Source organism: Streptomyces sp. NPDC002817 (assembly GCF_053592055.1).
Window position 1 is genome coordinate 55,811 of the sequence record NZ_JBSFUY010000022.1, and the last position, 111,226, is coordinate 167,036.

Annotated in this window: 108 protein-coding genes and 2 pseudogenes (2 of these 110 cut by a window edge); 52 read left to right on the top strand and 58 right to left on the bottom strand. The window is 71.1% G+C overall.

Going from position 1 to position 111,226, the window contains the following annotated elements; all coding sequences use genetic code 11:
• The 5 genes in view from sfnG to ACWD3I_RS32670 are tightly spaced (at most 57 nt apart) and all read left to right on the top strand, a layout consistent with a single transcriptional unit that may run on beyond the window.
• A protein-coding gene (gene sfnG / locus ACWD3I_RS32650) for a dimethylsulfone monooxygenase SfnG (protein WP_365411240.1) crosses the window boundary here: on the top strand, positions 1 to 917 show its 3' portion. 193 nt of this gene lie to the left of the window's left edge; only the last 917 of its 1,110 coding nucleotides appear in the window; its start codon lies beyond the left edge, outside the window; its stop codon occupies positions 915 to 917.
• A gap of 13 nt (positions 918 to 930) precedes the next feature.
• Entirely contained in the window at positions 931 to 2,148 is a 1,218-nt protein-coding gene (locus ACWD3I_RS32655) for an acyl-CoA dehydrogenase family protein (protein WP_365411243.1), read from the top strand.
• A 57-nt stretch (positions 2,149 to 2,205) separates the two neighbouring features.
• Complete coding sequence (gene ssuE / locus ACWD3I_RS32660; RefSeq protein WP_365411246.1) at positions 2,206 to 2,760, top strand: NADPH-dependent FMN reductase; 555 nt, start codon at positions 2,206 to 2,208, stop codon at positions 2,758 to 2,760.
• 5 nt (positions 2,761 to 2,765) lie between these two features.
• Positions 2,766 to 3,950 carry an SfnB family sulfur acquisition oxidoreductase gene (locus tag ACWD3I_RS32665; RefSeq protein ID WP_365411249.1) on the top strand — a complete coding sequence of 395 codons (1,185 nt, stop codon included), beginning with the start codon at positions 2,766 to 2,768 and terminating at the stop codon, positions 3,948 to 3,950.
• Positions 3,951 to 3,988: 38 nt separating this feature from the next.
• Positions 3,989 to 5,170, top strand: coding sequence for an LLM class flavin-dependent oxidoreductase (locus ACWD3I_RS32670; protein WP_451084248.1), 1,182 nt, complete (start codon positions 3,989 to 3,991; stop codon positions 5,168 to 5,170).
• Here ACWD3I_RS32670 and ACWD3I_RS32675 read toward each other — a convergent pair.
• On the bottom strand, positions 5,167 to 5,517 hold the full coding sequence (locus ACWD3I_RS32675) for a nuclear transport factor 2 family protein (protein WP_365413895.1): 351 nt from the start codon (positions 5,515 to 5,517) through the stop codon (positions 5,167 to 5,169). The genes ACWD3I_RS32670 and ACWD3I_RS32675 overlap by 4 nt on opposite strands.
• The gene (locus tag ACWD3I_RS32680) at positions 5,514 to 6,572 is read right to left on the bottom strand and encodes an acyl-CoA dehydrogenase family protein (RefSeq protein ID WP_365413897.1); all 1,059 of its coding nucleotides are present in this window, start codon (positions 6,570 to 6,572) and stop codon (positions 5,514 to 5,516) included. The genes ACWD3I_RS32675 and ACWD3I_RS32680 overlap by 4 nt, the downstream gene beginning before the upstream one ends.
• Positions 6,573 to 6,670: 98 nt before the next feature.
• On the opposite strand from ACWD3I_RS32680, the gene ACWD3I_RS32685 reads away from it, so the two are divergent.
• Together ACWD3I_RS32685 and ACWD3I_RS32690 are read left to right on the top strand one after the other, a co-directional pair.
• Complete coding sequence (locus ACWD3I_RS32685; protein WP_365413899.1) at positions 6,671 to 7,027, top strand: YciI family protein; 357 nt, start codon at positions 6,671 to 6,673, stop codon at positions 7,025 to 7,027.
• On the top strand, positions 7,024 to 8,193 hold the full coding sequence (locus tag ACWD3I_RS32690; protein ID WP_365413901.1) for an RNA polymerase sigma factor: 1,170 nt from the start codon (positions 7,024 to 7,026) through the stop codon (positions 8,191 to 8,193). The genes ACWD3I_RS32685 and ACWD3I_RS32690 overlap by 4 nt, the downstream gene beginning before the upstream one ends.
• Here the strand turns inward: ACWD3I_RS32690 and urtE are convergent.
• The 6 genes from urtE to ACWD3I_RS32720 form a co-directional block, all read right to left on the bottom strand.
• On the bottom strand, positions 8,183 to 8,875 hold the full coding sequence (gene urtE / locus ACWD3I_RS32695; protein WP_365413903.1) for an urea ABC transporter ATP-binding subunit UrtE: 693 nt from the start codon (positions 8,873 to 8,875) through the stop codon (positions 8,183 to 8,185). The genes ACWD3I_RS32690 and urtE overlap by 11 nt on opposite strands.
• Positions 8,875 to 9,636: an urea ABC transporter ATP-binding protein UrtD gene (gene urtD, locus ACWD3I_RS32700; protein WP_365413905.1), complete on the bottom strand. Its 762-nt coding sequence runs from the start codon at positions 9,634 to 9,636 to the stop codon at positions 8,875 to 8,877. The genes urtE and urtD overlap by 1 nt, the downstream gene beginning before the upstream one ends.
• Positions 9,633 to 10,721: an urea ABC transporter permease subunit UrtC gene (urtC, locus tag ACWD3I_RS32705; RefSeq protein WP_451084249.1), complete on the bottom strand. Its 1,089-nt coding sequence runs from the start codon at positions 10,719 to 10,721 to the stop codon at positions 9,633 to 9,635. The genes urtD and urtC overlap by 4 nt, the downstream gene beginning before the upstream one ends.
• A complete protein-coding gene (urtB, locus tag ACWD3I_RS32710; RefSeq protein WP_266896753.1) occupies positions 10,718 to 11,614 on the bottom strand; it encodes an urea ABC transporter permease subunit UrtB in 897 nt (298 codons plus the stop codon). The genes urtC and urtB overlap by 4 nt, the downstream gene beginning before the upstream one ends.
• 63 nt (positions 11,615 to 11,677) lie before the next feature.
• Positions 11,678 to 12,946, bottom strand: coding sequence for an urea ABC transporter substrate-binding protein (urtA, locus tag ACWD3I_RS32715; RefSeq protein WP_365395960.1), 1,269 nt, complete (start codon positions 12,944 to 12,946; stop codon positions 11,678 to 11,680).
• A 206-nt stretch (positions 12,947 to 13,152) separates the two neighbouring features.
• Complete coding sequence (locus tag ACWD3I_RS32720; protein WP_365395957.1) at positions 13,153 to 14,265, bottom strand: substrate-binding domain-containing protein; 1,113 nt, start codon at positions 14,263 to 14,265, stop codon at positions 13,153 to 13,155.
• A 78-nt stretch (positions 14,266 to 14,343) separates the two neighbouring features.
• Here ACWD3I_RS32720 and ACWD3I_RS32725 point away from each other — a divergent pair, with 78 nt between their 5' ends.
• From ACWD3I_RS32725 to ACWD3I_RS32750, 6 genes are all read left to right on the top strand, one after another.
• Complete coding sequence (locus ACWD3I_RS32725) at positions 14,344 to 14,781, top strand: MarR family winged helix-turn-helix transcriptional regulator (protein ID WP_365395954.1); 438 nt, start codon at positions 14,344 to 14,346, stop codon at positions 14,779 to 14,781.
• A 123-nt stretch (positions 14,782 to 14,904) separates the two neighbouring features.
• The gene (locus ACWD3I_RS32730) at positions 14,905 to 16,227 is read left to right on the top strand and encodes an aldehyde dehydrogenase family protein (RefSeq protein WP_365395951.1); all 1,323 of its coding nucleotides are present in this window, start codon (positions 14,905 to 14,907) and stop codon (positions 16,225 to 16,227) included.
• A gap of 24 nt (positions 16,228 to 16,251) precedes the next feature.
• The gene (locus ACWD3I_RS32735) at positions 16,252 to 16,575 is read left to right on the top strand and encodes a hypothetical protein (protein ID WP_365395948.1); all 324 of its coding nucleotides are present in this window, start codon (positions 16,252 to 16,254) and stop codon (positions 16,573 to 16,575) included.
• Between the two features lie 61 nt (positions 16,576 to 16,636).
• A complete protein-coding gene (locus tag ACWD3I_RS32740; RefSeq protein ID WP_365395945.1) occupies positions 16,637 to 17,158 on the top strand; it encodes a hypothetical protein in 522 nt (173 codons plus the stop codon).
• A gap of 147 nt (positions 17,159 to 17,305) precedes the next feature.
• Positions 17,306 to 19,654, top strand: coding sequence for a phosphoketolase family protein (locus ACWD3I_RS32745; RefSeq protein WP_365395942.1), 2,349 nt, complete (start codon positions 17,306 to 17,308; stop codon positions 19,652 to 19,654).
• A gap of 57 nt (positions 19,655 to 19,711) precedes the next feature.
• Entirely contained in the window at positions 19,712 to 20,605 is an 894-nt protein-coding gene (locus ACWD3I_RS32750) for an aldo/keto reductase (protein WP_365395940.1), read from the top strand.
• Here ACWD3I_RS32750 and sph read toward each other — a convergent pair whose 3' ends face one another.
• A complete protein-coding gene (gene sph, locus ACWD3I_RS32755; RefSeq protein WP_365395975.1) occupies positions 20,606 to 21,541 on the bottom strand; it encodes a sphingomyelin phosphodiesterase in 936 nt (311 codons plus the stop codon).
• Positions 21,542 to 21,712: 171 nt separating this feature from the next.
• Positions 21,713 to 22,171: a pyridoxamine 5'-phosphate oxidase family protein gene (locus tag ACWD3I_RS32760; RefSeq protein WP_365395937.1), complete on the bottom strand. Its 459-nt coding sequence runs from the start codon at positions 22,169 to 22,171 to the stop codon at positions 21,713 to 21,715.
• 173 nt (positions 22,172 to 22,344) lie between these two features.
• On the opposite strand from ACWD3I_RS32760, the gene ACWD3I_RS32765 reads away from it, so the two are divergent.
• Both ACWD3I_RS32765 and ACWD3I_RS32770 read left to right on the top strand, forming a co-directional pair.
• A complete protein-coding gene (locus ACWD3I_RS32765) occupies positions 22,345 to 22,740 on the top strand; it encodes a VOC family protein (protein ID WP_365395934.1) in 396 nt (131 codons plus the stop codon).
• A 76-nt stretch (positions 22,741 to 22,816) separates the two neighbouring features.
• Positions 22,817 to 23,890, top strand: coding sequence for an adenosine deaminase (locus ACWD3I_RS32770; protein ID WP_365395931.1), 1,074 nt, complete (start codon positions 22,817 to 22,819; stop codon positions 23,888 to 23,890).
• Here the strand turns inward: ACWD3I_RS32770 and ACWD3I_RS32775 are convergent.
• The 3 genes from ACWD3I_RS32775 to ACWD3I_RS32785 form a co-directional block, all read right to left on the bottom strand.
• The gene (locus ACWD3I_RS32775) at positions 23,878 to 24,387 is read right to left on the bottom strand and encodes a mycothiol transferase (protein WP_365395928.1); all 510 of its coding nucleotides are present in this window, start codon (positions 24,385 to 24,387) and stop codon (positions 23,878 to 23,880) included. The genes ACWD3I_RS32770 and ACWD3I_RS32775 overlap by 13 nt on opposite strands.
• A 27-nt stretch (positions 24,388 to 24,414) precedes the next feature.
• A complete protein-coding gene (locus ACWD3I_RS32780; protein WP_365395925.1) occupies positions 24,415 to 25,914 on the bottom strand; it encodes a carotenoid oxygenase family protein in 1,500 nt (499 codons plus the stop codon).
• A gap of 67 nt (positions 25,915 to 25,981) precedes the next feature.
• Positions 25,982 to 26,899, bottom strand: coding sequence for a LysR family transcriptional regulator (locus ACWD3I_RS32785; protein WP_361544417.1), 918 nt, complete (start codon positions 26,897 to 26,899; stop codon positions 25,982 to 25,984).
• Positions 26,900 to 27,046: 147 nt separating this feature from the next.
• Between ACWD3I_RS32785 and mgrA the strand changes: the two genes are divergently transcribed.
• Entirely contained in the window at positions 27,047 to 28,042 is a 996-nt protein-coding gene (mgrA, locus tag ACWD3I_RS32790) for an L-glyceraldehyde 3-phosphate reductase (RefSeq protein WP_266896783.1), read from the top strand.
• Here the strand turns inward: mgrA and ACWD3I_RS32795 are convergent.
• Positions 28,032 to 28,319, bottom strand: a complete 288-nt coding sequence (locus ACWD3I_RS32795; protein ID WP_365395921.1) for a DUF1905 domain-containing protein — start codon at positions 28,317 to 28,319, stop codon at positions 28,032 to 28,034. The genes mgrA and ACWD3I_RS32795 overlap by 11 nt on opposite strands.
• Before the next feature lie 79 nt (positions 28,320 to 28,398).
• Complete coding sequence (locus ACWD3I_RS32800; RefSeq protein ID WP_365395919.1) at positions 28,399 to 28,782, bottom strand: nuclear transport factor 2 family protein; 384 nt, start codon at positions 28,780 to 28,782, stop codon at positions 28,399 to 28,401.
• Positions 28,783 to 29,129: 347 nt separating this feature from the next.
• Here ACWD3I_RS32800 and ACWD3I_RS32805 point away from each other — a divergent pair, with 347 nt between their 5' ends.
• Genes ACWD3I_RS32805 through ACWD3I_RS32820 form a run of 4 tightly spaced genes read left to right on the top strand, consistent with a single transcriptional unit; the run spans position 29,130 to position 33,460 of the window.
• Positions 29,130 to 29,540: a hypothetical protein gene (locus ACWD3I_RS32805; protein ID WP_365395916.1), complete on the top strand. Its 411-nt coding sequence runs from the start codon at positions 29,130 to 29,132 to the stop codon at positions 29,538 to 29,540.
• A 52-nt stretch (positions 29,541 to 29,592) separates the two neighbouring features.
• Positions 29,593 to 31,932, top strand: coding sequence for an ABC transporter ATP-binding protein/permease (locus ACWD3I_RS32810; protein WP_365395913.1), 2,340 nt, complete (start codon positions 29,593 to 29,595; stop codon positions 31,930 to 31,932).
• A gap of 9 nt (positions 31,933 to 31,941) precedes the next feature.
• Positions 31,942 to 32,481 (top strand): hypothetical protein, encoded by a 540-nt coding sequence (locus ACWD3I_RS32815; protein WP_365395910.1) that lies wholly within the window; start codon positions 31,942 to 31,944, stop codon positions 32,479 to 32,481.
• On the top strand, positions 32,471 to 33,460 hold the full coding sequence (locus tag ACWD3I_RS32820; protein WP_365395907.1) for a serine/threonine-protein kinase: 990 nt from the start codon (positions 32,471 to 32,473) through the stop codon (positions 33,458 to 33,460). The genes ACWD3I_RS32815 and ACWD3I_RS32820 overlap by 11 nt, the downstream gene beginning before the upstream one ends.
• Here ACWD3I_RS32820 and ACWD3I_RS32825 read toward each other — a convergent pair.
• Together ACWD3I_RS32825 and ACWD3I_RS32830 are read right to left on the bottom strand one after the other, a co-directional pair.
• Positions 33,447 to 33,860 (bottom strand): nuclear transport factor 2 family protein, encoded by a 414-nt coding sequence (locus ACWD3I_RS32825; protein WP_365395904.1) that lies wholly within the window; start codon positions 33,858 to 33,860, stop codon positions 33,447 to 33,449. The genes ACWD3I_RS32820 and ACWD3I_RS32825 overlap by 14 nt on opposite strands.
• The gene (locus ACWD3I_RS32830) at positions 33,857 to 35,161 is read right to left on the bottom strand and encodes a streptophobe family protein (RefSeq protein WP_365395901.1); all 1,305 of its coding nucleotides are present in this window, start codon (positions 35,159 to 35,161) and stop codon (positions 33,857 to 33,859) included. The genes ACWD3I_RS32825 and ACWD3I_RS32830 overlap by 4 nt, the downstream gene beginning before the upstream one ends.
• Before the next feature lie 161 nt (positions 35,162 to 35,322).
• Here ACWD3I_RS32830 and ACWD3I_RS32835 point away from each other — a divergent pair, with 161 nt between their 5' ends.
• Entirely contained in the window at positions 35,323 to 36,591 is a 1,269-nt protein-coding gene (locus ACWD3I_RS32835; RefSeq protein ID WP_365395898.1) for a DUF6777 domain-containing protein, read from the top strand.
• Between the two features lie 114 nt (positions 36,592 to 36,705).
• A complete protein-coding gene (locus ACWD3I_RS32840) occupies positions 36,706 to 37,161 on the top strand; it encodes an ATP-binding protein (protein WP_365395895.1) in 456 nt (151 codons plus the stop codon).
• A 39-nt stretch (positions 37,162 to 37,200) separates the two neighbouring features.
• On the opposite strand, the gene ACWD3I_RS32845 is transcribed toward ACWD3I_RS32840, so the two are convergent.
• On the bottom strand, positions 37,201 to 38,088 hold the full coding sequence (locus tag ACWD3I_RS32845) for an RNA polymerase sigma factor SigF (protein WP_365395892.1): 888 nt from the start codon (positions 38,086 to 38,088) through the stop codon (positions 37,201 to 37,203).
• Positions 38,089 to 38,462: 374 nt separating this feature from the next.
• On the opposite strand from ACWD3I_RS32845, the gene ACWD3I_RS32850 reads away from it, so the two are divergent.
• Positions 38,463 to 38,852 (top strand): helix-turn-helix domain-containing protein, encoded by a 390-nt coding sequence (locus tag ACWD3I_RS32850; RefSeq protein ID WP_365395889.1) that lies wholly within the window; start codon positions 38,463 to 38,465, stop codon positions 38,850 to 38,852.
• A 15-nt stretch (positions 38,853 to 38,867) separates the two neighbouring features.
• On the opposite strand, the gene ACWD3I_RS32855 is transcribed toward ACWD3I_RS32850, so the two are convergent.
• The 3 genes from ACWD3I_RS32855 to ACWD3I_RS32865 all read right to left on the bottom strand — a co-directional run bounded on the left by ACWD3I_RS32855 (position 38,868) and on the right by ACWD3I_RS32865 (position 41,439).
• A complete protein-coding gene (locus ACWD3I_RS32855; protein ID WP_365395886.1) occupies positions 38,868 to 39,470 on the bottom strand; it encodes a ClpP family protease in 603 nt (200 codons plus the stop codon).
• 1 nt (position 39,471) lies between these two features.
• The gene (locus ACWD3I_RS32860; protein ID WP_365395883.1) at positions 39,472 to 40,110 is read right to left on the bottom strand and encodes a ClpP family protease; all 639 of its coding nucleotides are present in this window, start codon (positions 40,108 to 40,110) and stop codon (positions 39,472 to 39,474) included.
• 123 nt (positions 40,111 to 40,233) lie between these two features.
• On the bottom strand, positions 40,234 to 41,439 hold the full coding sequence (locus tag ACWD3I_RS32865) for an epoxide hydrolase family protein (RefSeq protein WP_365395880.1): 1,206 nt from the start codon (positions 41,437 to 41,439) through the stop codon (positions 40,234 to 40,236).
• Between the two features lie 124 nt (positions 41,440 to 41,563).
• Here ACWD3I_RS32865 and ACWD3I_RS32870 point away from each other — a divergent pair, with 124 nt between their 5' ends.
• Complete coding sequence (locus tag ACWD3I_RS32870) at positions 41,564 to 42,043, top strand: VOC family protein (protein WP_365395877.1); 480 nt, start codon at positions 41,564 to 41,566, stop codon at positions 42,041 to 42,043.
• A gap of 3 nt (positions 42,044 to 42,046) precedes the next feature.
• Here ACWD3I_RS32870 and ACWD3I_RS32875 read toward each other — a convergent pair whose 3' ends face one another.
• From ACWD3I_RS32875 to ACWD3I_RS32885, 3 genes are all read right to left on the bottom strand, one after another.
• Positions 42,047 to 42,952: an SGNH/GDSL hydrolase family protein gene (locus ACWD3I_RS32875; RefSeq protein ID WP_365395874.1), complete on the bottom strand. Its 906-nt coding sequence runs from the start codon at positions 42,950 to 42,952 to the stop codon at positions 42,047 to 42,049.
• Positions 42,953 to 43,031: 79 nt separating this feature from the next.
• Positions 43,032 to 44,690: an ATP-binding protein gene (locus ACWD3I_RS32880; protein ID WP_365395871.1), complete on the bottom strand. Its 1,659-nt coding sequence runs from the start codon at positions 44,688 to 44,690 to the stop codon at positions 43,032 to 43,034.
• Positions 44,691 to 44,699: 9 nt separating this feature from the next.
• Entirely contained in the window at positions 44,700 to 45,374 is a 675-nt protein-coding gene (locus ACWD3I_RS32885) for a response regulator transcription factor (RefSeq protein ID WP_365395868.1), read from the bottom strand.
• A gap of 221 nt (positions 45,375 to 45,595) precedes the next feature.
• Between ACWD3I_RS32885 and ACWD3I_RS32890 the strand changes: the two genes are divergently transcribed.
• Positions 45,596 to 46,018: an STAS domain-containing protein gene (locus tag ACWD3I_RS32890; protein ID WP_365395865.1), complete on the top strand. Its 423-nt coding sequence runs from the start codon at positions 45,596 to 45,598 to the stop codon at positions 46,016 to 46,018.
• Between the two features lie 61 nt (positions 46,019 to 46,079).
• Here ACWD3I_RS32890 and ACWD3I_RS32895 read toward each other — a convergent pair whose 3' ends face one another.
• On the bottom strand, positions 46,080 to 46,940 hold the full coding sequence (locus ACWD3I_RS32895; RefSeq protein WP_365395862.1) for a zinc-binding alcohol dehydrogenase family protein: 861 nt from the start codon (positions 46,938 to 46,940) through the stop codon (positions 46,080 to 46,082).
• A gap of 144 nt (positions 46,941 to 47,084) precedes the next feature.
• Here ACWD3I_RS32895 and ACWD3I_RS32900 point away from each other — a divergent pair, with 144 nt between their 5' ends.
• Both ACWD3I_RS32900 and ACWD3I_RS32905 read left to right on the top strand, forming a co-directional pair.
• Positions 47,085 to 47,882: a VOC family protein gene (locus tag ACWD3I_RS32900; RefSeq protein ID WP_365395860.1), complete on the top strand. Its 798-nt coding sequence runs from the start codon at positions 47,085 to 47,087 to the stop codon at positions 47,880 to 47,882.
• A gap of 34 nt (positions 47,883 to 47,916) precedes the next feature.
• On the top strand, positions 47,917 to 48,627 hold the full coding sequence (locus ACWD3I_RS32905) for a ribonuclease H family protein (RefSeq protein WP_365395857.1): 711 nt from the start codon (positions 47,917 to 47,919) through the stop codon (positions 48,625 to 48,627).
• Here the strand turns inward: ACWD3I_RS32905 and melC2 are convergent, their stop codons facing one another.
• Together melC2 and melC1 are read right to left on the bottom strand one after the other, a co-directional pair.
• The gene (gene melC2, locus ACWD3I_RS32910; RefSeq protein WP_365395854.1) at positions 48,628 to 49,452 is read right to left on the bottom strand and encodes a tyrosinase MelC2; all 825 of its coding nucleotides are present in this window, start codon (positions 49,450 to 49,452) and stop codon (positions 48,628 to 48,630) included.
• 31 nt (positions 49,453 to 49,483) lie between these two features.
• Complete coding sequence (gene melC1, locus ACWD3I_RS32915; protein WP_266896829.1) at positions 49,484 to 49,831, bottom strand: apotyrosinase chaperone MelC1; 348 nt, start codon at positions 49,829 to 49,831, stop codon at positions 49,484 to 49,486.
• Between the two features lie 314 nt (positions 49,832 to 50,145).
• Between melC1 and ACWD3I_RS32920 the strand changes: the two genes are divergently transcribed.
• The 3 genes from ACWD3I_RS32920 to ACWD3I_RS32930 all read left to right on the top strand — a co-directional run bounded on the left by ACWD3I_RS32920 (position 50,146) and on the right by ACWD3I_RS32930 (position 53,474).
• Complete coding sequence (locus tag ACWD3I_RS32920; RefSeq protein ID WP_365395972.1) at positions 50,146 to 51,357, top strand: FAD-dependent monooxygenase; 1,212 nt, start codon at positions 50,146 to 50,148, stop codon at positions 51,355 to 51,357.
• A gap of 81 nt (positions 51,358 to 51,438) precedes the next feature.
• Positions 51,439 to 52,893 (top strand): MFS transporter, encoded by a 1,455-nt coding sequence (locus ACWD3I_RS32925; RefSeq protein WP_365395851.1) that lies wholly within the window; start codon positions 51,439 to 51,441, stop codon positions 52,891 to 52,893.
• Positions 52,890 to 53,474 carry a TetR/AcrR family transcriptional regulator gene (locus ACWD3I_RS32930; RefSeq protein ID WP_365395848.1) on the top strand — a complete coding sequence of 195 codons (585 nt, stop codon included), beginning with the start codon at positions 52,890 to 52,892 and terminating at the stop codon, positions 53,472 to 53,474. Before ACWD3I_RS32925 ends, ACWD3I_RS32930 begins: the two co-directional genes overlap by 4 nt.
• Here ACWD3I_RS32930 and ACWD3I_RS32935 read toward each other — a convergent pair.
• Positions 53,471 to 55,150, bottom strand: coding sequence for a cholesterol oxidase substrate-binding domain-containing protein (locus tag ACWD3I_RS32935; RefSeq protein ID WP_451084250.1), 1,680 nt, complete (start codon positions 55,148 to 55,150; stop codon positions 53,471 to 53,473). The genes ACWD3I_RS32930 and ACWD3I_RS32935 overlap by 4 nt on opposite strands.
• A 137-nt stretch (positions 55,151 to 55,287) precedes the next feature.
• On the opposite strand from ACWD3I_RS32935, the gene ACWD3I_RS32940 reads away from it, so the two are divergent.
• Positions 55,288 to 56,271, top strand: a complete 984-nt coding sequence (locus ACWD3I_RS32940; protein WP_365395842.1) for an aldo/keto reductase — start codon at positions 55,288 to 55,290, stop codon at positions 56,269 to 56,271.
• A gap of 58 nt (positions 56,272 to 56,329) precedes the next feature.
• Positions 56,330 to 56,818 carry a DUF6328 family protein gene (locus tag ACWD3I_RS32945; RefSeq protein ID WP_365395839.1) on the top strand — a complete coding sequence of 163 codons (489 nt, stop codon included), beginning with the start codon at positions 56,330 to 56,332 and terminating at the stop codon, positions 56,816 to 56,818.
• Here ACWD3I_RS32945 and ACWD3I_RS32950 read toward each other — a convergent pair.
• The 4 genes and pseudogenes from ACWD3I_RS32950 to ACWD3I_RS32965 form a co-directional block, all read right to left on the bottom strand.
• Positions 56,739 to 57,437, bottom strand: a complete 699-nt coding sequence (locus tag ACWD3I_RS32950; RefSeq protein WP_365395836.1) for a DUF2238 domain-containing protein — start codon at positions 57,435 to 57,437, stop codon at positions 56,739 to 56,741. The genes ACWD3I_RS32945 and ACWD3I_RS32950 overlap by 80 nt on opposite strands.
• 72 nt (positions 57,438 to 57,509) lie before the next feature.
• Complete coding sequence (locus ACWD3I_RS32955; protein ID WP_365395833.1) at positions 57,510 to 57,935, bottom strand: SsgA family sporulation/cell division regulator; 426 nt, start codon at positions 57,933 to 57,935, stop codon at positions 57,510 to 57,512.
• Positions 57,936 to 58,000: 65 nt separating this feature from the next.
• Positions 58,001 to 59,032, bottom strand: coding sequence for a hypothetical protein (locus ACWD3I_RS32960; RefSeq protein WP_365395830.1), 1,032 nt, complete (start codon positions 59,030 to 59,032; stop codon positions 58,001 to 58,003).
• A gap of 54 nt (positions 59,033 to 59,086) precedes the next feature.
• Positions 59,087 to 59,971 (bottom strand): annotated as a pseudogene (locus tag ACWD3I_RS32965) (TIGR03557 family F420-dependent LLM class oxidoreductase).
• Positions 59,972 to 60,055: 84 nt separating this feature from the next.
• Here ACWD3I_RS32965 and ACWD3I_RS32970 point away from each other — a divergent pair.
• Entirely contained in the window at positions 60,056 to 61,468 is a 1,413-nt protein-coding gene (locus ACWD3I_RS32970; RefSeq protein WP_365395827.1) for a serine hydrolase domain-containing protein, read from the top strand.
• On the opposite strand, the gene ACWD3I_RS32975 is transcribed toward ACWD3I_RS32970, so the two are convergent.
• The 5 genes from ACWD3I_RS32975 to ACWD3I_RS32995 form a co-directional block, all read right to left on the bottom strand.
• On the bottom strand, positions 61,460 to 63,067 hold the full coding sequence (locus ACWD3I_RS32975; protein WP_365395969.1) for a serine/threonine protein kinase: 1,608 nt from the start codon (positions 63,065 to 63,067) through the stop codon (positions 61,460 to 61,462). The two genes, ACWD3I_RS32970 and ACWD3I_RS32975, sit on opposite strands and share 9 nt — an antisense overlap.
• A gap of 125 nt (positions 63,068 to 63,192) precedes the next feature.
• Complete coding sequence (locus ACWD3I_RS32980) at positions 63,193 to 64,152, bottom strand: threonine/serine dehydratase (protein ID WP_365395824.1); 960 nt, start codon at positions 64,150 to 64,152, stop codon at positions 63,193 to 63,195.
• Between the two features lie 97 nt (positions 64,153 to 64,249).
• On the bottom strand, positions 64,250 to 64,927 hold the full coding sequence (locus tag ACWD3I_RS32985; RefSeq protein WP_266896855.1) for an AIM24 family protein: 678 nt from the start codon (positions 64,925 to 64,927) through the stop codon (positions 64,250 to 64,252).
• 57 nt (positions 64,928 to 64,984) lie between these two features.
• The gene (locus ACWD3I_RS32990; protein ID WP_365395821.1) at positions 64,985 to 66,364 is read right to left on the bottom strand and encodes a CAP domain-containing protein; all 1,380 of its coding nucleotides are present in this window, start codon (positions 66,362 to 66,364) and stop codon (positions 64,985 to 64,987) included.
• Between the two features lie 81 nt (positions 66,365 to 66,445).
• Entirely contained in the window at positions 66,446 to 67,672 is a 1,227-nt protein-coding gene (locus tag ACWD3I_RS32995) for a serine hydrolase domain-containing protein (RefSeq protein WP_365395818.1), read from the bottom strand.
• A 303-nt stretch (positions 67,673 to 67,975) separates the two neighbouring features.
• On the opposite strand from ACWD3I_RS32995, the gene ACWD3I_RS33000 reads away from it, so the two are divergent.
• Positions 67,976 to 69,733 carry a M4 family metallopeptidase gene (locus tag ACWD3I_RS33000; RefSeq protein ID WP_365395815.1) on the top strand — a complete coding sequence of 586 codons (1,758 nt, stop codon included), beginning with the start codon at positions 67,976 to 67,978 and terminating at the stop codon, positions 69,731 to 69,733.
• Between the two features lie 15 nt (positions 69,734 to 69,748).
• Here the strand turns inward: ACWD3I_RS33000 and ACWD3I_RS33005 are convergent, their stop codons facing one another.
• Entirely contained in the window at positions 69,749 to 70,489 is a 741-nt protein-coding gene (locus ACWD3I_RS33005; protein WP_365395812.1) for a hypothetical protein, read from the bottom strand.
• A 95-nt stretch (positions 70,490 to 70,584) separates the two neighbouring features.
• On the opposite strand from ACWD3I_RS33005, the gene ACWD3I_RS33010 reads away from it, so the two are divergent.
• Genes ACWD3I_RS33010 through ACWD3I_RS33025 form a run of 4 tightly spaced genes read left to right on the top strand, consistent with a single transcriptional unit; the run spans position 70,585 to position 77,136 of the window.
• Positions 70,585 to 71,751 carry an ROK family transcriptional regulator gene (locus ACWD3I_RS33010; protein WP_365395809.1) on the top strand — a complete coding sequence of 389 codons (1,167 nt, stop codon included), beginning with the start codon at positions 70,585 to 70,587 and terminating at the stop codon, positions 71,749 to 71,751.
• 26 nt (positions 71,752 to 71,777) lie between these two features.
• On the top strand, positions 71,778 to 73,574 hold the full coding sequence (locus ACWD3I_RS33015) for an alpha-galactosidase D (protein WP_365395806.1): 1,797 nt from the start codon (positions 71,778 to 71,780) through the stop codon (positions 73,572 to 73,574).
• Between the two features lie 20 nt (positions 73,575 to 73,594).
• Positions 73,595 to 75,940 carry a glycosyl hydrolase family 95 catalytic domain-containing protein gene (locus ACWD3I_RS33020; protein WP_365395803.1) on the top strand — a complete coding sequence of 782 codons (2,346 nt, stop codon included), beginning with the start codon at positions 73,595 to 73,597 and terminating at the stop codon, positions 75,938 to 75,940.
• Entirely contained in the window at positions 75,937 to 77,136 is a 1,200-nt protein-coding gene (locus ACWD3I_RS33025) for an SGNH/GDSL hydrolase family protein (RefSeq protein WP_365395800.1), read from the top strand. Before ACWD3I_RS33020 ends, ACWD3I_RS33025 begins: the two co-directional genes overlap by 4 nt.
• Here the strand turns inward: ACWD3I_RS33025 and ACWD3I_RS33030 are convergent, their stop codons facing one another.
• The 5 genes from ACWD3I_RS33030 to ACWD3I_RS33050 form a co-directional block, all read right to left on the bottom strand.
• Positions 77,137 to 80,055: a helix-turn-helix transcriptional regulator gene (locus ACWD3I_RS33030; protein ID WP_365395797.1), complete on the bottom strand. Its 2,919-nt coding sequence runs from the start codon at positions 80,053 to 80,055 to the stop codon at positions 77,137 to 77,139.
• A gap of 41 nt (positions 80,056 to 80,096) precedes the next feature.
• Entirely contained in the window at positions 80,097 to 80,450 is a 354-nt protein-coding gene (locus ACWD3I_RS33035) for a UBP-type zinc finger domain-containing protein (protein WP_365395794.1), read from the bottom strand.
• A complete protein-coding gene (locus ACWD3I_RS33040) occupies positions 80,447 to 81,904 on the bottom strand; it encodes an ATP-binding protein (RefSeq protein WP_365395791.1) in 1,458 nt (485 codons plus the stop codon). The genes ACWD3I_RS33035 and ACWD3I_RS33040 overlap by 4 nt, the downstream gene beginning before the upstream one ends.
• Positions 81,901 to 83,577: an FAD-dependent oxidoreductase gene (locus ACWD3I_RS33045; RefSeq protein ID WP_365395789.1), complete on the bottom strand. Its 1,677-nt coding sequence runs from the start codon at positions 83,575 to 83,577 to the stop codon at positions 81,901 to 81,903. Before ACWD3I_RS33045 ends, ACWD3I_RS33040 begins: the two co-directional genes overlap by 4 nt.
• 66 nt (positions 83,578 to 83,643) lie before the next feature.
• Positions 83,644 to 84,003 carry a VOC family protein gene (locus ACWD3I_RS33050; protein WP_365395786.1) on the bottom strand — a complete coding sequence of 120 codons (360 nt, stop codon included), beginning with the start codon at positions 84,001 to 84,003 and terminating at the stop codon, positions 83,644 to 83,646.
• 64 nt (positions 84,004 to 84,067) lie between these two features.
• Between ACWD3I_RS33050 and ACWD3I_RS33055 the strand changes: the two genes are divergently transcribed.
• Positions 84,068 to 84,940, top strand: a complete 873-nt coding sequence (locus tag ACWD3I_RS33055; protein ID WP_365395783.1) for a universal stress protein — start codon at positions 84,068 to 84,070, stop codon at positions 84,938 to 84,940.
• A gap of 1 nt (position 84,941) precedes the next feature.
• On the opposite strand, the gene ACWD3I_RS33060 is transcribed toward ACWD3I_RS33055, so the two are convergent.
• The 3 genes from ACWD3I_RS33060 to ACWD3I_RS33070 form a co-directional block, all read right to left on the bottom strand.
• Complete coding sequence (locus ACWD3I_RS33060; protein WP_365395780.1) at positions 84,942 to 86,177, bottom strand: DUF4032 domain-containing protein; 1,236 nt, start codon at positions 86,175 to 86,177, stop codon at positions 84,942 to 84,944.
• 41 nt (positions 86,178 to 86,218) lie between these two features.
• Positions 86,219 to 86,965, bottom strand: a complete 747-nt coding sequence (locus tag ACWD3I_RS33065) for an MBL fold metallo-hydrolase (protein ID WP_365395778.1) — start codon at positions 86,963 to 86,965, stop codon at positions 86,219 to 86,221.
• Positions 86,966 to 87,174: 209 nt separating this feature from the next.
• Positions 87,175 to 87,801 carry an alpha-ketoglutarate-dependent dioxygenase AlkB gene (locus tag ACWD3I_RS33070; protein WP_365395775.1) on the bottom strand — a complete coding sequence of 209 codons (627 nt, stop codon included), beginning with the start codon at positions 87,799 to 87,801 and terminating at the stop codon, positions 87,175 to 87,177.
• A 119-nt stretch (positions 87,802 to 87,920) separates the two neighbouring features.
• Here ACWD3I_RS33070 and ACWD3I_RS33075 point away from each other — a divergent pair, with 119 nt between their 5' ends.
• Both ACWD3I_RS33075 and ACWD3I_RS33080 read left to right on the top strand, forming a co-directional pair.
• The gene (locus ACWD3I_RS33075; protein ID WP_365395772.1) at positions 87,921 to 88,559 is read left to right on the top strand and encodes a TetR/AcrR family transcriptional regulator; all 639 of its coding nucleotides are present in this window, start codon (positions 87,921 to 87,923) and stop codon (positions 88,557 to 88,559) included.
• Between the two features lie 16 nt (positions 88,560 to 88,575).
• The gene (locus ACWD3I_RS33080) at positions 88,576 to 90,249 is read left to right on the top strand and encodes an FAD-binding dehydrogenase (RefSeq protein ID WP_365395769.1); all 1,674 of its coding nucleotides are present in this window, start codon (positions 88,576 to 88,578) and stop codon (positions 90,247 to 90,249) included.
• Between the two features lie 21 nt (positions 90,250 to 90,270).
• Here the strand turns inward: ACWD3I_RS33080 and ACWD3I_RS33085 are convergent, their stop codons facing one another.
• Positions 90,271 to 90,618, bottom strand: coding sequence for a DUF488 domain-containing protein (locus tag ACWD3I_RS33085; RefSeq protein WP_365395766.1), 348 nt, complete (start codon positions 90,616 to 90,618; stop codon positions 90,271 to 90,273).
• Between the two features lie 143 nt (positions 90,619 to 90,761).
• On the opposite strand from ACWD3I_RS33085, the gene ACWD3I_RS33090 reads away from it, so the two are divergent.
• Genes ACWD3I_RS33090 through ACWD3I_RS33105 form a run of 4 tightly spaced genes read left to right on the top strand, consistent with a single transcriptional unit; the run spans position 90,762 to position 95,452 of the window.
• Positions 90,762 to 92,147, top strand: coding sequence for a M1 family metallopeptidase (locus ACWD3I_RS33090; RefSeq protein ID WP_365395763.1), 1,386 nt, complete (start codon positions 90,762 to 90,764; stop codon positions 92,145 to 92,147).
• Between the two features lie 41 nt (positions 92,148 to 92,188).
• Positions 92,189 to 92,923, top strand: a complete 735-nt coding sequence (locus ACWD3I_RS33095) for a L,D-transpeptidase family protein (RefSeq protein ID WP_365395760.1) — start codon at positions 92,189 to 92,191, stop codon at positions 92,921 to 92,923.
• 19 nt (positions 92,924 to 92,942) lie between these two features.
• Entirely contained in the window at positions 92,943 to 93,623 is a 681-nt protein-coding gene (locus ACWD3I_RS33100) for a response regulator transcription factor (RefSeq protein WP_365395757.1), read from the top strand.
• Positions 93,620 to 95,452: a sensor histidine kinase gene (locus ACWD3I_RS33105; protein ID WP_365395754.1), complete on the top strand. Its 1,833-nt coding sequence runs from the start codon at positions 93,620 to 93,622 to the stop codon at positions 95,450 to 95,452. Before ACWD3I_RS33100 ends, ACWD3I_RS33105 begins: the two co-directional genes overlap by 4 nt.
• Here ACWD3I_RS33105 and ACWD3I_RS33110 read toward each other — a convergent pair.
• Both ACWD3I_RS33110 and ACWD3I_RS33115 read right to left on the bottom strand, forming a co-directional pair.
• Entirely contained in the window at positions 95,408 to 95,662 is a 255-nt protein-coding gene (locus ACWD3I_RS33110; RefSeq protein ID WP_365395752.1) for a WhiB family transcriptional regulator, read from the bottom strand. The two genes, ACWD3I_RS33105 and ACWD3I_RS33110, sit on opposite strands and share 45 nt — an antisense overlap.
• A gap of 108 nt (positions 95,663 to 95,770) precedes the next feature.
• Complete coding sequence (locus tag ACWD3I_RS33115; protein ID WP_365395749.1) at positions 95,771 to 96,991, bottom strand: saccharopine dehydrogenase family protein; 1,221 nt, start codon at positions 96,989 to 96,991, stop codon at positions 95,771 to 95,773.
• Positions 96,992 to 97,100: 109 nt separating this feature from the next.
• Here ACWD3I_RS33115 and ACWD3I_RS33120 point away from each other — a divergent pair, with 109 nt between their 5' ends.
• On the top strand, positions 97,101 to 97,823 hold the full coding sequence (locus tag ACWD3I_RS33120) for a TetR/AcrR family transcriptional regulator (protein WP_365395746.1): 723 nt from the start codon (positions 97,101 to 97,103) through the stop codon (positions 97,821 to 97,823).
• Here ACWD3I_RS33120 and ACWD3I_RS33125 read toward each other — a convergent pair.
• Both ACWD3I_RS33125 and ACWD3I_RS33130 read right to left on the bottom strand, forming a co-directional pair.
• Positions 97,801 to 98,163 carry a peptidase inhibitor family I36 protein gene (locus ACWD3I_RS33125; RefSeq protein ID WP_046263424.1) on the bottom strand — a complete coding sequence of 121 codons (363 nt, stop codon included), beginning with the start codon at positions 98,161 to 98,163 and terminating at the stop codon, positions 97,801 to 97,803. The two genes, ACWD3I_RS33120 and ACWD3I_RS33125, sit on opposite strands and share 23 nt — an antisense overlap.
• 78 nt (positions 98,164 to 98,241) lie before the next feature.
• Positions 98,242 to 99,138, bottom strand: coding sequence for a LysR family transcriptional regulator ArgP (locus tag ACWD3I_RS33130; RefSeq protein WP_365395742.1), 897 nt, complete (start codon positions 99,136 to 99,138; stop codon positions 98,242 to 98,244).
• 69 nt (positions 99,139 to 99,207) lie between these two features.
• On the opposite strand from ACWD3I_RS33130, the gene ACWD3I_RS33135 reads away from it, so the two are divergent.
• Together ACWD3I_RS33135 and ACWD3I_RS33140 are read left to right on the top strand one after the other, a co-directional pair.
• Positions 99,208 to 99,825: a LysE/ArgO family amino acid transporter gene (locus ACWD3I_RS33135; protein WP_365395739.1), complete on the top strand. Its 618-nt coding sequence runs from the start codon at positions 99,208 to 99,210 to the stop codon at positions 99,823 to 99,825.
• Between the two features lie 104 nt (positions 99,826 to 99,929).
• Positions 99,930 to 101,225: an MFS transporter gene (locus tag ACWD3I_RS33140; protein ID WP_365395736.1), complete on the top strand. Its 1,296-nt coding sequence runs from the start codon at positions 99,930 to 99,932 to the stop codon at positions 101,223 to 101,225.
• A gap of 4 nt (positions 101,226 to 101,229) precedes the next feature.
• On the opposite strand, the gene ACWD3I_RS33145 is transcribed toward ACWD3I_RS33140, so the two are convergent.
• The 3 genes and pseudogenes from ACWD3I_RS33145 to ACWD3I_RS33155 form a co-directional block, all read right to left on the bottom strand.
• Positions 101,230 to 101,682 (bottom strand): cyclic nucleotide-binding domain-containing protein, encoded by a 453-nt coding sequence (locus tag ACWD3I_RS33145; protein WP_365395734.1) that lies wholly within the window; start codon positions 101,680 to 101,682, stop codon positions 101,230 to 101,232.
• Positions 101,683 to 102,048: 366 nt separating this feature from the next.
• Positions 102,049 to 102,223: pseudogene (locus tag ACWD3I_RS33150) on the bottom strand (ornithine decarboxylase); the annotation flags it as partial.
• 29 nt (positions 102,224 to 102,252) lie between these two features.
• Positions 102,253 to 102,486: a hypothetical protein gene (locus tag ACWD3I_RS33155; RefSeq protein ID WP_365395731.1), complete on the bottom strand. Its 234-nt coding sequence runs from the start codon at positions 102,484 to 102,486 to the stop codon at positions 102,253 to 102,255.
• A gap of 195 nt (positions 102,487 to 102,681) precedes the next feature.
• Here ACWD3I_RS33155 and ACWD3I_RS33160 point away from each other — a divergent pair, with 195 nt between their 5' ends.
• The 4 genes from ACWD3I_RS33160 to ACWD3I_RS33175 all read left to right on the top strand — a co-directional run bounded on the left by ACWD3I_RS33160 (position 102,682) and on the right by ACWD3I_RS33175 (position 105,929).
• On the top strand, positions 102,682 to 103,101 hold the full coding sequence (locus tag ACWD3I_RS33160; RefSeq protein ID WP_365395728.1) for an ATP-binding protein: 420 nt from the start codon (positions 102,682 to 102,684) through the stop codon (positions 103,099 to 103,101).
• Positions 103,102 to 103,291: 190 nt separating this feature from the next.
• Positions 103,292 to 104,119, top strand: a complete 828-nt coding sequence (locus tag ACWD3I_RS33165) for a SigB/SigF/SigG family RNA polymerase sigma factor (RefSeq protein ID WP_365395725.1) — start codon at positions 103,292 to 103,294, stop codon at positions 104,117 to 104,119.
• 58 nt (positions 104,120 to 104,177) lie between these two features.
• Positions 104,178 to 105,029, top strand: coding sequence for an ANTAR domain-containing protein (locus tag ACWD3I_RS33170; RefSeq protein WP_365395722.1), 852 nt, complete (start codon positions 104,178 to 104,180; stop codon positions 105,027 to 105,029).
• A gap of 54 nt (positions 105,030 to 105,083) precedes the next feature.
• Positions 105,084 to 105,929, top strand: a complete 846-nt coding sequence (locus ACWD3I_RS33175) for a DUF1206 domain-containing protein (protein ID WP_365395719.1) — start codon at positions 105,084 to 105,086, stop codon at positions 105,927 to 105,929.
• Between the two features lie 12 nt (positions 105,930 to 105,941).
• On the opposite strand, the gene ACWD3I_RS33180 is transcribed toward ACWD3I_RS33175, so the two are convergent.
• The 4 genes from ACWD3I_RS33180 to ACWD3I_RS33195 all read right to left on the bottom strand — a co-directional run.
• Complete coding sequence (locus ACWD3I_RS33180) at positions 105,942 to 108,227, bottom strand: FUSC family protein (protein ID WP_451084251.1); 2,286 nt, start codon at positions 108,225 to 108,227, stop codon at positions 105,942 to 105,944.
• Positions 108,199 to 109,542, bottom strand: coding sequence for an NAD(P)/FAD-dependent oxidoreductase (locus ACWD3I_RS33185; protein ID WP_365395966.1), 1,344 nt, complete (start codon positions 109,540 to 109,542; stop codon positions 108,199 to 108,201). Before ACWD3I_RS33185 ends, ACWD3I_RS33180 begins: the two co-directional genes overlap by 29 nt.
• A 219-nt stretch (positions 109,543 to 109,761) precedes the next feature.
• Positions 109,762 to 110,166 (bottom strand): ATP-binding protein, encoded by a 405-nt coding sequence (locus ACWD3I_RS33190; RefSeq protein ID WP_365395714.1) that lies wholly within the window; start codon positions 110,164 to 110,166, stop codon positions 109,762 to 109,764.
• Between the two features lie 113 nt (positions 110,167 to 110,279).
• Positions 110,280 to 111,226, bottom strand: the final stretch of a protein-coding gene (locus tag ACWD3I_RS33195; protein ID WP_365395711.1) for an AMP-dependent synthetase/ligase. The gene runs 958 nt beyond the window's last position; the window shows 947 of its 1,905 coding nt (coding positions 959-1,905); the start codon falls outside the window, past its right edge; its stop codon occupies positions 110,280 to 110,282.

Below are 111,226 nucleotides of genomic sequence, written 5' to 3' on the forward strand. Positions count from 1 at the left end.
AGCACGAGTCGACCAGCTTCAGCCTCGCCCTCCTCCTGGCCACCCAGCGTCTGAAGGTCATCGCCGCCGTCCACCCCGGCCTGTGGCACCCCGGCGTCCTGGCCAAGCTCGGTGCCACCGCCGACCACCTCTCGAACGGCCGCTTCGCCGTGAACGTCGTGTCCGGCTGGTTCAAGGGCGAGTTCACCGCCCTCGGCGAGCCCTGGCTGGAGCACGACGAGCGCTACCGCCGCTCCGAGGAGTTCATCCGCGCCCTGCGCCAGATCTGGACCGAGGACCACACCGAACTCGCCGGTGACTTCTACCGGCTGCGCGATTTCTCCCTCAAGCCCAAGCCGCTCAACACACCCGAACGCCCGCACCCGGAGATCTTCCAGGGCGGCAACTCCAGCGCCGCGCGGCAGATGGCCGGCCGGGTCTCCGACTGGTACTTCTCCAACGGCAAGGACTTCGACGGGGTCGTCGAGCAGATCGAGGACGTCCGCAAGTCCGCCGCCGAAGTCGGCCGCACCGCACCGAAGTTCGGCCTCAACGGCTTCCTCATCGCCCGTGACACCGAGGCCGAGGCCCGCGACACCCTCCGGGAGATCGTCGCCAAGGCCGACACCGAGGCCGTCGAGGGCTTCGGCAACGCCGTGAAGCAGGCCGGCCAGTCCACGGCCGACAAGAAGGGCATGTGGCAGGACTCCTCCTTCGAGGACCTCGTCCAGTACAACGACGGCTTCCGCACCGGCCTCATCGGCACCCCCGAGCAGATCGCCGAGCGGATCGTCGCCTACAAGAGGCTCGGCGTCGACCTGCTCCTCCTCGGGTTCCTCCACTACCACGAAGAGGTCGAGTACTTCGGCAAGCGCGTCCTGCCGTTGGTGCGCGAACTGGAGGCCCAGCTCCCCGAGTCCGTCCCCGCCCAGGTCTGAGGAGGTCACCCACATGAGCACCGCCACGAACACCGACTGGCACAACCGCCCCGCACCCGAGACCGCGCGGGACTGGATCGCCCGTGCCGCCGACGTCGCCGCCGTCCTCGCCACCGACGCCGCCGCACGCGACCGGGCCGGCGCCACCCCGCACGCCGAGGTCCAGCTCCTCAAGGACTCCGGCCTCGTCACCCTGCTCGGCCCCACGGAGCACGGCGGCGCGGGCCAGGACTGGCCGACCGCGTACCGCGTCGTCCGCGAGGTCGCCAAGGCCGACGGCTCCATCGGCCAGCTTCTCGGCTACCACTACCTCTGGAACTGGGCGGCCCGTCTGGTCGGCACCCGCGAGCAGTGGGAGCACGTGGAGGCCGAGGCCGCACGCAACCGCTGGTTCTTCGGCGGTGCCGTCAACCCGCGCGACAAGGACGTGACCGTCACCGAGGACGGCGACGACCTCGTCTTCACCGGCCGCAAGTCCTTCTCCACCGGCAGCAAGGTCTCCGACGTCACCGTCCTGGAAGGCGTACTGGAAGGCACCGACGACCACGTCTTCGCCATCGTGCCCTCCGACTCCGAGGGCCTGACCTTCCACGACGACTGGGACAACATCGGCCAGCGGCTCACCGAGAGCGGCGGCGTCACCCTCGACGGTGTGCGCACACCCTGGTCGTCGGCGGCCGGATACGTCGACAAGGTGTTCCAGCCGCGCGTCTACAACACCCTGAACGTCCCCACCATCCAGCTGGTCTTCGTCAACTTCTACCTGGGCATCGCGGGCGGCGCCCTGGAGACGGCCGCCGCCTACACCCGGGAGAAGTCCCGCTCCTGGCTGCACGGCGGCCACGAGCGCGCGGTCGACGAGCCGTATGTCATCGACCTCTACGGCGACCTCACCGCGAAGCTCTGGGCGGCCGAGGCGCTCGCCGACACCGTCGCCGCCGAGGGGCAGAAGCTGCACGACGACCCCGACGCGGTCACCGAGCAGACCCGCGGCGACTTCGAGGTGCGGGTCGCGGCCGTGAAGGCGCGCGCCACCGACGTCGCCCTGGAGATCTCGAACCGGATCTTCGAGGTCACCGGAGCCCGCTCCACGGCCACCGACGAGGGTCTCGACCGGTTCTGGCGCAACGTCCGCACCCACACCCTGCACGACCCGGTCGCCTACAAGCGGCGCGAGGTCGGCCGCTGGGTCCTCGAGGGCGAACTGCCCGAACCCACCTGGTACTCCTGACCGCTTCCCCGGGGGCGCCCGCCGTGTGCGGGCGCCCGCTTCCCGAAAGAGGACCGCATGGCCACCGTCCTGTCCGTCTCCGGCAGCCCTTCCGCCTCCTCCCGCACCAACCGCCTGCTGCGCCACCTCGACCAGCGGCTGACCGCCCAGGGCCACCAGGTGATCCCGCTCGACGTCCGCACCATCCCCGCCGAGGCCCTCCTCGGCGCCGACTTCAAGCACCCCGCGATCGTCGAGGCCACCGAGCTCTTCGCCCGCGCCGACGGAATCGTCGTCGCCACCCCCGTCTACAAGGCGTCCTACTCCGGAGTCCTCAAGGCCCTGCTGGACCTGCTCCCGCAGTACGCCCTCACCGGCAAGACCGTGCTCCCGCTCGCCACCGGCGGCACCACCGCCCACGTCCTCGCCATCGACTACGCGCTGCGCCCGGTGCTCAACTCCATGGGCGCCGCCCACATCGTCCAGGGCTGGTTCACCCTCGACAAGGACATCACCGTGCACGAGGACGGCACCCTCAGCGTCGTCGCGACCAGCACCGAGGCCCTGACCCAGGTCGTCGACCAGTTCTCGGCGGCACTGGGCCGCACTCCGGTCCTGGCCGCGGCGAGCTGACCCGGATGACCGCCCATGTGATCGCCGACGACGCGGAGGCCCTCGCCGTCGCGGCCGCCCTGGCCGAGGAGTTCCGCGCGGGAGCCTCCGCGCGGGACACCGAACGCAGGCTGCCGCGCGCCGAGCTCGACCGGCTCTCCGCGTCCGGCCTGCTGGCCGTCACCGTCCCCGCGGAGCACGGGGGAGCGGACGTCGGCCCGCAGACCCTCGCCGAGATCTTCCGGCTGCTGGCCTCGGCCGACGCCAGCCTCGCGCAGATCCCGCAGAGCCACTTCGCCTACGTCAACGTGATCCGTCGTCAGGGCACCGAGGAGCAAAGGAAGTTCTTCTTCGCCGAACTCCTTTCCGGCCGCCGCCTCGGCAACGCCCAGTCGGAGGCCGGCACCCGGCACGTCCAGGACATCCGCACCCGTCTCGCACCGCGACCCGACGGCTCGTACGTCCTCGACGGCGTCAAGCACTACTCCACCGGCGCCTTGTTCGCGGACTGGATCCCCGTGCTCGCCCGCGCCGAGGACGACAAGCTCCATGTCGCGTACGTGCCACGGGACGCGCCCGGCGTCACCGTGATCGACGACTGGGACGGCCTCGGCCAGCGCACCACCGCCAGCGGCACGGTCCGCCTCGAAGGCGTCGAGGTTCCGGCCGATCGGGTCCTGCCCCATCACCTCACCTTCGAGGGACCCCAACTCCACGGCGCCGTAGCCCAGTTGCTGCACGCCGCCATCGATGCCGGGATCGCCGGGGGAGCGCTGGCGGAGGCGGCGGAGTTCGTGCGGACGAAGAGCAGGCCGTGGTTCGAGAGCGGCGTCGAGACGGCCGCCGAAGACCCGCTGCTGATCCAGCGGTTCGGTGAACTCGCGGTTCAAGTACGGGCGTCGGAGGCGCTGTTGCGAGAGGCCGCCCGTGCCGTCCAGGCGGCACAGGCCGACCTCACCGACGACTCGGCGGCCGAGGCGTCCATCGCCGTCGCCGCCGCCAAGGTGCAGGCCGCGAACGCCGCCGTGGACGTGGCGAGCGCCCTCTTCGAGGTGTCCGGCACCCGAGCGGCCCTCAACTCCCTCAATCTGCACCGGCATTGGCGCGACGCCCGCACGCACACCCTGCACGATCCGACCCGCTGGAAGATCCAGCACATCGGCCGGTACGTGCTCAACGGCACCAGGCCGCCCCGCCACGGTCTGCTCTGACCCCGAAGATCCCGAAGCCCTTGATCGGAGACCCCCACGTGTCCCTCACCTTCCACTGGTTCCTCCCCACCAACGGGGACAGCCGCCACGTCGTCGGCGGCGGCCACGGCACCCCGGCGACCGTCTCCGGGCGTGACCGGCCGCCGACGGTGGCCTATCTGAGCCAGATCGCCCGTGCCGCCGAGGACCTCGGTTTCGTCGGCGCGCTCACACCGACCGGCGCCTGGTGCGAGGACGCGTGGCTGACCACCGCCATGGTCAGCCAGAACACCGAGCGGCTGAAGTTCCTGGTCGCCTTCCGCCCCGGTTTCGTCTCGCCGACCCTCGCCGCGCAGATGGCCTCCACCTTCCAGCGGCAGAGCGGCGGACGGCTCCTGCTCAACGTCGTCACCGGCGGCGAGAGCCATGAGCAGCGGGCCTACGGCGACTTCCTCGACAAGGACGACCGCTACCGCCGTACCGGCGAATTCCTCGAAGTCGTACGTGGGTTGTGGGAGGGCAAGACGGTCGACCTGAAGGGCGAGCACCTCCAGGTCGAGGACGCCAAGCTCGCCCGGGTGCCCGACCCGGTCCCCGAGGTGTACTTCGGCGGCTCCTCGCCGATCGCCGGCGAGATCGCCGCGCAGCACGTCGACGTGTACCTGACCTGGGGCGAACCCCCGGCGGCGGTGGCCGAGAAGATCGCCTGGATCCGAGGGCTCGCCGCGAAGCACGGCCGCACCCTGCGCTTCGGCATCCGGCTGCACGTCATCACCCGCGACACCTCCGAGCAGGCGTGGGCCGAGGCGGACCGGCTGCTGGCGGGCTTCGACCCGGACACCGTGAAGTCGGTCCAGGCCGGACTCGCCCGCAGCGAGTCCGAGGGACAGCAGCGGATGCTCGCCCTGCACAGCGGCGGCAACCTCCCCCACTCTCGGCTTCGCTCGAGCGGGGGGACCCACACCGGCCTGGAGATCCACCCCAACCTCTGGGCCGGGATCGGCCTGGTCCGCGGCGGCGCCGGCACCGCCCTGGTCGGCAGCCACGACGAGGTCGCCGAGCGGATCAAGGAGTACCACGCCCTCGGCATCGACGAGTTCGTCCTCTCCGGCTATCCGCACCTGGAGGAGGCGTACTGGTTCGGCGAGGGCGTCCTGCCGCGGCTCGCCGCCCAGGGGCTGTGGCGGCACCCGTTCGAGAAGCCGGCCGCTCCCTCCGCGCAGGTGCCGTTCGCGAGCTAGCGGCTGCCGCTGACCTCGCCACCGAAGAAGACCTGCACCTCCCCGATGAGTCCGTCCCGGACGGTGATCGCCTCGACGTTGCGGTACCGGCCGCCGGTCGTGAGCTCGTACTCGTAGTACACGAGCACGAGCTCCCCGTCGGCGGGGACGACGTGCAGCAGCCGCTGCTCCGCGAACCGGTCCGCGGTCGGGAAACACCGCTCGAAGAACGCCGCCCTGTCGATGTGGTCGTCCCGCGGACTGGTGAAGGTGAAGTCCTCGGCGTAGAGCGCGAGGGCGGCCTCGCGATCCTGCGATCGGTAGTGGCGAAACGCCGCTTCGACGATGTCGGTCGGACTGTCGCTCATGCGGACTCCCGGAGTTCGGTCAGCGCGTCGAGATGCGCCCTTCGCACCACCGACGTCTGCCCCTGCACCAGCAGGAACAGTCCCTCCCGGGCGAGTCGCTGGGCAGGATGGCGTACGTCCATGGTGCGGCCGCCCCCGGCCACGACCGCGGCGGTCGTGGCCGCACGCATCAGGTCGTACGACCGGGTCTTGAGCGCCAGGCGCTCCTCGACGCGCTCGTGCGCGACGGGGTGATCGGCCAGCTCGTACGCCTGCCGCCGCACCTCGTCGACCTGCCCGCGCAGCTCCTGGGCCGTCTCCGTCTCCCCGGCGTCCTCCAGCACACGCAGCGCGGCATACGCCACCCCGAAGACCGCCGGAGACGTGTTGGTGCTGCGGGGCAGGTCGACGAGGGCGAACTTCTCCTGCGGAGTGCGCAGCACCACGCTCTCCTCGGGCAGCCACAGGCCGTCCAGCTCCAGGGAGACCGTACGGGCGGCCGTGAGCGCCGCCAGCCGCATCGGCTCCGAGGCACGCACACCCCGCTGCTCGCGCGCGTCGGCGAAGGCGAACACGATCTCGTCGGAGTCGGTCACGCCCGCGAGCAGCATCACGTCGTTCCGACCCCAGCCCGTGTACCAGGGCACGGCCCCGTCGAACCGCCAGCCGCCCCGCTCGGCAGTCGCCCGCACGGGGACCCGGGGGAACGCGCGGACATGGGCGTACGCGATCCCGGCCAGCAGCTCGCCGGACGCCAAGGAGCGCAACAGCCGCTCCCGGGCCGGGAGTTCGGATTTCGCGAGCATCCGCACCGGAGTGTGGTGCTGGGTCTGCACGAACCAGGTCGAGCAGCACGCCCCGGCCAGGATCTCCTGGATCTCCCGCGCCACCGAGTCGGGGGCGCCCGCCCCGCCGTACTCCTTGGGCGCGCTCACCCCGAGCAGCCCCGACTTCCTGATCTCCGCGATATGACTCACCGGCACCTCCGCCAGGTCGACCCGCGCCGCCTGCGGGGTGAGGAGACGGTCGGCGAGCTCCTGGGTGCGGACGACGAGCGGGTGCGGTGCCATGGTCATGGAAAAAATTCTCCCGATACCGTCGTGCCCGGTGTCGATCCGGGGGTGAGCCGATCGTGTAGGAGCTGAGAGAACGACACGGCACCAAGGAGGACGTCATGCAGTACTACCTGCTCAGCGTGATCACCCCGACCGACGGAACGCCGCCCGGACCCGAGGCCATGGCGGAGATCGTCCGCAACCTCGACACCTTCCACGCGGAACTGCGCGAAGCCGGCGCCTGGGTCTTCGCCGGCGGACTGCACGGCCCCGACACGGCCACCGTGCTGCGCCCCAGGGACGGCGACCTCCTGATCACCGACGGACCGTACGCCGAGGGCAAGGAGTACCTGGGCGGCATCTGTCTCATCAAGGCCCCCGACCTGGACGCGGCCCTGGAATGGGGCAGGAAGGCGACCCGGGCCACCACCCTGCCCATCGAGGTGCGCCCGTTCATGCACCAGGCCGAGGAGTGACGCCACAGCCCGTCGACGTCGAGGCCGTCTTCCGCGCCGAGTACGGCCGCGCCGTCGCCGTCCTCGTCCGCTTCCTCGGCGACATCGACCTCGCCGAGGAAGCGGTCCAGGACGCCTTCACCACGGCAGTGCAGCGCTGGCCGGAGACCGGAGTGCCGCCGAGCCCCGCCGGCTGGATCATCACCACCGCCCGCAACCGCGCGATCGACCGGCTGCGCCGCGAGGCCAAACGGGACGGCCGACACGCCGAGGCGACCCTCCTGCACACCCCCGACGCGCCGCCCGAGGAGGGCCCCGTGCGCGACGAACGCCTCCGTCTGATCTTCACCTGCTGCCATCCCGCCCTCGCGCCGCAGGCCCGGGTCGCCCTGACCCTGCGCCTGCTCGGTGGGCTCACCACGCCCCAGATCGCCCGCGCGTTCCTCGTCCCCGAGCCGACCATGGCGCAGCGCCTGGTCCGCGCCAAGGCGAAGATCCGCGATGCCCGGATCCCGTACCGCGTGCCCCGCGACGCCGACCTGCCGGACCGGCTGCGAGGGGTCCTCGCCGTCGTCTACCTGATCTTCAACGAGGGCTCGGCCGACCTGTGCGCGGAAGCGCTCCGCCTCGGCCGTCTGCTGACCGACCTGATGCCGGACGAGCCCGAGGCCACGGGCCTGCTCGCCCTGATGCTCCTCGTCGAGTCCCGCCGGGCGGCACGGGAGGACAGCGAGGGCGTGCTCGTGCCGCTGCCCGAGCAGGACCGCGGGCGCTGGGACCGCGAGCTCGTCACCGAGGGGCAGGATCTCGTACGCCGGTGTCTGCGCCGCAACCAGCCCGGTCCGTACCAGATCCAGGCCGCCATCCAGGCCGTCCACAGCGACGGGCCACCGACGGACTGGACGCAGGTCCTCCAGCTGTACGACCAGCTGACGGCCCTGGCCCCCGGCCCGGTCGTCGCCCTGAACAGGGCGGTCGCCGTGGCCGAGGTCGAGGGACCGCGCGCTGCCCTCGACCTCGTCGACGCCCTCGACCTCGACGGCTACCACGTCTTCCACGCGGTCCGCGCCGACCTGCTGCGCCGCCTCGGCCGGGACACGGAGGCGGCGCGGACCTACGAGGCCGCTGTCGCCCTGGCCGGGAACCCGGCGGAACGCGCCTGGCTCGAACGCCGCCTCACACGCTGAGCGCCTCCCGCACCGCGAGCTCCGACTCCTTGCCGCCCTCGCCGAAGGACGTGACCCGCCCGGCCTCCAGGACGTAGTACTTCTGCGCCGCCCGCATCGCGAAGCCGACATGCTGCTCGACCAGCAGCACCGAGAGCCCGCCCCGGGCGGCCAGCGCGAGGATCGTCTCCTCGATCTCGGCCACCACCGACGGCTGGATGCCCTCGGTCGGCTCGTCGAGGAGAAGGATCCGGGGCTCCGTCACCAGGGCCCGGGCGATGGCGAGTTGCTGCCGCTGACCGCCGGAGAGCAGTCCCGCACGCCGACCGGAGAGGGTCCGCAGCGCGGGGAAGAGGTCCAGTGCCTCGGCGATCGCCTCCTTGCCCCGTCTGCGGCCGTCCGCGACGAGCTGGAGGTTCTCCGCGGTGGTCAGGTGCGGGAACGACTGCTGCCCCTGCGGGACGTACGCCATCCCGCGCGCGACCCGCTCGTGCGGCCTGCGGCGGGTGATGTCCTCGCCGTCGAGGCGGATCGTCCCGCTGTTCGGGCTGAGCAGGCCGACGGCGGCGCGCAGCAGCGTGCTCTTGCCGGCGCCGTTGTGCCCGAGCACCGCGGCCACGCCGTCCTTCGGTACCTCGATCGACACCCCGTGCAGGACCGTGCTGCGGTGGTAGCCGACGCGGACGTCCTCGATCTGCAACATCACGCCTCCAGAACGACGGCAGGGACGTCCTCGGTCACCGCGTGCCCGAGGTACACCTCCTGCACCTTCGGATCCGCCTGCACCTGGGCCACCGTGCCCTCGCTGAGCACCTTGCCGGCGTGCAGCACGCTGACGCTGCGCGCGAAGGAGCGCATGAAGTCCATGTCGTGCTCGATGACGACGACGGTGCGCTCCTCGCTGATGCGCTGCAACAGCTCGCCGGTGGCCTGCCGTTCGTCGTGGCTCATACCGGCCACCGGCTCGTCGAGGAGCAGCAGCTTCACGTCCTGCACGAGCAGCATGCCGATCTCCAGCCACTGCTTCTGGCCGTGGGCGAGGGTTCCGGCGGGGGAGTCGGCGAGGTCCGTGAGCCCGATGGTCCCCAGCGCCTTCGCGACGGGCTCCGGAACGTCCTTGCGGCGCCGCAGCATGGTCCACATGCTCCGGCCCGCGCCCGCCGCGATGTCCAGGTTCTGAAGGACCGTCAACTCCTCGAAGACGGTGGCCGTCTGGAAGGTCCGCCCGATCCCGGACCGCGCGATCCGGTGCACGGCCCGCCCCAACAGCTCCCGGCCGTCGAACCGCACCGAGCCCTCCGCCTTCACCAGACCGGTGACCGCGTCGACGAGGGTCGTCTTGCCCGCGCCGTTCGGCCCGATGAGGAAGCGCAGATCACCCGGGCTGACGTCGAGATCGACCCCGTCGACGGCGGTGAACCCGTCGAAGGACACCCGCAGTCCGCGTATCTCCAGCTCGCTCATGCTGCCTCTCCCACGGGAACGGCGGTCGGCTTCTTCTCGGTGGTCGCCCTGCGTCGCCGCACGAGGACCGCCAGCGAGGCGAGCCCACCCGGCAGGAAGGCCAGCGCCACGATGAACAGCAGCCCTTGGAAGTAGGTCCAGGCCGCCGGGAACTCCTCCGACAGCGCGGTCTTGGCCCACGCGACCGCCACCGCGCCCAGGACCGCACCCACGAGGCTTGCCCGGCCGCCCACCGCGGCGCCGATCACGAACTCGATGGACGGCACGATGCCGATCAGGGCCGGCGAGATGATGCCGACCGCCGGCACGAACAGCGCCCCCGCGAGGCCCGCCATACCGGCGGCGACGACGTACGCGACGAGCTTGACGTTCGCCGGGTCGTACCCCAGGAAGCGCACCCGCTCCTCGGAGTCCCGTACGGCGACGAGGAGTTCGCCGTACCGGCTGTTGATGAGCTGGCGGGCGATCACGATCAGGAGCAGCAGGGCCGCGGCGATGACGAAGTACACCATCCGCTGGTTGACCGGGTCGTCGAGGCTGTAGCCGAAGAAGCCCTGGATGTCGGTGAGCCCGTTGGTGCCGCCGGTGGTGGCCTGCTGGCCGATCAGCCAGATGGCCAGCGCCGCGGCGAGTGCCTGGCTGAGGATCGCGAAGTAGGCGCCCTTGACCCGGCGCCGGAAGATGAACAGACCGAGCAGCGCGGCGACGGCCATCGGGAGCAGTACGGTCGCTGCGAGGGCGAACAGCGGGTTCTCGAACGGCTTCCACCACCAGGGGAGTTCGGTGGCCGTGCCGTACAGCTGCATGAAGTCGGGCAGATTGCCCGGCCCGGCGTCGGCGATCTTCAGATGCATCGCCATGGCGTAGCCGCCGAGCCCGAAGAACACCCCCTGCCCGAGCGTCAGCAGTCCGCCGCGGCCCCAGGCCAGACAGACGCCGACGGCGACCATGGCCGTGCACAGGTACTTGGCGAGCAGCCCGAGCCGGAAGTCGGACAGGGCGAGCGGAGCGACGGCGAAGAGCAGCACGGCGGCCCCGGCGAAACCCGCCCACACCCGTGCCGAGCGGCCTGTCAGGACGTTCATACGAGACTCCTCGTACGCAGCGTGTACAGCCCCTGGGGCCGCCACTGGAGGAACGCGACGATGGCGACGAGCACCAGCACCTTGGCGACGCTGACGGTCGTGGAGTACTCCAGGACCGACTGGAGCACGCCCAGCACGAAGGCGACGATGACCGTGCCCTTGAGCTGTCCGATGCCGCCGACCACGATCACCAGGAAGGCGTCGATGATGACGTTGGTGCCCATCGTCGGCCCGATTGGACCGACCAGCGTCAGCGCCACCCCGGCCACGCCCGCGAGCCCGGAGCCGATGAAGAAGGCCGTACGGTCCACGGTCGAGGTCGAGATGCCGGAGACCTCGGCCAGGTCCCGGTTCTGCACCACGGCCCTGATCCGGCGTCCCAGCGACGTCAGCCGCAGCGTCAGCGACAGCGCGACCACGGCCGCCACGGCCAGTCCCAGAATGAACAGGCGGCTGTTGGCGAAGGTGAGCGGGTCGTCGCCGCCGATGACGGTGATGTTCCCGGTGAGGACGTCCGGCGCGCGGGTCTGCACATTGGGCGCACCGAAAATGTCCCGGGCGAGCTGCTGGAGCATCAGCGAGACGCCCCAGGTGACGAGAAGAGTGTCAAGTGGCCGCAGATACAAGCGCCGTATCAACAGCCATTCCAGCAACGCGCCCAGCGCGCCCGAGACGAGAAATGCCACGGGAAGTGCGACCAGCAGTGAAATTCCCGCGCTGGAAATGGACTTCTGCAGGACGTATGTCGTGTAGGCGCCCGCCATGATGAACTCGCCGTGGGCCATGTTGATGACGTTCATCTGGCCGAAGGTGAGCGAGAGGCCGAGCGCGATGAGGAGCAGGACGGCACCGATGCTGATGCCGGTGAAGGTCTGACCGAGGATCACGGTCATACGGCGGCTCCGGAGAGGCGTGAGACGGCGGCCCCGGGTGCGAGGCCGCCGTGTGACGGTCGGTCAGGACAGGTCGGAGGCCCAGGAGTAGCCCTTGAGGAACGGGTCCGGCTTGATGGGCTTGCCGGAGTTCCAGACCTCCTTGATCTGGCCGTCGGTGCCGATCTCGCCGATCCGGGCGGTCTTGTAGACGTGCTGCGAGGCGCCGTCGACGGTGACCTTGCCCTCGGGGGCGTCGAAGGTGATGCCGTCGGAGGCGGCCTTCACCTTCTCCGGGTCGAAGGACTTCGCCTTCTCGACCATCGCCTTCCACAGGTAGACCGAGGTGTACGCGGCCTCCATCGGGTCACTGGTCGGCTTGTCCTGGCCGTACTTGGCCTGGTACGCCTTCACGAACTTCGCGTTCGCCGCGCCGGCGGTGGTCTGGTAGTAGTTCCAGGCCGTCAACTGGCCCGCGAGGTACTGCGTTCCGATCGACTTGACCTCCTCCTCGGCGATCGACACCGAGACGACCGGCATGCTCTTGGCGGTGAGCCCCGCGGACTTGTACTCCTTGAAGAAGGCCACGTTGGAGTCGCCGTTGAGGGTGTTGAAGACGGCGTCCGCCTTCGACGCCTTCACCTTGTTGGCGATCGTGGAGAACTCCGTGGAGCCCAGCGGTGCGTAGTCCTCGCCGGCGATCGTCATGCCGTTGGCCTTCGCGTACGCCTTGATCTCCTTGTTGGCGGTGCGCGGGAAGACGTAGTCGCTGCCGACCAGGTAGATCTTCTTCAGGCCCTTGCTCTTGAGGTAGTCGAGCGCCGGGACGATCTGCTGGTTGGTGGTCGCGCCGGTGTAGAAGATGTACGGGGACTCCTCCAGGCCCTCGTACTGCACCGGGTAGAACAGCAGCGACTTGTTCTTCTCGAAGACCGGCTTGACGGCCTTGCGGCTGGCGGAGGTCCAGCAGCCGAAGGTGGCCGCGACCCCGTCCTCCTTGATGAGCTTCTGCGCCTTCTCGGCGAACGTCGGCCAGTCGGAGGCGCCGTCCTCGCTGATGGGCTTGATCTGCTTGCCGAGGACGCCGCCGGAGGCGTTGATCTCGTCGATGGCCAGCTTCAGCGAGTCGCGTACGGTGACCTCGCTGATCGCCATCGTGCCGGACAGCGAGTTGAGCAGACCGACCTTGACCGAGTCACCGCTGACGTCGATCTTCGCGGCCTTGTCGGACGACGAGCCGGCCGCGTCGGTCTTCGCGCCGCACGCGGAGAGGGCCACCACCGCGGTGAGCGCGGCGCCGCCGGCCAGGAAACGTCGGCGGAGAATACGGGAACTGCTGGAACCGCTGGACAAACCAACCCCCTCGGGTGACTGCCTGCTGAAGTGCGGTCCACAGACTCAAGTCCCCCTGTTTCCGGGGTGTTTCGCTCGACTTTCCCGGAGGCAACAAAAAACGCCCCTTGCGGCATGTGATCTGCATTCAGAAACTGAAATCACAATTCGCCCGAGGCATTCTAATTACTTTCTGTGGGAAGTATCTTGGCGGTGCCGGGCACCTGTCAAGAGCGGGAACCGTGAAGATCGAGCTCCGTGAGGACGTCGAAGTCCAGTCCGTCGGCGCGCGCCAGGTAGATCCGCTGGCGCACATGCCGGCCCCGCAGATGCATGAGCCCGCGCGGTCCCTCGTAGGACACCGTCCCGGCCGCCGCCCCGATCGCCGTGACGTCCAGCGACCGGGCCTGCCTGAGGAGCGCGGCGAGCAACAGCACACCCTCGTAGCAGGATTCGCCGAGACTGCCCAGCGCGGGTGCCTCGACGCCGTAGCGTCCGGCGTACTGCCCGTGGAAGTCGAGGGTGTCCTGGTTGGCGAGCGAGGCGAAGAAGCCGGCGGTGCTGTAGAGGTCCTCGGTGGCCGAAGGGCCGCTCGCCATCAGCATGTTCTCGTCCATGAGCGTGCTGAGCCGCAGACAGCGCGCGGGCAGCCCGTAGGCGGCGAACGCCCGGTTGAAGCGCACCGCGTCACTGCCCACCAGCAGCATCAGCACCGCGTCCGCTTCCGACCGCTCGATGCGCCGCAGCACCGGCTCGAAGTCGTGGGTGCCCAGTGGGAGATAGACCTCCCCGTCCACGATCCCACCGGACTCGCGGGCGTACCCGTGGGCCGCCCGTGCCGTACGCCGCGGCCACACATAGTCGTTGCCGACGACGAACCACCGGCGCACCCCGCGCTCGTGCGCCAACAGTCCCATGGCGGGCCGGAGTTGGTCGCGCGGCGTCTCGCTCGTCAGGAACACCCCCGCGGTGTGCTCGCCGCCCTCGTACAGGGCGGTGTAGACGTACGGCACCCGATGGGCGATCCTCGGCGCCAGCGCCAGCCGCACCGAGGAGATGTGCCAGCCCGTGACGCCCTGCACGACCCCCAGGTCCACCAGCGCCTCGACATGGTCGGCGATCTCCCGCGGCGAACCGCCGCCGTCCACGGGCAGCAGCCGCAGCTCCCGCCCCAGCACCCCGCCCGCCCGATTGACCTCCTCGGCCGCCAGCTGCGCGCACAGCTCGCAGGTCGGCCCGAAGATCCCCGCCGGCCCCTGCATCGGGACCACGAGAGCCACGCCGAGCACGGAGGCGTCGGCCGTGAACCACTCGGGTGCGGGAGGATCGTGCCGGAACATGGCGTCATGATTTCGGGTCCGCCCGGTGAACTCCAGCCTGTCTCATACGATGTACGCACCCCGTGACCTAGGAGCGCGATGCCCACCTCATCTCCGCGTCAGCCCCGTGACCTGGTGCAGCTCCTGACGCGGGCCGAGCGACTGGCCGCGCGCCGCCTCCAGGCGGCCCTGGACGAGGAGGGCTGCTCGCTCGACGCCTGGCGGGTGCTCGGTCTGCTCTGCGACGGGCAGGGGCACCACATGACGGCGATAGCCGAGGCCGCGTTCCTGCCGCCGCCGACGCTCACCAAGCTCATCGACCAGCTCGTCGACCAGAACCTCGTCCACCGCCGCGTCGACCCGCTGGACCGGCGCCGCATCCTCGCCCACCTCACTCCGCGCGGTCAGGAGTACTGGCGCCGCGTCGACCGCGCCGTCCGCGCCGACTGGCCCGCCCTGGGGGACAGCGACGAGGAGCTCCTGCGCGGACTGCTCGACCGTCTGGCGGACACGCTGGACGACTCCACCCGAGTGTGATCACGGCGTAGCGGAAAGTTACTTACGTGGTGAGGGAATGTATCCGGGTGTAGAAAAGGTTGGTAATTACATCCAACCGTTCGAGGCCGTGCCCAGCGGCCCGCGCAGCATCAGCGAGGCATCGTGAACCAGCCCACCCCCGAGCAGCCCGCCGACATCGTGGCCCGGCTGCGCGCCACCTTCCGCACCGGCCGCACCAAGCCCGTCGAATGGCGCACCACGCAGCTGCGCCGACTGCGCGAGATGCTCACCGAGCACGGCACCGACCTGGCCGACGCCCTCCACGCCGACCTGGGCAAGAGCTCCACCGAGGCCTACCGCACCGAGATCGACTTCGTGATCCGCGAGATCGACCACACCCTCGACCACCTCGAGGACTGGCTGCGCATCGAGTCCGCCCCGGTCCCCGCGCACCTCGGCGCCGACGCCACCGCCTGGACGCAGTACGACCCGCTCGGCGTCGTCCTCGTCATCGCCCCCTGGAACTACCCGGCCCAGCTCCTGCTCGCCCCCGTGGTCGGTGCCCTGGCGTCCGGCAACGCGGTCGTGGTCAAGCCGAGCGAGATGGCCCCGGCCACCTCCGCCGTACTGGCCCGGCTCCTGCCGGCGTTCCTCGACACCGAGGCCTTCGCGGTCGTCGAGGGCGGCATCCCGGAGACCACGGCCCTGCTGGCCGAGCGCTTCGACCACATCTTCTACACCGGCAACGGTGCCGTCGGCCGGATCGTCCTGCGCGCCGCCGCCGAGCACCTCACCCCGGTCACCCTCGAGCTCGGCGGCAAGTCCCCGGCGTTCGTCGACCGGGACGCCGACCTCTCCGTCGTCGCCGACCGACTGGCCCGCGGCAAGTTCCTCAACGCGGGGCAGACCTGCGTCGCCCCCGACTACGTCCTCACCGACCCGGAGACCGCCGCGGCCCTGGAGCCCCTGTTCCGCAAGGCGGTCGAGGCCGTCTACGGCAGCGACGCCTCGGCCTCCGGAGAGTACGGCCGGATCGTGAACGAACGGCACTTCGACCGGCTGAGCGCGCTGCTCGACTCGGGCCGTGTCGTCGTCGGCGGCGCGAGCGACCGTACGACGAAGTACATCGCGCCCACCGTCCTCGCCGACGTCGACCCCGCTTCGCCCGTCATGCGGGAGGAGATCTTCGGCCCGATCCTCCCGATCGTCACGGTGCCGGACCTCGACGGGGCGATCGACTTCATCAACGACCGCGACAAGCCCCTCGCCCTGTACGTCTTCACCGCCTCGCAGGACACCCGGGACCGGCTCGCCGCCGAGACGTCCTCCGGCGGCCTCGGCTACGGCCTGCCGCTGGCCCACCTGACCGTCTCCGACCTGCCGTTCGGCGGGGTGGGGGAGAGCGGCATGGGCAACTACCACGGGCGGTACTCCATCGAGACGTTCAGCCACCGCAAGGCGGTGCTGGACAAGCCGCTCGGCTGATCCGGCGTGTGCTGAACTGGAGTCATGCACGCGCGAGTTGTAGGAGTGGACGTCGGTTCGGTGGCCCTGGGCCGATTCGCCTGGGCTGCCGTCGACGCACCCTCGCCGACCCTCGCGGCTCAGGGGAGCGACCCGGAGACGGCGGTCCTCGCACTGGCCGAAGACCTGGCGTCCGGAGGCCGTGCCGCGCTCGTGCACCCCACCGAGCACGAGCGGCTGGCCAGGACCGGCCCGCACTCCTGGGTCCCGGCGCCCCGCGAGGCGTTCGTGCGCATCGAGGCCGAACTGGTCACCGGACGCGCATCGGCCGGCGGACGCACCGTGTACGGCATCCGGATCGCCTCCTGAGGCGCGGACCGACGTACGGTCCGGCCATGACGCACGCCATACGCTCCCGCCCGGCGGCCCCATGAGCGGCTGGTGGCCCTACCTGGAGGAACGGACCCGCCAGGAGGTCGACGCAGACGTGCTGCGCGACCGCCGGATCGCGGCGGTGAAGTCCGTGTGGGAAGCCTTGCGGCCCTTGGGGATGGGGCTGCACGACGCCGAGCGGGTGGTCCACGCGCGGTACGAGGCGCTCGGCGACCGGGTGCGGATCCGGCCGCCCGATCCACTGGACGTCCCGTCTCTCGCGGCCCGTGCGGCGGCCCTGCCCGGTCGAGTCGCCGCCGTCGAGGCCCTGTGGGACGGCGACACCGTCCACGACTGGTTCGTGGAGCTGATCGCTGTCCTGGACGACCCGGCCGGGGAAGGTCACCTGGCGACCGTCCACCACCGCCGTGGCGAGGCCCCGCCGAACGCGGCCGCCGCCGAGGCCGGCCGAGCCCTGGCCGACCACCTCGGAGTGCCGTTCCACTTCGGCTCCCCGGACGTCCCCGATGACGAGGCCCCGCGTTGGCGGACCGTCCGGGGTCGGGGCGACCGATCCTGAACGCAACAGCTTCCGCGGAGGGATTCCACGGCTTTCCTCCCGACGACTTTGGCCCATGAGGCCCATGCCGGGTACCCGGGGATGCGACGAAGGTGGACGGCAGACACCGTCGACCCGCACCACGACACCCGACCGGAAGGGAACCCCATGTCCGTCGACCCCCGCCACCCGCCCGGCGCACTCACGGACGAGGAACTGACCTCCCTGGACGCCCACTGGCGTGCCGCCAACTACCTCGCCGTCGGCCAGATCTACCTGATGGCGAACCCCCTGCTGACCGAACCCCTGCGCCCCGAGCACATCAAGCCGCGGCTGCTCGGCCACTGGGGAACCTCACCCGGTCTGAACCTCGTCCACACCCACCTCAACCGCGTCGTCAAGGCCCGCGGCCAGGACGCCCTGTGCATCTGGGGCCCGGGCCACGGCGGCCCCGCCGTGCTCGCCAACGCCTGGCTGGAGGGCTCGTACAGCGAGACCTGTCCGGACATCACGCGGGACGCGCAGGGCATGGCCCGACTCTTCAAGCAGTTCTCGTTCCCCGGCGGTGTGCCGAGCCATGTCGCCCCCGAGACACCCGGCTCGATCCACGAGGGCGGCGAGCTCGGCTACTCCCTCTCGCACGCCTACGGAGCCGCGCTCGACAACCCGAACCTTCTGGTCGCCTGCGTCATCGGCGACGGCGAGGCCGAGACGGGCCCACTGGCCGCGTCCTGGCACTCCAACAAGTTCCTCGACCCCGAACACGACGGCGCCGTCCTGCCGATCCTCCACCTCAACGGCTACAAGATCGCCAACCCGACGGTGCTCGCCCGTATCCCCGAGGACGAACTCGACGCCCTCCTGCGCGGATACGGCCACGAACCCCTCCACGTCACCGGCGACGACCCGGCCACCGTCCACCGCGCCATGGCCCACGCCCTGGACACCGCGCTCGACCGCATCGCCGAGCACGGCCGTCCACCGATGATCGTGCTGCGCACCCCCAAGGGCTGGACCGGCCCCGCCGAGGTCGACGGCCTCCCGGTGGAAGGCACGTGGCGCGCCCACCAAGTCCCCCTCGCCGCCGTCCGCGACAACCCCGACCACCTGCGGCAGTTGGAGCAGTGGCTGCGCTCGTACCGCCCCGAGGACCTGTTCGACGAGGACGGCAGCCCGAAGCCACAAGTCCTGGCATGCGTCCCCGAAGGAAAGCGCCGACTCGGCGCCACCCCCCATGCCAACGGCGGCCTGCTCCTGCGCTCCCTGCCCCTGCCGCCCCTCGAACGATTCGCCGTCCCCGTCGACAAACCCGGCGCCACCCTCCACGAACCCACCCGCATCCTGGGCGAGTTGCTCGAGGACGTCATGCGCGCCACCGCAGACCGGCGCGACTTCCGCATCGTCGGTCCCGACGAGACCGAGTCCAACCGTCTCCAGGCCGTCTACGCCGCCACCGGCAAGGCCTGGCAGGCCGCCACCCTGGACGTCGACGAGCACCTCGACCGGCACGGCCGGGTGATGGAGATCCTCTCCGAACACACCTGCCAGGGCTGGCTGGAGGGCTACCTCCTCACCGGCCGGCACGGACTCTTCTCCTGCTACGAAGCCTTCGCCCACATCGTCGACTCCATGGTCAACCAGCACATCAAATGGCTGCGAGTCACCCGCCGACTGCCCTGGCGCGCCCCCATCGCCTCCCTCAACTACCTGCTGACCTCGCACGTCTGGCGCCAGGACCACAACGGCTTCTCCCACCAGGACCCCGGCTTCGTCGACCACATCCTCAACAAGAGCCCCGAAGTGGTACGCGTCTACCTCCCGCCGGACGCCAACACCCTGCTCTCCGTCGCCGACCACGCGCTGCGCAGCCGCGACTACGTCAATGTGATCGTCGCCGGCAAACAGCCCTGCTACGACTGGCTGTCGATCGAGCAGGCCAAGGCGCACTGCGCCCGTGGCGCGGGCATCTGGGAGTGGGCCGGTACGGAGAACGGCGACCGCGAACCGGACGTGGTCCTGGCCGCCGCCGGCGACGTCCCGACCCAGGAGGTGCTGGCCGCCGCCCAGTTGCTCCGCCGCCACCTGCCGCGGCTCGCCGTACGCGTCGTCAACGTCGTCGACATCGCACGGCTCATGCCGAGCGACGAACACCCGCACGGGATGGGCGACTTCGAGTACGACGGCCTGTTCACCACCGACCGGCCGGTGATCTTCGCGTACCACGGCTACCCCTGGCTCATCCACCGTCTGGCCTACCGCCGCGCCGGCCACCCGCATCTCCACATCCGCGGATACAAGGAGAACGGCACCACGACCACGCCCTTCGACATGGTGGTCCGCAACGACCTCGACCGCTACCGCCTGGTCATGGACGTCATCGACCGCGTCCCCGGTCTCGCCGTCCGCGCCGCTCCCGTACGACAGCAGATGGAGGACGCCCGACTACGTCACCACGCATGGATCCGCGAACACGGCACGGACCTGCCGGAGGTGGCGGACTGGACCTGGGACGGATGATTCATATGTCGGTCAAGAGACCACGTCCCTCGACGGTCTCTGTGTGACACTCCGCTGATGACCTCCGAAACGATCACCGCGGATGCCGCGGGCACCTGGAAACTGGGCGATCTGACCGTCAGCCGCCTCGGCCTCGGCGCGATGCGGCTGACGGGCAGCGCGGCCTTCCACCACGGGACGCCGAGCGACCGGCAACGCTCGATCGCCGTACTGCACAAGGCGATCGAGCTCGGCGTCGACCACATCGACACGGCCGCCTTCTACTTCTCGTCCCTGCGCTCCGCCAACGAACTGATCAACACCGCGCTGGCCCCGTACCCCGACGACCTGGTCGTCGCCGCCAAGGTCGGCCCCTTCCGCGACCACACGGGGGAGTGGGGCACCTCGGCCCGCCCCGAGGACCTCCGCGGCCATGTCGAGGAGAACCTGCGCCAGCTGGGCCGGGACCACCTGGACCTGGTGTACCTGCGCCGCATGGAACAGGATTCGATCGCCGAGCACTTCGGCGCCCTGGCCGAACTGCGCGAGGCGGGCCTCATCCGCCACCTGGGCATCTCCGGGGTGAAACCCCGCCACCTGGCAGAGGCGCAGGCCATCGCCCCGGTGGTGAGCGTCCAGAACCGCTACGCCCTGGACCACCCCGACGAACTCCTGCGCATCTGCGGCGAACAGGGCATCGCCTACGTCCCGTTCTACGCGGTGGCCGGCACGGCGGGCGAACGGGGCGCGACCACGAACCACGACGACGAGGTCCTCGCCATCGCCCAGGCGCACGGTGCGAGCCCCGCGCAGATCCGTATCGCCTGGACACTGCACCAGGGCCCGCACGTACTCGCCATTCCCGGCACCGGAAACCCCGACCACCTCGTCGACAACGTGGCGGCCGGCGCGATCCGGCTGACCGACGACGAGCTGACCCGCCTCAACTCGTCGCACACCGAGGCAGGTTGATCAGCCGACGTCACCGATCACGGGATAGTGGTCGGACAGATTCGTATAGGTGTAGTCGGTTCCCCAGCTCGTCACCGTCCAGGGCGCCGACTCCTCCTCGACGACCTCGTTGCGCCACCCCGACGGACGGGCGTGCCCCGCGCGGTGCAGGACGTAGTCCAGATCCTCGCGCGGGTCGTCCGGGTAGCGTTCACGGGCGATCGAGTTCTCCGCCGTGTCGAAGGAGTACGGATGCCCGGTGCGCGCGTCCGCACCCACCAGGCCCCCGTCGGCGAGCATCGAGTCGTACTCCGCGGTGCGCGAGTCGACGTTCATGTCCCCGGCGACCAGGACCTGCTCGTTCGCCGGGATGTTCCTGGCGTCCAGGAAAGCGTCGATGGCCTTGAACTGCCGACCGCGCATCGCGGCCGCCTCGCCGGCGTCACAGCCCGGGTCGGTCGACTGCGCGTGGGTCCCGACGACGTGCACGCGCGCGCCGTTCACGTTCAACACCACATACGCGAAGCCCTTGTTGGACCACCAGTCCGCCCCGCACGCGTCCTTGTACACATACTGCTCCTTGCGCAGCACCGGCCACCTGCTGAGCACCGTGACCCCACCGTCCTCGGGCGTCGTCGCCGAGTAGGCCCCGCCCGTGGCGTCCCAGCCGGTCCGGCTCCGCCCCACCACCGGTGTCTGGTACGGGTACTCGCTCGCCGCGGCGCTCTTCAGCGCGTCCGACGAGGAGTTGTCGAACGCCTCCTGGAGCACCACGACGTCGTTGCCGTGGAAGAAGGAGGCCTTGGCGATCTCCGCGGCACGGTGGTCCTGTCCCCAGTTCGGGTGGAGCGACTTGCTGAAGAGAAACGCGTTGTACGTCAACACCCGCACGGGCGGCGGCTGATCGGCGGCCGTGGCGGTGGGAGCGGCGGTGACCGCGAGGGCGAGCGCGAGCATGGTTGCGCCCAGGGTGCGGCGCGGTGCTGTGGACGTCACTGGATCTCCCTGAGGGTGAAGGGGGCTGAGTGGCGCCGCACATCAAACCACCGGGAATTACTCCCAGGTAACTCCCGTGCGGGGAAAGAGTGTCGGGCAGACGTACGACGGCCGCACCTCCCTGTCCCCGACTCAGACCACCCACACCCCGTCCCGCATGATGTGCCGCTTCGGCAGTTCCCGTACCTCGTGCCACGCCTGCACCGCGTACGGCCGCACCTCGAAGAAGGCGTACGACGGGCTGTCCTCCCGCGGATTCCAGCCGTGCTTGGCGAGGAACGCGGCCGCCGCCGCGGACGGCACGTCCTGGAGGGTGTACGTCTCCACGGATCCGTCCACCAGCACCACGTCCCGGGTGTCCGCGAACGCCAGCCGCGCCCGACGGCCGTCCCGCAGGTTGCGGCCGGTCGGGTTCGTCAGGCGCGTCGCCAGCCATACGGACCCGGCGTGCCAGACGAACCAGAGCGGGACCATGCACGGCAGCCCGTCGTCGTCCGCCGAGGCCACCCAGATGTCGCTCTCCCGGTCGAGCCGGGCCAGGACGTCTCGCTTGCGCTCTTCGGCGTCGCGCGGAGGCTTGTCGATCTTCATGACCCGACGGTAGTGAACCGGCGGGCGGCCCCGCCTCGGTCCAGGGGCCCGCTCCGGCTCGGGCATGCGTCCTAGGTCCGGGCGGGACGGGCATCGGCGGTCCGACAGGGACTGGCGTCCGCGACGTTTTACGTATAACCTCTTCCGCTAACCCCGCCCTCCGAAAGGCCCTGATGAGACGCGTCGCCCTGGTCACCCTCGTCGTCGACGACTACGACGAGGCGATCCGCTTCTACACCGAGGCCCTCGGCTTCCGGCTCGCCGAGGACGCCCCGCGCCCCGACGGCTCCCGCTGGGTCGTCGTGGAGCCGGGGTCCGGACAGGGCGGGGGTACGGGCCTGCTTCTGGCCCGCGCCAAGAGCGAGACCCAGCGCGGCCGGGTCGGCGACCAGACCGGCGGACGCGTCGGCTTCTTCCTGCACACCGACGACTTCGCCCGCGACCACGCCCGGATGACCGCCGCCGGCGTGACCTTCCTGGAGGAGCCGCGCCACGAGCCCTACGGCTCGGTCGCCGTCTTCCAGGATCTGTACGGCAACCGCTGGGACCTGCTCCAGCCCGCCGACTGAAGGCCGCACCGCGCCTGTCGCACTGCACCGCACCTGTCACACCGCCCCGCCCCGCACTGCCAAGGAAAGATCCACCATGACTACTACGCGCGTAGACCTCGACGTCATCCGCCGGCTGCCCAAGGCCGTGCTGCACGACCACCTCGACGGCGGCCTGCGCCCCGCCACCGTGGTGGAGCTCGCGGACGCGGTCGGTCACACCCTGCCCACCACCGACCCGGACGAGCTGGCCGCCTGGTACTACGACGCCGCGAACTCCGGTGACCTGGTGCGCTACATAGCCACCTTCGAGCACACCCTCGCCGTGATGCAGACCCGCGAGGGCCTGCTGCGCACCGCCGAGGAGTACGTCCTCGACCTGGCCGCGGACGGTGTCGTGTACGGCGAGGTGCGCTACGCCCCCGAGCTGAACACCCAGGGCGGGCTCGCCATGAGCGAGGTCGTGGAGACCGTCCAGGAGGGGCTCGCGGCCGGTATGGCGAAGGCGGCCGCCGCCGGTACCCCGGTCCGGGTCGGCACCCTGCTGTGCGGCATGCGGATGTTCGAGCGCGTAGGCGAGGCCGCCGACCTGGCCGTCGCCTTCCGTGACGCGGGTGTCGTCGGCTTCGACATCGCCGGCGCCGAGGACGGCTTCCCGCCCGCCGACCACCTCGCCGCCTTCGAGCACCTGCGCCGCGAGAACGTCCCGTTCACCATCCACGCCGGCGAGGCCCACGGCCTGCCCAGCATCCACCAGGCCCTCCAGGTCTGCGGCGCCCAGCGCATCGGCCACGGCGTCCGTATCACCGACGACATCCCCGACCTCGCGGCCGGCAAGCTCGGCCGTCTCGCGGGCTGGGTGCGCGACCGTCGTATCGCCCTGGAGATGTGCCCCACCTCCAACCTCCAGACCGGTGCCGCCACCTCGATCGCCGAGCACCCGATCACGGCCCTGAAGGACCTCGGCTTCCGCGTCACCCTCAACACCGACAACCGTCTGGTGTCCGGCACGACGATGACCCGCGAGATGTCCCTGCTGGTCGAGGAGGCGGGCTGGACGGTCGAGGACCTGCGCACGGTCACGGTGAACGCCCTCAAGAGCGCGTTCATCCCGTTCGACGAGCGCAAGGCCCTCATCGAGGACGTCGTCCTGCCGGGCTACGCGCTCTGACGCAGTCCCCGGAGGTAGGCGGCCTGTCCGACGTGCTCCAGATCGTCGGACAGGACGCTGACCAGCCGGACGCCCAGAGTGACCGGAGGATCCCAGTTGTCGTCCACGACGCGTTCCAGGTCCTTGGCGGCCAGCTCACGCAGGACGTCGAGGCTCTGCGCGTGGACGGCGTCGTAGTACCCGGTCAGCAGCTCCGCCGAGTCGACCCGCACCTTGGCCACCTTCGCGGCGCTGTGGCCGTACCCGGTGTCGCGGGCCGGTAGATCGAGGGCGAAGCGCTTCTCCCAGTCCTGGGTCAGCCAGACCTGGTCGAGCCCGAAGGCGTCGGCCATGTGGTCGTCCTGGACGCGGGTGAGATGCCAGATCAGCCAGGAGATGGAGTTGGCGCCGGGTGCGGGCTGGTGGTTGAGGTCGTCGGGGCCGAGGCCTTCGACGGCGGCATGGACTTCTTCTTGGATGCGGCTGTAGCCGTCGATGAGGATGTCCTTCGCGTGCATACGTCCACCATCGCGCACCCGGGCGCCTCATGCGTCCGGAATCCAGCTCCCGTGGAACCCCAGCGGCACCCGGCCCGGCAGATGGATCCGGGCGAGCGGCTCGCCGGTGAAGTCCTGTGCGGCGAGGATCAGCAGGTCGGACGCTCCGCGGTCGGGATTGTGGACGTAGGCGATCGCGTACCCGTCGTCCTCGGCCGCACTGTGTTCGCGCGGTACGAACACGGCCTCGCTCGCGGCCGCTCCGCGCGGCAGCCGGTGGACCTGGGTCGTGCCGCGCAACAGGTCCTGCTTGATGAGCGCGTTGCTGAACGCCCGGTCGGGCGGGTTGCCGTCGACCGCCATGTAGGCCACCGCCATCTCCGCGGACGCCGCCGAGTAGCCGTAGCGGTGCCTGCGGGAGACCAACGACTCGTTCACACGCGGGAATTCCTGCGGGCGGTCGTCGAGGGTCCGGGTCCGCACCCGGCCGTGGCGCAGGTCGATCGTCCAGCGGTCGAGCCTGGGGGTGCCCGCGCTGTAGGGGCCGCCGGAGCCGTTGCCGGCGACGAGGAAGGGGGCGTCGAAGTTCGTCGTGTCGATGACGATGTTCGGGCCCTCCTCGTAGGCGTTGAGGGTGTGCGAGTAGTAGACCGGGTCGACCTCGAACCAGCGGACCGCGCCGCCCTTGCGCGGCAGTACTCCGAGCCGGGCCGGGTGCTTGTCGTTCCAGACGTACGGGACGATGTCTCCGCGCTCGGCGGCCGCCGGGTCGAAGGTGACGGGCATGTCGAGGATGATCACGTGGTGCTCGGTGAGGGCGAAGTCGTGGATCATGGGGGCGTCCGCCACCGGGATCCTGGTGGTGCGTGAGACGCGGCCCGTCGGGTCGATCACCAGGTGCCGGACATGGTCCCAGGTCGGGTAGTAGGCGATGGCGTGCAGTTCACCGGCGTGGACGTCGAACTTGGTGTGCGCGGTGAGCGGGCCCTTCAGGGTGCCCCGGAAGTCGTACGTACCCACGGTGTCGAGGTCGTCGTCGAGTTCGTACGGCAGCGGCCCGCTCTCCTGGAGCGTGAGGATCCGTCCCCGGTAGGGGATCACATGGGTGTTGCACGGGAAGTCGTCCGGCGGCACCGGACGCGGGTAGGGTTCGCCCAGCTTCTTCGCCACCTGGGAGGAGCGCACCCAGCGGTTGCGGTACCACTCGGCGCGGCCGTCGCGCAGCCGGACGCCGTGCACCATGCCGTCGCCGAGCATCCAGTGGTGGGCGCGCGGGTCCTCCAGGCCCAGGACGTTGGGGCCGTTGCGCAGATAGCGGCCGTTCAGGTCGTGGGGGACGCGGCCGGTGACCGGCAGGTCGAAGGCCGTCAGTTCCTCCGTGACGGGCTCGAACGCGCCCTCCAGGAAGGGGAAGCGCCGCGCGGTGGATGCCTGGGGAGCCGCGGCGGCCGCACGCGGTGCCGCCCCCGCTCCCGTGCCCACCAGCCCGCCGGCCGCCGCGATCGCCGCCGCGCCGCGCAGTACGTTCCGTCGTGTGTGGTCCGTCATTTCCCGTACTCCTGACCGTAGTTGTCGTGAGGGACGGTCACGAGTCTGCGGTGGGGGACGGGCCGGGTCAGGAGGGGTGGGCCCCGTCCGGGGGTGTACCTACGCCCCCTGTTTCCAGCAGCTCCATCAGCGCCCGGGCCGCCGGGCTGGTGGCCTGCTCGGGCGGCAGCAGGGCGACCGTCTCGTACACGGTCTCGCCGGTACCCTTCACGGGCAGCGCGGTCAGTGACGGGCGCTTGTGGCGGAAGTGGCGCGGTACGACGGCGACGCCCAGGTTCTCGTCCACCAGGTCCAGGAGGCTGTGCACGTCGTTCACCTCCAGCGCGACCGCCCGCCGTACGCCCGCGGCGGCGAACGCGGCGTCGGTGGTGCGGCGCGGGCCCCAGTCGGGGTGGAAGTCGACGAAGACCTCGCCGCCCAGGTCCTCCGGGGTCACGGCCGCGCCGACGCGCGCGAGCCGGTGGTCGGGGTGGCACAGGACGGTCATCGGCTCCCCGGCCAGCGGTACGACCCGCAGCTGGTCGGTGTCCTCCTGCGCCGTCCGCACCGCGAAGGCCAGGTCGAGGCGCCCGGCCGCGACCTCCTCCGCGAGCGCGCCCGAGCCCGCCTGCCGCAGACAGATCTCCACGTCCGGGTGCCGTCGCCGGAACGTGGCGAGCAGGCCGGCCACATGCACCCCGGCGATGCACTGCTCCGACCCGAGCGCGAGCATCCCGCGCAGCACTCCCTGCACCGCGGCGACCGCCTCATGGGCCGCCCGTACCTGCGCGAGGATGCGCTCCGCCTCGCCCAGCAGTGCCCGGCCCGCAGGGGTGAGCGTCACCCGTCGGGTGGTCCGCACGAACAACGGCGTCTGCAGCTCCCGCTCCAGCGCCCGGATGGAGGCCGACAGACCCGACTGGGACACCAGCAGTCGCTCGGCGGCCCGGGTGAAGTGCTGGTCCTCGGCGACCGCGACGAAGTGCTGGAGATGTCGGAGTTCCATGACTGAGAAGCGTATCCGCTTAATTCCATCGGATTCTTCTGTTGGACCAATGCCCCCAGGTCGCGCAAGAGTGGACGACGGTAGTGGACAGCGGTTCTCAGGAAACCGTGGTTCTCAGGAAACCGTGCCAACCCCTCTGGAGTCGCGTTGTACACCGCACACCCCGACCGCTACACGGACATGCCCTACCGGCGCACCGGCCGCAGCGGCCTGAAGCTTCCCGCGATCTCGCTGGGCCTGTGGCACAACTTCGGCCCGGCGGACCGCACCGTCGAGACGCAGCGCGCGATCCTGCGCCGCGCCTTCGACCTCGGGGTCACCCACTTCGACCTGGCCAACAACTACGGTCCGCCGCCCGGCGCCGCCGAGTCGGCCTTCGGCGAGGCCCTGAAGTCCGATCTCGCCGCCTACCGCGACGAGCTGATCATCTCCACCAAGGCCGGCTATCTGATGTGGCCCGGCCCGTACGGCGAGTGGGGCTCCCGCAAGTACCTGCTGTCCTCGCTGGACCAGAGCCTGACGCGGATGGGCCTGGACTACGTCGACGTCTTCTACTCGCACCGCCCCGACCCGGAGACTCCGCTGGAGGAGACGATGGGCGCCCTGCACTCGGCCGTGCAGCAGGGCAAGGCGCTCTACGTCGGCGTCTCCAACTACTCCGCGGAGCAGACCCGCGAGGCCGCCCGTATCCTCGGCGAGCTCGGCACCCCGCTCCTCATCCACCAGCCGCGCTACTCGATGCTCGACCGGCGCCCCGAGGACGAGGGTCTCCTGGACGCCCTGGACGAGCTCCAGGTGGGTTCGATCGTCTTCTCCCCGCTGGAGCAGGGCATGCTCACCGGCCGTTACCTCAACGGCATCCCGGAGGACTCGCGGGCCGCGAGCGACAGCCCGTTCCTGAACTCCGACGCGCTCACCGAGGACCTGGTCGCCCAGCTGCGCGAGCTGAACGACATCGCCGAGTCCCGCGGCCAGACCCTGGCCCAGCTGGCCCTGGCCTGGGTCCTGCGCGGCGGCCGGGTGACCTCCGCCCTGGTCGGCGCGAGCAGCCCGCAGCAGATCGAGGACAGTGTCGGCACCATCCGCAACCTCGACTTCGACGCGGACGAGCTGGCCCGGATCGACGCCGTGCTCAAGAAGTAAGCCGCTCCTGGAGGCGGACGGTCACCGTGTCGCCCGCCTCCTTCCCGATGGCCCTGCGCAGGTCGGCCTTCACGGGCAGCTTGTGCCTGCCGTCGCCCAGGGCCATGAAGGAGCTCTGGAACGGGTGCCCGTCGATCGTGCCGCGCACCTTGACCAGCCCGCGCGTCCCGAAGAACGCGACGGACTCGGGCCACACGAGGTAGGTCCAGCCCCCTTCGGCGGGGCTCTTGACCAGCTCGGCGGTGAAGCGCCGGTCCAGTTTCTCGGTCGTACTCATGGCGGCCGCCTTTCGCTCACGGTGGTCTCCCGTTCAGGAGACCTCCCGTTCAAGAGACCATCGCGAGCGCGAAAACTCATCACGCCCCGGCGGGCACCCGGTCCAGAAATCCGAGCACCGACCGGATACGGCCCTTCTCGTCCAGCGTGATCACGTCGAAGCCGGCGACGGGTGCGCTTCCGTCGGCCTCGTTCACCAGCTCCCAGGAAAAGCGCGCGGTGTCGTGATGGGCGTCCACGACCGCGGTGGGGTGGAAGACGAACCCCGGGAACTGCTCGTGCACCGCGGCGATCACCGCGGCGATCTGCTCATGGCCGCCCACGTCGGCCAGCGGGTCGGTGTAGGTGCCGTCCGGCGCCCAGGCGGCAGCCACCGCTTTGGCCAGCGTCTCCTCGTCGACGGCGTTCCAGGCCTCGAAGTAGCGGGCGACGGCACTCTCGTAACGGTCGGTGTCGGCGGGCATGCGAAATCAGCCTCCATTGAGGTCGTCTCTGCTGGTCAGGAACCGGATCCCGGTCGTGGTGACCCGGTACCGCAACCCTGCCCGCATCGCCGCGGAGCGTCGATTACCCCTGGGGTAATGCCGACGGCGCCGGATTTCGGCCAACTCCCCTGGTGAATATGCCAGGAGACTGGCCGGAAAGTCGTGGTGACAGTGTTTCAGTAGTGAACATACTCAACTGACAGGGCATTCACATCGAGCGAGGATTCGATCACGCACCGCACATGAGCCCTGGGCACCCGCAAGCACGAGAGCCGCACCGAAAGCGAGGCAAGCCGAGAGGCGTACTACGCACCGGGGGAGTGAACGTGCACGACGAATTCATGTGCCATGTCACCGCGTACGGAACGTGCGAGGGGAAACGTATCGGCGTACCCCTGGGCAGCTATCGGGCCCCGACCCTCGCCCTGGCGCTCTGGTGGCTGCGCGACCGGGCCGCCTGGATCGCCGAGCGGCTCGACCCGCAGCCCGACGCCGAGCACTTGCCGACGGGTGCCCTCGTCCCGGTCGCCGACACCGTGCCCGATGTGCCCGCCGTGCTGCGCGCGTGGTGCGGGGACGACGCCCAACAGGACCTGGTCGCCGAGGAGTTGGCGGCCGGTCGGCTGATCAGGATCGCCACCAACGACGACACCACCGAGTACGAGCTGCTCGCCGAGTCGGTGGACGCCCTGCGGATGCAGCGGACGATTCCGGCGCTGGTCGTGTCCGTGGGCTGAGCCCCTGGGGTGACATCGGGCGCATATCAGGACGAATCGGTAGAATTTCGGCATGGCAGAGCGGCCGAACACGCCGACCGCGCCTGAACTCGTCCTGGAGACCGAGACGGGGTCCACGGTGATGAGTCCGGGCCGCGACTACCACGTCGGGCGCGATCCACTGAGCGACATCGTGATCGACGATGCCCGGGTCTCGTGGCACCACGCGGTGCTGCGGCCCGAGGCCGGCCACTGGACGCTGGAGGACGAGCACAGCACGAACGGCACCTACGCCGACGGCCGCCGTGTCGACGAGTGGAGTGTCGGCCCCGGCAGCGTGATCCGCTTCGGCAGCCCCGCCGACGGTCCCAGGGCCGTGCTGAGCAGTACCGCACCGGACCCCCGGGAACGCCCCTCGGCGGTGTCCATGCCCGCACTGACCGGCACCTTCCGGCAGCCCACCACCGTCCGTCCGCTGCCCTCCCGTACCGTCCGCATCGGCCGCGCCGCCGACAACGACCTGGTCATCGACGACCTGGTCGTCTCCCGCCGGCACGCCGAGCTGCGCGCCCACCCCGACGGGACGTACGAGATCGTCGACCTGGGCAGCCACAACGGCACCTACCTCAACGGCGGCCCCGTCACCCGCGCCCAGCTCGGCCCGGGCGATGTCGTCGGCATCGGCCACTCGGCCTTCTGCCTGGTAGGAGACGAGCTCCAGGAGTACGTCGACACCGGCGAGGTCTCCCTCGACGTACAGGATCTGAGCGTCGCCGTCGACCACGGCCGCAAGACGCTCCTCGAGCACGTGTCGTTCCCGGTGGGGGAGAAGTGCCTGCTCGCGGTCGTCGGCCCGAGCGGCGCGGGCAAGTCCACCCTCCTGGGCGCTCTCACCGGGCAGCGCCCCGCCGACCACGGCACGGTCCTGTACGACGGCCGCGATCTGTACCGCGACTACGCCGAGCTGCGCCAGCGCATCGGCCTCGTCCCGCAGGACGACATCCTGCACGCCCAGCTCACCGTCCGCGCCGCCCTGTCCTACGCCGCCGAACTGCGCTTCCCGCAGGACACCGCAAAGGCCGAGCGGCAGGCCAGGGTCGAGGAGGTCATCCGCGAACTGGGCCTGGAACAGCGCGCCGACCAGGCCGTGCACAGCCTCTCCGGCGGCCAGCGCAAGCGTGTCAGCGTCGCCCTGGAGCTGCTGACCAAGCCCTCACTCCTCTTCCTCGACGAGCCGACCTCGGGCCTCGACCCCGGCATGGACCGCTCGGTGATGCACATGCTGCGCGGCCTCGCCGACGACGGCCGCACCGTCATCGTCGTCACCCACAGCGTCCTCAGCCTCGACGTCTGCGACCGGCTGCTCGTCCTCGCCCCCGGGGGGAAGATCGCCTACTACGGACCGCCCGAGGACACCCTCGCCTACTTCGGCTACGAGCAGTGGCCGGAGGCCTTCGAGGCCTTCGAGCGGGACCAGGGCCGGGACTGGGCCGGAGAGTTCCGCACCTCGCCCCTCCACCGTCAGTACGTCTCCGAGGCGACCGGGCAGCCCCGGGTGTCCAGGTCCGGACCGGTCGTCATCGCCCCACCGCCCAGGCCCCGCAGCCGGGGCGCCCAGCTCGGCACCCTGATCCGCCGCTACGCCACGGCACTCGCTGCCGACCGCACCTTCCTGGTGATCATGATCGCCCTGCCGTTCGTGATGGGCGCGATGGCTCGCGCCCTGGCCGGCAGCAAGCTGACGCAGGAGACGGCGATGAACGCGCTGCTGATCCTGTGCGTCGGCGGCGTGCTCACGGGGGCGGCCAACGCCGTGCGCGAGCTGGTCAAGGAACGCGTGATCTATCAGCGGGAGCGGGCCGTGGGCCTGTCCAGATCGGCGTACCTGCTCTCCAAGGTCGTCGTCCTCGGCACGATCACCGTGCTCCAGGCGGTCGTGCTGACCCTGGTCGCCCTGTTCGGCGTCGACCTCAACGCGCCGGGCGGCGAAGGCGTGCTGATGCCGCCCCTTGTCGAAATCACCGTCGCCGTCGCCCTGCTGGCGTTCACGGCGATGATGCTCGGTCTGCTGGTCTCCGCGCTGGTGCGCAAGGAGGAGGTGACGATGCCGCTGCTCGTGCTGCTCGCCATCGTCCAAGTGGTCTTCTGCGGCGCCCTGCTGAAACTCGACGGCGTACCCGGCCTGGAGCAGCTGTCCTGGCTGGTGCCGTCGCGATGGGCGCTCGGTGCGATGGCCGGCACCGTCGGGCTCTCCCGGATCGTGCCCGGCGAACTGACCGGTGACCCGCTGTTCCGGCACTCGGCGGGGGTGTGGCTGCTCAACGTGGCCATGCTCGTCGTGCTGTCGGTCGTCTTCGGCTACCTCGTGTCCCGGCTGCTGCGCCGGCATGAGCCGGCCGTACTGCGGAAGTAGGCGCGCGCGATGGCGACCCCCGGCTTCCGGCCCACCCACGTCGTCCCCCAGCACGGCATGCCCGCCTGGGAGGCCCCCGACCCCGCCCGGCCCACCGTCCCCCTCGACCCGCTGCTACCGGTCCAACTGGTGGAGCGGCGCGGCGACTGGGGACACGTCCTGTGTGCCAACGGCTGGTCGGCCTGGGTTGACGGCCGCTTCCTGGTCGCCGTCCCCCCGGATCCGCCCGCCGCGGACGGCCCGCTCGCCCGTACCGCCGACCCGCGCCCTCTGCTGGCCCGCGCCGAGCAGACCCTGGGCGACTACCGGGCCGCGGTCGAGGAGCTCGCCTCGGGCGGCCTCGACGGCGAGGCCTTCCGGGCGCGTACCCGCGGCCGACGCGTCGGAGTCGTGGTCGACGGCGAGTCCGTATGGCTCTACGACACCCAGCACGGCCGCTGGGTGTACGCCGACGGCATCCGTCTGAGCACCTTCGCGACCGACGAGGCACCCCGTGCCGCCGTCGAGGACCACGCCCCCACCCAGGTCGTGACGCCCGATGGCCCGTGACACGAGCCTCTTCTCCGGCCGGCCCTCCGAGCTGATCGGCCGGCAGGTCGCCGGTTACCGCATCGAGCGCGAGATCGGCCGCGGCGGCATGGCCGTCGTCTACCGTGCCCGCGACCTGCGGCTGGACCGCACGGTGGCGCTCAAGCTCCTCGCCCCCGAACTCGCCCGCAACGACACCTTCCGCCGGCGCTTCACCCACGAGTCCCGGGCCGCCGCCGCGATCGACCACCCGCACATCGTGCCCGTCTTCGAGGCGGGCGAGACGGACGGCGTCCTGTACATCGCGATGCGCTACGTCGACGGCAGCGACCTGCGTCATCTCCTGGACCGCCAGGGCCCGTTGGCGCCCGCCGTCGCCCTGCGCATCGCCGCCCAGGTCGCCTCGGCGCTGGACGCCGCCCACGAGCACGGGCTCGTCCACCGGGACGTGAAACCCGGGAACATCCTGGTCGCCCGCGGCACCGACAGCGACCACCCCGAACACGCCTACCTCACCGACTTCGGCCTGACCAAGAAGTCGCTCTCCCTGACCGGCTTCACGACGGTCGGCCAGTTCGTGGGCACCCTGGACTACGTGGCGCCGGAACAGATCTCCGGCAAGCCGGTCGACGGGCGCTGCGACGTGTACGGCTTCGCCTGCGTCGTCTACGAATCCCTCGCCGGCCGCCCGCCCTTCCGTCGCGACGACGACATGGCCCTGTTGTGGGCCCATCAGTACGACGATCCGCCCCCGCTGACGGAGTCCCGCCCCGACCTCGCCCCGGACGTCGACGCCGTGCTCGCGCGTGGCCTCGCCAAGAGCCCCGACGCCCGCTACGACACCTGCCTCGCCTTCGTCGCGGCCCTGCGCGCGGCCACGACCGGTGACCGTTTCGGCGCGCACGCGCCGACAGAGGTCGACCTGAAGGTCGTGGAGACGTCGCAGGAGCGGCCGAAGCGGCCGCCGCCGTGGGCTCAACCGGTGTTCAGGGGCGGCTAGTTCCGCTCAGCGGCACCCGCCGCGGCGACACCTTGCGGTGCGACACCCGCCAGCCGGTGCCGACACGGACGACCGTGTCGTCGTACGTCACCGACCCGCACGAGCCGTCGGTCATGATGCCCAACCCCTTGGACCGGACGAGCACTCGGCCGTCCGGCGCCTCGCCGATCACCACGTTGGTGACGTGGTGCGCGACGGGATTCCCTGAGCCGAGGGCCAGCGCGGCCTCCCGCAGCGCGGGGACGCCGGTGACCTCGCCCTGTCCGTAGTCGGAGAGGTCGTAGACGACGTCGGAGGTGAACACCTCCTCGAAGCGGTCGAGTTGCCCGTCGTCGACCAGATGGCCGTGCAGGGAGATCAACTCGGTGATGGCCAGGCGGTCTTCGAGCGGCAGTGTCATGGCCGCACACTGCCATGCCCGGCGTCGGCGGGCCCAGCCGTTTTCGCCTCGCCGGTCCGCCGCACCGGACGGGCGAGGAGCGCGCCCAGGAAGCCGGTGACGAGCCCCCACAGTGCGGCGAGACCGACGGCGGTCCACAGTTCGGGCTCGAGCAGGAGCTCCCCGTTGAGATCGCCGCCCAGGTCGCCGATGCCGAGGACGGACAGGCCGTAGCGCGCGGAGATCCGGCCGACGAGGCAGATCATCAGCACCGTGAGCGCGAGCGCGACCGCCATGTGCAGGGCGTGCTGCCAGGCGCGCATCCGGGCCGGGGAGCGCGCCGCCATGAGGAAGGCGGCGGCCAGCAGCAGGACCGCGTCCACGGCGACGAGCCACCACACCCGGCCGTCGTACTCGGCCAGCGTGCGCAGATTCAGTGTGGCGGTGTCCGAACCGCGCAGCACCTCGTCGAGGACATGCGGCATCGGCAGCCCGAAGGGGCCCTCCACCCGGCCGTTCCAGGTGGCGCCCAGGCCGATCGTGAGCGTCAGCCACACCAGGTTCGGCATGCCGAGCAGGATCACGGCGAGGGTCGCCGCCGCCTGCCCGCGCGTGACCGCCACGACGACGGCGATGACGATGCCCAGGGCCACGTAGGCCAGGAGCAGGACCACCATCGCGTACGCCGCCGGCCGTACCGTCGCCTGGAAGCGCAGCAGCCGGGCCGGGAGCGGCGCGCCGCGCGAGACCAGCAGGGCCAGCACCAGGACACCGGCCAGCCACAGCAGACCGGAGAACAGTGTCGGCGGCACGTCCGTCTCGAAGCCGACCTTCGGCGAGACACCGAACACGTCGCCCAGGTCGGAGAGCGTGCCGTCGCCGAGGGACAGCTGGAAGGTCTGCCGGGCGCCGAGGGCCAGGCCGAGGAGCGCGAGCAGCCACAGCACGGCGACCCTGGCGGCCCAGCCGGCCAGTTCCCCTGCGCCCGCGACCGCCCGGTGCCGCAGCGGCCGCAGGAAGCCCGCGGCGATCACCAGCGCCCCGACGAGCGTGACGGACAGCGGGATCACGGTGAGGCCCGCCTGGGTGTCGGCCAGTCCACCGGCGTTCCCGGAGAGCTCGATCGTGCCGCCGACCGCGGTGACCACCGTCGCCGCCACGACCCGGGGGAACGCTCCGTCGGGCAGGTCCGTCGCCCCGGCCGCCCACAGTCCCAGGGTCGCGGCGACGCCCATGGCGATCAGTCCGGACAGGACCGTGAGGAGGGCCTGCACCCAGCCGTGCGGGGCAATGGCCTGGTCGGAGCGGGTTCGCGGGCTCACCCTGCCACGCTAAGCAGGGCCCGCGGGCCCCGCCCGCCGAGAGGGCCGTCCGCGTCGGCTTGCGAGCGGCAGGGCACCGGAGCACACAATGTAAAAGTCGTGGATAAAAGCGTGGTAAAGGCATAAAAGCCGCAGAAGTTCCACGTCGGGAAGAAGGGCTCGTGAGCGTCGAACCGCCGTCCTCCGGCCGGCCCACAGGACCGCCCTCCGGTCCGCTGTCGGGCCCCTCCCAGCCGCCTTCGGGGCCGCCCTCACAGCCCCCGGGCAGCAGCGGGGGAGCGTCCTCGCCGGAACCGCACCGCCCCTGGTGGCGTTCCGTGCCCCGTATCGCCCTGCTCGCCGGCGCGGTCGCGGCCGCCGTGGTCCTGGGCCTTGTCCTCACCCGCCCCGACGGCGGCTCCGGCAAGAGCGGGAACGGCGAGGTCTTCCTCCAGGCCGCCGGCAAGAGCGGACCCGACCCCTTCACCGAGTCGACGGCGACAGACAGCTCGGCCGCGCCCGCCTCCGCCTCCCCGGCCACCGAGTCGGCCTCCCCGAACGCGGTACGCGGCGTCGACGGCAGCGCCCCCGGTCTCTACGGCGGCACCCGCAACGTCGCGAGCTGCGACGTGGAGCGCCAGATCAAGGCCCTCCAGGCGGACCCGCCGGTCAACCGGGCCTTCGCCTCGGTCGCCGGGGTCCAGCCGTCCGGCGTCCCCGCCTATCTGCGCTCGCTCACCCCGGTCCAGCTGCGCATGGACACCCGCGTCACCAACCACGGCTACCGGGACGGACACGCCACCGGCTACCAGGCCGTCCTCCAGTCCGGCACCGCCGTCCTCGTCGACGACCGCGGGGTACCCCGGGTGCGCTGCGCGTGCGGCAACCCCCTGACCCCGCCGGTCGCCCAGCAGAGCACCCCGAAGCGGACCGGCGACACATGGTCGTCCTACCGGCCCTCGAACGTCGTGGTGGTCGCGCCCTCGGTGACCGTCATCAACATCTTCGTGATCTACGACCACGACTCCGACGACTGGGTCGCCCGCCACCGCGGCGACAGTGCCCACAAGGACAAGCCGACCGAGCCGCCGGTGAACCCGCTCTCCCCGTCCGCGAGTGTGATCACACCGACCGCGCCCACGACGCCGACCTCGCCGTCCACCTCGCCCTCCTCCCCGGAGCCGTGCCTCACCACCGCCACCGGCACCCCTTCCGGCACACCCTCCGGAACGCCCACGGAGACTCCCGGCGACCCGGCGACAGCGACACCGTGCCCGCCCACGTCGACCGACCCGTCCTCGTCGTCCCCGAGCTCCGAGCCGCCCGCGTCGGACTCCGGGACGACCGAAGAGGAGGAGCCGTCCACGGACACCTCCGCGCCTCAGCCCCCACTGGCACTCGACACTCCGACAGAATCGGCGTCCACGTACAGTGCCCCGGGTCCGCGGTGACGTCACCGGCCATGTGACCGACACGACCCGATTTGGGGACTGCGGAGCCGCACTCGGGGTACGAGCACTGGTGCAGCAGGCGTCCGGCCAGTCCGGCTTCCGAGAGAGAAACGCATGATCGAGCACCTGGACGGGGCAGTGATACCGACTGGTTTCGACGTGCCCGTGGATCCACTACGGCGGGCGGCCCACTACACCGGCGAACCGGGATGCATCGCCGAGGCCCGCAACTTCGCCGCGCACTTCCTCGAGCAGCTCAGGACCGAGTGGTGCGCCGAGATCGGCGACCGGGCCGACGGCGAGGTGCTTCTGGTGGTGAGCGAACTGGTCACCAACGCGGACCGGCACAGCAACGGGCCGTACATCCTCGACCTGGAGGGCACGGACGTGGTCGTCACCGTGTCCGTCTACGACAGCAGCGCGGCACTGCCCCTGCGCTTCCCCAAGGACCCCGAGCGGGTCGGCCGGCACGGTCTGGAGATCGTGCACGCGCTGGCGGCCGAGGTCAGCGCGGAACGGGTGCCGGTCGGGAAGAGAGTGAGCGCCGTCCTGCGACTCGAGACGGAATGACCGCCGAAGTCACCTCCGGCGGTCACCTCTCGTCTTGTCTCAGGCGCAGCCCAGCTCGCCCAGCATGCCGGTGCGCAACCGGGTGATGATCCGCTTGATCAGCCGGGACACATGCATTTGTGAGCAGCCCAGCTGTTCACCGATCTCCGCCTGGGTGGCTTCCTCCACGAACCGCAGATGAAGGATCTGCCGGTCGCGCTCACTGAGTTCGGCCATCAGCGGGGCGAGCGACTGGAAGTCCTCGACCAGGCGCAGTCCGTCCTCCTCCACGCCGATGAAGTCGGCCAGGACCGACTCGCCGTTCTCGGGCCCGTCGCCGGTGAGCGCGGCGTCGAGCGACGAGGAGTTGTAGCCGTTCGCGGCGATCTGCGCCTCGATCACCTCGGACTCGCCGATGTTCATCAGGGTGGCGAGCTCGGCCACCGTCGGCTCCCGGTCCAGCCTGCTGGCCAGCTCCTCACGTGCCTTGGCCAGCTCGACCCGCAGCTCCTGGAGCCTGCGCGGCACGTGCACCGCCCAGGTGGTGTCACGGAAGAACCGCTTGATCTCGCCGACGATGTACGGCAGCGCGAAGGAGGTGAACTCGACCTCCCGCGTCAGATCGAACCGGTCGATGGCCTTGATCAGGCCGATCATGCCGGTCTGGACGATGTCCTCCATGTCGTCGCCACGGCCGCGGAACCGGCCGGCGGCGAAGCGTACGAGGGACATGTTCATCTCGATGAGCGTGTTGCGCGCGTACTGGTATTCGTGCGTGCCTTCCTCGACCTCGGTGAGGCGCTGGAAGAACTGGCGCGACAGCTGCCGCGCGTCACGCGGAGCCACGCTCCGGGGGTCCACGACTCCTGGCAGTGATGTCTCACCCGTGCTGGTCCCGGCGGTCTTCTCCACGACCTGTGCCTCCGACCGGATCACGGCGGTGTCCATGTACCTCTCCCACGCAAGTCATGGCTTGACATCAGCCTCTTCAGCCTCGGTTGTTTTCCGAAACTGTGCTTCGCGGTCCCTCGGGTACCCGCATAGCGACGACCTATGCATATGTCCGCCGCTGACCAGCGGGTTGCCCGTGGGCAGTCTTCTTTGCGCCTACCCGCTGAGTGACGACGCATGCCCGTGGTGTGTCCGGAACCGGCAAGAAGAGGGGCGACGGGCCGTGTGGCATGCGACGGCCGCTCGCGGCCATGACCGACGTCACACGCTCAACAAGGGTGGGCCGGCCCGTGCCGAGCGTCTGCGGTGATTCCACCCAGAGCGGAATGCTGATCCCTTCCGCTGTGGTCCACGGCTTCTAGGCTGAAGAGGTGAGCGAAGAAGCGACGAACCAAGCCCGCGTCATCCCCCTGCGCCCGGGGACCGCCCGCCCTGCCGCCGCACCGCCTGCCAAGGAGCCTTTGCTGCGGGATCTGGTCGGCGATGTCCTGCGCCGTGAACGGCTCGCCCAGGAACGCACGTTGAAGGACGTGGCCGACGAGGCGCGCATCTCGATGCCGTACCTCTCCGAGGTGGAGCGGGGCCGCAAGGAGGCCTCTTCGGAGGTTCTCGCGGCCGCCGCCCACGCCCTCGGACTGGGTCTCGGCGACCTGCTCGGACGGGCCCAGGGCGAGCTCGTCCGGATCACCAGCCGGCACTCGGTCGGCAGTCGCAGGGCGGCGCCCGGTTCGTCGTATGACGGACTCTGCCTGGCCGCCTGAGCGGAAGCCGGCGCCTCACACCCCCACGAGGCGCCGGCTCACCACCTCGTCGGCCAGCCCGTACGCCACCGCCTCCTCGGCGGTGAACACCTTGTCGCGGTCCATGTCCGCGCGCAGCGTCTCCACGTCGTGGTCGGTGTGACGGGCCAGTACCTCCTCGACCTGGGAGCGGATCCGCATCATCTCCTTGGCCTGGAGGGCGAGATCGGAGATCGCGCCCCGGCTGCCGCCGCTGGCCGGCTGGCCGAGCAGCACACGCGCGTGCTCCAGCACGAACCGCCGCCCGGGATCCCCTCCGGCCAGCAGCACGGCCGCCGTGGAGGCCGCCTGTCCGACGCAGAACGTCGAGATGGGCGCCTGCACGTACGTCATCGTGTCGTAGATCGCCATGAGCGAAGTGAACGAGCCGCCGGGGGAGTTGATGTAGATCGCGATCTCGTTGTCCGGTGCCGAAGACTCCAGATGGAGGAGTTGCGCGATGATGACGTTGGCCACGCCGTCGTCGATCTCGGTGCCGAGGAAGATGATCCGCTCCGACAGCAACCGGCTGAAGACGTCCGAGGACCTCTCACCGTTCGCGGTCCGCTCGACGACGTACGGAATCGTGTAGTTCCCCATGTCACAGCCCCATCCGTCGCTTCGAGGCGGCCGGGCGGACGTCGGCGAGCGACTCCACGACCTGGTCCACCATTCCGTACTGCCTGGCCTGCTCGGCCGTGTACCAGCGGTCGCGGTCGCCGTCCCGGGCGATGGTCTCCGGCGTCTGGCCGGTGTTCTCGGCGAGCAGCCGCTCCATGGTCCGTTTGCTGTGGTCCAGGTTCTCCGCCTGGATCTCGATGTCGGCGGTGGTCCCGCCGATGCCCGCCGACCCCTGGTGCATCATGATCCGCGCGTTCGGCAGGGCGTACCGCTTGCCGGGCGCGCCACCGCAGAGCAGGAACTGGCCCATGCTCGCCGCGAAACCCATGGCGAGCGTCGACACGTCGTTGGGGATGAGCCGCATCGTGTCGTAGATGGCGAGTCCCGCGTACACCGAGCCGCCCGGGCTGTTGATGTACAGGCTGATGTCGGTGCGCGGGTCCTCCGCGGACAGGATCAGCAGTTGGGAGCAGACCCGGTTCGCGGAGACCTCGTCGACCTGGGTGCCGAGCAGGACGATCCGCCGGCCGAGCAGTTGGGCGGCCAACTGGTCGTCGAAGCGGGAGGGCGCGGTGTCGCCCTCCTCCGCCCGCGGGGCGAGCGTGGTGAGTGGAGTCATCGGTTCTCCTCGTGGTGGCGGGGATGCCGTCGACTCCACTCTTGACCTCGGGCGACACCCTTCAGCCCGTTCTCTGCCCGCGGCAGATTCGCCGAGGGCAGAGCGTCGCTTTCACCGCAGGTCTCAGCCCTTCTCGCGCAGCTGCCGGAAGAAGGCCCGTACGTCGTCCACCAGCAGGTCAGGCTCCTCCATCGCGGCGAAGTGGCCACCCCGGTCGAGCTCGGTCCAGCGCACGATGTTCTCGGTGCGCTCGGCCTTGTGGCGCAGCGGGATCTGCGGGTCGCCGGGGAAGGAGGCCACCGCGGTCGGGGCGGTCGAGGGCTTGTGCTGGGCGGCGATCCGGTCGCCCTTGGCGTGGGCGCGCTCGTAGTAGACCCGGGCGGAGGAGCCCGCGGTGCCGGTCAGCCAGTACAGCATCACGTTGGTGAGCATCAGGTCCCGGTCGACGGCCTCCTCGGGCAGCTCCTGGGAGTCCGTCCACTCCTGGAACTTCTCGACGATCCAGGCGAGTTGGCCGACCGGCGAGTCGGTGAGCGCGTACGAGAGGGTCTGCGGCCGGGTGGACTGGAGGTGGAAGTAGCCCACTCCGTCGCGGAACCATGCGGCCCACTTGCGCCACGAGAGCAGGGTCCGCTCCCGCTCCTCGGGGCTCAGCGCCTGAAGCTCCTCCTCGGTCGGTTCCGTGGCCGCCTGCGCGCCGGGCAGCAGATTGAGGTGGATGCCGATCACCCGGTCGGGGTGGACACGGCCCAGCTCGCGGGAGATGCCCGCGCCCCAGTCGCCGCCCTGGGCGCCGAACCGGTCGTAGCCGAGGCGTGTCATCAGCTCGACCCAGGCGTCGGCGATCCGGCGCGCCTCCCAGCCGGTCTCCCGGGTCGGCCCCGAGAACCCGAAGCCGGGGATGCTCGGCACCACGAGATGGAAGGCGTCGGCGGGATCGCCGCCGTGCGCGGCCGGATCCGTCAACGGGCCGACGACGTCGAGGAATTCGACGATCGATCCCGGCCAGCCATGGGTGATGATCAGTGGCGTGGCATCGGGCTCGGGGGAGCGGATGTGCGCGAAGTGCACATGGGCGCCGTCGATCTCGGTCGTGAACTGCGGCCACTCGTTCAGCCGCGCCTCCGCCGCCCGCCAGTCGTACTCGTGCCGCCAATAGCGCACCAGCTCGCGCAGATACCCCTCCGGCACGCCGTACGCCCAGCCCACTCCGGGAAGCTCGTCGGGCCACCGGACCCGGTCGAGGCGGTCGTGCAGGTCGTCCAGGTCGGCCTGCGGTATGTCGATGCGGAAGGTGTGAAGGCCGGTGTCGGCGGGCGAAGACGTCATGACCGGGATGCTAGTTCCGAACGGTGTACGGGCCACCTGGATTAACCGGCCAGGCGAGCGATGAGTTTCGCGGCGAGGATCGGTCGACACAGGTGACAGCGATCCGCACGCCCAGGAGGTACTCATGGCAACCGACGGTTTCACCACCTGTCTCTGGTTCGACGGCCAGGCCGAGGAGGCCGCCCACTTCTACGTCTCGGTCTTCAAGAACTCCAGTGTCGGCAAGGTCGCGCGCTACCCCGAGGGGGCGATGCAGCCTGCGGGCACCGTGATGACCGTCGAGTTCACGGCCAACGGCCACAGGTTCCTCGGGCTCAACGGCGGCCCTCAGTTCACGTTCACCGAGGCGACCTCCTTCATGATCTTCTGCGAGAACCAGGAGGAGATCGACTACTACTGGACCAAGCTCACCGAGGGCGGCGAGCCCGGCCCCTGCGGCTGGCTCAAGGACAAGTACGGACTGTCCTGGCAGGTCGTCCCCGACACGCTGGACACCATGGTCACCGACCCGGACCCGGCGAAGGCGGCCCGTGTGACCGAGGCGTTCATGGCGATGGGCAAGTTCGACATCGCGGCCCTGGAGAGGGCCTACGCGGGCGAGTGAGGCTCAGTCCACGGGTGTCCGGCCGATCACCCGCGTGATCTCCCGCGCGATCCGCAGGATGCCGGGGGAGCGGACCGGGCAGGGCTTCGGCGTGGCCGTGGTGGGCGCCAGACAGAAGTGCAGATAGTCCTTGTCGAGGTGGAGGGCGGTCCGGTCCCGGCCCGGCTGGGTGCAGTACGCGGAGTGCTCGCGCTCGTAGGCGGTGCACGGCAGGTACTGGACCCAGCTGTAGCGGGCCCCGGCCGCACTCACCTTGGCTCCCGCGTCGGCGACGAGGTCGCCCGAGGCGGCGGCCTGCCGCGTGTAGAGCTCGTTGACGCGCCGGACCCGGTCGGGGGTGATCGGGTCCGGGCCCTGTGCCACCCACACGATCCGTGGCCGATGGGCGCCGCCGGCCGTCGCGATCTGCTCGGTCAGGCGGGCCATGTCGGCCCGGTACCGCTTGAAGTACGTCGTCGGCGCCTCGGCGTGGGTGATGCCGTCCATGCACCACGTGTAGCCCCACGCGTTGCCCCAGAACTGGAGCACCACGAAGTCCGGCCGCAGCGAGCGCACCAGGGCGGCCGCCTTGTCGCGGTCCGGTACGAGGGACTTGGCGCCGGTGCCCTCCAGGTAGTCGCACACCGTCGTCCCGGAGTACGGCCTGCTCGTGTACTCGGCTCGCAGGTCCCGGCGGAGCTCCTGCCCGACCGCCTTCTGGGCCTCCATCGCCAGCGAGTCCCCGAGATACAGCACCACCGGAGCCTTCTCCGGGGCACCGGGACTGCCGGCGGCCTGCTGTTGCGTCGTGCCGGCCGGCTTCGGAGGCGCGACGGACGACGGGGCCGCCTCGGGCCCGGACGCCGGGTCCGAGCACGCTCCGAGCAGCACTCCGGTCAGCAGCATCCCCACGATCCACGGCTTCCGCATGCAGCAACTCCCGCCCCGGACACCGAAAACGGCTCCCCAGGCAAGCACAGTGGGGCACAGGGCGGAAGACGTGTGCCGGTCATGGCTCGTCGAAGCGCTCCAGGAGGTCGATGAGGTCGTTCAACGGCAACGGCTTGGCCAGATGCGCGTCGAAACCGGCCGCCCGGGATCCGGTGCGGTCGCTGCCCTGGCTGAAACCGGAGACCGCGATCAGCCGCAGCTGCTCGCCGTGCGGCCGGGTCCTGATCGTGCGGGCGACCGTGTAGCCGTCGATGTCGGGCAGACCGAGGTCGCAGAGAACGACGTCGAAGAGCCGGCCCTCGGTGGCGGTGAGCGCGTCGGTGCCGGTGTGCACCGCCGTGACGTGGTGGCCCTGCCGCTGGAGCAGGGTGCGGTAGGTGAGGGCGAGATCCGCGTTGTCCTCCACGATCAGGATGGACAGCTGCCGCCTGGCCGGACGGACCACCACCGGTCGTGCCGGTTCGGGCGCGCCGGAGTCGGCGATCGGCAGCGCCACGGTGAACTCGGCGCCCCGGCCCGGCCCTTCGCTGTGCGCGGAGACACGGCCCCCGTGCAGCTCCACCACGGTGCGGGCGACCGCGAGGCCCAGCCCCAGCCCCTCCGGTGTGTCGGGCCCGGCCGGAGCCGCCCGCATGAACACCCCGAACAGGTCCTCGGCCTGGCCGGGCTGAAAACCGATCCCGTCGTCCCGCACGGTGAGCCGGGCCCGGCCGCCCTCGATGCCCAGGGCGACCTCGGTGCGGCCGCCCGGTGAGGTGTACTTGAGCGCGTTGGACAGCAGGTTGGTCAGCACCTGCGCCAGCCGCAGCCGGTCGCCGTCCACGATCACCGGCTCGCCCGGCACACCGACGTCGAGCTCGCGTCCCTCGTGCCCGAACAGATGGCGGATGTCGGCACACGCGCCCTCGACGACGGACCGGATGTCGACCCGCTCCCGTACCAGCTCCAGCCGCCCCGTCACCGCTCGCGTGCCGTCCAGCAGGTCGTTGCTCATCCGCACCAGCGTGCCCAGCTGCCGTTCCAGCACGGACAGCGCCGGATGGCCGTCGGGCATGTCGAGGGCCAGCAGCTCGGTGGCCGCGGTGGCCGCCGCGAGCGGGTTGCGCAGCTCGTGGGAGAGCGTCGCGATGAAGCGGTCCTTGGCCTCCTGCTCCTCCCGCAGCCGCTGCCCCGCCGCGTCCAGTTCGGCGTTGGCGCGCTGGAGCTGCTCGTTGACCTCGCGGATCTCCCGGGCCCGTACGAACAGGTCGATCTCCATGCCCTCGGCGCGCATCTGCGCCTCGGCGGCCACCCGTTGCTGCTCCCGCCCCACGTGGCGCACATGCACGAACTCCGTGACGTCCTCGACCCGGTGGATGATGTACGACAGCTCACCCTCGGCGTCCAGGACGGGCGAGTTCACCGGACTCCAGTAGCGCTCGGCGAAGCCGCCGTCCTCGGTGGGGATGTCATAGCGCTGGAGCGCCATGGTGTCGGTACGCCCGGTGGCGACCACCGCTTCCAGGGAGCGGCGCAGATTGGCGACGCCGTCGGCCGACGGATCGTCGGGGTTGTCGGGGAACACGGCGAAGACGGGACGCCCGACGATGGCGCGTTCGGTGCGGGTGGCCGTGAGATACGCGCGGTTGACCTCGACGATGGTGAAGTCGGGGGTGAGGACCAGCAGGGGGGACAGGACGGCGTCGAACAGGCGCCGGAAGTCCGGGGCGTCGGCCATGCGTCGCTCTCAGGGGTCGAGTCGGTAGCCGTAGCCGCGGACGGTGGTGATCCGAGGGGCGGGCGCGGGCAGCCGGGCGAGTTTGCCGCGCAGCCGGTAGACGTGCTCGATCACGGTCGCGGGCTGCTGCCAGGAGGCGCCCCAGATCCGATCGAGGAGCTGTTCCGCCGAGAAGACCCGGCCGGGCGCGGCGGCCAGCAGCTCCAGCAGGGCGTACTCCTTGGGCCGCAGCGTCAGCAGGAAGCCCTCGGAGGAGGCCTGGCGGGCGGCCGTGTCGACGCGCAGGGAGCCGATCTGGAGCACGGTCGGAGTCTCCGGCGGCTGCGAGCGGCGCAGTACCGCGCGGATCCGGGCCACCAGCTCGCGCTGCGAGAACGGTTTGACGAGGTAGTCGTCGGCGCCGATCTCCAGTCCCGCCACCCGGTCGGCCTCCGCACCGCGGCCGGTGACCACGATGACCGGGAGGCGGCTCGTGGAGCGCAGCGCCCGCAGCAGTTCCAGGCCACTGCCGTCGGGAAGGCCCAGGTCGAGGACGGCCAGATCGACGCCGCCCTCGTACAGGGCGGCCTTGCCGGCGCGGGCGTCCATGGCCCAGGTGACGGTGAAGCCCGCGCGTTCCAGATAGGAACGGCACATCAGTGCGAAATCGGAGTCGTCCTCGATCAGGGCGAGGTGCGGACGCATTCCGCATCACCTGGCCCAACTGCCGTCCGCTCGTTGTGCAACCGACGAGCGGGCGTTGATGCCCCGACCATGTGGCGAAGGTAGAACAGTAAATGCCCACGGTTCAAGGGGGAGCCGCCCAAGGGGGAGTTCCGGCGCGGGTGCCTGCGGTGCGGGGATGACGAAGTCACCGCACGCGCCCGTGCCGGAACCGCGGCAGGTACGGAACGGGGACGGACGGCTTGCACGACACCATCCTGGAGCCCGTCGGCTCGGCCTCCTGGCCCCCGGCCGGCGAGCACGCGCTGCTGCGTACGGAGACCGGACTGCTGGTCGCCGAACTGCACGGCGACATCGATCTGGCCACCGCCACCCACCTGAGCCTCTGGTTCGACTCCCTGGCGGCGGTGACCGCCCCGGGCTACGTCGTCGACCTGCGCCCGGTCTCCTTCATCGACTCCGCCGGCCTCAACGTGGTGCTGCGCTTCCGGCGCCGCGTCATCGAGGCGCGGTGCGGATTCGCTCTTCTGTGTGACACCGGTCAGCTGCGGTTGCTGCGCGCGAACGGCACGGCGGAGGTGCTGAATCCATTCGCCACCCTGGCCGAGGCGGTGTCCGGGCTCACCGCACCAGCACGGCCGCCCCGTCGAAACGGCCGACCTTGAGATCCCGCGGCGCCTGGTCGGCCCGTGACAGCGCGTACGTGTGGGTGGTCGCCCGCACGCCCTAGCGGGCGGCGAGCGCCAGGAACTCCCGGGCGTCCTCGGGTGTGTTCGAGGTGACGCTGCGGACCTGTTTCTGGATGCCGGCGACGGCCGGCGTTCCGCCCCGGTCGAGGGCGCGCAGTGCCACCGGGACCAGAACGCCGACCGGGGCGAACAGGATCGCGCTGTCCAGAGGCTCGGGTGGCGGGGCGTACGCGTCCTGCGCGGAGGTGGCGCCCAGGTCGAGCGCCGGCCGCCGTGCCGCCTGCCCGCGGGTGAGGACGTGCACGGTGGCACCCTCGGAGAGCGCGATCCGGGCGCACAGGTGGGCGCTGCCCCCGAACCCGTACAGCCCGAGTCGTCCGCCCGGCGGGAGCGCGGCCCGGCGCAGCGCGCGGTGGCCGATGATGCCCGCGCACAGCAGCGGTGCGGCGGGGACGTCGTCGAGGCCGTCCGGCAGCCGGTGGGCGAAGGCGGCGGGCACGGTCGCGTACTCCGCGTACTCCGCGTATCCGCCGTCGGCGTCCCAGCCCGTGTACCGGGAGGCCGGGCACAGGTTCTCGGCCCCGCGCAGGCAGTAGGGGCGGGTCCCGTCGGTCCGGCGCGGCCAGGCGACGCCCACCCGGTCGCCCACGGCGAAACCGCCCGTCGCACGAGCCACCGCACCGACGACCTCGTGCCCCGGTGTCACCCCGGCCCGGCGCACCGGCAGCTCTCCCTCGACGACGTGCAGACCGGTGCGGCACACCCCGCGGGAGGTCACCCGCACGAGCAGCTCGTCGTCCGCCGGCACCGGCATCGGCTTCTCGACGAACGCGAACCGGAGGGATGCCTCCTCGGAGCCTTCCGCGGGCCCCGGCCGCACCACGGACCACGCCCGCATCGCACCACCCGTCGTACCGTCCCCCTCTCCGTGACGGCCCCCTTTCCCGTCCGAAACGGACCGAACCGTTCGGCGCGCGACCCGCCGGCGGGGTGACTAGCGTGAGAAACGGACCGACCACCGAAACCGGAGAGGGCCGCAGTCATGGCCGTACAACCTGAGGGAACCCCCTGTTGGGCCGATGCGATGTTCAGTGACGTCGAGGGAGCCAAGAGTTTCTACGGCGACGTCCTCGGCTGGACCTTCGGCGAGGCGTCGTCGGAGTACGGCAACTACACCCAGGCGTACTCGGACGGCAAGGCTGTCGCCGCCGTCGTCCCGCCCATGCCGGGCCAGGAGCAGGGCCCCTCGCAGTGGTGCCTCTATCTGGCGAGCCCGGACGCCGCTGCCACGGCCGGCAAGATCCGTGAGAACGGCGGGGAAGTACTGATGGAGCCCATGGCGGTCGGCGACTTCGGCACCATGTGTCTGGCCCGCGACCCGAGCGGCGCTGTCTTCGGCGTCTGGCAGGCCGGACAGCACGAGGGCTTCGAGGCGATCGGCGAGCCGGGGGCGTACGCCTGGGCGGAGGTCTTCACCCGGGAGCCCGCGAAGACGGACGACTTCCTCACGGCCGTCTTCCCGTACCGCGCGAAGCAGATGGAGGACCACGCGGTCGACTTCCGTATCTTCGACATCGGCGAGAACACCGTCCTCGGCCGCATGAAGATGACGGACGACTTCCCGCCCGAGGTCCCGTCGTACGTCAACGTCTACTTCGCCGTGCCCGACTGCGACGACGCCGTCGCCAAGGCCACCAAGCTCGGTGGCATCCTGCGCTTCGGGCCGATGTCCAGCCCCTTCGGCCGGTTCGCCGCGCTGAGCGACCCGCAGGGCGCGAGCTTCTCGGTGATCGACCTGGGCACGACCGAGGGTGAGATGCCGAAGATCTCGGAGGTCTGAGGACCGGTGGCCGGGCGCCCCGCCCCTCCGTGGCATGATCGGGCCCATGCGTGAACGTGTGGTGGCCGCTTGCGACGGCGCTTCGAAGGGAAATCCCGGACCGGCAGGATGGGCCTGGGTCGTCGCGGACGACACGGAGACCCCGGCCCGCTGGGAGGCGGGGCCGCTCGGCAAGGCCACCAACAACGTCGCGGAACTCACCGCACTGGAACGCCTGTTGACGGCGGTCGAGCCGGACGTGCCGCTGGAGATCCGGATGGACTCCCAGTACGCCATGAAGGCCGTCACCACCTGGCTGCCCGGCTGGAAGCGCAACGGCTGGAAGACCGCCGCCGGCAAGCCGGTCGCCAACCAGGACCTGGTCGTCCGCATCGACGAACTGCTCGACGGCCGCAAGGTCGACTTCCGCTACGTCCCCGCCCACCAGGTCGACGGCGATCGCCTCAACGACTTCGCGGACCGCGCCGCCAGCCAGGCCGCCATCGTCCAGGAGCCCGCGGGCAGCGACCAGGGCTCGCCCGAGCCGCCGCCCTCGCCCGACACCCCGAAGAGCTCCCGCCCCGCCAAGGCCAAGTCGCCCCGGCGGAGCGGGGGTCCGGCCGCCTCGGCGTCCTCGGGGTCTCGCACCATCAAGGCCAAGTTCCCCGGCCGCTGTCTGTGCGGCCGCCCCTACGCGGCCGGCGCGGACATCGCGAAGAACGCGCAGGGCTGGGGACACCCGGAGTGCCGTACGGCGGACGCCTGATCAGTCGGTGTCGAACGTGTAGTGCGCCCGGTGGTCCAGCAGGTCCGCCGGGCGTACGTCGTTCCACGGCTTCATCGTCTCGTCCAGGTCGACCACGTCCCGCGTCCCGGCGGCGGGCAGATACCCCGAGTCCGGGTGCCGGCGCTGCCACTCGGCCCACAGCTTGTCGACATAGGCGTGGTGCAGCCAGAACACCGGGTCGTTGGGGGAGACCCCGGTCGCCATCTGGCCGCCGACCCAGACATGGACCCGGTTGTGGAGATTGACCCCGCGCCACCCTTCGAGGTGGTTGCGGAAGCCGTCCGACGTGCTGTTCCAGGGCGCCATGTCGTACGTCGACATGGCCAGCACGGAGTCGACCTCCGCCCGCGTCGGCAGTTCGCGCACGGATCCGCCGAGCGAGCGGCGCAGGAACGTACGGGCGTCCACCCGCACGGATATGGGCCAGTTGCCGGCCGCCGCGGAGAACGGCCCGTCCATCACCTGGCCGTCGCGGCTGCGGCCGGTGCCGCCGAGGAAGTCCGGCGCCCACAGCGAGGCGCGCGGGGAGCGGTCGGTGGACCAGTCCCAGTACGGGAGCGCCACCGACGCGTCCACCGACTGCAGGGCCCGCTCGAACTCGAGGAGGTATCTGCGGTGCCAGGGCAGGAACGAGGGCGAACGGTGGCCCGTACGTTCGCTGTTGTCGGTGTCGGACATGATGAAGGCGTTGTGCGTGGTGACGAAGGCGTCGTAGCGGCCGCTGCGCTTCAGTTCCAGGACGGCGGCGACGAACCGCCGCTTCTCGTCGGCGTTCAGGCTCGCCTGGTTCTTGCGGACGGTCATGTGCGGTACTCCAAGGTGCGTACGGGACAGGTCAGTTGGCGGGGAACGGGACGAGTCGTGCGCCCCGCAGCTCGTCGACCGCAGCCCGTGCGGCGGCCTTCGGCGTCGGTACCGGGTCGTAGTGGCTGACGACGCTGATCCAGGTGCCGTCGGCGTTCCGCATCACGTGCAGTTCCGCGCCGTCGACGAACACGGCGTATCCGGTGCCGTGGTGGTGACCGCCCGCGGCGGCGGGGTGGCCCTGGATGCGGCGGCCCTTGTAGACCTCGTCGAAGGCCTCGGGGGAGTGGTCGTGGGCGGCCGCTCGGGGCGCGACGGCGACCGTGGTGGCGAGGGCGGCCGCGGCGGTGAGTGCGCGGCGCCGGGTCAGTTCGGGCATGGGAGTCCTTCCGGTGGTGGGCGACTCCGCATGCCTATCGGCCCCGCGGAGAGCGGGAGAAATCCCTCGGGACCGGTTGGCTACGATCCGGACAATTACCAACATGTCGTGCAACGTTGAACAAAGATGATCTTGCTTCGGCGGGACCCATGGGGTGCCGGAACGGGGAATTCCTTCCGTCGAGGGCCGTGTTTCGGGTGGTCCTTGGCGGACGGGTGTGTCGTCAGTGGCCTGGCTCACCTGGAGAAACTGGCGCAATCACCCTGCTACTCTGTGTCGTCAACTGACCGCTTTGAGTAATACCTGGGGTGCGTGTGAAGGTCGCCTGCGTCGGTGGCGGGCCCGCCGGCCTGTATCTGTCGATCCTGCTGAAACGGCAGGACCCGTCCCACGACATCACCGTCTACGAGCGCAATCCTGAGGGCTCGACCTACGGCTGGGGCGTCACCTACTGGCGTGGTCTGCTCGACAAGCTCCACGAGCACGACCCCGAGACCGCGCGTGCCGTCGAGGAGCACTCGGTCCGCTGGAACGACGGCGTCGCCCATGTGCGGGACCTGACGACCCGCCACCGCGGCGACGAAGGGCACGGCATCGGCCGCCATCGCTTCCTGGAGCTCCTCGCCGCCCGCGCCCGGGAGCTCGGTGTGCGGCTGGAGTTCGAGCACGGGATCACCCCGGAGAACCTGCCCGACGCCGACCTGATCGTGGCCGGCGACGGCGTCCACAGCGCGCTGCGCACCGCGCACGCCGGCCACTTCGGCACCGAGGTCAAGGCGGGCCGCAACCACTACGTCTGGCTCGGCACGACCAAGGTCTTCGACGCCTTCACCTTCGCCTTCGTCGAGACCGACCACGGCTGGATCTGGTGCTACGGCTACGGCTTCGGCCCCGACCGCAGCACCTGCGTCATCGAATGCGCCCCGGAGACCTGGTCGGGCCTCGGCCTCGACGGCGCTGACGAGGCCGAGGGGCTGACCCTGCTGGAGAAGCTCTTCGCCGACGTCCTGGACGGCCACTCCCTCATCGGCCGCGACAGTGCCGACGGCAGCGCCCAGTGGCTCAACTTCCGCACCATCACCAACCGCACCTGGTCCCGCGGCAACCTCGTCCTCATCGGCGACGCCGCCCACACCACCCACTACTCCATCGGCGCCGGCACCACCCTCGCCCTCGAGGACGCCATCGCCCTGGCCACAGCGCTCCGCGAGCACACCGAGCTCCCGCAGGCCCTCGCCCGCTACGAGCGACAACGCAAGGCCGAGCTCCTCTCCGTCCAGAGTGCCGCCCGCTACAGCGCCCAGTGGTACGAGAACCTCCCGCGCTACATCCACCTGCCCCCACAGCAGATGTTCGCCCTGCTCGGCCAGCGTCACTCGCCCCTGCTGCCTTACGTCCCGCCCCAGCTGTACTACCGGCTCGACAAGGCCGCGGGGCAGCTCGAAGCGCTGCGGCGGCTCAAGCGCTGGCTGGGTCCGAAGATCGCGCGCAGCGCCCACACCCGGACCCTGAGCGAGCGGAAGTAGCGGCTTTCCCGCTTGGGTGAATGGCAATTCACCAGCTATGGTGAATTGCCATTCACCCATATTTTTTTCGCTGGAGTGCCGATGGACGAGCCCGCCGCGATACCCCGGCCCCTGCGGGAGCGGCTGACGGTCCCGGTGCTGGCGTTCGGCGGCATCCTCATGGCCGTCATGCAGACCGTGGTCGTCCCGCTGCTCCCGGACCTGCCGCGGCTGACCGGTGCCTCACCCGGCGCCGTCTCCTGGATGGTCACCGCGACCCTCCTCGCCGGCGCCGTCCTCACCCCGGTCCTCGGCCGGGCCGGCGACATGTACGGCAAGCGCAGGGTGCTCATGGCGGCGCTGGGCCTGATGACCGTCGGCTCGGTGCTGTGCGCCCTGTCCTCCGACATCCGGGTACTCATCGCCGCCCGCGCCCTCTCGGGCGCCGCCTCCGCCGTCGTACCGCTGTCCATCAGCATCCTGCGCGACGAACTCCCCCCGGAACGCCGGGGCAACGCGGTGGCGCTGATGAGCTCGACCGTGGGCATCGGCGCCGCGCTGGGCCTGCCGCTCGCGGCGGTCATCGTGCAGTACGCGAACTGGCACGCCATGTTCTGGGTGACCGCCGGCCTGGGCGCGGTGGGCGTCACCTCGGTGTGGTGGGCGGTACGGGAGTCGCCGGTGCGGGAGCCCGGCCGGTTCGACGTGCCGGGCACCCTCGGCCTGGCCGCCGGGCTCGTCAGCCTGCTGCTCGGGGTGTCGCAGGGCGGGCAGTGGGGGTGGGGCAGCGCGCGGATCCTGGGACTCTTCGGCGCCGCCGTCGTCGTACTGGCGCTGTGGTGGTGGCAGCAGTTGCGGGCCGAACGGCCGCTGGTCGATCTGCGGCTCGTGTCGAAGCCGCGGGTCGGGCTCTCACATGTGGCCGCACTGCTGACCGGGTTCGCGTTCTACGCCAACTCCCTGGTCACGGCGCAGCTCGTGCAGGCGCCCCAAGCCACGGGGTACGGGCTCGGGCTGTCGATCGTCCAGACCGGTCTGGTGCTGCTCCCGGGCGGCTTCATCATGCTGCTGTTCTCGCCGGTCTCGGCCCGGATGTCCGCCGCCCGCGGACCGCGCGTCACGCTCGCCCTCGGGGCGCTGGTCATCGCGGCCGGCTACGCCGTGCGCATCGCCGACAGCCACGACCTGTGGATGATCATGGCCGGTGCGGCGGTCGTGGGCACCGGCACCACCCTGGCCTACTCGGCGCTGCCCACCCTCATCCTGCACGCCGTCCCGGCAGGCCAGACGGCCTCCGCCAACGGCGTCAACGTCCTGATGCGCACGATCGGGCAGGCGGTGTCGAGTGCCGCCGTCGCCGCGGTCCTGGTCCGCCACACCAGTCTGGTCGGCGGTGTTCCCGTACCCGCCCTGGACGGCTATCTGCTGGCCTTCGGCGTCGCGGGTGCGGTCGCCCTGGCGGCGTGCGCGACCGCACTGTGCATCCCCGCCGACCCGGAGGCCGACGGAACACGCCGGGCCCGGGGAGCCCGCAAGGAGGTGATGGAGGGAGCATGAGTGCCGTGAGCACCCCACCGACCGCCGCCCCGTCCGCACGCCGGGACGCCGAGGCGACCAAGGCGGCCATCCTCAGGTCGGCCCGCTACCTCCTGGCCCGCCACGCCCACGCCGACATCACCCTGAAGGCGGTCGCCGAACGCGCCGGTGTGAGCCCGCCGTTGATCCTGAAGTACTTCGGCAACAAGGACGCCCTCTTCGCCCGCGTCATGTCCTTCGAGGCCGACGCGGAAGCCCTGCTGGACGCGCCCCTGCAAGAGCTGGGCCGGCACATGGTCCGGCACGTCCTGGAGAGCCAGCGCGAGCGCGGCGCCGACCCCCTGCTGCGCATCGCCTTCGCCCCCCTGCACGGCGAACAGGGCGACATCCTGCGCGCCAACTTCCGCGCCCAGGTCACCGAACGCCTCGCCGAACGCCTCACCGGCCCCGACACCGGACTGCGCGCCGAACTCGCCGTGGGCACCCTTCTCGGCCTCGGCGTGATGTACGGCATCGCCCGCGGACCTCACCTCAGGGCGAGCACGCTCGACACCATCGTCGAGCGATACGCATCCGTGGTGCAGGCCCAGCTCACGCCCTAGCCGAACAGCCGGTCCAGGAAGGCGTTGCCGTACACGCCGTGCGGGTCGAGACGGTCCAGAACGCCGGCCGCCTCCTCCCAGACGCCGTCGCCGAGGGACGCGGGCACCGCCGTGCCGAGCACCTGCTCGTCGTCCCACACCGAGTCGTCCGTGTAGGCCCAGCCCTTGGACCACTCGACACGGGTCAGGGCGTCCGTGCCGTCGTGGCTGTCCAGCAGGAACTGCTCCAGCTCACGCAGGAAGGCCTCCGCGTACGGGGTCCCCGGCAGCGTCAGCACGTCCAGCCAGACGGCGGTGTCCCACTGCGGGTGCTCGCTGTCCGGCCGCAGCGCGGAGAGCAACGGGGCACGGGCGCCGGCGAGTTCGGCGTCGGCCGGGTCGTCCAGGCCCGTCGCCCGGATCTCCACCGAGCCGTTGACCGGGAAGCGGCCCAGGGCCGCGTACGCCGTGAGCCGTTCGCGGTAGAAGTCGGTGAACTCGGCCACGACACGCTGCACCTGGTCCCGGGAGGTGAGCACCGCGTAGCCGTTGGCGTTGATCCGCAGGGTGGTGGGCTTGATGTAGAGCAGCGTGTTCTTGGACGGCCCCCAGATGTCGGCGGACAGCGTCGCCACGAGCCCGAGCACGGACGTGTCGTACTGCGCGTTCCCGAGCACCGGCGCCAGATACCAGGCCGCGTCCGAGACCATCCGTCCGGCGAGGTCCGCCACCAGGGTCGGGACGTTGTCGGAGAACGGATAGTTGTACGGCGACGTCACACGGCGCGAGGTGAGCGGCTTCGTCGGCTCGACGCTCCACACCTTGAACCACGGGAACTCGGTGAACGCGAACCAGATCGCCTCGACGCGCCCGGCCTCGTCCAGGTAGCTCGCGAGGGTGCGTCCGTCGCTGCCGGGCGCGGCGAAGAGCTCACCGGCCGGGATGTCCGTACGGCTGACACAGCGCAGGTTCGCGTTCGCGCCGACCCGCAGGACGACCTCCGTGACGAAGGTCCGTCCGAGATGGGTCAGCAGCGCGGCGGCGTCCGCCTCGTCACGTGCGAAGGTCCGCAGGACGTAGGCCCCGCTGTCCTCGTCCCACACGACCGCCGTCACCGACAGCACCCGGTTGCTCAGCGAGCCGTACGTCTGCCCCGGCAGCCGCTGCTCGCCCCGTGCGGGGACGGCGCTGCCGTGCGCGTCGACCGCCAGGGCGCCGCCGAGGGTGAGATCGCCGGGCGCGGGCGCGGCCGTCACACCGAGTCCGTGTCCCTCCAGGAAGGTCAGCAGGGACTCCATCGAGGCGCCGGCGCCGGCTCGCACGGCGCCGGCGGACTCCAGGGCCAGATCGGTGAGGTGCGCGGTCGTGTCGACGAGCAGCACGGGCGCGTCCGACGACGTGTCCTCGGTGATCGTCAGCGGAGACCAGCCGTGCGAGAAGCCCCGGGCGCGCACCCGCCAGCCGTTCTGCCAGGCCCAGTTGACGACGGCGGCCACCTGGTCCCCGTCGGAAGGCGCACAGGCCCACAGCCCGGCGGCGGTGATCTCGCCGACCCAGTTCCGGTACGCCGAGCGGTAGAGCGCCACCTCGTCCGGGAAGCCGGGCAGTTCCTGCGCGGCGACGGCCGGATCGGCCGGCACGAGGGTCAGGGCGGCGGCACTGAGGAGAAAGCTTCTGCGGGTCCAGTTGTGAGTCACGGGGGTCAAGTTAGGGACCTGCTGACAGAGAGCGCTTGCTCGTCGAGTTCATTCACTCGTGTGAGTGAATGATTCACAGGAGAGCCTCCGGAGGAGCCGGTTCCGCGCACAGAGGTGACGGATGACAGACTGACGCCATGGACGAGCGCACTTTCGGTAGGTCGGGTCAGCACGCATCCGTCGTCGGTCTCGGTACATGGCAGCTGGGCGCCGACTGGGGAGACGTCGACGACAAGGAAGCCCTTTCGGTACTGGAGGCCGCCGCCGAGTCGGGCGTGACCTTCTTCGACACCGCCGACGTGTACGGCGACGGCCGCAGCGAGCAGACCATCGCCACGTTCCTGCGGAGCCGGCCCGACCTGCACGTCCTGGTCGCCACGAAGATGGGCCGCCGGGTCGACCAGATCCCGGAGAACTACGTCCTCGACAACTTCCGCGCCTGGAACGACCGTTCCCGCCGCAACCTCGGCGTCGACCGCCTCGACCTCGTCCAGCTGCACTGCCCGCCCACGCCGGTCTACTCGACGGACGCGGTGTACGACGCGCTGGACACCCTCGTCGAGGAGGAGCGTGTCGCCGCGTACGGCGTCAGTGTGGAGACCTGCGAGGAAGCCCTGACCGCGATCGCCCGGCCGGGCGTGGCCAGCGTGCAGATCATCTTCAACGCGTTCCGCATGAAGCCGCTTCAGAGGGTGCTCCCCGCGGCGCGGGAGGCGGGCGTCGGCATCATCGTCCGGGTGCCCCTGGCCTCCGGTCTGCTGTCCGGCAAGTACACCAAGGACACCGTCTTCCCCGAGAACGACCACCGCACCTACAACCGGCACGGCGAGTCCTTCGACGTCGGCGAGACCTTCTCCGGCGTCGACTACGCGACGGGCGTGGAGGCGGCAGCCGAGTTCTCCGCCCTCGCCCCCGAGGGATACACCCCGGCCCAGCTGGCACTGCGCTGGATCATCCAGCAGCCCGGCGTGACCAGCGTGATCCCCGGCGCCCGCAACCCCGAGCAGGCCCGCGCCAACGCGGCCGCCGCCGCGCTGCCGGAGCTGTCCGAGGAGACGCTCACCGCGATCCGGGACCTCTACAAGGGGCGGATCAAGGACCAGGTCGAGAACCGCTGGTAGTCCATGGGGACGGGAACCCGGCTGTTTGAACGATCAGGCGCCGGGTTACCCGTCCCGCATGGGGCAGGCAGCGGAAACGCGAACAGGACGTGACGAGACCGAGGAAGAGCGCGCCGACCGTATGTGGGGCGAGCTCATGCAGGAGATCCGTGTCGCGCAGATGGGCGTGCAGATTCTGTTCGGCTTCCTGCTGACCGTGGTCTTCACCCCGAAGTACGCGGACCTGGGCGACATCGAGAAGACCATCTACCTCGTGACGGTCGTCCTGGGGGCCACCGCCACCGGCGCCCTCATCGGACCGGTGTCCCTGCACCGTCTGGTGTCCGGGCGGCGCGTGAAGGCGCGTGCGGTGCAGTGGGCGGCACGGCTGACCACCATCGGCCTGGTGCTGCTGCTCGCCACGACGACCGCCTCGCTCCTGCTGATCCTGCGGGTCGCCACCCACGACTCCTTCGTGCCGTGGCTGGTCAGCGGAGTGGTCGCGTGGTACCTGGTGTGCTGGTTCCTGCTGCCGCTGTGGATCCGGCGTCGCTACACGACGGAGTGAAGGCCCGCGCGGCCAGCTGCCGGTCGTGCGGGCGGCTCAGCAGCAGCACCGAGACGGTGGCGCCGACCAGGGCGCAGAACATGTCCCACTGGGTGTCCCACACATCGCCCTGCGTGGCCAGGAAGGCGTCCGCCGCCTGACCGCCGAGTACCGCGGCCAGCCACTCCAGCATCTCGAAGACGGCACTGAAGGCCAGACAGGCGCACACCGTCAGCGGCGCCAGCCAGCGACTGCCCCGCAGCGGCGAGGTCCGGCTGAGCAGCTCCCGCACCGGCACGGCCGGCACGAACCCCTGCATGAGGTGGCCGAACCGGTCGTACGGATTGCGCTCCAGGCCCAGCTCGTCGCGCAGCCAGTTGCCGATCGGCACCTCCGCGTACGTGTAGTGGCCGCCGATCACCAGCACCGGCGCATGGGCGGCCAGCAGACAGCACAGCAGATCGGTCAGCGGGAAGCGCCGCCGAGCCGGCACGATCAGCGGCAGCCCGACCAGCACCCACACCGTCTCCAGGAACCGGGTGGTGCGGTCCTGCGCACCCCAGGCGGAGAGGGCCACTCCCATGAGCACGACCACGACCCCGGCCGGCAGGGCGGGCAGAGGGCGGCGAACTGCTGTCATTTCGGGGCTCTTGCCGTAGGAGCCCCATCGTGGGGCGATGGCGGGGGAGAGGCATGAGTACGGTTACTCAGTTCAGCCCCGTGCGATGACCTCCGCGAGGAAGTCGTCGACCTCGACCTCCTCCTGCCCCGGCAGCACCACCTCGTAGGTCCGGCTCAGGAACGCGGCGACCGTCGGGGCCCACGCGAACACCACGGCGTGATGTCTGCCGCCGCCGGGCCGGGCGTCGCCGAGGAGTTCCATGCGCAGCTCCTTGCCCGCACCCGAGGACGCGGGGCGCAGGCGTACGTCGCCCAGTCCGACCGGTCCGGTCAGCCCCTGGGCGAGCATCTCGCGGTCGAGGCGCCATCGGGCGAGCACCCGGCCGTCGTGGCTGAACACCACCGTCACGGCGAACGGATCGGAGGCGTCGTAGTCCAGATGGGCGAGCACGGGGAAACGATCCGTGTCGCCCGCCTGGAGCTGTACGACCAAGGTCTTGTGCGTCGAGAAGTTCACGAGAGGGCCTCCGGAAAGAACGGACGCGGTGCTGCCCTCAAGTACCCCTCTCACGCGTGAAATGCTCACTCGTGAGGCTGATTCCCCCGAGCGTCGCGCAGGGACGTGATGCACGCGCCGATGGCCTGCTGCAACTCTTCGAGCTGCTGGACCATGTCGTCCTCGTAGAAGTCCTGCGCGTCGTCGAAGGTCAGCTCCTCGAACACCTTCGTCGCCTTCTGGAGACTGCTGTAGAATTTCGTCCGCCGTTCCTGGACACGGAGTTCGGGATCGGCCTCCACGGCCTCGACGACGAGGGTCTTCATGGTGCCGTAGGCCTCGGTGGCCCACTCGCCGGTGTCCTCGTCCTCGTTCAGCTCGTCGAGGAGGGAGAGGTGCCGCTCGGCCTCCTGGCGGAGGTCGGCGGGCGCGTCGACGGTCTGTCCGGCGGGGGTCTTGATCTGGCCCGACTCGGCGATCTGACGGACGTAGCCGATGCGGTCGGCGGACCTGCTCTCGGTGGCGACGGCCTTCTTGAGGTCGTCGGTGCGCACGACGTCACGCGCCAACTCGGCCTGCAGGTCGGGGTCTTCGCGCACCCGGTCCAGGAGCGCCTGGCGGGCGGCCCGGGCAGTGGAGGGGTCGGCGAGGATCGCGGCGCGCAGCGCGGTGGGGTTCTCGGCGACCTCCAGGGCCTTCGTGGGCCGGATGCCCTCGGCCTCGGCGGCCTCGGCGATGGCGGTGCCGCGCTCGGAGGTGGCACTGCTGCGGGAGACGTAGTAGGTCAGCCACACGTCGGCGTCCGGCAGCTCCACCTCCTGGCCCGGCGCGAGCGCCTCGAAGTGCGGGACGAGACCGTCGTCGGCGGCCCGGTCCCACGCCTTGTAGTAGCGCATGACGCGATCGGCGGAGCAGCCGGCGAGCTCGGCGAACTCCTTGGCGGACACCTTCGGCGTCTCGTCCGCGCCCTGGCCGCCGGGCCGTACGCTGCGCGCCACCATCAGCCCGAAGGCCCAGCCTCCGGTCCGCGCGTAGGCGCCGAACTCACGGGCGTCCCGCGCCACGAGGTCGGACAGGGGTGCGGGGGACGTCTCGGACGGGGCGATCGCTAGGGTCACAGGTGACTCTCCTGGGTGGGGGCCGGTCGAACGGCAAGAGTGCAGGGAGGCAGCCTATATCCACCCATTGGCGATGCTTTGGCAACCCCTGTGTGTCCCGTGGTCCAGGGCGTCGTGGAGTGCGGGCAGCAGCGTCTTCTCCGCCCGGTCCAGATACGCCGGCTGCGACTCGCCGCCGATCTGCACCAGGGCGATCTCGGTGAACCCGGCCTCCACGTAGGGGCGTACGGCCTCGACGACGGCGTCCGGCGTCACGAACTGTGTGGCCCCCTCGAACGCATCGGGATGCGGCAGCTCCGAGTCGACCTTCCAGCCGCCGCCGAAATAGCGGAGCTGCGCGTGGGCGCGCTTCACGGCGGTGTCCCGGTCGGGGTCGTGGCAGACCGGCAGCCGCCCGACGCGTGGCTTGCCGGTGCCGCCGTGCCGGTCGAAGGAGTCGAGGAGGGCGGCCTTGGGCTCGGTCGCGATCACCAGGTCCGCGAGCCGGCCCGCGAGGGCGCAGGACTGCTCTCCGGAGACCGCGATGCCCAGGGGCTGCGGTACGTCGGGCAGATCCCACAGCCGGGCGGGCTCCACGGCGAAGTGCGCCCCGCGATGGTTCACATGTCCGCCCCGGAAGAGCGCCCGGATGATCTCGACCGCCTCCTCCGACATCTCGTGCCGTACGTCCGCGGACGGCTGACCGCCGCCCACCACATGCTCGTTGGGATTCTCTCCCGAGCCGAGCCCCAGCCGGAACCGGCCCTCGGAGAGCAACTGCATCGTCGCCGCCCAGCACACTCCAGGCGTACGGCGAGTGACCCTGTGCACGCAGCCACGGAAAGCAGCGGTCCGAGGTCGCCGAGAGGTCGAAGCCCACCTCCTCGGCCCGCCCCACATGGTCGACGAGCTCACAGGGCCGGCCTGCTCGGTCGTCATCGTGTATGCGATGTGCACCACAAGGAGCGGGTCCCCGGGCTTCGGGACGGAAAACGGCTCGCGGACGTCTGGATCATGACGTGATCGCCGGGAGAGGATGGTCGTATGAGCGTTCGCCCCTTGCCCACGAGCACCCCGTCCGCCGAAGGCGTCGACGCGACCGGTGTGCAGGCCCTGCTCGACGCCCTCGAATCCGCCCCGGACATCGAGCCGCACAGTCTGATGGTCCTGCGTCACGGCAAGGTTGTGGCGTCCGGATGGTGGGCGCCGTACACCGCCGGCCGTCCCCATCTCCTGTACTCGCTCAGCAAGAGTTTCACCGCGACGGCCGCCGCCTTCGCCGTCGCCGAGGGACTGCTCCGGCTCGACGACCCGGTGATCTCGTACTTCCCGGAGTTCGACGCCGACATCACCGACCCGCGCAGCCGCGCGATGCTCGTCCGGCATGTCACGACGATGGCCAGCGGTCATGAGGCCGAGACCTATGACCGGGCGCTGGCGACGGACCGCGAGGAGCCGGTGCGCGGCTTCCTGCTGCTGCCGCCGGACCGCGACCCGGGCACGGTCTTCGCCTACAACCAGCCCACCACCTACACCCTCGCCGCGATCGTCCAGCGGGTGACCGGCCTGCCGCTGACCGAGTATCTGCGCCCGCGCCTCCTCGATCCCCTCGGCATCGGCGACGTGGCGTGGGTGCGCGGCCGGACCGGACGCGAGCTGGGCTACAGCGGACTGCACGCCACCACCGACGCGATCGCCCGGCTCGGCCAGCTGTACCTCCAGGGCGGCGTGTGGGAGGGCGAACGGCTGCTGTCGCAGGAGTGGGTCGCCGAGGCGACGCGGTCGCACATCCTCAACGGGGACAGCACGTGGACCGACTGGGCGCAGGGGTACGGCTTCCAGTTCTGGATGTCCCGGCACGGCTACCGCGGGGACGGCGCGTACGGGCAGTACTGCCTCGTGCTGCCCGAGCAGGACGCGGTGGTCGCGATCACCGGGGCCACCGAGGAGATGCAGAAGGTGCTGGACCTGGTCTGGAGCCATCTGCTGCCGGCGCTCGGCGCCGGCCCGCTGCCCGGCCGCGAGGAGGAGGACGTCGCGCTGGCCGAGCGGATGTCCCGGCTCGCGCTGCCGCCGGCGGCGGGCAAGCCCGCACCGCCTGAGCAGGCGGTCGCGTTCACACCGTACGGCGGAGTCTGCGAGGGACTTCCGAAGCTGACGGCGGTCGAGGTCGACGCGGAGGGCCGGCGGCTGACCCTCGTCGAGGACGGCCACCGGCTGGAGTTGCGGTTCGGGGAGCCGGGCTGGACCGTCACCGACGGACCGGTGCCCGCGGCGGTGAGCGGAGGATGGAGCGGCCCGGCCACCCTCGCCCTGGACGTGGCCCTCCTGGAGACCCCGCACCACGTCGACCTGACCTGCTCGCTCACGGACCGGACGTTCACCGCACGGTGGCGCACCCAACCGCTGCACAGCTCCCGCATCCGCGCGATGCGCGCACCCCGCGACTCAGTCTGAGGGCACGCGGAACGTCCGCAGGATCGTCTCCAGGGTCTGCTGGTTGGCGTCGTCGTCCCAGTCGGACGCCGGGGTGGTCCAGCGCAACGAGAAACCCTGGCCCGAGCCGAGGAGGAAGCCGCGGCCCAGGGTGTGCACGCTGGTGCCGTCGACGGTGGCGAGCCACTCCAGGTCGGCGGCCTCGCGGCCCTGGTACGTCGTCGCGCGGATCTCCCCGATCCGCTGGTAGTCGCCGGACTGCTGCAGCCTCGGTTCGACGTCGTCCCGCCAGACGGCGACCGGGTCGTCGCCCACGCGCGTGCTGTAGGTGACCGCGAGCGTGCGCGGGTCGCCCTCCGCGCCGAGGACGACCCGGTACGCCAGATCGTCCTGCTTCGTCGTGCTCAGCGCCTCCCAGCCCTCGGGGAGGGAGACGGAGAAGCCCTGCGGTGAGGTGTAGTGCTGGAACTCCGGTTGCGGAGCCGCCGGCGAGGCGCTCGTGGGGGTGGGCGTCGGCGTGGGTGTCGGACTCTGGGGCGTCGGCGTCGGCGTCGGGGCCGGTGCCTGGCTGGGCTGTGCGGCGGGGACGGAGGCGGAGGCCGAGGCGGACGGCCTGGGCGTGGCCGCGTCGGTCGCGGACTCGTCCGAACCGCCGGGCAGTTCACGGGCCACGGCGACGACCGCCACCGCGACGGTGACGACGGCCAGCGCGGTACCGGCGACCAGGGTGCGCCGGCTCCAGCCCGGTCCACCGGAGGTCAGGCCGCGCAGCCGGGGCCGGGGAGCCGATGCCGGCGCCGCGTCGGGGTCCTCGCTGACGACACGGACGAGCGCCTCGCGGACGACCTGGCGGTTCAGCCGCTCCCTGGAGTTCTTCCGGAGCAGCCCCTGCACGGTCTGGGTGAGCGGCCCGGCCCGCACCGGGCTGCGCAACGGCAGCCGGTCCACGCCCTTCAGCGTGGTCTCCGGGCTGTCCCGGTCCCGGAAGGGCGGGCGGCCCTCGACCATCGTGTACAGCATCGCGCCGAGCGCCCACAGGTCCGCGGCCGGCCCGATGCGCTCGTCGCGGGCCTGTTCCGGGGAGGCGTACGACGGTGCGCTGACCCGGGGTGCGAGCGTCGCGCCGGTCAGGCCGAAGCCGGTGACCACGACGGGGCCCTTGTCCCGCACGAACACCTGGCCGGGGCTGAGCTCGCCGTGGGTGATGCCCTCGCCGTGCCCGGCCTCCAGCACGTCGAGCAGTTCCAGGCCGATACGGGCCGCCCGCACGTGGTTGAACGTGCCTTCCCTTTCCAGGACCTCGCCCAGCGGGGTGCCCTCGATCCACTCGGTGACGGTCCACAGGGTGCCGTACTCCTCGACGGCGTCGACGACCGAGGCGAGCCGGCCCGGGCAGAGCCGCCCCATGGTCTCGGACATCCGGATGACCCGGGCGATCGCGCGGCGCGAGCTCTCGCCGTCCGGATCCGGTGGCAGCCCGATCTGTGTGAGCAGACACGGACGGCCGGCCTCGACGTCCTCCCCGTACCAGCAGACGCGGTTCGTTTCGCGGTGGAGGACCTCCAGGAGCCGGTACCTTCCGGCCACCAGCTCGTGTGTGGAGACGTGCGCCTTGACCATGGTCATCCCTTGCTGAACCTGTCTCTCACCTTTCCCACAGGTACGGCGGGCGTGACGGGGTGCGTTCAGCGGAAAGCGGGGTGCTTTTTCTGATGGGCTGTCACGGGACGGGATTTGACGAATGGTCAGAGCAATTCGAAACGTTCTGCCCAGGTTTTGACATCCCCGGTCGTCGCGTTGCCCCCGCACACCACCAGCCCCAGCCGGGCACCGTCGCCCACCCGCTGAAGCACCTGCCGGGCCGCGGGCACCAGACAGCCGGCGGCGGGCTCGGCCCACACCTTGGCGTGATCGGCCAGCTGCAGCGAACCCTGCACCGCCTCCCGGTCGGTGACCACGAGAACCTCGTCGACCAGGGCCGACACATGGTCGTACGTCAGTTGCGACACGGACGGCGCGCTGAGCGTGGACACGATCGACGACAGCGCGACCGGCACCGGACCGCCCGCGGCCAGCGCCTCGGACATGGCCTGGGCGCCCTCGGTCTCCACACCCCAGATCCGCAGACCCGGGCGCCGGGCGCGCAGCGCGGCCGCGACACCGGCGATCAGTCCGCCGCCTCCGATGCTGACGAGGACGTCGGTGAGTTCACCGGCGTCCTCGGCGAACTCCAGGCCCACGGTTCCCTGCCCGGCGATCACGAGCGGATCGTCGAAGGGGTGGACCAGGGTCAGGCCCTCGTCCCGCAACCGTGTCACCAGCGAGAACGCGCCGTCCATGTCGTCGGTGACCCGCACCGACGCACCGGCGTCCCTGGCGATCTCCACGGCATGGGCAGGCGCCGAACGCGGCATGACGACCGTGGCCTTCACATCGAGCGCCGCGGCCATCACCGCGAGGGCGATGCCGTGGTTGCCGCCGCTGACCGCCACGACTCCGGCGGCCCGCTCGGCCTCGGTGAGCGAGAGCAGCTTCGCCGTCGCGCCACGCGCCTTGAACGAACCGGTGCGCTGGAGGAGTTCGAGCTTGGCGGTGACCGGAACGCCGAGCAGCGCGGACAGCCCGGGGCTCGGCACGGTCGGGGTGCGGACGACGTGTGCGGCGATCCGCTCGGCCGCGGCTTCGATGTCGGAGATCCCGATCAAGACACTCACCCTTCCGGCACGGACGATCCGCACCGCTTCGACCCTGGCGCGGTGCGGGGCGCCGGTCAACACGGTTTCGGGCGGTGGGGTGATCGGCTCAGTGCTGTTGCGCCTTCTGCGGTGTCGCCTCGCTCGGCCGTACGACGACGTACCCCTGGCCCTGGAGCATCAGCTGCACGGCCTCGCCCGACCCGCCGCGCAGCATCGACCCGATGGACTGCGAACGGTGCAGCGAGGTCTGGAGGCCGGCGGTCCAGCCCACGACCGCGTCCGTGTCGACGTACACCGGGTACTGCTGCGAGACCGGGATCACCAGCGGGTTGCCCTCGCACACCAGCCCCAGCCTGCCACTGCCCGTGAAGACGCTGTTGAACAGACCGCCGCCCGAGATGCCCGCGCCCTTCACCGTGGAGATCCGGTACGACAACGAGGCGTCGAAGCACAGGACGTTGCGGCCGTTGACGGTGAACTCGTCGCCCGGGTCGACCTCGACGACGAAGCAGTTCTGCGCCTCGTGCGCGAACCAGGCCTCGCCCTGGCCGCGCACGGTCATCAGCGGCAGTCCCTCACCGGTGACCGCGCGCTTCAGCATGCCGCCGACGCCCTGGCCCTTGCGCTCGAACTGGAGGTTGCCGCGGTAGGCGATCATCGCCCCCTGCCGGGCCAGCATCTCGCCGTTCACCGTGTACCTGATGCACTTCGCGTTCTCGACGGCCATGCCCGGCGTCGTGGCCGGCTGGACCATGTGCTCACTGGAAAAGAGGTCACCCTTCATGGGGGCATGGTGTCCCGGACGATTCCGTTCCGCCATGGGGCCTACCGGCGTGTCGGTTCAGGCGCCGAAGAGCTGTGTCCAGTACGTGCCCGACGAGCCGCCGCCCGCGAAGCCGATCCCGATATGGGTGAAGTCGGGTTTGAGGATGTTGGCGCGATGGCCCGGACTGTTCATCCAGCCCTCCACGACTTCGGCGGGGGACCGCTGGCCGCAGGCGATGTTCTCGCCGATGGAGCGCCGCCCCGACCCCGCGGCGGCCGCCCGGTCCCAGGGCTGGCTGCCGTCCGGCGAGGTGTGGGAGTAGAAGGCGCGAGCGATCATGTCGGCGCTGTGGGTCTGTGCGGCGGTGGTGAGGAAGGGGTCGACGGCCAGCGGAGGCAGGCCGTGCCGGGCACGCTCGCGGTTGGTGAGGCCGACGACCTCGGACGCCGTGCGGCTCAGGTCGCCCGGGGTGAGGGGCCTGGCCCACAGTGCCGTCCAGTAGGTCTCACCGGTGCGGCCGTCGGAGGCGTGGGCCAGTCCCGCGTGCGTGAAGGCCGGGTCGCTGAGGGTCTGGCGCGGCTGGGCGGTGCGCAGGCAGTAGTCGACGAACTCGGCGGGGGTGCGCGGGCCGGAGACGAGGTGTTCGCCGACGGTGACGTACGCGTACCCGGTGGCGGTGAGCCGCTGGTAGACGGAGATGCCGTCCGCGCCCTGGACGCCGAGGCTTCGGACCGCGGCCATCGCGGAGGCGTGGGCCTGGGCGGCGGAGGTGAGGCGGGTGTCGGGGGAGACGGGCGGGGAACCGGCGGCGGCGCGGGCGGAGTTGACCAGGGTGAAGAACGCGTCGGGGGCGGCGGAGGGCCTGTGCGGCCCGACAGGGCTCGGGGGTGTGCGCGGGGCCATGGGCGGCCGCGAGGGCATCGGCGGGGGCACGGGCCTCGACGAGGCCATGGGCGGCGTGGAGGCCGGGCTCGGCTCCTCGGTGACATCCACCCCGAAGTCCCGTGCCAGCCCCGCCAGGCCGTCGGCGTACCCCTGTCCCAGCGCGCGCAGCTTCCAGCCGGTGCCCCGCCGGTAGATCTCCGCGAGCAGCAGCACCGTCTCCTGGCGGGGGCGTGGCGGGGCGAACCGGGCGAGTGCGCGGCCGCCCGGGCCGGCGAGGTGGAGGGTGGGTGCGGGCAGGCGGCCCAGGGGAGTGCCGGGGTCGGCGGGGGTGACGGCGACCGTGATCCGCGTGGCGCCGGCGCGCAGTCGCGCCGGGTCGAGGGTCAGGGTGTCGCCGGAGAGCCGGGCTCCCGGGGCGGCGGGCTGGTTGTAGAACACGAAGTCGCCGTCGCCCCGGACCTTGCCGCTGTCGTCGGTGATGAGCGCGGACACATCGAAGGGACCGGACACCCGGACGGTCACGGCACCGCCCGGGAGGGGCAGATTGCCCCCGGGGACCAACTCGGTCATCGCGCCGTCCTGGTGTCGTCGTACGGAACCCGGTGGGGTTGTCCGAAGAACGCGCGCCCCGTCACCGGGGTTCCCGCCCGGTCAGTCCAGCGCGACGCCGGGGGCGACGTCCTCGTGCCGCTCGACGTGCGCCGATCCTCGGACCGTCGCCGCCCGCTTGCCGCAGAAGGCCGACTCCAGGGTGCCCATCATCGTGTTGAGCACCGTCGCGTTGTTGGAGGTGTTGGCGAGCGCACTGAGGCTGCGCCTGCCGTCCTTCGACGTGAACGCGTACGTGTAGTAGCCCTGGACGGCGCCCGTGTGGCCGTACACCGACGTCCCGCACGACAGGGTGCGGCGGCGCAGGCCGAGGCCGTACGCCGTGGTGCTGTTGACCTTCCACCACCGCTCCATCTGCTCCAGGCTCTTGGCGGAGGTCAGCTCTCCGCCGAGCAGTGCCGACAGGAAGGTGTTGAGGTCCCCGGCGGTGGAGATGAGTGCGCCCGCGCTCTGCGCCCAGGACGTCGTCTGCCGAGTCGCGTCGATCGGTGCCGCACCGGCCGTGTCCGACGTCATGTAGCCGCGGGTGTGGCGGCCGGGGATCTTCGTGGAGGGGTGCACGTACAGCGTGTCGCGCAGTCGGAGCGGCTCGATGATGCGGCTCTGGTAGGCGGTCCCCACGGAGTGGCCGGTCAGCTTCTCGATGAGCATGCCGGCGACCACGAAGTTGGTGTTGGAGTACGAGTAGGCGGCGCCGGGGCTGTTGGTGCGGGCGTGTCGCAGTGAGCGGTCCACCAGCTGGCGGTAGGTGAAGACCTTGGTGCGGACGGCCTCGAAGCCCGGGACCGACCTCGCGAACATGTCGTTGGTGTAGTCGTACAGACCGCTGCGATGGCTCAGGACGTGCCGCACGGTGATGCGGTCGTCGGGCAGCAGGCCGGGCAGATAGCGGTTGACCGAGGCGTCGAGCTTGAGCTTCTTCTCGTCGCGCAGTTGCAGCAGCACCACGGCGGAGAAGGTCTTGGTGACGCTGCCGATGCGGAACCGGTCGAGGGTGCTGATGGTCCGTCGGGTCTTGCGGTCGGCGAGGCCGGTGACCATCCGGTGAACGGTGCCGCCGTCGTCGATCCGTGCCATCGCGCCGGGTGCGCCCTGCCGCAGGGCGGTGCGCAGCACGCCGCGCAGCCCTGTGATGTCGGGCTGGGGCAGGGCCGTGGCGCTCGTCGGGGTCGTGTCGCTCTCGTCGGCCGTGGCGTGGGCCGGGACCGCGAGCAGGGACAGCAGGACCGTGCCCGAGACCGTCGCCCTGCGCAGCGTTGCTGATGTCATCCGAGTGTTCTCCCGTTTCTCCTCGATGCGAGATCGATCACACGCACGTCGGGCAACCTCCTCGCACCCCGTCACATCTCCACAGCCGACGCACAGTTGGTCACTCGTTGCTCACTGAGCGCTGCGGATTCGCAAAGTATTGCCATGAACTGTTGGAAAAGCGACTATTCAGGCTTTACATGGACATGACTCATCCGTAAGGGTTCCGTCCGGGGGCCCGACCAGCCCCCATGGCGCGCAACCGCGCCATGACTCAGGGCGGTTGGTGATCCCGGCCGCCTTTGCACGAAGGAACCCTCAACAGTGCGTAGACCCCATATACGCAGCCTGGCCGTCGCCGTCGCGGTGACGACGGCCGCCACGGGGCTCGCGGGCACGGCCTTCGCCGACCCGTCCACGGGGCAGCCGGGGAAGTCCCCGGCCGTCACGGCCACGTCCGTCGTCGAGGCGGCCCGCGCCGCCGCGTTCGCCCACACCTCGGCCACCGGAGTCGCCCCGGGTGACGAACTCCGGGCCCAGGATGTGCTGATCGACCCGGAGGGCGCCCGGCACGTCCGGTTCGTCCGCGCCCATCGCGGCATGCCGGTCCTCGGCGGCGATCTCGTCGTCCACCTCACCGGGCAACTGGCCTACGCGGGAGTCACCCGCGCGGCCGACCACGCCGTGGAGCCCAAGGCCGCGCGCGCCCGGCTGACGGCCCGGCAGGCCCAGGAGCGTGCCGCCGCAGTCGCCAAGGGCGACGCCGGCCCGGCGGAACTCGTCGTCGACGCCCGTGACGGTGGATCGGCCCTCGCCTACCAGGTACGGGTCACCGGCAGCGCCACCGCCGAGGCGGGCGGCTCCCGCACGGTCGTCGTCGACGCCGTCACCGGCAAGGTGCGCAGCAACACGCCGGACAGCGACGAGTTCCTCTCGCCTCAGCTCATCGACACCCTGCGCGAGCGCGGCGAGAAGCTGGACCCGGCCACCGGCACCGCCCCGCGGGCCGACGCCCTCGCGGCGACCGCCTCGGGCACCGGCAACTCCCTCTTCGCCGGCAAGGTCACGCTGACCACCACCAAGACGGGCAGCCGCAGCTACGTCCTCAAGGACCCCAACCGCTGGGGCACCGAGACCCGGGACGCGAAGGGCCAGGAACTGGAGAACTTCGCCCGCGGCAAGAAGTTCACCAGCACCACCAACAAGTGGGGCAACGGCACCGTCTCCAACCGTGCCAGCGCCGCCGTCGACGCCCAGTACGGCATCACCAAGACCCTGGACTTCTACAAGAAGACCTTCGGCCGCAAGGGCATCGCCAACAACTCCAAGGGCGCCAAGGCGATGGTCCACTTCGGCAACAAGGTGGCCAACGCGTTCTGGGACCCGGCCTGCGGCTGCATGCTGTACGGCGACGGCGACGGCGACATGTTCAAGAAGCCGCTCGTCGTCCTCGACGTCACCGGCCACGAACTCACCCACGGTGTCGTGGACGCCACCGCCCGTCTGGAGCCCACCCGCGTGGACGCGGACGGCAACCAGTACGGCGAGGCCGGCTCCCTCAACGAGTCGCTGGCCGACATCTTCGGCTCGAACGTCGAGTTCAGCGCCAACAACCCGAAGAACCCGCCGAACTACCTGCTCGGCGAGAAGCTCGGCCTGGACCAGAAGTTCCTGCGCCGCCTCGACAAGCCCTCCCTGGACGTGCTCGAAGGCGCCATCGACTACTGGTCACCGGCCGTCTACGACGCCGAGGTCCACGCCGGCTCCGGCGTCTCCTCGCACGCGTACTACCTGCTCGCAGAAGGCAGTGGCCGCAAGAAGATCGGCAGCGTCACCTACGATTCGCCGACCGTCGACGGCCTGCCCGCGAAGGGCATCGGACGCGCCAAGGCCACGGCGGTCTACTACCGTGCCCTGACCCGCTACATGGTCTCCACCACCGACTTCCACGACGCCCGCACGGCGACCCTGAAGGCGGCGAAGGACCTCTACGGGGCGGGCAGCACCGAGTACAAGGCGGTGAACCGGTCCTGGGCCGCCGTCAACGTGACCGCGGCCAACACCCCGGCCGCCCGGCACTGACGGCACACCGCACCGTCACGCCCACTGTCTCTCCACCTCGTCGGACACACCGAACCCGGCGTCGCAGGAGGGGCAGTGGGCCCTGCCGAAGACATACGTCAGGGCGAGCGCCACCTCGTCCCGGCCCGCCTCGACGGCTTCCCGGTGCAGACGTGCGCCGATCCCCCCGAGTCGCTCCGGAGCCGTGGGTATGAGCCGTGCCCGGCCCTCCTCGTTCTGCGCGCCCGGGCCGGTCACGTAGTCGCCCGCCACGGAGAAGTGGCCGTACGAACCGAAGGCGACGAAGAGGCCGTCCTCGCAGGCCGGGCACTCCAGCTCGTACTCCTCGTTGAGCAGTCCCTCCAGCGCCGTGGCCCACACGCCGGCTTCCTCGAAGGCCAGGACGGCCATCTGGAGATAGACGAAGTCGCCCGTCTCCAGATCCCGGGCGGCGAACAGTCCGCGTGCGACGCCCAGCAGTTCCTCGATCTCGTGGGCGCAGCGCTCGCGGCGGGCGGGGTCCGGGTCCGTCGTGATCAGCCCGGCCATCAGCACCGCCTGGAGCGGCTCGCCGGGCGCCCGGCCCAGCGCGATGTCCGCGAGGACCGGCATCGCCGCCCAGCTCGCCTCGTACACCGACCCCTGATGGCACAGCGCGGACCACAGGTCGCTCCACACCTTGCCGTCGTCGGGGCCGCCGAGCTGCGCGAAGAGTCCCGGGATGTCCTCCGCGCTGCCGTAGGCGTGGGTCAGCTCGGCCCAATTGATCGTCGTCATGGGGCGATTGTGCCGCCCGGCACTGACAGTCGGGTCACAGACGAATCCTGCTTCTTTTATTGACGACGGAAAAGAAGCCCTCTAAGTTCCCGGCCATGCGCCCGATCTCCCGCGCCGAGACGTTCCCCGTGAACACCCCCGCCGCCTCGCAGGTGTTCACCACCGTGCTGTCCCAAGGCCCGCTCGCCCGACTGGAGGTGGCCCGTCGGGTGGGCCTGTCCGCGGCCGCCGTCACCAAGGCCGTCCGGCCCCTCATCGAGGCCGGCTACCTGGTGGAGGGTGCGGACGACGAGGCCCGCCCCGCACTCGGGCGGCCGGCGAACCTGGTCCGGGTCGACGGCGGACGCGCCCTGTTCATCGGCGTCAAGGTGACCGGCGACGAGATCATCGGCGTCCTCACCGACCTGTGCTGCCGCATCCGCGTCGCCCGCCGTGTGCCGCTGCCCGACCGCGCGGCCAAGGCGGTGCTGGCGTCCATAGCGGACCTGGTCCAGGACCTGCTGACCGAGGCGGACGACGTACCGGTCCTGGGCCTCGGCGTCGCCGTCTCCGGAGACGTGGACCGGACCGAAGGCACCGTCCGCTACTCGCCGTTCCTCGACTGGCGCGACGTACCCCTCGCCGAACTCGCCGCCCTGACCACCGGATTGCCGGTCACCGTCGACAACGACGTGCGCGCCCTGACCGTCGCCGAGCAGTGGTTCGGCGCCGGCGCGGGCCTGTCCGACTTCGCCGTGGTGACCGTCGGCGCGGGCATCGGCTGCGGCCTCGTCGTGCACGGCCGGGTGGTCGCCGGGGCCCACGGCGTGGCCGGCGAGATCGGCCATGTGACCGTCGACCCGAACGGCCCCCTGTGCCACTGCGGCAACCGCGGTTGCGTGGAGGCGATCGCGGGAGAGGCCGCGATCGTCCGCCGGATCCAGGAGATCACCGGCGTCGAAATCGCCGACGCGGCCGAGGCGTTGACCCTGGCCCGCCGCGGTGTCGCCGGAGCCCGCGAGGTGTACGCACGGGCCGGCGAGGCGATCGGCCGCGGCATCGCCACCGTCGCCAACCTCCTCGGTCCCGAACGCGTGATCATCTCCGGCGAGGGGCTCGCCGCCTACGACCTGTTCGCCGAACAGATCCGCGACGCGTTCGTCGCGGCAGCTTTCGGTTCCGCCGCACAGTGCGATGTCCGGACCCGCCCACTGCCCTTCGAGGAGTGGGCCCGCGGGGCCGCGGCCACCGCGATCCAGTCCTTCGTCCGAGCCGACACATAACCGCCACGACCCAGGAGGTACGGCCCATGCGGTCATCCTCGTACTCCGTCATGCCCGCACGCACCCTCAGAGCCCTGGTGGTCCTGGCCCTCGCCGCCGGTGCCGTCACCGTCGCACCGACGGCCGGCGCCGAGACCGCCGCTCCCGCCCTCGCCGCCAAGCCCTACATGGGCTGGTCCAGCTGGAGCATGCAGTCGTCCAAGTACCCGGGCCTCAACCCGGACGGCGACTACAGCTACCTCACCGAGGCCAACGTCCTCAAGCAGAGCGACGCGATGGCCGCCAAGCTCAAGAAGTTCGGCTACGAGTACGTCAACATCGACGCCGGCTGGTGGATGGACAGGACCTGGAAGTCCGGGTTCGACCGGTACGGGCGCCAGAAGGCCGACCCGGTCCGCTTCCCCAGCGGTATGAAGGCCGTCGCCGACCGCATCCACGCCAAGGGCCTCAAGGCCGGCATCTACCTGCCGGCCGGCCTGGAGAAGGGCGCCTACGGCGAGGGCAGGACGCCGATCTGGAACGCCGACGGCTGCACCACCGCTGACATCGTCTACGGCGACCTGCGCACCACCAACGGCTGGGACAGCTCCTACAAACTCGATTTCTCCCGCCCCTGCACCGCGAAGTACATCGACTCCCAGGCCCGGTTGATCGCCGACTGGGGCTACGACTTCCTCAAACTCGACGGCGTGGGCCCCGGCTCCGGCAAGAGCGGCGACCAGTACGACAACGTTGCCGACGTGGCCGCGTGGAACAAGGCGATCGCCGCCACCGGCCGCCCGATCCACTTCGAACTCTCCTGGTCCCTCGACATCGGCCACGCCGAGGACTGGAAGAAGTACTCCCAGGGCTGGCGCGTCGACACCGACGTCGAGTGCTACTGCAACACCCTCGTCAGCTGGGAGAACTCCGTCGACGACCGCTGGGACGACACCCCCGCCTGGACCCGGCACGCCGGACCCGGCGGCTGGAACGACCTCGACTCCCTCGACGTCGGCAACGGCGAGATGGACGGTCTCACCAAGGCGGAACGGCAGAGCTACGCCACCCTGTGGGCCATCGCCAAGTCCCCCCTCTACACCGGCGACGACCTCACCCGCCTCGACTCCTACGGCCTGTCCCTGCTGACCAACCGCGAGGTCATCGTCCTCAACCAGGGCGCCGCCCCGCCCGCGCACCCGGTCACTCCGTCCGACCCCCAGCAGGTGTGGGCCGCGAAGAACCCCGACGGCACCTACACCGTCGCCCTGTTCAACCTCGCCGACGCCCCCGCCGCCGTGACCGCCGACTGGACGACCCTCGGCTTCACCGGAAAGGCGACGGTCCGCGATCTCTGGAACCACGAGAACCTCGGCACCTACAAGAACCGGATCACCCAGGCCCTGCCCGCCCACGGCTCGCGACTGTTCACGGTCACCCCGCGCGGAGACCGGCTCACCTGGACGGGCATCGAGGCCGAGTCCACCACGAACACCCTCGGCGGCAACGCCTCCGTCGCCGACTGCTCCGCCTGCTCCGACGGAAAGAAGGTCGGCAACTTGTACCTCGGCTCCAAGCTGACCTTCAACGACGTCGTCGTCGCCCGGGCGGGCACCTACCAGATCAAGGTCTCGTACATCAGCGGCGACGCCCGCTCGGTGGACGTCTCGGCGAACGGTGGCGGCGCCACCCGCCACAAGCTCCCCGCCACCGGCGACTGGGGGACCGTGTCCAGCGTGTACGTGCCCGTGACGCTCAAGGCCGGCTCCAACACGATCACCTTCGACAGCGGCACGGGCTACGCACCGGACATCGACCGGATCGACGTACCGAAGTCGTCCTGAACGACCCTCCAGGAGCCGCAATGACCCCCGAACCGTCCAGACGCAACCTCCTCGCCCTCGCCACCGCGACCGGAGCCCTCGCCACGCTCCCCGCCTTCACCGCCTCGGCCGCACCGCAGCGGCCCGACGCCTCGTACGACACGACCGCACACGACGAGCTCTGGTGGCAGGCCCCCGCCGACGAGCACTCGATGATCGAACAGGGCCTGCCCATCGGCAACGGCCGTCTCGGCGCCCTCGCGAGCAACGACCCCGGCCGCGAACTCCTTCTCGTCACCGACGCGACGATGTGGACCGGCGGCCTCAACGACACGCTCGACGCGGACGGCCAGTTCCCGTACGGCCGGGCGGACTTCGGCTCCTTCACCCTGCTCGCCCGGCTCGCCGTCGACATCCCCGACCACGACCTGTCCGCCGTCTCCGGCTACCGCCGCACCCTGGACCTCGACCGAGGCGTGATCACCACGTCGTACGTCCGCTCCGGAGTGACGTACCGGCGGCAGATCTTCGCCAGCCGGCCCGACGACGTGATCGTCCTGCACTTCTCCCAGAGCGGAGGCGGCCGGTACTCCGGCACGGTGTCGCTGGAGGGGACGCACGGAGAGGGGAGCTCGGTGTCGTTCGGGGCGGCCTTCGCGAACGGGCTGCGCTACGGGGCCGCCGTGACGGCGTACGCCACCGGTGGCACGGTCACCGCCGGCGGCTCGGGCGTCTCCTTCGCTCGCTGCAAGGACCTCACCGTGGTGCTCAGCGGCGGCACCAACTACGCGCCCGATGCCGCCGACCACTACCGGGACCCCTCCCTCCACCCCGAGAAGCTGGCCCGCACCAAGGTCCGGTCCGCCGCCCGCCATACGGCGGACACCCTGCTGCGCACCCATGTCGCCGACCACCGTGCCCTGTTCGGGCAGCTCGACGTCTCCCTCGGCACGTCATCCGAGGAGCAGCGCTCCCTCGACACCTGGGAGCGGATCCGGGCGCGCGCCCGGGACGGCGTGCCCGACCCCGAACTGGAGGCCCAGTACCTGCAGTTCGGCCGGTACCTGATGATCGCGGGCTCACGCGGCAGTCTGCCCCTCAACCTCCAGGGGCTGTGGCTGGACGGCAACGACCCGGACTGGATGGGCGACTACCACACCGACATCAACCTCCAGATGAACTACTGGATGGCCGACCGGGCCGGACTGTCCGAGTGCTTCGACGCCTTCACCGCCTACTGCGTCGACCAACTCCCGTCCTGGACCGAACTGACCCGGACCCTCTTCAACGACCCGCGCAACCGCTACCGCAACTCGACCGGAAAGATCGCCGGCTGGACCGTCGCCATCTCCACCAACATCCACGGCGGGATGGGCTGGTGGTGGCATCCGGCGGGCAACGCCTGGTTGTGCAACTCCCTCTGGGAGCACTACGAGTTCACCGGGCGCCGCACGCATCTGGAGAAGATCTACCCGCTGCTCAAGGGCGCCTGCGAGTTCTGGGAGGCCCGACTGCTCACCCTCACCCTCCCGGGCACCTCCCAGGAGGTGCTCATCGCGGACAGCGACTGGTCGCCCGAGCACGGGCCGCTCGACGCCAAGGGCATCACCTACGCCCAGGAGCTCGTCCGGGATCTCTTCGGCAACTACTGCGCCGCGGCGGCGGAGTTGAAGAAGGACACCGGCTTCGCCGACAGGATCGCCGGCCTCCGCAAGCGGCTGTATCTGCCGCAGGTCAGCCCCACCACGGGCTGGCTGGAGGAGTGGATGTCCCCCGACAACCTCGGCGAGACCACCCACCGGCACCTCTCCCCGCTCGTCGGCCTCTTCCCCGGTGACCGCATCCGACCCGACGGCTCCACCCCCGCCGCCCTCGTGGAAGGCGCCACCGCCCTGCTCACCGCGCGCGGCATGGAGAGCTTCGGCTGGGCGAACGCCTGGCGGAGCCTGTGCTGGGCCCGGCTCAAGAACGCGGACAACGCCTACCAGCTGGTCGTCAACAACCTCCGTCCCTCGACCGACGGCAGCAACGGCACCGCCTTCAACCTCTTCGACATCTACGAGGTGGAACGGGGCCGGGGCATCTTCCAGATCGACGGCAACTTCGGCACCCCGGCCGCGATGATCGAGATGCTGCTGTACTCGCGCCCGGGCCACCTCGAACTCCTCCCGGCCCTCCCGGACGCGTGGGCCGCCTCCGGCTCCCTCACCGGGGCCGGTGCGCGCGGCGGTTTCGTCGTCGATCTACGGTGGAGGGATGGGAAACCCACCGAGGCACGCATCCGCAGCATCGGCGGCCGCACCACGACGGTCGCGTACGCCGGAACCTCCCGGACCGTGACACTGAAGCCCGGTGCGTCCGTGACGCTCAAGGACCTCGACCGGTGACGGGCCGCCCCGCCCGGGTCGGCCGGCTGCTGGTCGTCACGCTCATGGCGGCCGTCCTTCAGGCCGTGCCGGCGCGGGCCGCCGCCCAGAGCCCGCCCGACGGCGTCGTCACCTGGGGCGCGAGCGCCGACCGCATCGGTGAGGCGGTCGCCGACCGCGGCTACCGCATGGTCGTGCACACCAGCGTCGCCGGCCGTGACCCGCGCATCCGGCTCTCCAACGCCTTCGGCGACCGGCCGGTGACCTTCGACAGCGTCTACGCGGGCATCCGGAAGGAGGGTCCCGAACTCGTCCACCGCACCAACCGCCGGCTCACCTTCGACGGCTCGACGTCCGTCACCGTCCCGCCCGGCGCCACGGCGTACAGCGACCCGCTGCCGGGCAAGCTGCCCGCCGGGACCGACCTGGTCGTCAGCGTCCACTCGCCGGACGCGGCGGGCCCGCTCACCGGCCACTGGATGGCCATGCAGACGTCGTACGCCACCCAGGGCGACCACACCGCCGAGGAGGGCGGCGCGCACTGGACCGAGACCATCGGGTCCTGGTTCTACCTGGACGCGGTGTCGGTGCGCGCCGACGCCGGTGCCGTGGTCGCTCTCGGCGACTCCATCACCGACGGCTGGCAGTCCACGACCGACGTCAACCGCCGCTGGCCCGACTACCTGGCCCGTCGGCTCCAGAAGTCGCGGAACACGGTCAAGGGCGTGGCCAACGAGGGGATCTCGGGCAACAAGGTGCTGGCGGACGGCGCCGGGCAGAGCGCCCTGAACCGGCTCGACCGGGACGTGCTCTCCCAGCCCGGCGTGCGGACCGTGTTCCTCTTCGAGGGCGTCAACGACATCAAGGCCCACACCGGCGTCACCGCCCAGGACCTGATCGGCGGCTACCGGGAGATCCTCGACCGGGCGCACGCGGCCGGCACGTGCGTGGTCGGCGCCACCGTCGCGCCCTTCAAAGGCTGGTCGGAGTGGGACCCTGCCGCCGAGGCCGTACGCCAGGAGGTCAACGCGTTCATCCGGTACAGCGGCGAGTTCGACGCGGTCACCGACTTCGACCGGATCCTGCGCAGCCCCTACGACCAGGAGCGGATGCTCCCCGCCCTGGACGGCGGGGACCACATCCACCCCAACGACAAGGGGATGCAGGCCATGGCGGACGCCGTCGACCTGCCGAGCCTCGACTGCGCGGACCGTTGATCACCCCGGGGCGATCAGACCTTCCCGATAGGCGACGGCCACCGCCTCGGTACGGCTCGCGGCGCCCAGCTTGGCCAGGATGTTCGAGACGTGCACGCTCGCCGTCTTGCCGCTGATGAACAGCTCCTCGCCGATCTGCCGGTTGCTGCGGCCCAGGGCGAGGAGCTTCAGCACGTCCTGCTCGCGGGCGGTCAGCGGCGAGGGGCCGTCCGGGTTCTTCGGTGCCGCCGACAGCCGGCCCCGGCGTATCAGCGTGTCCGCCTCCTCCAGCAGGAGTGTGGCTCCCAGCCGTACGGCCGTCTCCCGCGCCGCACCGGCCTCGACGGCCGCCTCCTCGCGCCGCTCGGTCACCAACAGGGCCTCGGCGTAACGGAGTTGGCAGCGCGCACGCTCGTAGGTGTCACCGAAGTCGAACGCGGCGACCGTCTTCTCCCAGGACACCACGTCCGGTCCGGTCACCGCCCGGGCCCACTCCGCCTCGGCGCGCGCCAGCCACGCCTGTCCCTCCGGCCCCTGCGGAGTGCCGTCCTCCCCGCGCGCGGCCGTGCGCCGGGCCAGCTCCACCAGTTCGTCCGCCGTGGCCTTCCACCGTTCCGCGCCCGCCTCGTCGCCGGTGAGGCGCAGCCCGGCGGCCGTGTCGGCGACCGCGGACAGCGCGCGGGCGGCGAGCCGGACCGTGACGTCCGGACGCCTGCCCGACTCGTCGACGAGGGCCTTGACCGTCGACCGCAGCTGCTCCACCGCGGCTTCGGCGTCACCGCGCAGCGCCGCCGCCTCGGTCAGCGCGATGCCCGCGACGAGCGTGGCCATCCAGTCGAAGGGCCCCTGGAGCAGGGCACGGGCCCGGTCGGCGACCGTGAAGTCACCGCGCGCGAGGGCGACATAGAGCGCGGGCCCGGCCGCGTACCCACTGAGCGGGGGCAGTTCGGCGCTGCCGGACGCCGCGCGCAGGCACTCGTCCCAGCGGCCCAGGGTGTAGAGCACCACGAGCTGGAGATGGCGCATCGCCCGGGGGTAGGCGGAGGACAGCAGCCCGGCCCGGCGGGCCCGGTCGAGGCCCTCGGCCAGCCAGGGGAGGGACTCCTCGAGGTCGCCGGACTCGTAGGAGCCGATGGCGAGGTTGAACAGCGCGCGCATCTCCACCGGCGCGTTGCCCGCGGCGTGGGCCAGCTCCCTGGCCTCGCTGATGCGTTCGCGCCCCTCCGGGGTGCCGCGGCCGCCGCTTTCGAGGGCGGCGAGGGAGATGATCAGGTCCGCCCGGGCGTCCTTCGCGTCCAGTTGCTCGGCGACGCGCAGGGCCTCACGGGCGACCCGGAGCGCGGTCTCCATCTCGCCGATCTGGCGGGCGGCCATGACATGGGTGGCGGCTGCCCACACCCAGGTCCGCGACGGCGGATCGGCCGGGATGAGGGCGAGCGCCTCGCTGCTGTACTGGAACGCCGCGGTGAGGTTGTCGACGTCGATCAGGTTCCCGGCGAGCGTGTAGCGGACCCGGGCGGCGAGTTCGGAGTCGGCGTCCTGGTCGGTGCCGGCCAGCGCGGCCCGGGTGAGGGAGACCGCGCGGTGCAGTTCACCGGCGTGCGCGGCCGCCGCGGAGGCGCGCAGAGTGAGGGTGACCCGCTCGTCGGAGGGGCGGGCGGCCGGTTCCACCGCCGACCACAGGTCCAGGGCCGCCTCGAGGTGCCGCAGCTCCTCGGCGGGTGCGCCGACCCGCTGGGCGTGGTCCGCGGCCTCCAGTGAGGCGGCCAGCGCCTCGGCCAGGTCATGGCTCTCGCGGTAGTGGTGGGCACGTTCGGCGGCGGACTCGGCCCGGTGCCCGTGGCCGGCCAGCAGGCGGGCGAACGCGCCGTGCAGCCGGGCCCGTTCACCCGGGAGCAGATCGGCGTAGACGGCCTCCCGGGCCAGTGCGTGCCGGAAGGAGTACGTGTCCCCGTCCCCGGGCACCAGGAGCTGCCGCCCGACGGCCTCCCGCAGCGCCGACTCCAACTCGTCCTCGGGAAGCCGGACGGCGTCCCGCAGCAGCGCGTGCTCGACACGGCGCCCGGCGACGGCGGCGGTACGCAGCACCTGCTGGGCGGTCTCCGAGAGCTGCTCGAAGCGGATGAGCAGCACGTCGGCCAGCCCGCTCGGCACTCCGCCCATGTCGGTGTCCGTGGCCGCGACCAGTTCCTCGGCGTAGAAGGCGTTGCCCTCGGCCCGCGCCACGATGCCCCGGACCGTGGCGTCGGGCAACGGCCGGTCCTGGAGCGCCTGCACGAGCCGTGTCACCTCGGCGTCACCCAGCGGCCGCAGCTCCAGCCGCTCCACAGCGGGCAGCCGTACGAGCTCGGCGAGCAACGGCCGCAGCGGATGACGCCGATGCAGATCGTCGGCCCGGTACGACGCGAGGACCGCCAGCCGATGCGTGGGTGCCCCGCCCGCCGACCGCTGCAGGATGCCCCGGCTGAGCAGGAACCTCAGCAGGTCCCGCGAGGACTGGTCGGCCCAGTGGAGATCCTCCAGCACGAGCAACAGCGGTGCGACATCGGCCAGATCGGCCAGCAGCCCCGCCATGCCCTCGAACAGCTGCAACCGTCCGCCGTCGCCCTCGCCCCCCAGCAGCCGCCCGGCCACCGGATGCCCCGAGAGCACGGGAGCGAACCGCTCGTCGGAGGCGAGGATCCCGAGGATCTCGGTGAACGGCAGATACGGCAGTCCGACGTCACCGAGGTCCACACAGTGCCCGGTGAGCACGGTCATCCCGGCACGAGCGGCCCGCTCGGCGGCTTCGCCGAGGAGCCGGGTCTTGCCGACTCCGGCGTCCCCGGCGATCAGCACGGCGCGCGCTTCACCACCGCGGGCACGCGACAGCACACCGTCGAGCCGTGCGAGTTCGTCGGCACGGCCGATGAGTGGAGAAGAAAAGGAGGTCGGAGGCACAAACACATCCTGTCACCAAAGCACAGAAGCCCCCGAGCCAATTAGCCCCGCAACGTCTTCGCCCAATCCGCCGGAACCCGTCCCTCGGGACCCGGCGCCGGCTGATCCACCGGATGACTGTCCGGTGCCGCGAGCGAGGGCCCGGACTCGAACATCTCCTTGGTCGAGAAGTTCCAGTACCACTCCTCACCCGGCTCGAAGCTCTGCACCAACGGATGCCCGGTCTCCTGGAAATGCGCCGTGGCGTGCTTCGCGGGCGAGGAGTCGCAGCACCCCACGTGCCCGCACTGCGCACACCGCCGCAGATGGAACCACCACCCACCCGCGGCATCGCACTCGACGCACCCGTTCCCGCTCGGCGGCACGTGGGCGTCGAGTCCCTGGATCTCGGTCATTCCAACTCCTCGCTCGTGTCACTCTCCGCGGCGGTGAGCGGAAGCAGCACCTGGAACCGCGTGTCCCCCGGCCGGGACTCCACCTGAAGCGTCCCGTGATGCTTGTTCACCACGATCCGCCACGAGATGTCGAGACCGAGCCCCGTTCCCTCGCCCACCGGCTTCGTGGTGAAGAACGGATCGAAGATCCGGCTGCGGATCTCCTTCGGCACCCCCGGCCCCGTGTCCCGGAACTCCACCAGCAGCCGCTCATGATCGAGCGCCGTCCGCACGGTCAAGGTGCCTTCCCCGCCCGCACTGTTGATCGCGGCGACCGCGTTGTCGATCACGTTGGTCCACACCTGGTTGAGTTCCGCGGGGTACGCGGGGATCTTCGGGAGCGTCCGGTCGTACTCCTTGACGACCTTGATCCGCTGTCCGATCTTGCCGGACAGCATCAGCAGGGTGCTGTCCAGGAGTTCGTGCACATCGGCGTTCTGGAACGGCGCCCGGTCGAGCTGCGAGTACTGCTTGGCGGCGTCCACGAGGTGGGAGATGCGGTTGGTGGAGTCGTTGATCTCGTCCATCAACAGCTCGGTCTCGACGGTGTAGTTGAGCCAGCCGATCGCGTTGGGCAGGAGTTCCTCGTCCACGGCCGCGGCGACCTGGTCCAGCCAGTCCACGTCGAGGCCGGCCTGTACGAAGGTGGGGGCGAGCCGCCAGCCGTTCTGGATGTCGTGGTCGTCCAGCCAGTCGGTGACCGCGTCCTCGCGGTCCGAGGCCTCCAGCGGGCTCAACGTCGGTGCCTTGGCGACGCGTTCGGCGGTGCGGTCCTGGATGTCGATGAGGTTCGCCATGACCTCGGGCGCGTAGTTCCCCTGGGCGATGACGGCGAGCTTGTGCCGCATCTTGCCCACGCGCTCCCGCAGGGTCGCGGTGGCCCGTACGGCGGCGGCCGCCGGGTTGTTGAGCTCGTGGGTGAGACCGGCGGACAACGAGCCGAGCGCGAGGAGTCGTTCGCGCTGGCCGATGGCCCGCTGGGTGCTCTGCGAGCCGAAGAACAGCCCCTCCAGCAAGTGGACCGCCATCGGGAACCACTCCTGCATGAACTCCGAGAACTTCTCACCGGGCAGCACGAAGAACCGGGTCGGCTCCGTGACCCGCATGGAGTTCTTGTAGACCTGGCTCACCCGGTCCCCGAGGTAGGCCTGCATGGACCCCGCGTACACCCCGCGCTGCGAGGTCCGCGTGACCTCCACGTCGTCGCCGCCGACCCGGCGGGACAGTACGACCGTGCCCTCGATCATCACGTAGAAGCAGGTGGCGGGCTCGCCCTCGGTGTAGACGGGCCCGGGTTCGAACTTCTCCACCCGACCGGAACTGCACAACTGCCCCAGCTGTTCGGGGGACAGCTTCTCGAACAGGAACAGCGCCCCGATCTCCGCGGGGCTGCACGGCACGAGCTGCCCGCTCATGACTGCTCCAGATACCGGTGGACGAGCATCACGGCCATGGCTCCCTCTCCGACGGCGGACGCGACCCGCTTGGCGGACTCGGCGCGGGCGTCTCCCGCCACGAACACGCCGGGGACGTTGGTCTCCAGGTGGTACGGCGGCCGGTCCAGCTCCCAGTCCGCCGGCGGCCGTCCGTCGGCGGTCAGGTCGGGCCCGGCCAGGATGAAGCCGTGGTCGTCGCGCAGCACCGTGCCGTCCAGCCAGCCGGTCAGCGGGGCCGCGCCGATGAACACGAACATCCACTGCGCGTCGACGAGTTCGGTCTCCCCGGTGTCCACATCGCGCAGGGTGAGCTGCTCCAGATGGCCGGAGCCATGGGCGGACTCGACGACGGTACGCGCGCGTACCGAGATGTTCGGGGCCTCGCCGATCTGCTGGATCAGGTAGTGCGACATCGACGCCGACAGATCGGCGCCGCGCACCAGCAGGGTCACCGACTTGGCGCCCCGGGACAGGTACATCGCCGCCTGCCCCGCGGAGTTGGCGCCGCCCACGATGTAGATGTCCTGTCCCTGGCAGGAGGACGCCTCGGTCAGCGCCGAGCCGTAGTACACCCCGCATCCGGTCAGGTCGGTGCAGCCCGGCGCCTCCAACTGCCGGTACGACACACCGGTCGCCAGGATCACGCTGTGCGCGGCGACCGCCGAGCCGTCCGAGAACCGCACGGTCCGGGCCGCCCCGTTCACCTCCAGGCCGGCCACTTCACGGGCGGTGAGGATCTCGGCGCCGAACTTGGCCGCCTGCCGCCGGGCCCGTTCGGTGAGCTGGGCACCCGACACACCGTCGGGGAAGCCCAGGTAGTTCTCGATGCGTGAGCTCTGCCCCGCCTGCCCGCCGGTCGCGGACCGCTCCACGAGGACGGTCCGCAGCCCCTCCGAGGCGCCGTACACCGCGGCCCCGAGCCCGGCCGGGCCGCCGCCGATGACGACGAGGTCGTAGAAGTCCGCGGTGGGCGTCGTGGCCAGACCCACGTGCGCGGCCAGATCGGGTGCCTCGGGCTCGACCAGGGGAGTGCCGTCCGGGGTGATGACCACCGGCAGCCGCTGTCCGTCCTGGCCCGCGGCGGCCAGCAGCCGCTGCCCCTCGGGCTCCTCGGTCGAGTACCAGCGGTACGGCACCTGGTTGCGGGCCAGGAACTCCCGCACGTCCGAGGAGCGCGCCGACCAGCGGTGCCCGACGACCTTGGTGGCGGGCACGGGACGGTACTCGCTGCACCGCCAGGCCTCCAGAAGGTCGTCCAGGACCGGGTAGAGCTTCTCCTCCGGCGGGTCCCACGGCTTGAGCAGATAGTGGTCCAGATCCACGACGTTGATCGCGTCGATCGCCGCGTTGGTGTCCGCGTACGCCGTCAGCAGGACCCGGCGCGCGCCCGGATACACGTCGAGGGCTTGCTCCAGGAACTCGATGCCGTTCATCTGTGGCATCCGGTAGTCGGCCAGGATCACCGCCACCAGGTCCCCGCGCAGCTTCAGCTCGCGCAGCGCCTCCAGCGCGGACTCACCGGACTCCGCGCGCACGATCCGGTACGACTCGCCGTAGCGCCGCCGCAGGTCCCGGGCGACGGCACGGGAGACCCCCGGGTCGTCGTCCACGGTCAGGATGACGGTCCGCGCTGATTCGGCGGCCTGTGCCATACGTCTCCCACCCCGAGGGTTCGGCTGCGACTGCGGCCCATCGTATGTTCGAAAGTCCCGCTTCGCTCAGGTTCGCGGTCCGTGGCCGCGGAGTACGCAGAACTCGTTGCCCTCGGGGTCCTCGAGCACCACCCAGGACTGCTCGCCCTGCCCGACGTCCGCGTGCCGGGCACCGAGTGCCAGGAGGCGGGTGACCTCGGCGGTCTGGTCGTCGGGGCGGAAGTCGAGGTGGAGGCGGTTCTTGACGGTCTTGCCCTCCGGGACCGGGCTGAAGAGCAGGCCGGGCAGGCGGTCCTTCTCCGGGCGGATCTCGTACTCCTCGGGGGCCTCGTTCACGACCACCCAGCCGAGTGCCTCGGCCCACCAGCGGCCCAGGGTCTCCGCGTCGCGAGCATCCACGTTCACTTGTTCCCATTCCAGGCTCATGGCGGCAGCGTAGTGAAGACTCGGCCTGATGGACGACGTGACGACGACGCAGGGAGACAACCCTATGACGCGCCCGATCACCGCAGCGGTGGACGGATCCGAGGAGAGCCTGGCCGCACTGGACTGGGCGGCCCGGGAGGCGGTCCGCCGCGACCTGGCGTTGCGGGTGGTGCAGGCCTGGCGGTTCGAGGCGTACGACGCCGTCGAGGTGGCCACCCCGGACACACAGGCCGGGTGGGTGCGGGAGACGGTGTCCGAGGCGACCCGGGCCGTCACCGGGCGGTACCCGGGACTCACCGTGACCACCGACGTCCTGGAGGGCGGCACCGTCGAGACGCTGGTCGAAGCGGCGGCGGACGCCGAGATGCTGGTGCTCGGCTCGCGCGGCCACGGGCCGGTCGTCGGGTTCCTGCTCGGCTCCGTCGGACAGCAGGTGATCGCCGGGACCACGCGGCCCGTCGTGCTCGTACGCGCCGGGGACCAGCCCTCCGCGGAGGCCGCAGGCCGCGAGGTCGTCGTAGGCCAGCAGGGTGAGCCGGAGGACAGCGCCGCCGCCCTGCGGTTCGCGTTCGAGACCGCCGCGTCGCGCGGGGCGACCGTGCGTGTCGTACGGGCCTGGACCCTGCCGCCGGTGTTCGCCTACAGCCCCGGCTCGCTGAAGCTGCTCGACGAGGCCGGGGGTCTGGAGCCGCGTGAGAAGCAGGCGCTGGGGGCCGCGCTGGAGCCCTTGCGGGACCAGTTCCCCGACGTCCCGGTGGTGGAGCACGTCGAGATGGGCAGTGCGGGACAGGTGCTGCTGTCGGTGACGGGGCGGGCCCAGCTGATGGTCGTCGGCCGGCGCGCCCACCGCACCGCCGTGGGCGCCCGGATCGGCTCCGTCGCCCATGGCGTGCTGCATCACGCGGAGTGCCCGGTGGCGGTCGTCCCGCCCGTCTGACTCAGTCCTCGACGGTGGGCTGGAGCGTCTCCCGTGCCTTGGGCAGGACCTTCTCGATGTAGTCCTTGACCGCCGTGTCCAGGCCGATGTCGTGCTGCGCCCGCTCCGACAGGTACCAGCGGTGTTCGAGCAGCTCGTGGTAGATCTCGGCCGGGTCCATCGACCCGCGCTGTTCGAGCGGCACCGCGCGCACGGTCGGGCGGAAGACGTCCCGCACCCAGCGGTGGGCGAGGACCTCGGGGCGGGCGCCGAGGGGGTCGCCCGGGGCGTAGTCGTCCTGGGTGGCCATCCAGCTCTCCAGGTCGTTCAGCAGCCGCCGGGCCTGGTTCTCCTCGGTGTCCAGGCCCGTCAGCCGCAGCAGCTGGCGCTGGTGGTGGCCGGCGTCCACGACCTTGGGCACGAAGGTGACCGTGTCACCGTTGGCGGCGTGCTCGATCTGCATCTCGGCCACGTCGAAACCGAGCTCGTTGAGACGGCGGATCCGGCGCTCGATGTAGTGGTACTTGCCCGCCGGATAGACGGACGTGCGGGTCAGCTCCTCCCACAGGCCGCGGTAGCGCGCGCAGATCTCCATGCCGAACTCGATCGGGTCGACGGAGGGGTGCAGCGCCCCGGAGGCCTCCAGGTCGAGGAGCTCGCCGCTGATGTTCACCCGGGCGAGGTCGAGGTCGTACTCGCGCTGGCCGTTGCTGAGCCGGGGCTGCAGTTCGCCGGTCTCGGCGTCGACGAGATAGGCGGCGTAGGCGCCCGCGTCCCGGCGGAAGAGGGTGTTGGACAGAGAACAGTCGCCCCACGCGAACCCGGCCAGGTGCAGTCGTACGAGCAGGACGGCCAGGGCGTCCATGAGGCGGTGCATGGTCGCCGGCCGCATCGTCGTCTCGAACATCGACCGGTACGGCATCGAGCCGCCCAGATGGCGGGTGACCAGGACGGACTCCAGCGGGTTGCCGTCCTGGTCGGTGCGTCCTGTGACCACGGCCAGCGGATCCACGGAGGGGATGGCGAGCCGGTCGAGGTCGCGGAGCATGTCGTACTCGTTGAGGGCGGGCCGCTCGGCGAGCTCCTTGACGGCGATCACCTCGTCGCCGGCGCGGGCGTAGCGCACGACGTGCCGGGATATGCCGCGCGGCAGCGGGACCAGGACCTCTTCCGGCCACTCCTCCAGGGGCACGTCCCACGGCAGCTCCAGCAGGAGCACGGGGTGCTCCGGGTTCGTCGCGCTGATCTGCAGTGCCATGGGCCGTTCGTCCTCGCCTCGCGGGTGATCGTCACCTCACCTTAGAGGGCGCGCTCCCTGGCCTGAAGTGCCGCTTCACGGACCGGACCGCGGTGCGCCGGACCATGGCCCGGGAGCAGGAGGTCGCCCTCCAGGGCGGCGAGGAGGTCCAGCGAGGCCACGGCACGGGCGCGCTCGTGGTGGAACATGTCCGGCAGCAGCTGAGGGCCCTTGACCCGCGAGGTCGGGTGGCCGCTCACCAGGGCGTCACCGGAGATCAGTACGCCGGAGTCCGGAAGGTGGAAGGCGGCGTGTCCGTCGGTGTGGCCCGGGGTGTGCACGGGGACCGGTCGGCCCGGCAGGTCGAGCGCGCCCTTGGAGGGGAACGCCTCCGGATCGGTGACCGGGACGTGTGCCTTGCCTCCGGAGCGGATCGCGTGCAGTGCCCACGGCAGGACACCCGGCCGCCAGCCGTTCCTCACCACGTCACCGACGGTCACCTGGTGCAGGAACTCCCGGCGGGCGTGCGGTACTTCGGCGTCATGGAGGTACACGGGCGTGCCGTACGCGGCGCGCAGGTACTCGGCCGAGCCCAGATGGTCGTTGTGGGCGTGCGTGATCAGCACCGCCGCGACCGCCTCCGGTGAACTGCCCACCTGCGCAAGGGAGGCGAGCACCTGCTCGCGGTCCCCGGGGTAGCCGGTGTCGACCAGGGTGACGGCGTCCCCGTCGGTGAGGATCACCCAGTTGGTGTTGCTCCCGTGCACCAGGTAGGTGCCGTCGGCGACTTGCTGCACGTCCGTCTGCATGATCGTCCCGAGGGGTGAGGTGCCTGCTCGACAGGCACAGCAAAGCAGATCGAGCGGGGACCGGAGCCGGCGGGTCCGGTCGCATCCAGAACGGGAAACGCGTCACGCGCGTGCGGCGGGACGGGCCCTCGCCCGGCGGAAGGGCTGCCTCCGGCGCCGTCCGCCGGAGGCAGCCCCGTGCGTGCTTCCGAAGCAGCCGCCTCTCTGCCTCAGTGCACGCCGTGCGGCCGGAACTGGACGCTGATGCGCGGTCCCGAGGCGCGCGTGGTCTTCGGTACGGAGTGCTCCCAGGTCCGCTGGCAGGAGCCGCCCATCACGATCAGGTCGCCGTGGCCCAGCGGGCGGCGCACGGTGTCGCCGCCGCGCATCGGACGCAGCAGCAGATCGCGGGGCGCGCCGACGGAGAGGATGGCGACCATGGTGTCCTCGCGGGCGCCCCGGCCGATCCGGTCGCCGTGCCAGGCGACACTGTCCCGGCCGTCGCGGTAGAAGCAGAGCCCGGCCGTGGTGAACGGCTCGCCCAGCTCCTCGGCGTAGTGCGCGGTGAGCGCCTCGCGGGCCTGGGCCAGCACCGGGTGCGGCAGTACGTCGTCCACGCCGTAGAACGCCAGCAGCCGCGGTACGTCGACGACGTGGTCGTACATCGTCCGGCGTTCGGCCCGCCACGGAACCTCGGAGGCGAGCTGTTCGAACAGCGCGTCGGAGCCGCCGAGCCAACCAGGGAGCACGTCGATCCAGGCACCGTGTCCGAGCGCGGTCCGCCGGATCCCGTCGAGGCGGTCGAGGCGGAGCTCGTCGGTCTGGTCGAAGAGCGAGGCCTGGAGGTGCGTGGTCATGGATCCAGCGTACTCCTTATTCGAAAATCTGTTCCCATCGCGTGGCGGTGTCCCGAAACCCGACTCTTTCGATACATCGTTGTATCGGATACATTCCCGTATCGAACGGAGGACCGGACATGGCACTGGAGGGCACGACCAAGCGCGTGACCAAGCGCGTGACCAAGCGCCGGGTCCGCACGCGCGCCAACCTCCTGGACGCCGCGTTCTCGGTCTTCGCCGCCAAGGGCTTCGGGCGGGTCTCCATCGAGGAGGTCTGCGAGGCCGCCGGCTACAGCCGCGGCGCCTTCTACTCGAACTTCGACAGCCTGGACGAGCTCTTCTTCGCCCTCTACCAGCAGCGGGCCGACCTGATCGCCGACCAGGTCTCCGGCGCGCTGGCCCTCGACGGACCCGACCTCGACGTGCCCGCCGCCGTCGACCGCGTCACCGAGGTGCTGCTCCTGGACCGGGACTGGCTCCTGGTGAAGACGGACTTCCTGGTGTACGCCGCCCGGGAACCTGCCGTCGCGCAGACCCTGCTGGAGCACCGGGAGCGGCTGCGCCGGGCGATCGCCGAACGGCTGGCCCGGGCGCAGGGCCACACCGCGCTGCCCGCCGTCCTCGGCGACCTCGACGGGGCCGCCCACGCCGTCGTCGCCGCGTACGACGGGGTCACCACCCAACTGCTGCTGGACCGGGACCTCGATCGGGCCCGGGCCTGGCTCGGGCAACTGCTCACCGCGCTGCTGACCGACGGCAGCGACACCACCGTATGAGGAAGGGACGGTCGCCATGGATGCCGACGTCATTGTCGTCGGAGCGGGGCTCGCGGGCCTGGTCGCGGCGCATGAACTGACCAGCCGGGGCCGCAGGGTCGCGCTGGTCGACCAGGAGAACGCCGCCAACCTCGGTGGTCAGGCCTTCTGGTCCTTCGGCGGGCTGTTCCTCGTCGACTCCCCGGAGCAGCGGCGCCTCGGTATCAAGGACTCCTTCGACCTGGCCTGGAACGACTGGCAGGGCAGCGCCCAGTTCGACCGCGAGGACGACGAGGACTCCTGGGCGGTGCGCTGGGCGCGCGCCTACGTCGAGTTCGCGGCGGGGGAGAAGCGGTCCTGGCTGGAGGGGCACGGCATCAAGTTCCTGCCGACCGTCGGCTGGGCCGAGCGCGGTGACCTGCGCGCACACGGGCACGGCAACTCCGTGCCGCGCTTCCACGTCTCGTGGGGCACCGGCACGGGCGTCGTGGAGCCGTTCGTCAACTACGCCAAGCAGGCCGCCCGCGACGGGCTGCTCACCTTCTACTACCGCCACCAGGTCGACGGACTCGTCGTCGAGGACGGACAGGCGCGCGGCGTGCGCGGCACCGTCCTCGCCGAGGACAACTCGGCACGGGGCGTGAAGTCCAACCGCGACCGTGTCGGCGACTTCGAACTCACCGCCCAGGCCGTCGTCGTCACCACCGGCGGCATCGGCGCCGACCACGACATCGTCCGGCGCTACTGGCCCGAACGCCTCGGTACGCCGCCCACCGAGATGGTCACCGGCGTCCCGGCGTACGTCGACGGGCGCATGCTCGACATCAGTGCGGAGGCGGGCGTACGCCTGGTCAACCGCGACCGCATGTGGCACTACACCGAGGGCGTGCAGAACTGGGACCCGATCTGGCCGGGCCACGGCATCCGCATCCTGCCCGGGCCGTCCTCCCTGTGGTTCGACGCCCTGGGCCGCCGGCTGCCCGACCCGTGTCTGCCCGGTTACGACACCCTCGGCACCCTGAAGTACCTGCGCACCACCGAGGACATCGCCGGCTACGACCACTCGTGGTTCATCCTCACCCAGAAGATCATCGAGAAGGAGTTCGCGCTGTCGGGCTCCGAGCAGAACCCCGACATCACCGCCAAGGACCGGATCGGGTTCCTCAAGGAGCGGGTGCTGGGCAAGGGCGCCCCGGGGCCGGTCGACGCGTTCCTGCGCAACGGGGCGGACTTCGTGACCGCACCGGACCTGGAGCAGCTCGTCGAGAAGATGAACGCCCTGACGGACAAGCCGCTCCTCGACGCGGCCACGGTGCGCCGCCAGATCGAGGCCCGCGACCTCCAGATCGCCAACCCGTACAGCAAGGACGCCCAGGTACAGGGCATCCGCAACGCCCGCCGCTACATCGGCGACAAGCTCGGCCGGGTCGCCACCCCGCACCGCATCCTCGACGCGGCCGCCGGCCCGCTGATCGGCGTCAAGCTGCACGTCCTGACCCGCAAGACCCTCGGCGGCATCCAGACCGACCTGGACTCCCGCGCCCTGGGCGCCGACGGCAACCCGATCGGCGGACTGTACGCGGCGGGTGAGGTGGCCGGCTTCGGCGGCGGCGGTGTGCACGGCTACAACGCGCTGGAGGGCACCTTCCTCGGCGGCTGCCTGTTCTCCGGGCGGGCGGCCGGCCGGGCGGCGGCGCAGCAGACCGCGTGAGGCGCACCGGCTGAGAGTCGCTCAGTCCAGCAGGCGTGCGAGTACGGCCGCGTGGCTCTCCTCGGGAGCCTTCGCGGCCGTCAGCAGCGTGAGGGGCCCCTTGCGGGCCAGCGTGCGCACGTGGTCCAGGAGCTCAGCCGCCTCGGGTGCGGCCAGCTCCGCCTCGTAACGCCCGGCGAACTCTTCGTAGGACCCCTCACCCGCGTGGTACCAGCGGCGCAGCTCGGTCGACGGGGTCATGGCCTTGGGCCACTCGTCCACCCGCGCGGCGTCCTTGGACAGGCCGCGCGGCCACAGCCGGTCGACCAGGACGCGTACGCCGTCCTCCGGCTCGGGCGACTCGTAGACGCGGCGCACACGAACGCTCATGGCGGGGCCCTTCCACGGGGGTGCTGACGTGCCGGGAGCGTACTTCGGGGAGCGGCACATCTTGACCGGCTCAAGGGTGAGTTCCCCCGAGATCACCTTTAGTGTGAAGCCGTCTGCCACCTCCCCAAACCGCAGGAGCGCACGTGCCTCAGGCCGTCAGACGCACCGTCGTCCTCGGAACCGTCCCCGTCGCCCTGGTGGCGCTGCTCGGGGCGGCCGCACCCCCGTCGGCCGGCTCGTCCGGCGCCGGAGACCCGTACTTCCCGCTGGCCGGCAACGGCGGCTACCACGTCGGCCACTACGACCTGACCCTCCGCTACGACCCGGACAGCCGCCACCTCGACGGCAAGGCCGTCCTCTACGCGCGGGCCACCCAGAGGCTCAGCCGCTTCGACCTCGATCTGAACGGGCTGAAGGTCACGAGCCTGACCGTCGGCCGTGACAAGGCGGACTTCCGTCGCGACGGCCAGGAACTCGTGGTCACCCCGGGCAAGACCCTGCACAAGGGGCAGTGGTTCCGCGTCACCGTCACCTACAGCGGCAAGCCGGCTCCGGTCACCGACCCGGACGGCTCGCTCGACGGCTGGATCCCCACGGACGACGGAGCCTTCGTCGCGGGGGAGCCGCAGGGCGCGATGACCTGGTTCCCCGCGAACAACCATCCCAAGGACAAGTCGTCGTACGACTTCACGATCACCGTTCCCGAGGGGCGCACCGCCGTCGCCAACGGCGTGTACCTGGGGCAGGCGACCGCCCACGGGCGGACCACGTTCCGCTGGCGCCAGTCCGAGCCCATGGCCGCCTATCTGGCCACGGCGACGGTCGGGAAGTTCAAGGTGGAGCGGTACACGACTCGCGACGGCATCCAGGTCTACAACGCCGTCGACCCGCGCGAGGCCGACGCCGCCGCACCCGTCCTGAAAAAGCTGCCGTCCGTCCTGGCCTGGGAGAGCAAGCTCTTCGGGCCCTACCTGTTCAAGGCCGCCGGCTCGATCGTCGACCGGGCCCCGAACGTCGGGTACGCGCTGGAGACACAGACCCGGCCCGTCTACGACCGGGCCCCCGACCTGAGCACCCTCGTCCACGAGAGCGCCCACCAGTGGTTCGGCGACTCCGTGACCCTGACCTCGTGGAAGGACATCTGGCTCAACGAGGGCTTCGCGACCTACGCCGAGTGGCTCTACGCCGAACAGCACGGCGGCGACAGCGCGCAGAAGACCTTCGACGCGCTGTACGCCCGGCCGGCGAGCGACGGGCTGTGGGAGTTCCCGCCCGGTGACCCGGGCAGCGGTGCGAACATCTTCGGTACGCCCGTCTACGCCCGTGGCGCGATGGCCCTGCACCAACTCCGCAAGGCGGTGGGGGACCGGGTGTTCTTCCGGATCCTGCGGGCCTGGGCTGCCGAGCACCGGGACGGACACGGGACCACCGCCCAGCTCGTGCGCCTGGCGGAGCGGGAGTCCGGCAAGGACCTGGACGGTCTGTTCCGGACGTGGGTGTACCAGCAGGGCAAGCCGGCCGCACCCTAGAACCTGACGAGTTCCAAACAAGTGTCGGCGAGGGTCGACGCATGATCACACGCAGACCGCATGTCGCGCTGTTGGCCGCCTCCCTCGTGCTCACCGGGTGCGGGGGAGGGGCGGTGGCGACCCCCGAGCGGCGACCGCCGGCCACCACGTCGATCCGGCCCGCGCCGCCGATCTCCCTGGAGGTCGCCCCGCGGCAACTGCCCGGGCTGGGGCCGAAGACGTGGGCCAAGGTGTCGGACGACGCCCGCCAGGCCGTCGTCGTCACCGGACGCGGCAAGAACTCTCCGCGGTCCACCGTCGTCCTGTACGAGCGTACCGACGACGGGTGGGAGGCCGGCGCCCGTTGGCCCGCGCACAACGCGCTGCGCGGCTGGAGCGACCACCACCGCGCCGGCGACCTGCGCTCGCCCATCGGCGTCTTCGGCCTCACCGACGCCGGCGGACGGCTCCGCGACCCCGGCACCCGGCTGCCGTACGACCACGGCACCGGCTTCACCGCGACCGGCACCGGCTTCGAGGGCGAACCCCTGGCGGGCTCCTTCGATTATGTGATCGCGATCAACTACAACCGCGAGCCCGGGACTTCACCCCTCGACTGGACCCGCCCGCTCGGCGCGGGCCGCGGCGGCGGGATATGGCTGCACGTCGACCACGACGGGCCCACCCAGGGCTGCGTCAGCCTCACCGAGGAGCACATGAAGAAGCTCCTCCTGGCGCTGGACCCGGCCCGCCGTCCGGTCGTCGTCATGGGCGACGCCGACTCCCTGGCCCGCTGAGCGGCTTAGGATCCGCCAGGTGTGCGCACATGTGCTGGTTGCCGAGGACGACGAGATGCAGGCCGAACTCATACGCCGCTCCCTGCTGGCGGAGGGCCACACCGCCACCGTGGTCCACGACGGCGGCGCCGCCCTCGACGCGGTGCGACGGCTGAGACCCGACCTGGTCGTGCTGGACCTGATGCTGCCCGTGGTCGACGGCCTCGGCGTGTGCCGGGCGCTGCGGCGGGCGGACGACATCCCGGTGCTCATGCTCACCGCCCGCTCCGCCGAGGACGACGTGCTGCTCGGCCTGGACGTGGGCGCCGACGACTACATGACCAAGCCCTACAGCCCGCGTGAGCTGATGGCCCGGATCCGCACGGTCCTGCGGCGCAGCGGGCGTACCGCGGGTGTCGTACGGGCCGCGGGGTTGCAGGTCGATCCCGTACGGCACGAGGTGCGGTGCGACGGCGAGGAAGTGGAGTGCACGCCCGCCGAGTTCGCGATCCTTCTCGCCATGGCCGCCGAACCCGAGCGGGTGTTCTCCCGACGGCAGTTGCTGGAGTGCACCCGTGGCATCGACCGGTCGTCCACCGAGCGGGCCGTGGACGTCCACATCATGAACCTGCGGCGGAAGACCGAGACGGATCCGCGCAGGCCGGTCCGGCTGCTGACCGTGTTCGGCGTCGGCTACAAGCTCAGCGGCGGTCGCGGATGAGCCGTCGCATACCCCTGCGCAAGCGCCTCTCGGTGCGGCTGCTGATCACCTCCGTGCTCATCGCCGTGTGCTCGGTGGCCGCGACCGCCTGGCTGGCGGTGGAGACCACCACCCGTGCGCTGCGGGAGGAACAGGGCCAGGTCCTCGCCGAGGACATGGACGTCCTGGCCCGGCTGAGCGGGTATGCGGCAACGCACCCGCAATGGCGGGGAGTCGGATCGCTCGTCCGCACGCTGTCCGAGAAGACGGGCCGCCGTATCGCCCTGACCACCACGGACCGCCGGACCCTCGTCGACTCGGCGCCGCCCGGCACCTCCCTGCCGCCGCGTGCCGCGGCCACCGTCGACCCCCTGCGCACCGACACCTACACCGAGCGCGGGGCGCAGCGCAGCGGCATCGATCCGCGGGTGGTGGGGCCGTACCGGCTGACGGCCGGGGAGCGGGCCAGGCTGGGAAAACTGGCCGTGGCGCGGCAACAGTGCTTCGCCCGCAACGGCATCGAGACCAGCATCGTCAGGATGCCGAGCGGCCGTCCGTTCCTGAGCGAAGACGTCGAGACGCCCCTCGAGTGCGCCGACGGGAAGCTCAACACCCCGACCGCCGGTGAGGAGAAGGCCCTCGCGGACCTGATGGAACATGCCCGCGGCTGCCTGGGCGGGCAGGACCTGAAGTTGGTCGCGCCGCTGTTCATCTCCCTCGACGGCACGGACCGGGGCGTGGGCGGCCGCTATCAGTTGGGAAAGACCGACGTGGCGCCAGAGTCGGAGGCCGCCCGCACCGCGCAGAACTGCGTCGACAGCGCGCGCCGCGCCCAGCTCGACCCCTATGTCGCGCCGGCCGCCGAGCTGTTCCTGGGCGGCGGGGACCGGACCGCCGTGCGGTTCGACATGTCACCGGCCAACAAGGCCAAGGTCGTCGGTGTCGCCGGACTCGTGCTCGCCGTCACCGTCGCCGTGACCGCCCTCGTCGCCACACGGCTCGTCCGGCCGCTGCGCGCGCTGACCGCGGCGGCCCAGCAGCCGCCGGAGCTGCATGTGCGGGTACCCGTGACCACGCGGGACGAGACCGGCATCCTCGCCGCGGCCTTCAACGACCTCACCGAACGCCGGGAACGGCTGGAGGCGCAGCGCAAGGCCATGGTCAGCGACATCGCCCACGAACTGCGCAGTCCGCTCACCAACATCCGCGGCTGGCTGGAGGTCACCAAGGACGGGGTCGTGGCACCGGACCCGGAACTGCTCGCGTCCCTGCACGAGGAGGCCCTCGTCCTCCAGCGAGTCATCGACGACCTCCAGGACCTCGCCGCCGCCGACGCCGACACGCTGCGGCTGCACCGAGAGCCCGTCCGCGCCGACGAGCTGATCGGCCAGGTCGCCGCCGCGTACCGGGTGGCCGCGGACACGGCGGGCGTCGCCCTGCGCACCGAGACGGACGGCACGCCGTGGCTGGACGCCGACCCGGTGCGGATGCGGCAGGCGCTCGGCAACCTCGTCTCCAACGCTCTTCGGCACACGCCCGCGGACGGGACCGTCACCCTCGCGGCACGGTGCGAGGGTGACGATGTCGTCCTCGAAGTCGCCGACACCGGCAGCGGGATCGCGGCCGAGGATCTCCCGCATGTCTTCGACAGGTTCTGGCGGGCCGAGAAGTCCCGCAGCCGCCGTACCGGCGGCAGCGGGCTCGGTCTGCCGATCGTCCGCCACCTGGTCGCCGCGCACGGCGGCACGGCTCGGGCGACGAGCGAACCCGGCGCGGGCAGTGTCTTCACCCTCCGGGTGCCGGTACTAGCCGGAGGCGCGCCCGGCCCTGGCCCTGCGCCGTTGCAGTGAGCGTCGTTCGGCCTCGCTCGTTCCGCCCCAGACACCGATCGCCTGCCCGGTGTCCATGGCCCATTCCAGGCACTGTTCCCGCACGGGACAGCGATGGCAGATCGCCTTCGCCTGTTCCGTCTGCACCAGTGCCGGGCCGGTGTTCCCGATCGGGAAGAAGAGGTCGGGGTCCTCGTGGCGGCATACGGCAAGGTCTCGCCAGTTTTCCATCGATGTCACCTGCGCTCGAAGTCGTCCGTGCCCTCGCGGATGGCTTACTCGCTTTCGGGTCACCTGTCGATGCGTGAGTGAAACAACGGAGCCCTGGGAAATTCGGGCTCACTGCTCGCGCAGCCCCCACGGGGAGCCGTACGCGGTCAGCAGATCCAGGAAGGGACCGGCGGGGAAGGCCTCCGGGCCGAGGACGCCCGAGCCCGACCAGGCGCCCGTGGCGAGGAGTTCGAGGGCGACGACCGGGTTGATCGCCGTCTGCCACACCACCGCCTGGCAGCCGTACTCCGCCATGGACCACTGGTTGTCGACCACGTGGTACAGGTACACCTCGCGCGGCGCCCCGTCCTTGACGCCCTTCACCCAGGTGCCCGCGCAGGTCTTGCCGTGCATGAGCTCGCCCAGCGTCGCCGGGTCGGGGAGACAGGCGGCGACCACGTCCCGGGGCGAGACCTGGACCGGTCCGCTCGCGCTCGGCACGGTGACCGGCTCCGTGCGGTCCAGACCCAGCAGGTGCAGCGTCCTCAGCGTCTGGATGAACTCCTCGCCCAGGCCGTACTTGAAGGTGACGCGCTTGGCGTCGACCCAGCGGGGAACGAGCAGTACCTCCTCGTGCTCGACGTTCACGCACTCCACCGGGCCGATGCCCTCGGGGAAGTCGAACACCTCTGGCTCGCTGAACGGCGGCGTGGTGAACCAGCCGCGGTCCTCCTCGTAGACCACGGGCGGGTTGAGGCACTCCTCGATGGTGGTCCAGATGCTGAAGGACGGTGCGAAGTCGTAGCCGTCCACGGTGAGGTTCGCACCGTCGCGGATGCCGATCTCCTCGATCTCGTCGAAGAGTTCATCGGCCGCGTACCGGGCGAAGACGTCCGACAGACCCGGCTCCACCCCCATGCCGACGAGCGCCAGCACCCCCGCCTTCTCCCAGCCGATCGCCTCCTCGAACTGGGCGTCGCCGAGCTTGACCCCGCACTCGTCGTAGGGGCGCTCGGGGTGCGGTCGCGACAGCGACATCGCCATGTCGACATACGTCGCCTCGGCCGCGCGGGCAGCCCGGAACAGCGGCATCACGAAGCGGGGGTCGGTCGCGTTGAGGAGGACGTCGCACGCGTGCCGCTCCAGCAGCGCCGTCACGGCCGCCTCGTCGTTCGCGTCGACGCGCTCGGCCCGGAAGCGGGCTCCCTCGGCGCCCAGGGCCGCCACGGCGGCCTCGGCGCGGGCCAGGTCGTAGTCCGCCACCACCATCGCCTCGAAGAACGGCCGCCGGGCCGCGATCCGGGTGATGGCGGTGCCCACTCCACCGGCACCCACGAGCAGTACACGCATGACAAGCACTCCGTCGGTCGAAGGTCCAAGACGTCGGTGGGGCCCCTGACGGAGATACAACGCCGCCCGCTCACATAAGGTCAATGGCGTTGGCATAAGGAGGAGCGGCATGCCGAAAGCGGTCGTACCCGAGGAGAAGCGGCGCCGGCGCCGCCCCACCAAGAGCGGCACCGTGCTGTCCGAGGAGCTGATCGTCGAGACCGCGCTGCGGATGCTGCGCGAACACGGCAGCACCGGGCTCACCGCCCGCCGCCTGGGCTTGGCCCTGGACGCCGACCCCAGCACCCTGTACCGCTACTTCCGCGGCATGGACGACCTGACCCTGGCGATCGGCGACGCCCTGATCGGACAGGCGTTGCGGGGCTGGGAGCCGACGGGGCGGTGGCGGGCGGACCTGCGCGCGGTGGGGCTGCGCCTCCACGCCGCCTACCTCGCCCATCCGCAGGCCGCCGTGCTGACCACGAACCGGGTCACCGGGCGGCCCAACGAACTCGCCGCCGACGAGGCGGTCCTCGACGTGCTGCGCACCGCCGGCTTCCCGCTGGCGGACACGGTGCGCATCTACCACGCCTTCATCGACCAGACCCTGGCCTTCGCCGCCCTCGACGCCGCCTCCCTGGCCCTGCCCAGCGCCGCGCTCCACGCCGACGAGGACATGTGGCGCTCGACCTACGCCCACCTGCCCCGCACCACGCATCCCCGGATCGCGGAGGCGGCACCCCTGCTGGCGGGGCGCATGGTGGACAGCGCCTATCCGACGGCGCTGGAGATGCTGCTGGACAGCGCCGAGGCCCGACTGGCCGCGCTGCTCAGCAGAACGAGCGGGCGATGAAGCTCTCCATCTCGTCGTTGCGCCACAGCTCGGGGATGCGCTGGTGCGGCTGGACACAGCCGAGGAAGCCGGTGAGGTCGTCGTTGTCGTACATCACGATGTAGTCGTCGGAGGCGTTGTCGATGCTGCTGATCTCGTTGTCGCCGTTCCAGCCGTCGATGTCGTACGGACCGCCCGCGACGACGTCGACATACCGGCTGCCCTCGTAGTTGCCGTCCTCCCACATGCAGACGCGGCCGGCTCCGCAGTAGCCGTCGGCCTGCGCCTCGCCGGCGAAGCCGAGCGTGAGGGCCGGTACGGCGAGCAGGGCGGCGAGTGCCGCCTTGGTCCTGGTGAGCATGGTGTTCTCCTCCCGTCGAGTCACCACGGTGACTCCGGGACCGGGCCGCCCGGTACCTCGGAGGTGCGAGGTTGACGCCTAGGAGGTGAGCGCCTCGGCCGCCGCGGCGGCCACCGCCTCGGCCACGGTCGCCAGTGCGGGCGAGTCCAGCTTCCACTGCTGCCAGTACAGGGGCGCGTCCATCGGGTGGTCGGGCGCGAGGTGGACCAGACGGCCCGTGGCCAGGAGGGGCTCGGCCTGGACGTCGGGGACCATGCCCCAGCCCAGGCCCAGCGCGACGGCCGCCACGAACCCCTCCGAGGTGGGGACGTAGTGGCGGGCGGGACTCGCACCGCCCCGGCCGCGGCGCAGGCTCCGCACGAAGCGGTCCTGGTAGGAGTCACGACGGTCGAAGGCCACCGAGGGCGCCTCCGCCAGCGCGTCCCGCAGCGGACCGTGGAGACACCGCTCGACGAACTCCGGGCTCGCCACGGCGAAGTACCGCATCCGCCCCAACGGGCGCGCGGAACAGCCCGACACGGCGTCCGGCGAGGAGGTCACCGCCGCCATCACCAGCCCCTCCCGCAGCAGTGCCGCCGTGTGCTCCTCGTCCTCGCGGTGCAGCTCGAACGTGAGCCGGCACCCGTCCGGAACCCGGTTCAGCGCCGGGAGGAACCACGTCGCCAGCGAGTCGGCGTTGACCGCGATCGACACCCGCGTCGACTCCCCGGGCGCGCTCATGCCCAGCTCGGCCCGCGCGTCCCGCTCCAGTCGCGCCAGCTGTCGCGCGAACCGCACGATCACCTCGCCCGACTCGGTGGGCCGCACCGGCTTCGTACGCACCAGCAGCACCCGGCCCGTGCGCTGCTCCAGGGCCTTGACCCGCTGACTCACCGCCGACGGCGTCAGATGCAGGGCCGCGGCGGCCGCGTCGAAGGTGCCCTCGTCGACCACCGCCAGCAGGGTCCGCACCTGGTCGAGGGGAAGCTCTGTCATCACGAGCACTAATGATACGTAAGAATCTTTAGCTGTACTCCAGATCGCCGTCCGCCTAGCGTCGATGCCATGACCGCTTCGCTCGCCGCCGCTGCCGCCGGATTCGGCACCGGCCTCTCGCTCATCGTCGCCATCGGCGCCCAGAACGCCTTCGTCCTGCGCCAGGGTGTCCGCCGCGACTCCGTGCTCGCCGTCGTCGGTATCTGCGCCCTCTCGGACGCGGCCCTGATCGCCCTGGGCGTCGGCGGACTGGGAGCGGTGGTGGTGGCGTGGCCGGACGCGCTGACCGCGGTCGGCTGGATCGGCGGCGTCTTCCTGCTCTGCTACGGCGCCCTCGCCGCCCGCCGGGTGTTCCGGCCGGCCGGCGGCGCCCTGCGCACGGAAGGCGAGGCGGCGGGCTCCCGCAAGCGGGCCGTCCTGACCTGTCTGGCGCTGACCTGGCTCAACCCGCACGTCTACCTGGACACCGTGTTCCTGCTCGGCTCCGTCGCCGCCGACCGCGGCGCACTGCGCTGGACCTTCGGGCTCGGCGCCGTGCTCGCCAGCCTGTGCTGGTTCGCGGCACTGGGCTTCGGCGCCCGACTGCTGGGCCGCTTCCTGGCCAGGCCCACGGCCTGGCGCGTCCTGGACGGGCTGGTCGCCGCGACGATGATCACCATGGGCGGGATGCTGATCGCCGGGGCCTGAGCAACACCCTGTCCGCAAGCTGGGATTGCGGGTCCCGCATGCTCGGACGGAGCTGTCATAGTGCACCCTGGTTCCGAAAGATGTAACGACCAACCAGGAAGCCCGTGGACGCGAGCGAGAGCAGCACCGAAGAGCAGTCGACGGCCCCCGCGGAGGAGCCGGCCCGGCGCGGCTGGCGCCGGCTCGCGATGGACACCCGTCCGCTGCGCCGCCCGGCCTACCGCCGGCTGTGGACGTCGACCATCGTCACGGCCGTCGGCAGCCAGCTCACCGCGGTCGCGGTGCCCAAACAGATCTACGACATCACGGGCTCCTCCGCGTGGGTCGGCTACGCGAGCCTCGCCGGGCTGCTCCCGCTCATGGTGTTCGCCCTGTGGGGCGGCGCGATCGCCGACAGCATGGACCGCCGCAAGCTGCTGTTCCTCACCAACAGCGGGATAGCCGTCACCTCGCTGCTGTTCTGGATACAGGCCGTCACCGGCCAGGAGTCCGTGGCCCTGCTGATGGTCCTGCTCGCGATGCAGCAGGCGTTCTGGGGCCTGAACGCACCGGCCCGCAACGCCTCCATCGCCCGGCTCGTGCCCGCGGACGAGCTGACCGCCGCCAACGCCCTCGGCTCGACCGTCATGCAGACCGGGCAGGTGGTCGGCCCGCTCCTGGCGGGCGCCCTGATCCCGGTCATCGGTCTGCCGGAGCTGTATCTCATCGACGCCCTGGCGCTGTGCGTCACGGTGTGGGCGGTCTACAAGCTGCCCGCGCTGCCGCCGCTGGCGTCGCAGACCAAGCGCCGCGCGGGAGTGCGGGAGATCGCGGCCGGGTTCCGGTACATCTCGCTGCACAAGGTGCTGCTGCTGTCCTTCCTCGCCGACATCATCGCGATGGTCCTCGGCATGCCGCGCGCCCTGTTCCCGCAGCTGGCCTCGGAGACCTACGCCCCGTACGGCGAAGGCCTCGCCCTCGGCCTGCTGTTCGCGGCGATCCCCATCGGCGCCGTGCTGGGCGGACTGTTCTCCGGCACGTTCTCCCGGGCCCGTCGGCACGGCTGGATGGTCATCGGCGCGGTCGTCGCCTGGGGCGCCGCCATCACCGGCTTCGGGCTGAGCGACAGCCTCTGGCTCGCGGTCGCGTTCCTCGCCCTGGCCGGGGTGGCCGACATGGTCTCCATGGTCTTCCGCGGGGCGATCCTGCTGTCCGCCGCCACCGACGAGATGCGCGGCCGTATGCAGGGCGTCTTCACGGTCGTCGTCGCGGGCGGACCGCGCCTGGCCGACGTCCTGCACGGCACCGCCGGCTCGGCCTTCGGGACGCGCGCGGCCGTCGCGGGCGGCGGCCTCCTCGTCGTGGTCGTGATGCTGGGCCTGGCCGCCGCCGTACCGGCGCTGCGCCGCTACCGCGTCTGACCCGTCAGCGGGCGCGCCGGGAGATCGAGTACTGCTCCAGCAGCTTGCCGCGGGTCGTCTCCAGCCGGTACGCCAGGATCTCGGCGACGCTGCGCACCAGGGTCAGGCCGAGCTGGGGATCCTCCTCGCACAGACCGAGCACCGCCGCCGCGTCGAACTCGTAGGCCCGCACGGGGCTGAAGGCCACCGCGCCGAAGTCCCACTGATGCGGCGGGAACAGCCACGACCAGCCGAGCAGATCCCCCGAGCCGAGACTGGCAACGGTCACCCGTTGCAGGGACGTCACCTCCTGGTCCAGGGAGACCGCGCCCGAGCGGAGCACCCAGAAGCGGTCGGCCGTCCCTCCTGGCTCGAAGATCCGGGTGTCCTCGGCGAAGGAGACCTCCTGGGCCAGGGCCATCAGGCGTGCCCGCTGGGGCGGGGGCAGGGCGGTCAGCAGTTTCGTCGCTTTGGTCATGACGCGGGGCTCCTCGCCGGCGATTCGGTTCCGGTGCTTTCCCTACGCCCATTTCAGCCGCTGCGGACGACCAGGGCACCTCGGCGGCGGACACTTCCGGTGCCGTCGTCACGCGGGCATGAAAAAAGCCCTGGCTGGACGGGGGAGGCCAGCCAGGGCCGTATCAGAGGTGATCTATGAAGGACGTATACCGTCGACTCCATGACGACCTATGGATGAACCGTAAACCATCTCCGAGCATTTTGCGTATACGAAAGCCGGGCACGTGACCCGTTTCACTCGGGTCGGCCGGGATCCCGGGTCCACGATCAGCGGGCGCCCGTACCGGTGGCAGACCTCGGCGACGGACCCCAGGTCGGCGTAACTGCCGTACGGCGCCAGGACGTCACCGAGGAACACCCGAGTCGCCCAGGACCTCCCGTACCGACGGACCGGCACCCCGGGCCTGCTTGTGTCCGGCCGGTGTGCAGGAGAGTCGGCCCTGGCGGTGGTGGTCGTCCAGCGTTTCGAGCACCGGTGCCCCGGTGTGATCCACAGTCATGGCGAGCCGGGTGCCCGGGAGTGCGGCCGTCAATCGGAGCGCTCGGCCGTCCCGGGCTGCCTGCCCGGCGTCAGGATCTCGTCCAGCACCCTGAGGACCGCCTCGTAGGTCAGCGTCCGCACGGCCGCGTCGCGCGAGCCCTCCGGGTCGCTCGGTCCCAGGGCGTCGCTGCGGGACCGCCAGGCACGCTCCTCCTCCAGGGCACAGGCCCGGGCGCGCCGCATGCGCCGCAACAGTTCGTCTGCATCCACGACATCCGTCATGTCACCCGGGTACCCCGCATATGACTTCGGATGGCCCGCGTCCACGAGGTTTGACGCGGCTCGGAGAGGTGAGCCGAAGGGATAGAGACCTGCGGTGCTCGCGGAGTGTGACGGATCCGCTGCCGCCAGGCGCGAATGCCGTGTTGTCCGCGAGCGCCCTGGCTTGCCCCCCCCACCGATTCAGGGAGCCCAGGGATGTGCGAGAAGCACAGGACCGAATCCGTCGAGCGGTGCCGCCGACCGTGCCAACCGGCAGAGGCGCGTCGCGCAGTCGAGCGCGCCGTGGCCGAACGCTGCCGCGTCACCCATACGAGCTGCGACCGCGAAGCCCTGGGAGACGCCCTGCTCGTCGCCTCGGAGCTCACCACCAACGCGATCCTGCACGGCGGCGGAGTCACCGACTTCAGTGTCGATGTGGGCGAGCCCGGTGTACGGGTCTCGGTGAGCGACCGCAGCGACGCGCTGCCCGTGGCCGCGGAATCGTTCGACCTGCGCGGGCGCCGCCGAATCGGCGGACTCGGCTGGCCCATCGTGTGCCGATTGGCACGCGATGTACGGGTCACCGACCTGCCCGCCGGAGGCAAGTGCATCACCGCCGTCGTGCCCCTGTCCTGACAGTCGGCCGGTTTTCCGGGGCCGAAGCGGAGTTTGGTCCCCGGGGGTGAGGGCAGACGCAGTTTCGTGCTTCGGACCGGAGGCGCGCCAGCGGGAGCGACATGGCTGCTGCAGGGCCCACGTCCGGTGTCCGGCCGGCGGTCCGTTCCCGCGGCAATTCCCTGAAACCACCGTTCAGGAGCGATTCCGCATGCCAATCGACATGACGACAAGCCGTCCCGACGCCCTCACCACCACGGCCGCCCGACGGCGCCACGACGACGCTCCCGACACCGCGGGGCTCTTCGCCCGGCTGGCCGTCCTGGAGGAAGGCCCCGAGCGGGAGGCCGTACGCGACGAACTCGTCACCGCCTGGCTGCCCATGGCCCACCGCATCGCCGGCCGCTTCCGCGAGCGCGGCGAGTCCATCGAGGATCTGCGACAGGTGGCGGCCCTGGGCCTGGTGAAGGCGGTCGACCGCTTCGACCCGGAGCGCGGCGCCTTCGAGAGCTACGCGGTGCCGACCATCACGGGAGAGGTCAAGCGGCACTTCCGTGACCGCATGTGGGCCCTGCGCGTGCCCCGCCGGGTGCAGGAGCTCCGCAACAAGGTGCGGGTCGCCCGCCGCGAGCTGACCCAGACGCCCGGCAGTGGCGAACCCGCCGTCGCGGATCTCGCCGCCCACACGGGCCTGACCGAGGACGAGGTCGCCACGGGACTGGAGGCGCTGGAGAGCTTCAGCACGCTGTCCCTGGACGCCGAACTCTCCTCCGACGAGGACGGATACAGCCTCGCCGACACCCTGGGCGCGGCCGACTCCTCGTACGACACCGTGGTCGACCGGGAATCCGCCAAGGCGGGGCTGCGCCGGTTGCCCGAACGTGATCGAGCCATCCTCTACATGCGCTTCTTCGAGGACATGACACAGAGCCGCATAGCCGACCAGCTAGGCATCTCCCAGATGCACGTCTCCCGTCTGATCAGCCGCAGTTGCGCCCGGGTGCGCGCCGAGGCGCTGGGAGAACGCGCCGGAGCCTGAGTGACCGGGCCGTATGCGGGCACGTGTCTGTTCCGGTGACCAGGAACTGAGGAGCCCTATGACGGAGCCCGGACAGACAGCCACAGACGACGGAGCGGACCACGACGAGTACCGACGGCTGCGGGCCGAGGTGCGCGATCTGCGTGCCCGGGCCCGCGCCCACGCCCTGATCGCGGAGGCCCAGGGCATGCTGCGCGAGCGGTATGCCCTGTCCGACGCGGACCGGGCGTTCACTCTGATGCGGCTGGCGTCCCAGCGGTTCAACGTCAAGATGCGCACCCTGGCCGAGACCCTGCTGTCGGCTCCGCGCCCGGACGCCCGGGAAGCGCTGTGGTTCCCGCGGCGCGCCCGACTCGCCCAGCCCGCCCTGAGCTTCCCGGCGGCACAGGAGGTCGGGCCCGGCAACCGCGGCGCCGTCCTGAAGGCCGTACTGAGCCAGACGCTCGCGGTGGTCGGCACAGACATGGGGAACGTCCAGCTCGTCGACCGGGTCAGGGGCGGCCTGCGCATCGAGGCGCACACCGGACTCACGGACGACTTCGTCGACTTCTTCGGCCATGTCGGCGAGCACGGCACGTCCTGTGCGCAGGCCGCACGCGACGTCGCCCAGGTCACCGTGCACGACGTCGAGACGGATCCGGTCTTCACCACGTCCGCCCGCGAGGCGATCCTCGCGGCGGGCAGCCTGGCCTGTCACAGCGTGCCGCTGACCACCTCGTCCGGACTGTGCGTGGGCATGGTGTCGGCCCACGTCGACCACACCATCGGGGACCTGACGGCGGCGCAGCTCAAGGTGCTGGAAGTGGTGGGCGCGCAGGCCGGCCGATGGATCGCCTGGCACGAGCGCACGGTGGTCCTGGACGCCCTGGAGTACCTGCACGCCCTGGGCAACGGGAGCGCCCAGCCGTAGACCCGTGGGGTGTGCATGGCCGTGACCGGGGCAGTCGGAGTGCGGGAGGTCGAGATGAACCCGACTGTCAGCGCACGGACCGGCCGGATCGGGGTCCGGCGTTCGACGCGCCGTTCCGCGACGGAGGGTGCCGCCAGGGCGGGACTCGTCGCACGCGGCGTGATCTATCTGCTCGTCGGCCTGCTGGCCCTGCAGATCGCCTTCGGAGACGGGAAACGCCAGGCGGACCGCGGCGGCGCGCTCGCCGAGCTGTCGGACAAGCCCTTCGGTGCCGTCCTGCTGTGGGCCCTGGCCATCGGCCTGGTCGGCATGGCGCTGTGGCGGCTGTCGGAGGTGCTGTTCGGCTCGGTCGGCCCGGACGGACGCAAGGCGAAGAAGCGCCTGCTGGCGCTGGCCCGGTTCGTGTTCTACGCGTTCGTCGCCTACTCCGTGCTGTCGTTCGCGGCGGGCTCGGGGTCGAGCGGCGGTGGCAGCGGATCGAGCGACAAGCAGTCCAAGGACGTCACGGCGAAGGTGCTGGACCTGCCCGCCGGGCAGTGGATCGTCGGTGCGGCCGGTGTGGGGATCGCCGTCGCCGGTGTGTGGCTCGCGGCCCGGGCCGTCATGCGCTCCTACCGAGACAAGTTCAAGCTCGGCGAGATGTCGCCGCGGGTGCGGCGGCTGGTGGACGTGACCGGGGTGGGCGGCGGCGCGGCCCGCGGGCTGGTGTTCGCGGCCGCCGGTGCCTTCGCCGTACGGGCCGCAGTCGACTACGAACCCGACAAGGCGAAGGGCCTGGACGACACGCTCCGTTCCTTCGCCGAGACCCCGCTCGGCCCCTGGCTGCTGGCCCTGGTGGCGGTCGGCCTGGTGCTGTTCGGCCTGTTCTCCTTCGCGATGGCACGCTGGCGCAGGGTGTGAGCCGGCCCGGCGTCAGCCCTTCGGCCGCGCCACCGGTACCCGCAGCGGCCGAGCCAGCCCCACCACACCCTCGTCCAGCCGCTGGAGATGCCGCAGCACCCGGTCGGTGACCCGGCCGAAGCGCGGTGCCCCGGGGACGGCGGACTCCAGCACGGAGGCGATGCTCGGCCCCGTCTCGACCTCGTCGGTGGACCGCTCGTCCGCCACGTGCGCAGCGGTCGCACCGATGTTGCTCAGGATGCGCCGTCCCGCGCCACGGAGCCGGGGATCCGCCGCGATCGACGGGTGGGTGGGCAACAGCTCGGCCGTCGCGGCCAGGGAACGCGAGTGGTACGCACAGGTCTCCAGCAGCGCGACGACATACCGCGCGGTGTCCCGCCGGGCCCGCAACGGGGTGACGGGGTGGGTGAGCGGCTGGGTGGCGGCCCGCAGGTCGGCCAGTGCCTGGTCCAGGTCACGGGCCTTGTCGAGGAGCTCGGCCGGAGGCCCGCCGCTCAGCTGGTCCACCGCCGTCTCGGTGACGTCCGCGAGCCGGTCCAGCACCGCGACCAGAAGGTCGTTCGTACGGCGGTCCGTGCGCACCGGCAGTACCAGCGCCGCCGCGAGGACCCCGCAGGCCGCGCCGAGCGCCGTCTCCTCCACCCGCAGTACCAGCACCGACAGGCTGTACGTGTGCAGCAGGGTGTACAGCACGCCCAGCGCGGCGGTGACGAAGAACGACATCAGCGTGTACGACAGGGGCGCGGTGTAGAACATCAGAAAGACGCAGACCAGCACCACCGCGAACGCCGTCCAGGTGTGGTGGCCGACCAGCCCCGCCAGCCCGATGCCGGCCACCACCCCGAGCACGGTGCCCAGGAGCCGCCGGTAGCCCTTGACCAGGATCTCGCCCGTGGAGGCGGTGTTGATGAACACGATCCAGCAGGTCAGCACCGCCCAGTACCAGCGCTGACTGGACAGCAGCTCACCGCCCACGATGGCCAGCGAAGACCCCACCGCGACCTGCACGGCCGCCCGTGTCGTGGGCCGCCGCAACCCCGCCGGCGCCTCCTCGGCAGGCTCCTCACCGGCGTCGATGGCCGCGTCCTCGGCGTCCAGCTCCTCACGCGAACGGGTCGTGGCCGGGCTGTCGTCGGACTCGTCCTGCGGCCCGTCGAGAGCGATCCGCAGCCCCAGTACCGCGCGCGCCGCCTCACCGATGCCCCGGAAGACGTCCTGGACGGCCGGTGGCGCGGCCGGCAGGTTCTCCTCGTCCCGGTAGCCCAGCAGCCGGTTGCGCACATGCGAGAGTCCCGTGCCGGGCTGTGTGGAGACCGGCCGCAGGACGAGCAGCCGCAGCGCCTCAAGGTCGCGCCGCACGGTGTCCGTCGCCGCGTCCCGTACGGGCAGCGTCCCGGCCCGCGGAACGGGCGCACCCGGCAGATGCAGGGTCAGTGTGTCCGCCCGCTCGGCGCTGCGCGCGGTCAGCAGCAACAGGCCGAGCCGCTCGGCGGCGACCTCGGCGTCCGCGACGCGCCGCTGCACGAGCCGCGCCACCGCCTCGTCGGCGGTCCCCTCCTCCAGCCGGCCCTGGATCATCAGTGCCGTCTCGTGCAGCCGGGCCGTGCCGGCGCGCACATGCTCCAGGGCCTTCTCCACCTCCTCCGGGCCCGCCGCGTCCAGCAGTTCCAGCTGCGTCGCCACCAGCTGGGCCAGCCGGGCCCGGAACGCCTCCCGCAGCCGCTCCAGCATCCCGGTGGGCGTCTCGGGCACGAGCGCGAAGCGCGCGACGGCACTGGCCAGGAAGGCGACGACGAGAGTGCCGTAGAGCTGTGGCAGCGCGGAGACGGTCGCGCCGACGAACAGGGACGCGAAGTAGACCTGGAACCCGATCAGTCCGAGCGCGGTGCCCCGGTCGCCGTACCGGCGCCCGTAGACGGCGCAGAAGATCAACGCGACGAAGAACAGGTCACCGGCCACCACATGGGAGCGCAGCAGTGCGGCGAGGGTGACGGCGGCCAGCGCCACCGGCAGGCCCAGTGCGAGGGTGACGGCCTGCCGGGCGCGCTGTTTCTCCCGGATGGCGAAGGTGGCGACCATGGCCGAGATCGCCCCCGCCACCAGATGGGGCACCTCGGCCCCCAACAGCCCGAGCACGGCCAGCGTGAGCGCGATGGCGCCCACCGTCCGCAGCCCGGCCGCCAGCCGCAGCAGTCCGGGGTCGGACGCGGCCACCAGATCCCGCAGCCGCGCCCGCCCCGGACGACCCGTCTCTCGCACCCCGGGCGGACTACTCCTGACGGTCCGTCCCCTCGACATGCGCCTGGACCTGCTCCGGCGTCAGATACGAGTTGGTGTACTCGAAGTCGTGGAGCTTGGCGGCCTTGCGGGCCTGGAAGCCGGTGCGCACGAAGTCGTCGCCCGCGAGCGCGTTGAGCGTCCAGTTGGTCGCGACACGCACCTTGGCGACGTTGGTGCGCAGCGCCGCCCAGTGGTAGCCGCGGGCCGCGGCCTGGGCGGGCAGACCGCGCAGTTCGATGCCGAGCGGCTTGGACACGGCGTCCTTGCCGCCGAGGTCGACGACGAGACCGAGGTCCTTGTGGCGGTACGGCGTCGTCGACTGCCCCCGCAGGGTGGCGATGACGTTGTCGGCGACGTGCTTGCCCTGCCGCATCGCGTGCTGGGCCGTGGGCGGGCAGACCGCGCCCTCCTCGCCCTTGGCCTCGTCGGGCACCGCGGCGGAGTCGCCGAGCGCGAACACCCCGTCGTGGCCCGGCAGGTTCATGTCGGCGGTGACCGCGAGCCGCCCCCGGACCGTCTCCGCGCCGAGCGTGGCGATGAGCGGGCTCGCGACCACGCCGGCGGTCCAGATCAGGGTGCGGGTGGGGACCACCCGGCCGTCGGTGAAGGTGACCTCCTCGGGGCCCGCCTTGGCGATGGAGGTGCCCAACGAGATCTCGATGCCGCGCTTGGTGAGGATCCGCTGTGCGGTGCTGCCCAGCTTGTCGCCCAGCTCGGGCATCAGCTTGGGCGCGATGTCGATCAGGTGCCACTTGATGAGCCCCGGATCGATGCGCGGGTAACGCTTGACGGCGGCGTGGGTGAGCTTCTGCAGGCATGCCGCGGTCTCGGTGCCCGCGTAGCCGCCGCCGACCACCACGAACTGCAGCCGCGAGGCACGTTCCGCCTCGTCCTGGCTGGCGTCGGCGAGGTCGAGCTGTGCGATGACGTGGTCACGGACATAGGCGGCCTCGGCGAGGGTCTTCATGCCGAACGCGTGGTCGGTGAGTCCGGGGATGTCGAAGGTGCGGGTGACGCTGCCGGGGGCCAGCACGATGTAGTCGTACGGCTCGTCGACGATCTCGTCGGTGATGGTGCGGATGACGCAGACCTTGGACTTGAGGTCCACGCCGATGGCACCGCCCGGGATGATCCGGGTGCGGTACTTCTTGCTGCGGCGCAGCGAGACGGCGATCGACTGGGGCGTCAGCACCCCGGAGGCGACCTGGGGGAGCAGCGGAAGGTAGAGCTGGTAGGCGAACGGCGTCACCAACGTGACGTCGGCCTCGTCGAGGGCGAGTTTGCGTTCCAGCCGGCGAACGCATTCCACGCCGGCGAAGCCTGCGCCAACCACCAGGATCCTGGGTTGTGTCACGGTCTTTCTTCCCTTCTGCGGCTCCGGCGGTCCGAGTCGGACGCCGTTCGCCTGCCCTGGATCTCCGCTTCGCAACATCGATCCCACCGTGCCTCAAGCCGTTCCGCCAGCCGGGGCGGCAGGCAGACGACAGCGTCGTGCACCACCATGCCCGTCACGGTGCGTCCGCGCACCGGCTGAGAGTGAATGTCGTGTGTCTCACCAGGGCAGAAACACGTGCACGTCCTTGCCACTGCTCTCCGTCACCACGCTCACCTGGTCGCACAGGGCGTGGATCAGATGCCAGCCGACACCGCCACCGCCGGTGCTCGGGTGAAAGGAGCGCGGGGCCGGCGGGGTGGGATTCGTGTCGTGGAGCGTCACATGGACGCCGTCGAAGGTGCGGCGCATGGACAGGTCGAAGGGGCCCGGGGCGTACTGGACGGCGTTGGCGGCCAGTTCCGTGACGACGAGCAGGATGTCGTCCCAGTGCTCGGGCGTCGCGGGTGGCGAGGCTTGTGCGAGCCCGTACAGGAACTCGTCCGCGGCGATCCGCGCAGCTGTGACGCTCTGCGGCTCACCCGCAAAACTCGTGGTGCGACTCGGGATCTCCACGGAGGCCAATGGTGCTTCCTGCCTGGTTCGTGTGCCAGTCCTGTACGGCGCTCTTCGTGTGCGCCACTTCTGCGAGTTCCCGGGGGCGCTGAGGTCAATCGGACTCCCGGGACCCGACCGGGTCACCGGAACACGTTGTCGGAGTCGTCCCAGCCCGTGACCTCCTCGGCCGGCTGCTGTCGCGGGGCGCGCGAGCGTGCCTGGTACATCGCGTCGATCTCGAACGCGTAGTGCTCGACGATCGCGTCCCGGCGCAGCTTCATCGACGGGGTGAGCAGCGTGCTGGTGCGGTCGAAGGACTCCGGCAGAACCCGGAACACGCGGATGGACTCCGAACGGGAGACGGAACTGTTCGCCGCGGCCACCGCGCGCCCGATCTCCTCCCGCAGCGCGTTCTCCTCGCGCGCCTCCCGGCTCGGTGCGTCACCCGGCATCGCGAGCCCTCCGCGCCAGTGCGCGAGGAACTCCGGGTCCAAGGTGATCAAGGCACCCACACAGGGCCGGTTGTCACCCACGATGACCGCCTGATGGATGAGCGGATGCATACGCAGCCGCTGCTCCAGGAAGGCCGGCGCCACGCTCTTGCCGCCACTGGTGATGATGACGTCCTTCTTGCGGCCGGTGATCGTGAGATAGCCCTCGGTGTCCAGTTGCCCGAGGTCGCCCGTGGCCAGCCATCCGCTGCCCAGCGCGGCCCGGGTGGCGGCCTCGTCGTTGACGTATCCCTGGAACACCGAAGGGCCGTGCACCAGGATCTCCCCGTCTTCGGCCAGCCGGATGTCCGTGCCCGGCAGGGCCCGGCCGACCGTGCCCGACTTCTCCCGGCCCACGGGCTGTGCCGTGACACCGCCGCTCGTCTCCGTCAGCCCGTAGGCGTCGTTCACGTAGATGCCGATGCCCTCGTAGAACAGACAGAGTTCGCGGCCCAGCGGTGACCCGCCCGAGGCCGCGCGGAGCACACGGCCACCCAGCGCGGCCCGCAGCCTGCGGTACACCGTCCGCTCGTACAGCGCGTGCTGGAGCCGCAGATCCAGGCCGGGACCCGGTCCCAGTCCCAGCCGATGGCGTT

Coding starts and splice junctions, on each gene's coding strand:
- ACWD3I_RS32655 (WP_365411243.1), top strand. CDS start 931: ATGAGCACCGCCACGAACACCGACTGGCACAACCGCCCCGCACCCGAG.
- ssuE (WP_365411246.1), top strand. CDS start 2,206: ATGGCCACCGTCCTGTCCGTCTCCGGCAGCCCTTCCGCCTCCTCCCGC.
- ACWD3I_RS32665 (WP_365411249.1), top strand. CDS start 2,766: ATGACCGCCCATGTGATCGCCGACGACGCGGAGGCCCTCGCCGTCGCG.
- ACWD3I_RS32675 (WP_365413895.1), bottom strand. CDS start 5,517: ATGAGCGACAGTCCGACCGACATCGTCGAAGCGGCGTTTCGCCACTAC.
- ACWD3I_RS32680 (WP_365413897.1), bottom strand. CDS start 6,572: ATGACCATGGCACCGCACCCGCTCGTCGTCCGCACCCAGGAGCTCGCC.
- ACWD3I_RS32685 (WP_365413899.1), top strand. CDS start 6,671: ATGCAGTACTACCTGCTCAGCGTGATCACCCCGACCGACGGAACGCCG.
- urtE (WP_365413903.1), bottom strand. CDS start 8,875: ATGTTGCAGATCGAGGACGTCCGCGTCGGCTACCACCGCAGCACGGTC.
- urtD (WP_365413905.1), bottom strand. CDS start 9,636: ATGAGCGAGCTGGAGATACGCGGACTGCGGGTGTCCTTCGACGGGTTC.
- urtC (WP_451084249.1), bottom strand. CDS start 10,721: ATGAACGTCCTGACAGGCCGCTCGGCACGGGTGTGGGCGGGTTTCGCC.
- urtB (WP_266896753.1), bottom strand. CDS start 11,614: ATGACCGTGATCCTCGGTCAGACCTTCACCGGCATCAGCATCGGTGCC.
- ACWD3I_RS32720 (WP_365395957.1), bottom strand. CDS start 14,265: ATGTTCCGGCACGATCCTCCCGCACCCGAGTGGTTCACGGCCGACGCC.
- ACWD3I_RS32725 (WP_365395954.1), top strand. CDS start 14,344: ATGCCCACCTCATCTCCGCGTCAGCCCCGTGACCTGGTGCAGCTCCTG.
- ACWD3I_RS32735 (WP_365395948.1), top strand. CDS start 16,252: ATGCACGCGCGAGTTGTAGGAGTGGACGTCGGTTCGGTGGCCCTGGGC.
- ACWD3I_RS32740 (WP_365395945.1), top strand. CDS start 16,637: ATGAGCGGCTGGTGGCCCTACCTGGAGGAACGGACCCGCCAGGAGGTC.
- ACWD3I_RS32745 (WP_365395942.1), top strand. CDS start 17,306: ATGTCCGTCGACCCCCGCCACCCGCCCGGCGCACTCACGGACGAGGAA.
- ACWD3I_RS32750 (WP_365395940.1), top strand. CDS start 19,712: ATGACCTCCGAAACGATCACCGCGGATGCCGCGGGCACCTGGAAACTG.
- sph (WP_365395975.1), bottom strand. CDS start 21,541: ATGCTCGCGCTCGCCCTCGCGGTCACCGCCGCTCCCACCGCCACGGCC.
- ACWD3I_RS32760 (WP_365395937.1), bottom strand. CDS start 22,171: ATGAAGATCGACAAGCCTCCGCGCGACGCCGAAGAGCGCAAGCGAGAC.
- ACWD3I_RS32765 (WP_365395934.1), top strand. CDS start 22,345: ATGAGACGCGTCGCCCTGGTCACCCTCGTCGTCGACGACTACGACGAG.
- ACWD3I_RS32770 (WP_365395931.1), top strand. CDS start 22,817: ATGACTACTACGCGCGTAGACCTCGACGTCATCCGCCGGCTGCCCAAG.
- ACWD3I_RS32775 (WP_365395928.1), bottom strand. CDS start 24,387: ATGCACGCGAAGGACATCCTCATCGACGGCTACAGCCGCATCCAAGAA.
- ACWD3I_RS32780 (WP_365395925.1), bottom strand. CDS start 25,914: ATGACGGACCACACACGACGGAACGTACTGCGCGGCGCGGCGGCGATC.
- ACWD3I_RS32785 (WP_361544417.1), bottom strand. CDS start 26,899: ATGGAACTCCGACATCTCCAGCACTTCGTCGCGGTCGCCGAGGACCAG.
- ACWD3I_RS32795 (WP_365395921.1), bottom strand. CDS start 28,319: ATGAGTACGACCGAGAAACTGGACCGGCGCTTCACCGCCGAGCTGGTC.
- ACWD3I_RS32800 (WP_365395919.1), bottom strand. CDS start 28,782: ATGCCCGCCGACACCGACCGTTACGAGAGTGCCGTCGCCCGCTACTTC.
- ACWD3I_RS32810 (WP_365395913.1), top strand. CDS start 29,593: ATGGCAGAGCGGCCGAACACGCCGACCGCGCCTGAACTCGTCCTGGAG.
- ACWD3I_RS32815 (WP_365395910.1), top strand. CDS start 31,942: ATGGCGACCCCCGGCTTCCGGCCCACCCACGTCGTCCCCCAGCACGGC.
- ACWD3I_RS32820 (WP_365395907.1), top strand. CDS start 32,471: ATGGCCCGTGACACGAGCCTCTTCTCCGGCCGGCCCTCCGAGCTGATC.
- ACWD3I_RS32825 (WP_365395904.1), bottom strand. CDS start 33,860: ATGACACTGCCGCTCGAAGACCGCCTGGCCATCACCGAGTTGATCTCC.
- ACWD3I_RS32840 (WP_365395895.1), top strand. CDS start 36,706: ATGATCGAGCACCTGGACGGGGCAGTGATACCGACTGGTTTCGACGTG.
- ACWD3I_RS32845 (WP_365395892.1), bottom strand. CDS start 38,088: ATGGACACCGCCGTGATCCGGTCGGAGGCACAGGTCGTGGAGAAGACC.
- ACWD3I_RS32855 (WP_365395886.1), bottom strand. CDS start 39,470: ATGGGGAACTACACGATTCCGTACGTCGTCGAGCGGACCGCGAACGGT.
- ACWD3I_RS32860 (WP_365395883.1), bottom strand. CDS start 40,110: ATGACTCCACTCACCACGCTCGCCCCGCGGGCGGAGGAGGGCGACACC.
- ACWD3I_RS32865 (WP_365395880.1), bottom strand. CDS start 41,439: ATGACGTCTTCGCCCGCCGACACCGGCCTTCACACCTTCCGCATCGAC.
- ACWD3I_RS32870 (WP_365395877.1), top strand. CDS start 41,564: ATGGCAACCGACGGTTTCACCACCTGTCTCTGGTTCGACGGCCAGGCC.
- ACWD3I_RS32875 (WP_365395874.1), bottom strand. CDS start 42,952: ATGCGGAAGCCGTGGATCGTGGGGATGCTGCTGACCGGAGTGCTGCTC.
- ACWD3I_RS32880 (WP_365395871.1), bottom strand. CDS start 44,690: ATGGCCGACGCCCCGGACTTCCGGCGCCTGTTCGACGCCGTCCTGTCC.
- ACWD3I_RS32885 (WP_365395868.1), bottom strand. CDS start 45,374: ATGCGTCCGCACCTCGCCCTGATCGAGGACGACTCCGATTTCGCACTG.
- ACWD3I_RS32895 (WP_365395862.1), bottom strand. CDS start 46,940: ATGCGGGCGTGGTCCGTGGTGCGGCCGGGGCCCGCGGAAGGCTCCGAG.
- ACWD3I_RS32900 (WP_365395860.1), top strand. CDS start 47,085: ATGGCCGTACAACCTGAGGGAACCCCCTGTTGGGCCGATGCGATGTTC.
- ACWD3I_RS32905 (WP_365395857.1), top strand. CDS start 47,917: ATGATCGGGCCCATGCGTGAACGTGTGGTGGCCGCTTGCGACGGCGCT.
- melC2 (WP_365395854.1), bottom strand. CDS start 49,452: ATGACCGTCCGCAAGAACCAGGCGAGCCTGAACGCCGACGAGAAGCGG.
- melC1 (WP_266896829.1), bottom strand. CDS start 49,831: ATGCCCGAACTGACCCGGCGCCGCGCACTCACCGCCGCGGCCGCCCTC.
- ACWD3I_RS32925 (WP_365395851.1), top strand. CDS start 51,439: ATGGACGAGCCCGCCGCGATACCCCGGCCCCTGCGGGAGCGGCTGACG.
- ACWD3I_RS32930 (WP_365395848.1), top strand. CDS start 52,890: ATGAGTGCCGTGAGCACCCCACCGACCGCCGCCCCGTCCGCACGCCGG.
- ACWD3I_RS32940 (WP_365395842.1), top strand. CDS start 55,288: ATGGACGAGCGCACTTTCGGTAGGTCGGGTCAGCACGCATCCGTCGTC.
- ACWD3I_RS32945 (WP_365395839.1), top strand. CDS start 56,330: ATGGGGCAGGCAGCGGAAACGCGAACAGGACGTGACGAGACCGAGGAA.
- ACWD3I_RS32950 (WP_365395836.1), bottom strand. CDS start 57,437: ATGACAGCAGTTCGCCGCCCTCTGCCCGCCCTGCCGGCCGGGGTCGTG.
- ACWD3I_RS32970 (WP_365395827.1), top strand. CDS start 60,056: ATGAGCGTTCGCCCCTTGCCCACGAGCACCCCGTCCGCCGAAGGCGTC.
- ACWD3I_RS32975 (WP_365395969.1), bottom strand. CDS start 63,067: ATGGTCAAGGCGCACGTCTCCACACACGAGCTGGTGGCCGGAAGGTAC.
- ACWD3I_RS32985 (WP_266896855.1), bottom strand. CDS start 64,927: ATGAAGGGTGACCTCTTTTCCAGTGAGCACATGGTCCAGCCGGCCACG.
- ACWD3I_RS32990 (WP_365395821.1), bottom strand. CDS start 66,364: ATGACCGAGTTGGTCCCCGGGGGCAATCTGCCCCTCCCGGGCGGTGCC.
- ACWD3I_RS32995 (WP_365395818.1), bottom strand. CDS start 67,672: ATGACATCAGCAACGCTGCGCAGGGCGACGGTCTCGGGCACGGTCCTG.
- ACWD3I_RS33005 (WP_365395812.1), bottom strand. CDS start 70,489: ATGACGACGATCAATTGGGCCGAGCTGACCCACGCCTACGGCAGCGCG.
- ACWD3I_RS33010 (WP_365395809.1), top strand. CDS start 70,585: ATGCGCCCGATCTCCCGCGCCGAGACGTTCCCCGTGAACACCCCCGCC.
- ACWD3I_RS33015 (WP_365395806.1), top strand. CDS start 71,778: ATGCGGTCATCCTCGTACTCCGTCATGCCCGCACGCACCCTCAGAGCC.
- ACWD3I_RS33020 (WP_365395803.1), top strand. CDS start 73,595: ATGACCCCCGAACCGTCCAGACGCAACCTCCTCGCCCTCGCCACCGCG.
- ACWD3I_RS33035 (WP_365395794.1), bottom strand. CDS start 80,450: ATGACCGAGATCCAGGGACTCGACGCCCACGTGCCGCCGAGCGGGAAC.
- ACWD3I_RS33040 (WP_365395791.1), bottom strand. CDS start 81,904: ATGAGCGGGCAGCTCGTGCCGTGCAGCCCCGCGGAGATCGGGGCGCTG.
- ACWD3I_RS33045 (WP_365395789.1), bottom strand. CDS start 83,577: ATGGCACAGGCCGCCGAATCAGCGCGGACCGTCATCCTGACCGTGGAC.
- ACWD3I_RS33050 (WP_365395786.1), bottom strand. CDS start 84,003: ATGAGCCTGGAATGGGAACAAGTGAACGTGGATGCTCGCGACGCGGAG.
- ACWD3I_RS33055 (WP_365395783.1), top strand. CDS start 84,068: ATGACGCGCCCGATCACCGCAGCGGTGGACGGATCCGAGGAGAGCCTG.
- ACWD3I_RS33060 (WP_365395780.1), bottom strand. CDS start 86,177: ATGGCACTGCAGATCAGCGCGACGAACCCGGAGCACCCCGTGCTCCTG.
- ACWD3I_RS33065 (WP_365395778.1), bottom strand. CDS start 86,965: ATGCAGACGGACGTGCAGCAAGTCGCCGACGGCACCTACCTGGTGCAC.
- ACWD3I_RS33070 (WP_365395775.1), bottom strand. CDS start 87,801: ATGACCACGCACCTCCAGGCCTCGCTCTTCGACCAGACCGACGAGCTC.
- ACWD3I_RS33075 (WP_365395772.1), top strand. CDS start 87,921: ATGGCACTGGAGGGCACGACCAAGCGCGTGACCAAGCGCGTGACCAAG.
- ACWD3I_RS33080 (WP_365395769.1), top strand. CDS start 88,576: ATGGATGCCGACGTCATTGTCGTCGGAGCGGGGCTCGCGGGCCTGGTC.
- ACWD3I_RS33085 (WP_365395766.1), bottom strand. CDS start 90,618: ATGAGCGTTCGTGTGCGCCGCGTCTACGAGTCGCCCGAGCCGGAGGAC.
- ACWD3I_RS33095 (WP_365395760.1), top strand. CDS start 92,189: ATGATCACACGCAGACCGCATGTCGCGCTGTTGGCCGCCTCCCTCGTG.
- ACWD3I_RS33105 (WP_365395754.1), top strand. CDS start 93,620: ATGAGCCGTCGCATACCCCTGCGCAAGCGCCTCTCGGTGCGGCTGCTG.
- ACWD3I_RS33110 (WP_365395752.1), bottom strand. CDS start 95,662: ATGGAAAACTGGCGAGACCTTGCCGTATGCCGCCACGAGGACCCCGAC.
- ACWD3I_RS33115 (WP_365395749.1), bottom strand. CDS start 96,991: ATGCGTGTACTGCTCGTGGGTGCCGGTGGAGTGGGCACCGCCATCACC.
- ACWD3I_RS33120 (WP_365395746.1), top strand. CDS start 97,101: ATGCCGAAAGCGGTCGTACCCGAGGAGAAGCGGCGCCGGCGCCGCCCC.
- ACWD3I_RS33125 (WP_046263424.1), bottom strand. CDS start 98,163: ATGCTCACCAGGACCAAGGCGGCACTCGCCGCCCTGCTCGCCGTACCG.
- ACWD3I_RS33130 (WP_365395742.1), bottom strand. CDS start 99,138: ATGACAGAGCTTCCCCTCGACCAGGTGCGGACCCTGCTGGCGGTGGTC.
- ACWD3I_RS33135 (WP_365395739.1), top strand. CDS start 99,208: ATGACCGCTTCGCTCGCCGCCGCTGCCGCCGGATTCGGCACCGGCCTC.
- ACWD3I_RS33145 (WP_365395734.1), bottom strand. CDS start 101,682: ATGACCAAAGCGACGAAACTGCTGACCGCCCTGCCCCCGCCCCAGCGG.
- ACWD3I_RS33155 (WP_365395731.1), bottom strand. CDS start 102,486: ATGACGGATGTCGTGGATGCAGACGAACTGTTGCGGCGCATGCGGCGC.
- ACWD3I_RS33160 (WP_365395728.1), top strand. CDS start 102,682: ATGTGCGAGAAGCACAGGACCGAATCCGTCGAGCGGTGCCGCCGACCG.
- ACWD3I_RS33165 (WP_365395725.1), top strand. CDS start 103,292: ATGCCAATCGACATGACGACAAGCCGTCCCGACGCCCTCACCACCACG.
- ACWD3I_RS33170 (WP_365395722.1), top strand. CDS start 104,178: ATGACGGAGCCCGGACAGACAGCCACAGACGACGGAGCGGACCACGAC.
- ACWD3I_RS33175 (WP_365395719.1), top strand. CDS start 105,084: ATGAACCCGACTGTCAGCGCACGGACCGGCCGGATCGGGGTCCGGCGT.
- ACWD3I_RS33180 (WP_451084251.1), bottom strand. CDS start 108,227: ATGTCGAGGGGACGGACCGTCAGGAGTAGTCCGCCCGGGGTGCGAGAG.